This window comes from Streptomyces sp. NPDC057694 (genome assembly GCF_042799415.1).
Lineage (GTDB): Bacteria > Actinomycetota > Actinomycetes > Streptomycetales > Streptomycetaceae > Streptomyces.
Map to the genome: position 1 here is coordinate 216,095 of NZ_JBHVIX010000009.1, position 93,009 is coordinate 309,103.

Here is a 93,009-nt window from a genome sequence, read left to right on the forward strand (position 1 = left end):
CTCTGCCGCGCCGCTTCGCCGCGCCCCCCCCCCCTCCCCCCTCTTCCTTCTTTTCCGCCCCTTCCGCCCCCCGCCCCCCCCCCCCCCGCCCGCTCAGCCGTTCTCGTCGTCGACGATGTGCACGGCGGCCTCCTCGGCCGAGGCCCCCGCCCCGTCGAGACCGGCGTCCTGCGCCGTCAGCGACTCCTCGCTCGCACCGTCAAGGTCGATCTCATCGGCCACGAGCCGCCCCGACCTCGCCCCGCCGACCTCGGAGTCCAGCAGTTCGCCGTCGGTGTCGCTGGTGTCGCCGAGCCCGTCCCCCGCGGGCGGCGCCGCGTCGGGGACCTCCTCCGCGAGCCGCTCGTCCAGGGTCTCGGGCTCGCTGTCGTAGCGGCCCTCGAAGCGCTCGGGCGGCGAGTACCCCTCGTCCAGCGGGTCCTCGACACCCTCCAGGAGGGTGTCCGCCGCGTCGAGGAGACCTTCGTCGTCCTGCACCTCGGACCCGTCGGGCTGGTAGACGTCATCGGCATAGGCGTCGTTCTCGCTCATGAGGTGCTCCCCGCCTCGGACCGCTTGGGCAGCTTCCAGTTCGGCCGCGGGAAGTGGCAGGTGTAGCCGTCGGGGTAGCGCTCCAGGTAGTCCTGGTGCTCGGGCTCGGCCTGCCAGAAGTCGCCGAGCGGCTCCACCTCGGTGACCACCTTGCCGGGCCACAGCCCGCTGGCGTCCACGTCCGCGATCGTGTCCACGGCGACCCGGCGCTGCGCGTCGTCGGCGTAGTAGATCGCCGAGCGGTAGCTGCGGCCGAGGTCGTTGCCCTGCCGGTCCTTCGTGCTCGGGTCGTGGATCTGGAAGAAGAACTCCAGAAGATCCCGGTAGCTGGTCCCCGCCGGGTCGTAGACGATCTCGATCGCCTCGGCGTGGTCGCCGTGGTTGCGGTACGTGGCGTTCGGGGTGTCGCCACCGGTGTAGCCGACGCGCGTCGAACGCACCCCGGGCAACTTCCGGATCAGGTCCTCCATCCCCCAGAAACAGCCACCCGCGAGTACTGCCTTCTCCGTCTCGCCCGGCATCAAAAGCTCCTTCTCAAAGGCCTGTGGAGCCGTCCGTCACCGCACTCCACCCACTGTCTGTCTGAACAGTACGACCGGCCCTTTTCATCCTCGCCGAGGCCTTCCCCGCCGCAACTCGGCGGCTGCCCGCCTCTCGTGTTGCGAGTCCGTCCCACTCGGTCAGGATGGAGAGCGCCGGCCGAACGACTCTTCGAAGTGGCCGGATCTCCGGGGACGTGCGACGACGCCGCCCCGTCCGAGCATTCGCTCGACCTTCATCCGCGTACGGACAGTACGAACAGGGACGGAGAACGATCATGCCCATCTGTACCACTCGCGACGGCGTGGACATCTTCTACAAGGACTGGGGCACGGGTCGTCCGGTCGTCTTCATCCACGGCTGGCCGCTCAACGGTGACGCCTGGCAGGACCAGCTCAAGGCCGTCGCCGACGCCGGGTACCGGGGCATCGCCCACGACCGCCGCGGTCACGGCCGCTCCACCCCGGTGTGGGACGGCTACGACTGGGACACGTTCGCCGACGACCTCAACGACCTCATCACCGGTCTCGACCTGCACGACGTCACGCTGGTCGCGCACTCGATGGGCGGTGGCGAGCTGTCCCGCTACATCGGCCGGCACGGCACCTCCCGGATCCGGTCCGCGGTGCTCCTGTCGGCGATCCCGCCGCTGATGCTCCAGGGCCCGGACAACCCCGAGGGCGTGCCGCAGAGTGCCTTCGACGGCATCAAGGCGGGCATCCTCAACGAGCGCTCCCAGTTCTGGAAGGACACCGCGGTCGGCTTCTTCAGCGCCAACCGCGACGGCAACAAGGTCACCCAGGGCAACAAGGACGCCTTCTGGTACATGGCGATGCAGGAGACCATCCAGGGCGGTGTCGCCTGCGTGGACGCCTTCGCGGCCACCGACTTCACCGACGACCTCAAGAAATTCGACGTGCCGACCCTGATCGTGCACGGCGACGACGACCAGGTCGTCCCGATCGACGCCACCGGCCGCAAGTCCGCCGAGATCATCCAGGACGCGACGCTCAAGGTCTACGAGGGCGGCTCGCACGGCATCGCGCTCGTCCCCGGCGACAAGGAGAAGTTCAACGCCGACCTGCTGGAGTTCCTCAAGAAGTGAGGTCCTGGAGACCCGGCAGTCCGCTCCCCGAGAGGACTCCGGCACGGTCGATCGCGATCCGGCCCTCCTTGAGGACGGCGTGGACCGACCGTGGGTCTCCCAGCGAGTCGATGTCGGACAGCGGGTTCGTCCCGATGACGACCAGGTCGGCGGCCTTACCGGCCTCCAGCGTGCCGGTGACGCCGTCGACCCCGCAGAGCCGCGCGGCCGTCGCGGTCCCCGCGGTGATCGCCTCCAACGGCGTCAGACCCGCGAACCGCACGAGCAGCCCCAGCTCCTTGAGATTGCCGCCGTGGCTCGCGGTCAGCCCGCTGTCCGTGCCCATCGCGATCAGCACACCGGCCGCCGCGCTGGCGGCGACGGACTCCTGCGCCACGCGGTGCCAGTGCGCGGACTTCTCCCGTACGGCGGGCGGCACGCCCGGCGTGTCCACGTCCGTCAGGGTCTCCAGCAGGGTGGGGACCAGGAACTGGCCGCGGTCCACCATCTCCGCGCGCAGCTCGTCGTCGAGGGCGTAACCGTGCTCGACGCTCGTCACGCCCGCGCGGACCGCGGCCTCGATCCCGGGCCGCCCGATGGCGTGCGCGGCGACGGGCAGCCCGCCGTACGCGTCCGCCTCCTCGCGCACCGCCCGCAGCATCTCCGGACGCATCCCCAGCCAGTCCGGCTGGTCGTGCGGCGAGGTGACACCGCCACTGCTGGCCACTTTGACGCAGTCCGCGCCGGCCGCGACCAGCTCGCGCACCCGCAGCCGGACCTCGTCGACCGTGTTCACCAGACCGCCCGGACTGAGCGGCATGGCGACCGCCGCCGCGTACCCGTCCACCCCACTGGCCAGCGTGAAGTCCGCGTGCCCCGCGCGCTGGCTGAGCATCGACACCGCCACCCGCAGCCGCGGCCCGACGATCCTGCGCTCCTCCAGGGCCCGCCGGAATCCGGCGTCGAGCCCCATCAGGTCCCGCGCCGTGGTGACCCCGTTCTCCAGCGTCACCCGCAGCCGGTCCAGCACCTTCAGCACCCGGTAGCTGGGCAGTTCGTTCACCCCGCTCAACGGAGTACCGGCGCGACCCGGCAGGGCGAAGTGCACATGCGCGTCGATGAATCCCGGGCACAGGGTCCGCCCGCCCAGGTCGACCCGCCGCGCGTCGCGGGCCGCGGGCGGCGCCGCGGCCAGGCTGCCCGCCCAGGCCACCCGCTCGCCGTCGAGGAGCACCGCGCCGTCCGGTTCCGGCGCCCCGCCGAGGCCGTCGATCAGCAAGGCGTTGCACAGCAGGACACCGCTCTTCTCACCCTCGCGCATGCGTTCATGATCGATCGCACCGTGCGTGATGTCGCGCCGGACGAGGCCGAACCGGTCCCGCCGACCGGGTACGGCGCCGGTTTCGAAAACGCGGCCGGAGGTCATCCATGCAGGTGCGTACGCGGACGCCCGCGTCGGCACACCCGCAGTGACACTCCCTGGAAGTGGTAGGAGCGAGCCTTGCCCGAGAACAATCAGAAGCCGCTGACCACGGTCGCCGGGGCACCGGTGCCGGACAACCAGAACTCGCTGACCGCCGGCGCGCGCGGCCCGATGCTGCTCCAGGACGTGTGGTTCCTGGAGAAGCTGGCCCACTTCGACCGCGAGGTCATCCCGGAGCGACGGATGCACGCCAAGGGCTCGGGCGCCTTCGGCACGCTCACGATCACGCAGGACATCACCCGGTACACGTCCGCGAAGGTCTTCTCCGAGGTCGGCAAGAAGACGGACATGTTCGCGCGGTTCTCGACCGTCGCCGGTGAGCGGGGCGCCGCCGACGCCGAGCGCGACATCCGCGGCTTCGCCCTGAAGTTCTACACGGAGGACGGCGTCTGGGACCTGGTCGGCAACAACACCCCCGTCTTCTTCTTCCGGGACGCGCTGAAGTTCCCCGACCTCAACCACGCGGTGAAGCGCGACCCGCGCACGAACCTGCGCGACGCCGAGAACAACTGGGACTTCTGGACCAACCTGCCCGAGGCGCTGCACCAGGTCACCATCGTGATGTCGGACCGCGGCATCCCGTCCTCGTACCGGCACATGCACGGCTTCGGGTCGCACACCTACAGCCTGGTCAACGCCGAGGGCGAGCGGTTCTGGGTGAAGTTCCACCACCGCACCCAGCAGGGCATCGAGAACCTCACCGACGCCGAGGCCGAAGCACTGGTCGGCAAGGACCGCGAGTCGCACCAGCGGGACCTGTTCGACGCGATCGAGAACGGCGACCTCCCGAAGTGGAAGCTGTACATCCAGGTCATGCCGGAGGCCGACGCGGAGCACTACCGCTTCCACCCCTTCGACCTCACGAAGGTCTGGTCGAAGAAGGACTACCCGCTGATCGAGGTCGGCGAGTGGGAGCTGAACCGCAACCCGGAGAACTACTTCGCGGACGTCGAGCAGGCCGCCTTCAACCCCGCCAACGTGGTGCCGGGCATCGGGTTCTCCCCCGACAAGATGCTCCAGGGCCGGCTGTTCTCCTACGGCGACGCCCAGCGCTACCGCCTCGGTGTGAACCACCACCAGATCCCGGTCAACGCGCCGAAGAACCCGGCGAACTCCTTCCACCGGGACGGGCAGTTGCGCGTCGACGGCAATCAGGGAGCCACGCCGAGCATCGAGCCCAACGCGTACGGGCGCTGGCAGGAACAGCCCGCCTACCGCGAGCCGAAGCAGGCCGTGGGTTCGGTCGCCGACCGGTTCGACTTCCGTGAGGACGACGACAACTACTTCGAGCAGCCCGGCAACCTGTTCCGGCTGATGAGCCCCGAGCAGCAGCAAGTGCTCTTCGCGAACACGGCGCGGGCCATCAACGGCGCGTCCCCGCAGACCGTCGAGCGGCACATCGGCAACTGCGCCCAGGCCGACCCCGCCTACGGGGAGGGCGTCCGCAAGGCGATCGAGGCGCTGGCCGACGGCCGACTCTGAGCCACTCCCGCTCCGCCCGGCTCGGGAAAGTCCCGGTCCGGGCGGAGCCGACCGAACCCGGACCGATGAGCGGAGACCGACCGATGGGCAGGGCGACCCTGACACCCGAGCAGACGGCACGTGTCGTGGACATCGCCCTGGACCTGGCTCGCGCGGGGGACACCGACCAGCTCATCGGCTTCCTCGCGCACGGCCTGCCTGCGGACACGGCGGACCCGGGCGGCAACACACTCGTGATGCTGGCCTCCTACCACGGACAGGCGGGCACCGTCCGGGCCCTGCTGGAGCGGGGCGCGGACCCGGACCGGACCAACGGGCGCGGCCAGACGCCCCTCGCGGGCGCCCTGTTCAAGGGCGCGGACGACGTGGTCACCGCCCTCCTGGAGGCCGGTGCGGACCTCGACACCGGCACCCCGACGGCCCGCGCCGCGGCCACCGTGTTCGGCCGCGCCCACCTGCTCGTCCGGCAGTAAAGGATCTTCGCGAAGTCCACACAACGTGGGACGGCTTGCGTGGGGACCCGACCCAGGCACGTGCGAATTTGTGTGATGTGAGAACGTCTTCGGCGTGAGTGAGACACCGAAGAACACCCTGCAATACCGCTTTGACGGGCCGGAAGACGCCCCTGTCCTGATCTTGGGTCCCTCACTGGGTACGACCTGGCACATGTGGGACCGGCAGATCCCCGAGCTGGTCAAGCACTGGCGCGTGTTCCGGTTCGACCTGCCCGGCCACGGCGGCGCCCCCGCCCACCCGGCCGGGTCCGTCGCGGAGCTGGCCGAGCGGGTGCTGGCCACGCTCGACGAGGTGGGCGTACAGCGGTTCGGGTACGCGGGCTGCTCGCTGGGCGGCGCGATCGGCGCGGAGCTTGCGCTGCGCCACCCCGAGCGCGTGGCGTCGCTGGGGCTGATCGCGGCCTCGCCGCGCTTCGGCACCGCCGACGAGTTCCGCCAGCGCGGCGTCATCGTGCGCAGCAACGGCCTCGACCCCATCGCCCGTACGTCGCCGGAGCGCTGGTTCACGGCCGGGTTCGCCGCCGCGCAGCCCGCCATCACCGACTGGGCCGTGCAGATGGTCCGCACGACCGACCCGGGCTGCTACATCGCCTCCTGCGAGGCGCTCGCCGCCTTCGACATCCGTACGGAACTGGGGGCGGTCGGCGTCCCGACGCTGGTGCTCGTCGGCTCCGACGACCAGGTCACCGGTCCCGCCGAGGCCCGCACGCTGGTCGCCGGGATACCGGACGCCCGGCTCGCCGTCGTCCCCGGCGCCTCCCACCTGGCGCCCGTCGAGCAGCCGGCCGCGGTGACGGACCTCCTCGTGCGCCACTTCACCTCCGCGTGGCTGCCCGGCTTCGAGACCGGTCAGCACGCCATCCAGGCCGCTCCGGCCAAGCCGGTCCTCGCGCCGTCGCCCCCGCCGCTCGCCCCGGTCGCCGAGATCACGGCGGCGATCCGGCAGCCGGAGGCCGCGGTCCGCCCCGATCCGCACGAGGTCGGTCTGAAGGTGCGCCGCGAGGTCCTCGGCGACGCGCACGTGGACCGGGCGCTGGCCTCCGCCGACGAGTTCTCCGGCGACTTCCAGGAGCTCATCACGCGCTATGCCTGGGGCGAGATCTGGAGCCGCCCGGGCCTCGACCGCCGGATGCGCTCCTCGGTGACCCTCACGGCCCTGGTCGCGGGCGGCCACCTCGACGAACTGGTCTTCCACACCCGCGCGGCCCTGCGCAACGGCCTCACCGCCGCGGAGATCAAGGAGATCCTGCTCCAGGCGGCGGTCTACTGCGGTGTCCCGGCCGCGAACTCCGCGTTCAAGGTGGCCCAGCAGGTGATCAGGGAAGAGACCACCCCGCAGGAGTAGCCCGCAGGAGCAGACCGCCCCGCAGCGACCGGCAGACGGGCACCCGGAGCACCAGCGTCCGGCTGCCCGTCACCGCCCTGCCGGGAGCAGGATGGGGAGTATGAAGCTCACGAAGAAGACCCACGCCTGTGTCCGCCTGGAGAAGGACGGCCGCACCCTCGTCATCGACCCCGGAGCGTTCACGGAGAAGGACGCGGCGCTCGGCGCCGACGCGATCCTGGTGACGCACGAGCACCCGGACCACTTCAGCGAGGAGCAGCTGCGTGCGGGGCTGGAGGCCGATCCCGCGGCGGAGATCTGGACCCTGAGGTCGGTCGCGGAGAAGATCTCGGCGGCCTTCCCGGGCCGCGTCCACACGGTCGGCCACGGCGACACGTTCACGGCCGCCGGATTCGACGTCCAGGTCCACGGCGAACTGCACGCGGTCATCCACCCGGACATCCCGCGCATCACGAACGTCGGCTATCTGCTCGACGGCGGCACGGTCTTCCACCCCGGCGACGCCCTCACCGTCCCCGACCAGCCGGTCGAGACGCTGATGCTGCCCGTCATGGCGCCCTGGAACAAGATCGCCGAGGTCATCGAGTACGTCCGCGAGGTCAAGCCCACGCGCGCGTACGACATCCATGACGCGCTGCTGACCGACCTCGCGCGCCCGATCTACGACAACCAGATCGGCGCGCTCGGCGGTACGGAACACCTGCGCCTGGCGCCGGGAGCCTCGGCGCAGGTGTGAACCGCCCTTACCGTTCGGGAATCTTCGAGCCCTACTTGCCGAGGAGCGCGAGCACGTCCTCGGTCGAGCCCAGCTCGGCGATGCGCGGGAAGATCTTCCCGAAGCTGTGCGCGTGGGAATCGGCGTCCGTGTCGGTCGTCGCGTCCTCGACGACCAGCAGGTGGTAGCTCAGCTCGAACGCGGAGCGGGCGGTGGACTCGACGCCGATCGACGTGGAGATGCCGCAGAGCACGATCTGCGTGACCCCGCGCCGGCGCAGCTGGAGGTCCAGCTCGGTGCCGGTGAAGGCGCCCCAGTGCCGCTTGGTGATCACGATGTCGTCGCCGAGCGGGCCGAGGTCCTCGGGGAACTCGGAGAATGCGGCGGGCGGCGCCTGCGCCGGACCGGGCGTCACGGCCCGGCTGACCGGGAGGTCGCCGCCGTCCTGCGACCAGCCGACCCGCACCCGCACGACCGGCAGGTCCTTGGCGCGGAAGGCGTCGGCGAGCCGGACGGCGTTCTTCAGGACGTCACCGGAGGGGTGCACGGTCGGCAGGCCGAGGATGCCCTGCTGGAGGTCGATGAGGACGAGGGCGGGGCGCTCGTCGAGGGAGAGGGGGGTGGGGGTGCTGTCGCTCATGTTCGGCAGGCTAACTGTCTAACAGGAAAACTTGCAAGATTGCCTGTCTATATCCGGCATCTTCCTGGTCGGCGGGCGTGCGGGCCCGTTGTCATAGCCGCCGGGTAGGTTGTGAGGCATGCGCATCGCTACGTGGAACGTGAACTCGATCACCGCGCGCCTCCCGCGCCTGCTGGCCTGGCTGGAGAGCAGCGGCACGGACGTGCTGTGCGTCCAGGAGACCAAGTGCTCGGCGGAGCAGTTCCCCGCGGACGCGCTGCGCGAGCTGGGCTACGAGTCGGCGGTGAACGCGACAGGCAGGTGGAACGGGGTGGCGCTGCTCTCCCGCGTCGGTCTCGACGACGTGGTCAAGGGCCTGCCCGGCGACCCGGGCTACGACGGCACGGAGGAGCCCCGCGCCGTCTCCGCGACCTGCGGCCCGGTCCGCGTCTGGTCGGTGTACGTGCCGAACGGGCGGGAGGTCGACCACCCGCACTACGCGTACAAGCTCCAGTGGTACGAGGCGCTGAAGGCGGCTGTCGCGGGCGACGCGGCGGGCGACCGCCCCTTCGCCGTGCTGGGCGACTACAACGTGGCGCCGACGGACGACGACGTGTGGGACCGCGCCGCCTTCGACGGCCTCACCCATGTCACCGAGCCCGAGCGCGCCGCCCTCGCCTCGCTGCGCGACACGGGCCTGACCGACGTCGTGCCGCGCCCGCTCAAGTACGACCACCCCTTCACGTACTGGGACTACCGCGCGCTCGGCTTCCCGAAGAACCGCGGCATGCGCATCGACCTGGTCTACGGCAACGAGCCGTTCGCGAAGGCGGTCTCGGACGCGTACGTGGACCGTGAGGAGCGCAAGGGCAAGGGCGCGTCCGACCACGCGCCGGTCGTGGTGGACCTCGACGTCTGACCTGATCCGTTCGGTCGGCAGGGGCCGTTGTCAGTGGCGGGGGCTAGCGTCGCCGCCCATGACAACCGACCAGTCGTCCTACTTGCAGTCGACCCAGCTCGCCTACGACACCGCCGCGGGCGCCTACGCCGAGATGATCCCGCCGCTGTTCGGCCGCGATCCGTACGGGGTCGCGATGTTCGGAGCCTTCGCCGATCTCGTACGCGAAGGCGCCGGCCCGGTGGCCGACCTCGGCTGCGGGCCCGGCCATGCGACGGCCCATCTGCGCGACCTCGGCCTGACCGCGTTCGGCGTCGATCTCTCGCCGAAGATGATCGCCGAGGCCCGCCGCGCCCATCCCGACCTGCGGTTCGAGGAGGGCTCGATGACGGCCCTCGACCTCCCCGACGACTCGCTGGGCGGCATCGTCTCCTGGTACTCGACGGTGCACACGCCGCCGGAGGTGCTTCCGACGATCTTCGCCGAGTTCCATCGCGTCCTCGCACCCGGCGGCCACGTCCTGGTCGGCTACAAGATCGGCGACCTGATCCGCCACCTCGACCACGCCTACGGCCACGACCTCTCGCTCGACGTCTACTGGCGCTCGCCCGAGGAGGTCGAGGGGTGCCTCGAAGCGGCCGGTTTGGCCGTGCGGGCCCACCTGGTCCGCGAGCCCGAGGGCTTCGAGCGCGCGACCCAGGGCCGGCAGGGCACCCTGGTGGCCCAGAAGCCTGCCGCGCCCCCGGTGTAGATGGGCTACGGCACCAGCAGCCGCAGGTCGAAAGAGTCGGCCATCGCCTTGAGGCCCGTGTCGCCCGGATGCAGATGGTCCCCGCTGTCGTAGGCGGGCAGCATCCGGGCGGGATGTGCCGGATCCCGCACCACGGCGTCGAAGTCGGCCAGCCCGTCGAAGGGCGAGTCCGGCCCGCGCAGATAGGTGTTCACGGCGACCCGCTCGGCGTCGACGGCGGCCGGGCACAGCGCCTCGCCCTCGCACGGCGTGACGGTCGCCCCGATCACCTTCAGCCCGCGGGCGTGCGCCCGCCGCACGATCTCCCGCAGCCCGGCCCCGACCTGCTCCGCCGTGGCACCCCAGCGCAGGTCGTTGATCCCCTGGAAGACCACGACCGTACGGGCCGACGTCTGGGCCAGTACGTCCCGGTCGAGCCGGTGCAGGGCGCTCACCCCGCCCGTGTCCGTGGAGATCCCGTCGCCGGTGTAGCGGTCCGTGACGACCTTGTTCGCGGAGATCCCCTGGTTCAGCACCCCGTACCGCGGCACCTTCGACTGTCCGAGGAGCCGCGTCGCGAGCACATTCGGCCACCGGTGGTTGGCGTCCTGCGTCGACTTCACGCCATCGGTGATGGAGTCCCCGAGCAGCACCACGGACCCCGGACCGCCGCCCACGTCGACCCCGGTGAGCAGCGGCCAGTACGCGATCGTGGACGTGTAGGCGGACCCGGCCGGCTCCGCCGCGTGGTCCCCGGGCCCGCTGACGTAGCCGGTCTGGACGGCCTGGCTGTGCACGGGCGCCGCGGCCACCGGCTCCGGGAGATGGAAGCTCACCAGGAGGTTCGCGTCGGCCGGTACGTCGAAGTCGACAGGGTCGCTGAACGCCTGCGCCCCGGCCGGTAGTTGGGTCCCGGCCGCACCCCGGAACCGCAGCGGAACCGGCGTGTTCCTCGCCTCGGCCCCCGCCCCCTGCACCGCCACCGACGCGCTCCCGATCCGTACGGGCGCCGAGGCGAAGGTGTTCTCCAGCCGGATCCGCACCCGCGGCCCGCCCGTGCTCGTGTGCACCACGAGCCGCACCGTACGGTCGGCCCACGGCCCCACCACCGTGTATCCGGCGGGCGACGCCGACCAGGTCCCCGTCCACCCTTGAGTCCGCTCGCGCACGGACAGGGCGAACACGTGGAGCGCGGCGCCCCGGGTCCGCGGCAGCTCCACCGACGCGATCGAACGCCCGGCCCGCACCGGCACACTCACCACGAACAGCCTGGTCTTCTCTGCCAGTTGGCCGTCAGGAGTGTTGCGGTGGGCCAGTGCGACGGCCTTCGTCGCGAGCGGTCCCGTGCGCCAGTCCGGCGCGGTCAGCGTGTACGAGGAACGCGAGCCGTCCGCGTACCGCACGACGCCCGAGCCGGTCGCGTCCCCGCCCGTCCCCGCGACCAGGAAGGCCAGCGCGTCGCCGCGCCCGGTCACCCGCACCCGCTGCCCGTCGGCGGTGACGTTGTCGAAACCTTTCTCCACCGAGCGCGGCCAGGTCAGGCGCGCGCCGTCAACTCCCAGCGTGCGGCCGGGAGTCCAGCCCGCGGCGGCGAGATCCTGCGCGGACAGTGAGCCGCCCGCGCCGTCGAAGTCCGCCTCGCCGGGCGCGGCGTCGTCGCTCACCGCCCGGTTGTCGAAGAGCCGCTCCAGGGGGAGCGGCTCGGGTCTGTGCGATGCGGCCTGTGCCGTCGTGACGGGGGCGAGCCCCGCGCAGGCGGCCAGCAGGACGGCTGTTCCCCAGATGCGTCGGCGCACGAACGGCTCCCTTTCGTCGATGTGCGTGCCGTGGCTGGTGCGCCATGAACGTAAAGAGACGTCAGGGACGCGTCAATGAGGTGGGGCCGAAGTGGCCGTGAACTCCCCGCGAACGGCCGGTCGGCTTGGCCCGCGCGCCTGTGGTGCACGGACGGCACCGGGTGCGACGCTGGTCGGTATGAAGATCCCTTTCGTGGACCAGTGGCGCAAGAGGCACGGGGACGCCCCCATCGCCGTGTTCGGCCCCGGCGCCGACGACGCCGAGGGTGTCGCCGAACTGCTCGCCGAGTGCGAGCTGTTGCGTGCCCAGGCCGAGCAGGCCGGGGTGGAACTCGACGACTCGGTCGGCTCGTTGGCGGCCCTGGACCAACTCGTGCCGCGCTGGCGGGAGGACGAGGACGTGCTGCACTGGCTCGGCAATGACGCGGGCCTCTATCTCGGCACGATCATGGTCCACCATGTCTCCGGCGCGGCCTGGGTGATCTGGCCCAACGGGCAGCCGGTGGTGCGCCTGACGTCCGGCCGGGAGATCGACGTGGTCGAGGCGGGACACGCCTGGGCCGAGAGCGGCGCCCCCGAGCTGTCGCAGTTCTATGCGGAGGCCGCCGAGTCCTGAGTGTGCCGCTGAGCAGCAAATACGGTTAATGCCCATACGAGCGTGTCGTCCATTAAGTCCCATATTGGCGTGGGTAGTTTGCGCGGACCGACACAGCGATGAGTGGGCAGGGACTGCCATGGCCGTCGATCCGTTGATCGAGCTGCGTGACGTGAACAAGTACTACGGGGAGCTGCATGTCCTCCAGGACATCGAGCTCACCGTCGGCAAGGGGGAGGTGGTCGTCGTCATCGGCCCTTCGGGGTCGGGCAAGTCGACGCTCTGCCGGACGATCAACCGTCTGGAGACCATCGAGTCGGGAACCATCAGACTCGACGGCAACCCGCTGCCCGCCGAGGGCAGGGCGCTCGCCCAGCTCCGAGCCGAAGTGGGCATGGTCTTCCAGTCGTTCAACCTCTTCGCGCACAAGACGGTGCTCCAGAACGTCTCGCTGGCCCAGGTCAAGGTCAGGAAGCGCAAGAAGGACGAGGCCGACCGGCGCTCCCGCGAACTCCTCGACCGGGTCGGGCTCGCCGCCCACGCCGACAAGTTCCCGGCGCAGCTCTCCGGCGGCCAGCAGCAGCGCGTGGCCATCGCCCGCGCCCTCGCCATGGACCCCAAGGCCCTGCTCTTCGACGAGCCGACCTCGGCCCTCGACCCCGAGATGATCAACGAGGTCCTGGAGGTCATGCAGCAGCTCGCCAGCGACGGCATGACGATGGTCGTGGTCACCCACGAGATGGGCTTCGCGCGCACCGCCGCCGACCGTGTCGTCTTCATGGCCGACGGAAAGATCGTCGAGGACCGCGCCCCCGAGGAGTTCTTCACCCACCCGGAGAGCGAGCGCGCCCGCGACTTCCTCTCCAAGATCCTCAAGCACTGACGGGGGAGTGCAGCACCACATGATTCCCAAGTCGCTGCGGCTGCTCGCCGCGCTCCTGGTGGCGGCCTCGGCCGCCACCGCCTGCGGCAAGGACGGCAGCCCGCCAACCAAGGGCCCGTCGGCCGACGAACTCCCCAAGTACCAGATGGCGCAAGGATTCTCGCTGCCCGACTCGAAGACGTGGAAGAAGGCGAAGAGCCGCGGGTACTTCGTGGTCGGTGCCAAGGAGGACCAGCCCTACCTCGGCGAGAAGAACCCCGCCAACGGCGTCTACTCCGGCTTCGACATCGAGATCGCCAAGATGATGTCGGCCTCGCTCGGGCTCGACCCGGCGCGGATCCGCTTCAAGACGATCGCCTCCGCGAACCGCGAGACCGCCCTCCAGAACGGGCAGATCGACTACTACGTCGGCACCTACACCATCAACGACAACCGCAAGAAGCTCGTCGGCTTCGCCGGGCCCTACTACATGGCCGGCCAGTCCCTGCTCGTGCGCACCGACGAGGACGACATCCACGGGCCGGGGGACCTCGCCGGCAAGCGGGTCTGCTCGGCGGCCGGTTCGACCCCGTACCAGCGCATCCAGGCCGACTACCCGAAGGCCGACCTCGTCGCGTACGACACGTACTCCATCTGTGTCGACAATCTGCTGACCTATCAGGTCGACGCGGTCACCACCGACGACGCGATCCTGCTCGGCTTCGCCGCCAAGGCGCCCGACGAGATGAAGATCGCCGGCAAGCCGTTCTCCGAGGAGCCCTACGGCATCGGCCTGCCCAAGAGCGACACCGCGATCCGGTTCGCCATGGACGACGCCCTGGAGGCCCGCGAGAAGAACGGCGACTGGAAGAAGGCCTTCGAGGCCACCCTCGGCCTGTCCGGCGAGGCCGCGCCGAAGCCCCCGCCCGTCGACCGCTACCCGGCGAACTGAGGAGGCGTCCCATGAATGTCCTGACCGACAACTTCTCGACGTACTGGAAGGGCTTCCTCGGTACCGTCGAGCTGACCGTCTACGCCTCGGTCCTCGCGCTGGTGCTCGGCTTCCTCATGGCGTCGTTCCGCGTCGCGCCCGTCGGCTCCTTCCGCGCCTTCGGCACCGCCTGGGTCACCGTCCTGCGCAACACCCCGCTGACCCTGCTGTTCTTCGCGGTGCTGCTCGGCCTGCCGCGCTTCGGCCTGGTCCTGCCGTTCCAGCTGTTCGCGGTGCTCGCGCTCGGCTGCTACACCTCCGCGTTCATCTGCGAGGCGCTGCGCTCCGGCATCAACACCGTGCCCCGGGGCCAGGGCGAGGCGGCCCGCAGCCTCGGCATGACCTTCGGGCAGACCCTGACGACCGTGATCCTGCCGCAGGCCTTCCGGTCGGTGATCCCGCCGGTCGGCTCCACGCTGATCGCGCTCGCCAAGAACTCGGCCATCGCCGGCGCGTTCAGCGTCGTCGAACTGCTCGGCACGTACAAGACGCTCAGCGAACTCGGCTACAACATCATCTGGACGTTCGTCTGGATCGCGCTCGGCTACCTCATCATCACGCTCGCCATCAGCGCGCTCTTCAACGTCCTGGAAAAGCGCTGGGGAGTCGCCCGATGAAAGCACTCGACCACTCCGCCACCGCCCTCTACGACATCCCCGGGCCGAGGACCGAGCGCCGTCACAAGGTGTACGGGCTCATCTCCACGCTCATCGTGCTCGGCCTCGTCGCCTGGCTGCTGTACCTGCTCTTCGACACCGACCAGTTCACGGCCACCAAGTGGTCGCCCTTCGAGTACAAGGGCATCCAGGAGCTGCTGCTGCGCGGCCTCGGGAACACGCTGAAGGCGTTCGCCATCTCGGCCGTGCTCGCCCTCGTGCTCGGCACGGTGCTCGCCGTCGGTCGGCTGTCGGACCACAAGCCGGTGCGCTGGGTGGCCACGCTGTGCGTGGAGTTCTTCCGCGCCATGCCGGTCCTCGTGATGATCTTCTTCATCTACGTTGCCCTGAAGGTCGAGCCGCTGCCCGCCCTGGTCGCGGGTCTCACCCTCTACAACGGCTCCGTGCTCGCCGAGGTCTTCCGCTCCGGCATCAACTCCGTGGAGCGGGGCCAGCGCGAGGCCGCGTACGCGCTCGGTATGCGCAAGACCCAGGTCATGGCGTACGTGCTCGTACCGCAGGCCGTACGGGCCATGCTGCCCGCCATCATCAGCCAGCTCGTGGTGGCCCTGAAGGACACTTCGCTCGGCTATCTGATCACCTATGAGGAGTTCCTCCACGCCGGGAAGCTGATCGCGTCGAACCTCGACTACGATTTGCCCTTCATCCCTGTGGTGATGGTGATCTCTCCGATCTACATCGGGATGTGCATGCTGTTGTCGTGGTTCGCCCAATGGATGGCCAGACGACAGCGGCGCAACCCCAAGACCGAGGCCGCCGATGTCGCGCCGGCCGAACCAGGGACGCTGCTGCCGGGAAAGCAGTAGCCAGAGCATCGGCGGTTCCCGCCCGGCGGCAGCCGGAGATCACTTCCCGCGCGTACGGGGAGAAGGTCAGCTGTGCGCCGGACGGGAGCGGGCCTGCTTGCCGAGGCCGAGCGGGCCCTTGTCGCATTCGTACGCGACAGGGGCACCGCTCCCCTTGGTATCGGGGCGGTATCGGGTGTCAGGCGTCCTTCTTGGCCGCGCGGTGGGTGCTGCGGCCGCCCGCGGCGACCCCGGCCGGGAGCGGAGTCTGCGCCGCCTTCGTGACATCCGCCACCACCTCCACGACGTCCGGGCCGTAGGCCCCCGAGTTCACGACCTTCAGCAGCAGCACGAACGAGCCCCCGCCGTGCTTGCGCGCCAGCCGTTCGTGGTGCCGGGCGAGATAGCGGGTCGCGGCCTGATGGGTGATGGGCAGCTGGCCGCAAGCGAGGAAGACCGGTCTGGCCCGGCCGGCGTCGCCGGCGTCCCCGGCGGTCAGGCGGGCCAGGATCACATGCTCGGCTCTGCCGGGCTCCAGACGGTAGCGCTCGGAGCCGATCTGCAGGGCGCCGCGGTCCGGGCCCGGTTCGGGGTCCGTGTTCACCCGGATCCCGGGGAGCAGGCTCACCATGTGTGCCGCCATCCGCCGGTTGGAGGCGGGCCCTCCGACGCAGAACTCCGTCCGCTCGCCGAAGCCCTGCTGGGCCGTGTCGTGGGCGACTATCTGGGCGTGGGCGCCGCAGTCCTTGATGATGGCGGAGAGTTCGAGGAGGGCGAAGACGTCGTGCCGCTTGACCGTCAGTTCGGGACCGCCCGCCTCACGGTTCACCACCAGCAGGGACTCGGAGTTGTCCGGCAGTCCGAAGAAGGCCTGCTTGCGGCGGAGCCTGCGCCTCCACAGGTAGGTGCGGGCGACCCAGCCCAGCGAGACGCAGATGCCCGCCGCGATCAGGCCGAGGACGATATTGCGCACGTCGTCAGTCATGGGGGCGCACTCTAGCCAACCGGCGCACCGGTGTTCGAGGGGGTCCTGACGGGTGGCGGAAGTCAAGTTACGCTGCGCGAACCGCTGTTGACCGGAGGTACCGATGAGACGTTCAGTTGGGCGGAATCTGTCGTTGTGCGCGGTGGCGGCGAGCATGGTCGCCGTCGGCGCGGCGGCACCCCCCTCGTCCGGAGCCGCGTCCGCCACGCCGAAGAAGGAGCCGGTGGCCGTCGGCTACGGCGGCGCCGTGGCGAGCGTCGACGCCGACGCCTCGGCCGCCGGCATCGAAGTCCTGCGCAAGGGGGGCAACGCGGTGGACGCCGCCGTCGCCACCGCGGCCGCCCTCGGCGTCACGGAGCCCTATTCGTCGGGAGTGGGCGGTGGCGGCTACTTCGTCTACTACGACGCCAAGTCCCGCAAGGTCCACACGATCGACGGCCGGGAGACCGCGCCGCTGACCGCCGGCTCCGACCTCTTCCTGGAGAACGGCAAACCGCTCGCCTTCAGCGACGCCGTGACCAGCGGACTGAGCGTGGGCACGCCCGGCACCCCGGCCACCTGGCAGTCGGCGCTCGACGCCTGGGGCAGCGAACGGCTCGGCACGGTCCTGAAGCCCGCCGAGAAGCTGGCCCGCGACGGCTTCACCGTCGACGACACCTTCCGCTCGCAGACCGCGTCGAACGAGGCGCGGTTCCGCGACTTCCCCGACACGGCGGAGCTGTTCCTGCCCGGCGGACAGCTCCCGGCCGTCGGCTCGACGTTCAAGAACCCCGATCTGGCGCGCACCTACCGGCAGTTGGCGCGCGAGGGCATGGGGGCCATATACCGCGGCGACATCGGCGACGACATCGTCAGGACGGCCCAGAAGCCGCCGGTGGACCCGGGTTCGGACTACGTGGCCCGCCCCGGCAAGCTGTCGACGAAGGACCTGAAGGCCTACCGGGCCAAGCTCCAGGCCCCCTCGAAGACCTCGTACCGAGGGCTCGGCGTCTACTCCATCGCGCCGTCGTCGTCCGGCGGCACCACCGTCGGCGAGGCCCTCAACATCCTGGAGAAGACGAACCTCTCCAAGGCCTCGGACGTCCAGTACCTGCACCACTACATCGAGGCCAGCCGGATCGCGTTCGCCGACCGGGGCCGCTGGGTCGGCGACCCGGCCTTCGAGGACGTACCGACGAAGCAGCTCCTGTCGCAGAAGTACGCGGACTCGCGGGCCTGCCTCATCAAGGACGACGCGGTGCTCACCAGCCCGGTGACACCCGGCGACCCCAAGCACCCGGGGAAGTGCGGCAAGGCCGGTGACAAGGCGGCGCCGACGACGTACGAGGGCGAGAACACCACGCACCTCACCGTCGCCGACAAGTGGGGCAACGTCGTCTCCTACACCCTCACCATCGAGCAGACCGGCGGCAGCGGCATCACCGTGCCCGGCCGCGGCTTCCTGCTCAACAACGAGCTGACCGACTTCTCCTTCGCGCCGGCCAGCCCCGACGTCCACGACCCGAACCTGCCGGGCCCCGGCAAGCGGCCGCGCTCGTCGATCTCCCCGACGATCGTGCTCGACCGGCACGACCGGCCGGTCGTCGCCGTCGGTTCACCCGGTGGCGCCACGATCATCACCACCGTGCTCCAGACGCTCACCGGGTTCCTCGACCGCGGGCTGCCGCTCGTCGACGCCATCGCGGCGCCGCGCGCCAGCCAGCGCAACGCCGCGCAGACCGAGCTCGAACCCGGCCTGTACGACAGCGCGTCGCGGGCGAAGCTGGAGGCCATCGGCCACTCCTTCAAGCTGAACCCGGAGATCGGGGCCGCCACCGGTGTGCAGCGGCTGCCGGGCGGCAAGTGGCTCGCGGCCGCCGAGCCGGTGCGGCGCGGCGGGGGCTCCGCGATGGTGGTCAGCCCCGGCAAGTGACGGTCCGCGGGACGCGGCGGACATCGGCCCACGGGATACATCCCGTGGGCCGATGTCCGTGCGGTCCCGTCTCCGTACGCTCACCTGTGTGAACGCGACCTCCCGATCCCACAGCGTCGCCGCCTGGTGCGGCCTCGCCCTGTACCCGCTCGCCGTGGCACTGGCGACGGTCGGCTCCTCACGGACGACTCCCGCCGTACGGGCGCTGGGTGTGACGCTCTCGGCAGTGCTGCTGGTGGGCGTGGCCCGGCGCATCCCGTTCCTCGGGCTCGTCGTCGTGCTGCTCGCCCCGCCGGTCGCGGCCGCCGCACAGCAGTCCGGGCGGCCGTTCGGGGAGGACGGGCGGGCCGTGACGCTCCTGGCGTTCCTGGCGGCCGACATCGTCCTCGGCCGGCTGGTGGCGGTGCGCGGGCGCCGCCAGTGGATCAGCGGGATCGTCCTCTCCGTCATCGTGCAGGCGCTCGCCATCGGCTTCTTCGTGGCCCCGGAGAACATGATCGGCGCCGGTGTCGTCGCCGTGCTGGCGCTCCTCGTCGCCTGCATGGTCGGACTGCTCGCGGGGGAGCGCCGCGCACACGCCGACGCGCTGCGCACGCAAGCCGTCTCCGAGGCCGTCACCGCCGAACGGCTGCGCATAGCGCGGGAGTTGCACGACATGGTCTCCCACAGCATCGGCGTCATCGCGATCCAGTCGGGCGTCGCGGCCCGGGTCGTCGAGACCCGCCCCCGCGAGGCGCGCGAGGCCCTGTCGGCGATCGAGGACACCAGCCGGGAGACCCTCGCGGGCCTGCGCCGCACGCTGGTGGCGCTGCGCACGACCGACCCGGACGGCGCGGCGCCGCTCGTCCCGGCCGCCGGGCTCGGGGACCTCGACGCGCTCGCCGCGGCCACGGGCCGGGACGCGGGGGTCCGTGTCGACCTCGTCCGCGCGGGGACCGGGCGGACGCTGCCGCCGGACATCGAGCTGGCCGCCTACCGCATCGTCCAGGAGTCCCTCACCAACGTCGTCAAGCACGCGGGCGTCGACGTCTGCCGGGTCGCCGTCCGCCAGAGCGACGACGCACTGGTCCTGGAGATCACCGACGCGGGCACGGGCGGCTCGGCTACCGTCCCCGGCATGGGGATCACAGGAATGCGGGAGCGGGTGAGCCTGCTGCACGGCGAGTTCGGCGCGGGGCCGGGGCCGGAGGGCGGCTTCCGGGTGACGGCGCGCATACCGCTGCCGGGGGCGGACCGATGACCGTGACCGTCCTCCTCGTCGACGACCAGCCGCTGATCCGCTCCGGGCTGAGCGTCCTGATCGGCGAGACCGACGACCTGGAAGTGGCCGGAGAGGCGGGCGACGGCGCGCGGGCCGTCGAACTGGCCGCGACGCTCAAGCCCGATGTCGTCGTCATGGACCTGCGGATGCCCGGCATGGACGGCATCGAGGCGACCCGGCGGATCATGGCCGGTGACAGCGGCAGCCGGGTCCTCGTCCTGACCACCTTCGACGAGGACGACTACGTGTACGGGGCGCTGCGGGCCGGGGCCGGCGGCTTCGCGGTCAAGGACATGCAGCTGGAGGAGATCCTCGCGGCGGTGCGCGTGGTGGCGGCCGGGGACGCGCTCATCGCCCCCGGGGTGACCCGGCGGCTCATCGCGGACTTCGTGGGACGCCCCGGGCCCGTCGCCGCCCGCGCCCCGCGCTCCGTCCAGGGGGTCACGGAGCGCGAGCGCGAGGTGCTCACCCTGGTCGGGCTCGGCCGCTCGAACCAGGAGATCGCCGACGAACTCTTCATCAGCGTGGCCACGACCAAGTCGCACGTGGCCCGCCTGTTCACCAAACTGGACGCCCGCGACCGGGTCCAACTCGTGATCATCGCCTACGAGTTGGGGCTGGTGACGCCGTCCGGGTGAGGGAACGGCAGCGGCCGGACAGGCGCCCTAGAGCGCCGTCAGAATGCGCGGCCCCGACTCGGTGATCGCCACCGTGTGCTCGGCGTGGGCTGCGCGCGAGCCGTCGTTCGTGCGCAGGGTCCAGCCGTCGGACGCCTCGTGGTAGCCGTCCTTGCCGCCGGCGATCAGCATCGGCTCGATCGCGAGGACCATGCCGTGGCGCAGCGGCATGCCGCGGCCCGGCCGTCCCTCGTTCGGCACGCCCGGGTCCTCGTGCATCTGCCGGCCGATGCCGTGCCCGCCGAAGTCCTGCGGGATGCCGTATCCGGCGCTGCGGCCGACCCGGCCCACGGCGTGCGCGATGTCGCCGATGCGGTTCCCCACGACGGCCGCCTCGATGCCCGCGGCCAGCGCCCGCTCGGCGGTCCCGATGAGCGTCAGGTCCTCCGGACGGGCCCGGCCGACGACGAAGCTGATGGCGGAGTCGCCCGCCCAGCCGTCGAGGAGTGCCCCGCAGTCGATCGAGACCAGGTCGCCGTCGCGCAGCCGGTCGGCGGTCGGGATGCCGTGCACGATCGCGTCGTTCACGGACGCGCAGATCACCGCCGGGAACGGGGTGGTCGCGAAGGAGGGCTGGTAGTCGAGGAAGGGCGAGCCCGCGCCGGCCTTGTCCAGCACCTCGCGCGCCACCTCGTCCAGCTCCAGCAGGCTCACGCCCACGGCGGCGTGGTCCTTCGCGGCGGTCAGGGCCTGGGCCACGACGCGCCCCGCCTCACGCATCGCGTCCATCTGTGTGTCTGTCTTGAGTTCCACCATGCCAATTACTATACCGGTATTTCTATCCGGTACGGAAACCCGGTACAGAAACCCGGTATAGGAATCCGGTATAGGAATCGGATCTCGGGTAGGCTCGTGGCATGGTCCGAACCCCCTTGACCCCAGAAGAGCGCGAGCGCGGCGAGCGGCTCGGCCGGCTGCTGCGCGAGGCGCGGCGCGAGCGCAGCATGACGGAGGTCGCCGCCGGTGCGGGTGTCTCCGTCGAGACGCTGCGCAAGATCGAGACCGGCCGGGCGCCGACCCCGGCGTTCTTCACCATCGCCGCCGTCGCCCGCGAGCTGGGTCTGTCCATGGACGAACTGGTGGTGCGCTGCGCGCTGGTGCTCGTCTGAAAAGTCCGCGTAGCGGCCCCGTAACACGCCGGGTGTTTCCTTCCGGAGCGACAGGCTCCAGGGGGCGCGACGATCGGCGGGGCGCACGTGACGGATACGACGGACGCACGGCAACTGGCTTACCCGTGCGCGGAGTTCGCGGCGTACCTGCGCGGACTCGTGACCCGGATCGACCAGGGGGGTGGCTGGTTCGGCGTCTTCTGGCAGCGTGACCCCGAGGGGCTGCGCGCCTGCCTCGACGGGGCCGAGGTGCCGCCCTGGGACGTGGTCGAGGCGCTGCTCCAGGACCTCGCCGCGCAGTACGGCACGGACCGCGCCGACCACGAGGCCGCCGGGGCCCGCGCCCTGCACCGCGCCGCCGCGCACGCCCACGACGCCGCCCCCGGCGGCCACGACGCGCTGCTCGCCCATCTCGACGCCATGACCCGCGAGCAGCGGCACGCCACCGAGCGCCGCCGCGACCTGGGCCGCCGCCTCGACACCGCCACCACCTACGAGCAGGCCGAGTCCGCCCGCCGGGACCTGGCCTGGGCCCGCGACGACCACGACCGCGCGACGGCACGCATCGCTGAACTCCGTTACCGGGTCGATGAGTTGGAGCGAGGTGAGCCCACTCAGGCGCCGCCGGAGCCGTCGCCCGCACCCGTCGACGACGCCGAGCCCGCCCAGGCCGAGCCCCCCGAAGCCAAGCCCGCCAAAGCCAAGAAGCGCCGCCCCCGGGGCAGCGCACGGTTCGCCGGTCTGGACGTGGAGGCGGAGGACGCGCCCGCCCCCGCCCAGGACGCGCCGCTCGCGCCCCCTACGGCGGCCACCGGCGCCCGCTTCGCCGGAGCGCGGGACGAACCCGCGCCCGCCCGCACCCCGCGTCCCCTCGACGCCGACGCCCACCGGGACGTCACCGCCGCCGTCGACACCCTGCTGAAGCTGCGTGCCGCCGCGCGCAGCGGCGAGGCGCACATCCTCCTCGTGGAAGCCGTGAACTGGCCCGCGGCCCGGCTCCCGCTGCTCGCCGACGCGCTGCACCGGGCCGGGCTCGACGCCGACTGGGCCACGCTGCTGTGGGAGGCCGCGTCGCTGCCCCCGGCCCGGCTGGTCGACGCCGCGGACGCGCTCACCGCGGCGGGCCGCGGCGCCGACGGGCACCAGGTCCTGCGCCAGGGCGTGGGCCGCCCGCCCGAGGTGATCGGGGAGGCCGTCGCCGCTCTCGACGCCGACGGACGGCACCGCGAGGCCCGCATCCTGCTCGACGCCTATGTGCGCACCCGCACCCCCGAGGAGGCGGCCCGCAGCGCCCTGTGCGACCCGGACCGCCTCGTCCCGCTGGTCCTCGACGCGGCCCGCGCCGTCACCGACGAGCGCCGCCGCGACGTGGCGCACGCGCTGCGCGTGGCGGGACACGCCGTCTGAGCCGGATCGAGCCGCGAAACGCTGGCCCGCTCGGCTGAGAAACGAGATCGATCCCGCGGGTTAACGACGATGGTCTTGGCAAGCCTTCCGGGTGGGCTTACGTTCGTCCCTCTACGACCCGGTCTACGGGCGTAGAGGATCAGGCAAAGGAGCGGCTCATGGCCCCTGTCGTACGCGCCGCACTCGTCCAGGCCACCTGGACGGGCGACACCGAATCCATGATCGCCAAACACGAGGAGCACGCCCGCGAGGCGGCCCGGCAGGGCGCGGGGATCATCGGTTTCCAGGAAGTCTTCAACGCCCCCTACTTCTGCCAGGTCCAGGAGGCGGAGCACTACCGCTGGGCCGAACCCGTCCCCGACGGTCCGACCGTGACCCGGATGCGGGAACTCGCCCGCGAGACCGGCATGGTGATCGTGGTCCCGGTCTTCGAGGTCGAGCAGTCCGGCTTCTACTTCAACACCGCCGCCGTGATCGACGCCGACGGCCGATACCTCGGCAAGTACCGCAAGCACCACATCCCGCAGGTCAAGGGCTTCTGGGAGAAGTACTACTTCAAGCCGGGGAACCTGGGCTGGCCGGTCTTCGACACCGCCGTCGGCCGGGTCGGCGTGTACATCTGCTACGACCGCCACTTCCCGGAGGGCTGGCGCCAGTTGGGGCTCAACGGCGCTCAGCTCGTCTACAACCCCTCGGCCACCTCACGAGGACTCTCCGCCTATCTGTGGCAGCTGGAACAGCCCGCCGCGGCCGTCGCCAACGAGTACTTCGTCGCCGCCATCAACCGCGTCGGCGTCGAGAGTTACGGCGACAACGACTTCTACGGCACCTCCTACTTCGTCGACCCGCGCGGACAGCTCGTCGGTGACGCTGCGAGCGACAAGACCGAGGAACTCCTCGTCCGCGACCTGGACCTCGGCCTCATCGACGAGGTGCGCCAGCAGTGGGCGTTCTACCGAGACCGCCGCCCCGACGCCTACGAAGGCCTCGTTCAGCCGTGACCCGAACTCCCGCGCACCCGCCCGAGCCGTGATCGACGAAGGGACGCCGCACCCGTGAACAACACCTCCCTGCACGCCCGCCATCGCGCCGTCCTGCCGGACTGGCTGGCCCTCTACTACGCCGACCCGATCGAGATCACGCACGGCGAGGGCCGCCACGTCTGGGACGCCGAGGGGCGCAAGTACCTCGACTTCTTCGGCGGCATCCTCACCACGATGACCGCGCACGCGCTGCCCGAGGTGACGAAGGCGGTCGCCGAGCAGGCCTCCCGGATCATCCACTCCTCGACCCTCTACCTCAACCGGCCGATGGTCGAACTCGCCGAGCGGATCGCCCAGTTGTCCGGCATCCCCGACGCCCGCGTCTTCTTCACCACGTCCGGCACGGAGGCCAACGACACGGCCCTGATGCTCGCGACCGCGTACCGCCGCTCGAACCAGATCCTGGCGATGCGCAACAGCTACCACGGCCGCTCCTTCTCGACGATCGGCATCACCGGCAACAAGGGCTGGTCGCCGACGAGCCTGTCCCCGCTCCAGACCCTCTACGTCCACGGGGGCGTCCGCAGCCGCGGCCCGTACGCGCACCTGAGCGACGCCGAGTTCACCGACGCCTGCGTCGCCGACCTGCGCGACATGCTCGGCCAGACCCGCGGCGACGTGGCGGCGCTGATCGCCGAGCCGGTTCAGGGCGTCGGCGGGTTCACGTCCCCGCCCGACGGCCTGTACGCCCGGTTCCGCGAGGTCCTGCGGGAGCACGGCGTCCTGTGGATCTCCGACGAGGTGCAGACCGGCTGGGGCCGCACCGGCGACCACTTCTGGGGCTGGCAGGCGCACGGCGAGTCCGGCCCGCCCGACCTGCTCACCTTCGCCAAGGGCATCGGCAACGGCATGTCGATCGGCGGTGTCGTCGCCCGCGCCGACGTCATGAACTGCCTCGACGCCAACTCCATCTCCACCTTCGGCGGCTCCCCGGTCACCATGGCCGCAGGCCTCGCCAACCTCTCCTACCTGCTGGAACACGACCTCCAGGGCAACGCACGCCGGGTCGGCGGCCTCCTCATCGAGCGGCTGCGCGCCATCGCGGCGCACGTCCCCGCCGTACGGGACGTCCGCGGCCGGGGCCTGATGATCGGCATCGAACTGGCCCGGCCCGGCACCGACGAGGCGTCCCCCGAGGCTGCCGCGGCGGTCCTGGAGTCCTGCCGCGAGGCGGGCCTCCTCATCGGCAAGGGCGGCGGCCACAACACCAGCGTCCTGCGCATCGCACCCCCGATGACCCTGACGGTGGCGGAGGCGGAGGAAGGCGCGTCGATCCTGGAAGGGGCGCTGCGGGCCGCCCCGTAAGGGGCGCGGGGAACTGCGCGACCAGCCACGACGAAGCCGCAGACGGCCGGAACGAGAAGCCCCACGGCGAGCAGCCGAGCAACAAGGAGGGAGGCGCCCCCGATGGCCACCGCCACCGAACACGCCCTGTCCGTAAGGCAGATACTCGCCCTGGAACGCATCGCGGCAGGTGAACCCGAGGTGGTCGCGGCAGCCGACCACCTCGACCGCCCCGTCCGCTGGGTCCACGTGGCGGAGGCCGCCGACGTCGGCGTCATGCTCACCGGCGGCGAGATGATCCTCACCACCGGCGTCCTCCTCAAGGGCGACGCGCACACGCAGACCGAGTACATCAAGTCCCTGCACCGCGCGGAGGCCTCGGCCCTGGTCCTCGGACTCGGCCGGGCCTTCCCGTCACCGCCCGAGGACATGCGGCGCGCCGCCGAGCGCTACGGCCTGCCCATGGTCGTCCTGCACCGCCCCTTCCCCTTCGCGGAACTCACCGAGGAGGTCCAATCCCGTCTGGTGCGGCGGAAGTTCGCGGCCGTCAGCCTCTCCGAGGGCATCCGCACCGCCCTCACCGGCCTCATCACGGCGGGCGCCCCGCTCCAGGCCCTGCTCGACGAGGTCGCCGCGCACAGCGCCTGTCCGGTGCTCGTCACCAACCTCGCCCACCGCGTCCTCGCCACCGCCGGGGAGCGGCCCGCCGTCGACGACGTGCTCCGCGACTGGGAGCGGATCGCCCGGCGGCCCGGCGAGATCGACGGCGAGGGCTGGCTCCGCGCCGACCTCGGCGGGCGCGGCGAACGCTGGGGCTCGGTCGTCCTGTGCGGCTACCGCGGCGACGGCGCCACCGGCCGTCTCCTCGCCGACCGCGCCGCCGAGGCCCTCGTCCTGCACCGCATGCTCTCCGGTGCGGGCAGCGCGACCTGGGAGGAGCAGTCCGCGCAGTGCCTGCTGGCCGACCTGATCTCCGGCACGGCCCCGGCCCGCCACTTCCTGCCCCGCGCGAGGGCCGCGGGCCTCCCCGTGAACCGCCGCACCTTCGTCCCCCTCGTCGTCCGCGACCGCACGGCGGCCCAACTCGACCGCGTGGTACGCCTGCTGGGCCTGCCCGCGCTGGTGGCCGAACTCGCCGACGGCGCCACGGCCGTGCTCCTCAGCCTCGCCCGCGACCAGGCCGCCGGGCCTCTCACCGCCCACTTCGCGGCCCGGCTGCACGCCGAGACCGGCGAGCCCGCCGTGATCGCCGCCGGGCCCGACCGCACCACCTGGGACGAGGTGCCGGCGGCCCTCCAGGAGGCACTGCACGTCGCCGACGCCGTCGCCGGAGCGGCGGCGTCGTCCGGGCTGCCCGCCGTCGTCCGCCTCGGCGACGTACGGTTGCGCGGTCTGGTGCGGCTGCTGCGCGACGACCCGCGCGTCCAGTCCTTCGCGGAGCGGGAGCTGGACGGCCTGCTGTACGCGGACGACACCGACGCCCTGCTGCCGGTCCTGCGCACCTACCTCGCCACCGGCCGCAACAAGTCCCGCACCGCCCAGCTCCACCACATGAGCCGCCCCGCCCTCTACCGCCGTCTCGAAGCCATCGAGACGCTCCTCGGCATCGACCTCGACGACTTCGAGCAGGCCGCGTCCGTGCACATCGCTCTCCTCGCGCACGACGCGCAGCAGGCGTGACACGGTGGAACGACACGCGGCGGCGGACGTGACACGGTGCAACTCGGCGGCGGCGCCCCGGCTTCCTATCGTCATGGGCACACCGAGCACCACCGAGCACCCCGCCACGCTGGAGGCCCTGATGAGCCCCGTGATCCGCGCCGCGATCTTCCAGACCGCATGGACCGGCGACAAGGAATCCATGATCAAGGTGCACGAGCAGGCCGTTCGTGACGCCGCCGCGCAGGGCGCCCAGGTCCTGTGCTTCCAGGAACTGTTCTACGGCCCGTACTTCTGCCAGGTGCAGGACCCCGAGTTCTACGCCTACGCCGAGGCCATCCCCGAAGGGCCCATCGTGCGCCGCTTCCAGGAGCTGGCCCGCGAGCACGGCATCGTCCTCGTCCTGCCCATGTACGAGGAGGAGCAGCCGGGTGTCCTCTACAACACCGCCGCCGTCATCGACGCCGACGGCAGCTATCTCGGCAAGTACCGCAAGACGCACATCCCGCAGGTGAAGGGCTTCTGGGAGAAGTTCTACTTCCGCCCGGGCAACAGCGGCTGGCCCGTCTTCGACACCGCCGTCGGCAAGATCGGCGTCTACATCTGCTACGACCGGCACTTCCCCGAGGGCTGGCGCGCGCTCGGCCTCGAAGGCGCCCAGATCGTCTTCAACCCCTCGGCCACCTCGCGCGGCCTGTCCCGCTACCTGTGGCAGCTGGAGCAGCCGGCGGCGGCCGTCGCCAACGAGTACTTCGTCGGCGCCATCAACCGTGTGGGCGTCGAGGAGTACGGCGACAACGACTTCTACGGAACGTCCTACTTCGTCGACCCCGAGGGCCAGTTCGTCGGTGAGGTCGCCGACGACAAGGCGCCCGAACTCGTCGTCCGCGACCTCGACATCGCCAAGCTCCGCGAGGTCCGCGACCGCTGGCAGTTCTACCGGGACCGCGCCCCGCAGGCGTACGAGCCCCTGACCCGCCCGTAGCAGTTCCCGCACGTCCCTGGAGGAGAGCATGAGCGCCGTCCGTACCGTCATCCGCGGTGGTCTCGTCGTCACCGCCGCCGACGAGATGCACGCCGACGTCCTCGTCGAGGACGGCCGCGTCGTGGCCCTCGCGGCCAGCGGCAGCGACACCGCCGCGTCCTGGACGGACGCGCGCACCATCGACGCGAGCCAGAAATACGTCATCCCGGGCGGCGTCGACGCGCACACCCACATGGAGATGCCGTTCGGCGGCACGTTCGCCGCGGACACCTTCGAGACGGGGACGCGGGCCGCCGCCTGGGGCGGCACCACCACCATCGTCGACTTCGCGATCCAGTCCAAGGGCCGCAGCCTGCGCGAGGGCCTCGACAGCTGGTACGCGAAGGCCGACGGCCAGTGCGCCGTCGACTACGGCTTCCACATGATCGTCTCCGACGTGAACGACGACACGCTGAAGGAGATGGACCTGCTGGTGGGGGAGGGCGTCACCTCCTTCAAGCAGTTCATGGCCTACCCGGGCGTCTTCTACAGCGACGACGGCCAGATCCTGCGGGCCATGCAGCGCGCGGGCGAGAACGGCGGGCTGATCATGATGCACGCCGAGAACGGCATCGCGATCGACGTCCTCGTCGAGCAGGCCCTCGCCCGCGGCGAGACCGACCCGCGCTTCCACGGCGAGGTCAGGAAGGCGCTCCTGGAGGCCGAGGCGACGCACCGCGCGATCAAGCTGGCGCAGGTGGCGGGGGCACCGCTGTACGTCGTCCACGTCTCGGCGCAGGAAGCGCTCGCCGAGCTGGCGCGCGCCCGCGACGAGGGCCTGAACGTCTTCGGCGAGACCTGTCCGCAGTACCTGTTCCTGTCCACCGACAATCTCGCCGAGCCCGACTTCGAGGGCGCCAAGTACGTGTGCAGCACCCCGTTGCGGCCCAAGGACCACCAGGCGGCGCTCTGGCGCGGCCTGCGCACCAACGACCTCCAGGTGGTGTCCACCGACCACTGCCCGTTCTGCTTCACCGGCCAGAAGGAGCTGGGCCGCGGCGACTTCTCGAAGATCCCGAACGGCATGCCGGGCGTCGAGAACCGGATGGACCTGCTGCACCAGGCGGTCGTCGACGGGCACATCTCGCGCCGCCGCTGGATCGAGATCGCCTGCGCCACACCGGCCCGGATGTTCGGCCTGTACCCGAAGAAGGGCACCATCGCGCCGGGCGCGGACGCCGACATCGTCATCTACGACCCGCACGCCGAGCAGACGGTCAGCGCCGAGACGCACCACATGAACGTCGACTACTCCGCGTACGAGGGCAAGCGGCTGACCGGCCGCGTGGAGACGGTCCTCTCGCGCGGCGAACCCGTCATCACGGAGCGGGAGTTCACGGGCCGCGCCGGACACGGCACGTACACCCCGCGCTCCACCTGTCAGTACCTGAACTGAGCAAGTGAGGGATCACATCATGGACTTCGGACTCGTTCTGCAGACCGACCCGCCGGCCTCCGGGGTGGTGGAGCTGATGAAGCGGGCGGAGGGCGCCGGGTTCACGTACGGGTGGACGTTCGACTCGTGCGTGCTCTGGCAGGAGCCGTTCGTCATCTACAGCCGGATCCTCGCCGAGACGCAGCGGCTGATCGTCGGCCCGATGGTGACCAACCCGGGCACCCGCACCTGGGAGGTCACGGCCTCCACGTTCGCGACCCTCAACGACATGTACGGCAACCGGACGGTGTGCGGCATCGGGCGCGGCGACTCCGCGATGCGCGTCGCGGGCCGCACCCCGAACACCCTCGCGCGGATCAGCGGCGCGATGAAGGTGATCCGCGCGCTCGCCCGGGGCGACGAGGCCGACCTCGGCGGCGGCTCCGTCGTGCAGTTCCCGTGGGTGCGCCCCGGCGCCGAACTACCCGTGTGGATGGCCGCGTACGGGCCGAAGGCGCTGAAGATGACCGGCGAGGAGGCCGACGGCTTCATCCTGCAACTCGCCGACCCGTTCCTCACGGAGTGGATGGTGAAAGCGGTGCGGGACGCGGCGGTCGCCGCGGGGCGCGACCCGGCGGACGTCAAGATCTGTGTGGCGGCGCCCGCCTACGTCACCGACGACGACTCGCCCGAGGCCCTCGCCCACGCCCGCGAGCAGTGCCGCTGGTTCGGCGGCATGGTCGGCAACCACGTCGCCGACCTGGTCTCCAAGTACGGCGCGCACTCCGGCATGGTGCCGGACGAGCTGACGGAGTACATCAAGGCCCGCGAGGGCTACGACTACGCGCACCACGGGCGCTCCGGCAACCCCGACACCCAGTTCGTGCCGGACGAGATCGTCGACCGGTTCTGTCTGATCGGACCGGTGTCCGCGCACATCGAGAAGCTGCGCGCGCTGCGGGAACTGGGCGTCGACCAGTTCGCGCTGTACGCGATGCACGACGCGAAGGAGCAGGCGATCGACGCGTACGGGCAGGACATCATCCCCACGCTGACCGCATGACAGCCCACGTTCCCTTACCCCCACGCGCACGACCGGCTTGTGCCGCAACCTCCCCACACAGCACGGCAGTTCACGGCTTCCGCACGGCCGCAACCCCTCGTTCACCTCCCTAGAACGGACTGCCTCATGACCGACATAGCCCCACCACCGCAGCCCGCGGTGGAACTGTCCGCCGACGCCTATCCGGTCGGCAGCCGGTACGCCAACGACGATCTGCGCCCGGTGCCGCTCGCCGAGCGCCGCTGGACGACGTACAACTTCGTGGCCCTGTGGATCGGCATGGCCCACTGCATCCCGTCCTGGACGCTCGCCTCGGGCCTGGTGGCGCTCGGCATGGACTGGAAGCAGGCGGTGCTGACCATCGCGCTCGCCAACGTCATCGTGCTGCTGCCGATGCTGCTGACCGGGCACGCGGGGCCCAAGTACGGCATCCCCTTCCCGGTGCTCGCGCGGGCGTCGTTCGGGGTGCGGGGCGCGAATCTGCCGGCCATGGTGCGGGCGGCGGTGGCCTGCTGCTGGTTCGGCATCCAGACGTGGATCGGCGGCCAGGGCATCTTCGTGCTCCTCGGCAAGCTGTTCGGCGGCTGGGCGGACGCGGGGAAGATCGGCGGCTACCCGTGGACGCTGTGGCTGTGCTTCGTCATCTTCTGGGTCCTCGAACTGGCCATCATCTACCGGGGGATGGACACCCTGCGCCGCTTCGAGAACTGGGCGGCGCCGTTCGTCCTCGTCGGCGCGCTGGTGCTGCTGATCTGGATCGCGAACAAGGCGGGCGGGTTCGGTCCGCTGCTGCACGAGCCGTCGAAGGTCGGCTGGGGCCCGGACTTCTGGAAGGTCTTCTTCCCCGGCCTGATGGGCATGATCGGCTTCTGGTCCACGCTGTCGCTGAACATCCCCGACTTCACGCGGTTCGGGAAGGGGCAGAGAGCGCAGGTCCTCGGGCAGACGCTGGGTCTTCCCACGACCATGACCCTCTTCGCGCTGATGTCGGTGCTGGTGACGGCCGGTTCCGAGAAGGTGTACGGCGTCGCCATCTGGGACCCGGTCGAGCTGGCCGGCAAGACCGACAACGTCTTCGGGCTGCTGTTCGCGCTCATCACGGTCTTCGTGGCGACGATCTCGGTCAATATCGCCGCGAACGTCGTCTCGCCCGCGTACGACCTCGCGAACCTCGCGCCGAAGGTCATCAACTTCCGTACGGGCGCGATCATCACCGGCATCGTGGGTGTGCTGGTGATGCCGTGGAAGCTGACCTCGACGCCCGAGCTGTACATCTTCACCTGGCTCGGCGTGGTCGGCGGGCTGCTCGGGACGGTCGCGGGCATCCTCATCGCGGACTACTGGATCGTGCGCAGGACCGTGCTGCACCTGCACGACCTGTATGTGGAGGGCGGCCGGTACTGGTACTCCGGCGGCTGGAACTGGCGGGCCGTCGTCGCCTTCGCGGTGGGCGGTGTGCTGGCCGTCGGCGGGTCGTACTCGACGCTGGACGCGCAGGGGAACAAGGCCGGGCCGTTCCCGGTCGACGGCATCATCCCGTTCCTCAAACCGCTCGCCGACTACGGGTGGGCCGTGGGGCTCGGGGCGTCGCTGATCGTCTACCTCGCGCTGATGGCCGGAGCGCCGCAGCGGGCCGCCCGGGTGTGACCTGACGCACAACCGGCCTGGCCCCGTCGCGGTCGCGGGGGAGTCGGACCGGTGTCGTCGGGCGGGCCGCGCAGAGGGCCCAAAACCTGTGCGCCGCAGGCAATTTGACGGAGCGCGGGAGGCCGGTACGGGCCTCCCGCGCTCCGCGTGCCCGGCGCGGACGGCCGCCGTCGGACAGACGCCCGACCGCGCGCACTGTCCGATATCTGAGATCCGCGTCCCGATTCTTGTTGACTTCCTCCGGGGCGCTGGGTCATATTCCTCGGCATGTCACGCAGCGCCGTCACCCTTGAGCAAGCCGCCATTGAGCTGGCTCTCATCGGTGTGACCTCGCACTGCGTCTCCGACGTTCACTGTTGCTGACGCTCGCCCGAGCGCGCGAAATCTCCTCGCAGGCGCGGCAGCTTCCCTCATCCCGGTCGGCGGATCCACTCTGTCCGGCCGTCCCTGTGTGATCGCTCTCGCCGCCGCCTGCGCGCAACGTCCCCGCATGCAGCACTTCGAGAGGTCACCTCCCATGCGTCAACCGTCCGTCATGTCGCGCCGTCTCACCGCGGCCCTGGCCGTGTCCCTGCTCGCCGTGGGCGCCGCCGCTTGCGGTCCCCAGGACAGCAAGGCCGACAAGGGAGGCGGCTCCGGCGCGGCCGGGACGCCCAAGAAGGGCGGCACGCTCACCGTCCTCAACAGCACTCCGCAGGAGGACTTCGACCCCGCGCGGCTCTACACCTCGGGCGGCGGCAACGTCCCCTCCCTCGTCTTCCGTACGCTCACCACGCGCAACCGCGAGGACGGCGCGGCCGGCGCCAAGGTCGTGCCCGACCTGGCGACCGACCTGGGCACGCCCAGCAAGAACGCCACCGTGTGGACGTACCACCTCAAGGACGGGCTGAAGTACGAGGACGGCACGAAGATCACCAGTGCCGACATCAAGTACGGCATCGAAAGATCCTTCGCCGCCGAGCTGTCCGGCGGCGCGCCCTACCTGCGGGACTGGCTGATCGGCGGCGCCGACTACGAGGGCCCGTACAAGGACAAGAAGGGCCTCGACTCGATCGGGACGCCCGACGAGAAGACGATCGTCTTCCATCTGAACAAGTCCGAGGGCGAGTTCCCCTACCTCGCCACGCAGACCCAGACGACCCCGGTCCCCAAGGCCAAGGACACCGGCACCAAGTACGAGGAGCACCCCGTCTCCTCGGGCCCGTACAAGGTCGTCAAGAACGAGGGCGACGGCGAGCGGCTCGTCCTGGAGCGCAACACGTACTGGTCGGCCGCCACCGACGAGGAGCGCAAGGCCTACCCCGACACGATCGACGTCCGCTCCGGTCTCGACTCCGCCGTCATCAACCAGCGGCTCTCCGCCTCGCGCGGTGCCGACGCCGCCGCCGTCACCACCGACACCAACCTCGGGCCCGCCGAACTCGCCAAGGTCAGCGGCGACAAGGACCTCGCCGCCCGCGTCGGCACCGGCCACTTCGGCTACACCAACTACCTCGCCTTCAACCCGAAGGTGAAGCCGTTCGACAACCCGAAGGTGCGGCAGGCCGTCGCGTACGCGATCGACCGGTCGTCCGTGGTGAACGCGGCCGGCGGCTCGTCCCTCGCCGAGCCCGCCACCACCTTCCTGCCCGACCAGAAGTCCTTCGGGTACACGGCCTACGACCACTTCCCGGCCGGGAAGACGGGCAACGCAGCCAAGGCCAGGCAACTGCTGAAGGAAGCCGGTTACCCGAAGGGCCTGACCGTCACCCTCACGCACTCCAACGCCAAGAACTTCTCCACCAGCCCGGAGATCGCCACCGCCGTCCAGGAGGCGCTGAAGAAGGCGGGCATCACCGTCAAGCTGCAGGGCCTGGAGGACACCGACTACTCCGACACGATCTACAACGTGAAGAAGGAGCCCGGCTTCTTCCTCAGCGCCTGGGGAGCCGACTGGCCGTCCGGCGGCCCGTTCTTCGCGCCGATCTTCGACGGGCGGCAGATCGTCAAGAACGGCTACAACTTCAACTCCGCCCAGCTGAACGACTCCTCGGTCAACAAGGAGATCGACGAGATCAACCAGCTGACCGACCTGAAGGCCGCCGCCCAGCGCTGGGGTGCGCTCGACAAGAAGGTCGGTGAGCAGGCCCTGACCGTGCCGCTGTTCCACCCGGTCTACAAGCGCCTGTACGGCTCGGCCGTCAAGAACGTCGTCATCAGCGACTGGACCGGTGTGCTCGACATCTCGCAGGCAGCGGTCAAGTAGCCATGGCCGAAGCACTTCTCACGGAAGTGGACACGTCCGAGGGGGCGGGGGCGGTTGACGCCCCCGCCCCCGGGGGCCGTCCCTTCTGGCGGCGGCTGCGCGCCGACCGCGCCGCCCTCGTCGCCGCCGCGATCGTCGCCCTCCTCGTCGTCATTGCGCTCGCCGCGCCGCTGCTCAGCGCCCTCGAAGGGCAGAACCCGACCACGTTCCACCCCGCCCTCGTCGACTCCGCCACCGGCGGCGTGCCGATCGGATCGTTCGGCGGGATCAGCGGCGACCACTGGCTCGGCGTCGAACCCCTCACCGGACGCGACCTGTTCGCCCGCGTCGTGTACGGGGCCCGGGTCTCGCTCGGCGTCGCGCTCGCCGCGACCCTGCTCCAGGTCGCCATCGGCACCGGCATCGGCCTCGCGGCCGGGCTCGGCAACCGGTACGTCGACCAGGCCCTCAGCCGCGTCACCGACGTCGTGGTCGCGCTGCCCGTCATGGTCATCGCACTCGGCGCGCTCGCCGTCGTTCCCGCCGCCTTCCCGCGCCCCGTGCTGATCGCCGTGGTCGTCGGGCTCATCGGCTGGTCCGGCATCTCCAAGATCGTCCGGGCGCAGACGCTGTCCCTCAAGTCCCGCGACCACGTCGCCGCCGCGCGGCTCAGCGGCTGGAACTCCTGGCAGATCGCCCGGCGCGAACTGCTGCCCGCGCTCGGCGCGCCCGTCATCACGTACGCGGTCCTGCTCTTCCCGTCGAACATCGTCGTCGAGGCCGCCCTGTCGTTCCTCGGCGTCGGCATCAAACCGCCCACGCCGTCCTGGGGACAGATGCTCAGCGACGCCGACACCTGGTACCAGGCCGCGCCCACCTATCTGCTGATCCCCGCCGTGCTGCTCTTCGTGACCGTGCTCGCGCTGACCGTCCTCGGCGAGGGCGTCCGCACGGCGCTCGACCCGCGCGCCAAGTCCCGGCTGCGGATCGGCACCGGCCGCAAGAAGGAGGCACGGGCATGACGGGATTCCTCATCCGGCGCGCGGCGGGCGCGGTGTTCGTGCTCTTCGCGCTGAGCGTCGTCGTCTACGCGGCCTTCTACGTGGCCCCGGGCGACGTCGCCCAGATCGCCTGCGGACCGCGCTGCTCACCCGCCCAAGTGGCGCAGGTCAGCGCGCAGTTGCACCTCGGCGACCCGCTGTACCTCCAGTACGCGCACTTCGTGGAGGCGCTGTTCGCGGGCCGCGACTACTCGACCGGCACCGGTGTGCTGCACTGCCAGGCGCCGTGCCTCGGCCTGTCGTACCAGAGCGACCAGCAGGTCACCGAGCTGATCCTCGCCAAGCTCCCCGCCACCGCCTCGCTCGTCCTCGGCGGCGCCGTGCTGTGGATCCTGCTCGGCGTCGGCACCGGCATCCTCTCGGTGTGGCGGCGCGGCCGCCCGGCCGAGCGGATCCTCACCTGGATCACCCTGGCCGGCATGGCCACCCCGGTCTTCGTCATCGGCCTGCTGCTCATCATCGTCCTGGTCACGGCCCTGCAGATCCTGCCTTTCCCGGACTACGTGCCGTTCACCGACGACCCCGAACAGTGGGCCTGGAACCTGCTGCTGCCCTGGGTCTCGCTGGCGCTGGTCTCCGCGGCCCCGTACGCCCGCATGACGCGCGCCGCGATGCTGGAGACCCTCGCCGAGGACCATGTGCGTACCTTCCGCGCGTACGGCGTCGGTGAACGGACGCTGGTCCGCCGGCACGCGCTGCGCGGCGCGCTCGCCCCGGTGATCGCGCTCGGCGCCCTCGACGTCGGCGCGATGTTCGGCGGCGCCGTCCTCACCGAGTCCCTCTTCGGGATCCCGGGGATCTGCCGGGAACTCGTCGACGCCGTCAAGACCGTGGACCTTCCGGTCGTCGTCGGTCTGGTGCTCGTCACCGGATTCTTCGTCGTCCTCGCCAACGCCGTCGCCGATGTCCTCCAGGCGCTGGCCGACCGACGGGTGGTGCTCGCATGAGCCTCGTCTCAGTCACCGACCTCTCCATCTCCTTCGGCGACGTACGGGCCGTGGACCACCTGTCGTTCTCCCTCGAAGCCGGCGGCGCACTCGCGGTCGTCGGCGAGTCGGGCTCCGGGAAGAGCGCATCGGCGTACGCCCTGCTGGGCCTGCACCGGGGGACCGGCGCCCGGGTCACCGGGTCCGTCGAGGTCGCCGGTGTCGACGTCAACGCCGCCGACGACACGCGGCTACGGGCCCTGCGGGGCGCCACGGCCGCGATGGTCTTCCAGGACCCGCTGTCCTCACTGGACCCGTACTACGCGGTCGGCGACCAGATCGCCCAGGTGTACCGGGTCCACCACCGGGTCTCCCGGCGGGCGGCACGGGCCCGGGCCGTGGAGGTCCTCGACCGGGTGCGGATCCCCGACGCGGCGCGCCGCGCCCGGTCCAGGCCGCACGAGTTCTCCGGCGGCATGCGGCAGCGGGCCCTGATCGCGATGGCCCTCGCCTGCGAACCCCAGCTGCTCATCGCCGACGAACCGACGACCGCCCTCGACGTCACCGTCCAGGCCCAGATCCTGGACCTGCTGCACCAGCTGCGCCAGGAGACCGGCATGGGCCTGCTCCTGGTCACGCACGACGTGGGGGTCGCCGCCGAGTCGGTCGACGACGTGCTCGTCATGCAGGCGGGGCGGGCGGTCGAGCGGGGACCGGTGCGCGAGATCCTCGGCTCCCCGCGCGAGCCGTACACCCGGGCACTGCTGTCGGCGGTCCCGCGGATCCCCGACGGCGACGCGCTGCGGGACGAGCGGCCGGCGTCATCCGGCGACACGGGGGAGCCGCTCGGGGACAAGGGGCAGCCGCTCGTCGAAGCGACCGGCATCCGGCAGGTGTTCGGCAAGGGCAGGTCCGCCCACGCCGCCGTCGACGGAGTCTCGCTCAGCGTCCACCGCGGCGAGACGCTCGGCATCGTCGGGGAGAGCGGCAGCGGCAAGACCACCCTCGGCCGGATCCTCGTCGGACTGCTCGACCCCACCTCCGGCGACCTCACCCGCCGCGCCAAGGTCCAGATGGTCTTCCAGGACCCCGTCTCCTCGCTCAACCCGCGCCGCTCGATCGGCGAGTCGGTCGCCGACCCGCTCCGGGCGGGCGGACAGCGCGACGAGACGGCGATCCGGGCCCGGGTGGCCGATCTGCTGCGCCGGGTCGGTCTCGACCCCGGCCACTACGACCGCTACCCGCACGAGTTCAGCGGCGGGCAGCGCCAGCGCGTCGGCATCGCCCGCGCGCTCGCCGCCGAGCCGGACCTCATCGTCTGCGACGAGGCCGTGTCCGCCCTCGACGTGACCACCCAGGCCCAAGTCACTACGCTGCTGGCGCAGTTGCAGCGGGAGCTCGGTCTTGCCCTCGTCTTCATCGCGCACGACCTCGCCGTCGTACGGCAGGTCAGCGACCGGGTCGCCGTGATGCGCCGGGGCCGGATCGTCGAGGAGGGACCGGTGGAGCAGGTCTACGCCCACCCCCGGGACACGTACACCAAGACCCTCCTCGCGGCCGTCCCCGCGCTCGACCCCGACCGGGCCGCCGCGCGACGGACGGTGCGCGCGGAGCTGGAGGCGGTCTGAGACGGCGCGGCACCCGGACGCACCCGGCGCAGCCGTTACTCCTTGCGCCCGACCCCGCCGAACATCGCCACCTCGGCGGGCTCGGCGCCGGCCGTGTTCTCAGGGCGCCAGCGCGAGCAGGACAGGACGCCCGGCTCCAGCAGTTCGAGACCGTCGAAGAAGCGGGTGACCTGCTCGGGGGTGCGCTGGTTCAGCTTCGGCGTGCCGTTCGCGTTCCAGAACGCCACGGCCTCGTCGACGTCCGGCATGTCCGGCCGGGTGACGGTGTGCGAGAGCACCAGATGGCTGCCCGCGGGCAGCGCGTCGACAAGACGGCGGACCAGCCCGTACGGGTCCTCGTCGTCGCCGACGAAGATGACCACGCCCAGCAGGATCAGCGCCACCGGCTGGGTGAAGTCCAGCGTCTTGGCGGCGATGTCGAGTATCTCGTCGACGTTGCGCAGGTCGGCGTCGATGTAGTCGGTGCTGCCCTCGGGTGAGCTGGTGAGCAGCGCCTGCGCGTGGCGCAGCACCAGCGGGTCGTTGTCCACGTAGACGACCCGCGCCTCGGGCGCGATCCGCTGGGCGACCTCATGGGTGTTGTCCGCGGTCGGCAGGCCGGTGCCTATGTCGAGGAACTGGCGTATGCCCCTGTCCGCTGTGAGGTGCCGGACCGCGCGGCCCAGGAAGGCGCGGTCGGCCTGGGCGTAGTCGACGATGCCAGGGTGCAGAGCGCGGATCTGCCGGCCCGCCTCTTCGTCGACGGGGTAGTTGTCCTTGCCGCCCAGCCAGTAGTTCCAGATCCGGGCCGTGTGCGGCCGGCTGGTGTCGATCCGCTCGCTGATGCTGTCCTGGTGCGCGTCGCTGCTGGTCACAGCCCCGCCCTTCTGGTCGCCGATCGTCGTCTGGCGCACACTTTAATGGTGGACCGTGTCAACGGGCCTTGGCGGCTTCCACGTTGGCGGCATCAGTACACGTCGCGGACGTACCGCTTGTCGGCCGCGAGCTGCTTCACGTACGCCGCCGCCCCCGCCTCGTCGAGGCCGCCGTGCGCCACGGCGATGTCGCGCAGCGCCCGGTCGACGTCCTTGGCCATGCGCGAGGCGTCGCCGCAGACGTAGAACCGGGCGCCGTCCCGCAGCCAGGACCACAACTGCGGTCCGTGCTCCCGCATTCGGTCCTGTACGTACACCTTGGCGCGCTGATCGCGGGAGAACGCCGTGTCCAGGCGGGTGAGGGTGCCGTCGGCGAGGTGCTCGGCCAGCTCCTGCTCGTAGTAGAAGTCGGTGGCGCGGTGCTGCTCGCCGAAGAAGAGCCAGTTGGGTCCCCGGTGGCCGAGCAGCCGCCGCTGGTCGAGGAAGCCCATGAAGGGGGCCACTCCGGTGCCGGGGCCGACCATCACCATCGGGGTCGCGGAGTCGGCCGGCGGGCGGAACGCCGGGGCCGCCCTGACCTGGACCGGGACCGCGGTGCCCGGTGCGGCGTCGGCGAGGAACGGGGAGCACACCCCTTGCCGCGGCTGCCCGTCGGCGTTCTCGTAGCGCACGACGGAGACCGTCAGCGAGACGAGGCCCGGGTCGGCGAGCGGGCTCGACGAGATGGAGTACAGGCGGGGCTGAAGGCGCCCGAGGACCTTGGCCCACTCCTGGGCGTCGGCCTTCACCGCGTGCTCGGCGACGACATCGACGGCCTGCCGGCCCCACGCCCACTTGGCCAGTCCGTCCTTGTTGTCCGGGCGCAGGAGCCTCTTCAACTCCCTTGGATCGCGGGCCCGTTCGGTGACGAAGCGCAGCAGGTCCGGGGTGATCCGGGTGATGTCCAGGTGGCGCAGCAGAGCCTCGTCGAGCGGGACGGGACCGATGTCCTTCAGGGTGACCTCGGTGTGTGCGGTGAGCGCGGTGGCGTCGAGCCACTGCGCCACGAGGCCGGGGGAGTTGAGCGGTTGGACGCCGAGCGCGTCCCCGGCCTCGTACGCGAACGGGGTCTCGCCGTCCCGGGTGTCGAAGGTGAACCGGCGCACCTCCTTGCCCGAACCGGGTCCGCTCAGCAGCCGGTTGCCGGTGAGCCGCGCGGCGACCCGGGCGGGCCTGCTCCGCCGGGGCGCGGGAGGCTTCGCGACGGCCGGCTGCGGCGCGGCGGGCTCGGGGGTGGTGGACAGCGCGGTGAGGACATGGTCGAGCCAGGCGTGCGCCGAGTCCTCGTAGTCGGGCTCGCAGTCCGTGCGCGGCGCGAGCGGCAACGCCCCGAGCTCGCCGAGGCGTTGGTCGAGGCGGCGGCCGTGCCCGCAGAAGTCGTCGTAGGAGGAGTCGCCGAGGGCGAGCACGGCGTAGCGGCGGCCCTCCAGGCGCGGGACGTCGGGCGCCGCGAGTGTCTCCCACAGTCCGGCGCCGTTGTCCGGCGCGTCGCCGTCGCCGAAGGTGCTGGTGATCAGGAGCAGATCGGCGCCGGCCGGCAGCGTGCCGAGGTCGGCCTGGTCCATGCCGACGACGGAGACGGCGTGCCCGGCAGCGGTGAGCCGGCGCTCGGTGACGCCCGCGAACTCCTCGGCGTTCCCGGTCTGCGACGCCCACAGGACGACGATCTGCTGACGGGACAGGGACACCGGCGCGGCGGGCTCGGGGGCACGGGAGTACATCCCGGCGAGCACTCCGTTCACCCACAGCGCGTGCTCGGGGCTGAACGGCGCCGACGACGGCAGCACCGGCACCCCCGGCGTCCCGGCCGGGATGCCCGCGAGGAAGCCCACCAGGTACTGCCGCTCCTGCGCGGAGAGCACGGGAGGCGGTGCGGCCTCCAGGCCGAACGGCCCCACGGCGGCGGCCGCTTCGGGCTGCGGTTCCGGCCGCACGGGGACGGCCGCCGCCACCTTCGTGAGCGACACCGCGCACACCTTGAACTCCGGCTGGAAGGACAGCGGGTCGACGGCGTCGTTGGTGACGGCGTTGACGCTCAGGTACTCGCCGAACAGGTCGTTCCAGTGGAACGGCGCGAAGCAGCACCCCTGCCGTACGCGATCGGTGACGACCGCGGGGAGCACCGCCCTTCCGCGCCGTGAGGCGACCTCCACCGGATCGCCGTCACGCACGTCCAGCAACTCGGCGTCCACCGGGTGCAGTTCGACGAACGGACCGGGATCGAGCTTGTTGAGCTTGGCGACCTTCGCCGTCTTGGTGAGCGTGTGCCACTGGTGCTGGAGCCGCCCGGTGTTCAGCGTGAACGGGTAGTCGTCGTCCGGCATCTCGGCCGCCGGTATGTGCGGCCTGGCGTGGAAGACGGCGCGTCCGCTCGCCGTCGGGAACGTCGGCACGCCGCCCTCGTCGACATAGCGGATCGGATTGCGGTCGGGCCCCTCCTCGTGCGCGGCGGGCCACTGCACGGGCGTCGCGCGCAGCCGCTCGTAGCTCACCCCGCGCAGGTCCCAGCCCGTCGCCGGGTTCCAGGCCCGCTTGATCTCCTCGAAGATCTCCTCGGCGCTCGTGTACGAGAACCCGTCCGAGTACCCCATCTCCCGGGCGACGGCCGCGATCAGCTCCCAGTCCGCCCGCGCCTCGCCGGGCGGATCGGCGGCGGGCCGGGCGAGGGTGAGATTGCGCTCGCTGTTGATCAGGACGCCCTCGGCCTCCGTCCACAGGGCGCCGGGCAGCACCACGTCGGCGTACGCGTTCGTCTCCGTTTCGGCGAAGACGTCCTGGGCGACGACGAACTCGGCGGCCTCTAGGCCCTCGATGACCGTGCGGCGGTTGGCGACGGACGCCACCGGGTTGGTGCAGATGATCCAGCACGCCTTGATGTCGCCGTCGGCCATCTTCCGGAACATCTCCACGGTGCCCCGGCCGACCCCGTCGGCCCGCAGCGTGCCCCGGTCGAGCTGCCACAGGTCCTCGACGAACTCCCTTTCTGCGTCGACGAGTACGGACCGCTGGCCCGGCAGCCCCGGCCCCATGTAGCCCATTTCGCGGCCGCCCATCGCGTTGGGCTGTCCGGTCAGTGAGAACGGCCCGCTGCCCGGGCGGCAGATCGCGCCCGTCGCCAGATGAAGATTGATCAGCGCGTTGGTGTTCCAGGTGCCGTGCGTCGACTGGTTGAGGCCCATCGTCCAGCAACTGGTCCACTCGCCCGCCTCGCCGATCAGCCGGGCCGCCGTGCGCAGGTCGTCCTCGGCGAGCCCGGTGACCTCGGCGACGGCGGCGGGGGAGTAGTCGGCGAGGAACGGCACCAGTGCGTCCCAGCCCTCGGTGTGCCGGGCGATGAACTCCGGGTCCGTGTGGCCGTTCTCGTACAGCAGGTGGAGCAGGCCGTTGAGCAGCGCCAGGTCCGTGCCCGGCCGGATCTGGAGGAAGAGATCGGCCTTCGCGGCGGTCGCGGTGCGCCGCGGATCGACGACGATCAGCTTGGCGCCCGCCTTCACCCGCTCCATCATCCGCAGGAACAGGATCGGATGGCAGTCGGCCATGTTGGAGCCGATGACGAGGAAGGCGTCCGCGCGGTCGAGATCCTGGTACGAGCCCGGCGGCCCGTCCGCGCCGAGCGACAGCTTGTAGCCGGTGCCCGCGCTGGCCATGCACAGCCGTGAGTTGGACTCGATCTGGTTCGTGCGCACGAATCCCTTGGCGAGCTTGTTCGCCAAGTACTGTGCTTCCAGGCTGAGTTGGCCAGATACGTAGAAGGCGATGGCGTCGGGGCCGTGCGTGTCGACGATGCCGCGCAGCCTGCGCGCCGTCTCGCGCACCGCGGTGTCCACGGAGGCGGGCGCCTGCGCGGCGTCGCGCGCGGGGCGCATCAGCGCGGTCGTGAGGCGGCCGGGGGCGGCGAGCAGATCGGCGGTCGTCGCGCCCTTCGTGCACAGCCGCCCGAAGTTCGCCGGGTGCTCCTTGTCGCCGGACGCCTTCAGGACCGTACGGCGGCCGTCCGCGCCGACTTTGATGTCGAGGACGAGACCGCAGCCCACACCGCAGTACGAGCACACCGTCCGCACCTGCTCCGCACTGCTCTCCCGCGAGTCCGGCGCGGCCACAGGCACCCCGCCCCTTCATGATCGTTCCACGCCGATCCGCTCGGCCGTGCTCGATCCGACCGTATGAAGAGTCCGTTACGCGGCTGTCTCCTGTGCCGGTCGACAGGGGTTACGCGGTACGCACAGGCGGGAGGAGGGCGGCGTGAGAGGCGGCGGCGCGCCGACCGGTTCGGTCAGCCCGCGGAGACGAGGCCCGCCACCGCGTCCCCGGCCGCCTTCCGGGCGCCCTTGATCATGGTGTCGTTCGCCGGGGCGCCCTTGGACTCGAAGTCGCTGCCGTTGTAGGTGACGGTCACCAGGATGTTGCCCTTGCGGACCGTCACCACGGACTCACGGGTGTCCTGCTTGTCCTTCTTGGTGAGTGAACTCGTGACCCGTGCCTCGTCCCCGAGGGCGTTGAGCGAGCTGTCCTTCGGATCGCTGCTGTCCTTGTACGCCTGCGTCGCCAGCGCGTCGGAGCCCTTCACCTCGAAGGAGACGTCGAGCCAGCGGTAGTCGTACCCCTTGAGAGCGCTCCAGGAGCAGCCGCGGCGAACCGATTCGTCCGTGGCCGACAGCTCCTTGCCCGCCGTCTTCGCCCCCGGCACCAGCGAGGAGACCGTCTTGGCCGGGACGGTGCCGCAGGGCTCGGGCGGCTTCGCGTACGACTTCGCGCCCACGCTCGCGCTGGGGCTCGACGGGGTGTCCGAGGCCTGCGGCGCCGCGTCGTGCGTGTCCTTCGCCGCGGGCTCGGACATCGGGCCGGTGGACCAGGCCCAGCCGACGCAGGCGAGGATGCCGACGGGCAGCAGCCGGGCCGCGAGGGTGACCGGAAGCGGGAGAGAACGCACGGTGTACGTCCCTTACATCGGGGGTGGGGTGGGGGAAGTCAGTCTCACACGGGTTGCTGTGCGACCGGTACCGCTACTTCTGTCACCTGAGCATCACGCTCGGGCATCGCCCCGGCGTACGGCCGTCACCAGCCACACCCCCGCGCGCGTCCGCACCCCGCGCGGAGTCGCGTACGGACGGAGTGTTTCCTCCAGTACGGCGCGCGTCGCGGCGGGCACACTGCGCCGGGGTGCGCGCGACAGCAGGAAGTCGACGGCGTCGGCGGGCGAATCACCCCAGTGAGTGTGGACATCCACCGGATTGACCGCGATATCGGTGAAGGAGCGGTGCAGCGCCGCATGGATCCGGTAGGGCTCGGACAGCGACGCCATCGCCGTGTGCGCGGCCTGCGCGTCCGGGTCCGGCGCGGGCGGGCTCTCACCGCCCGCCGTGCCTTCGGCGAGGTGCCGGGCGAACAGCGCGAGCGCCGTGCCCTCCTCGGAGTCGGGGCCCGGCCGCCGCGGGCAGACGAAGACGAGCCGGCCGTCCTCGCGCAGCGCCCGCGCCACGTTCGCGAACGCCGCCACCCCGTCCTCGAAGAACATCACCCCGCCACGGCTGATCGCCACGTCGAAGGCGCCCGGCGGGAACGGGTGGGACTGCACGTCCCCCAGTTCGTACGACGCCCCCGCCACCCCTTCCTCGGCGGTGCGGGCCCGCGCCCGGTCCACCAGCGGCGCGGAGATGTCCACGCCCACCGCGTGCCCCGGCGCCGCCAGCCGGGCCGCCGCCCGGGTCGTCGCGCCCGCGCCGCACCCGATGTCGAGGACCCGGTCGCCCGGGCCGATCGCGGCGGCCGCGAAGAGGGCGTCGTCGGCCTCGCCGAGCAGCGCGTCGAAACGCCGGTGATGGGTGGCCCAGTGCCGGCCGAGCGGGCCGTTCCAGGCGTGGGCCTGCCGGTGATTGACGGTGACGGTCATCGGGTCTCCAGGCGGTCGACGAGGGCGGCGGGCAGGGCGGACTCGATCCGGTCCACGGCGGCGAACGCCCCGTACGCGACCAGATGCACCAGGCAGTGATCGGTGAACGGCGGCACCCGCCACGCCGCGACGTCCGCGTCCGTGATCCGGTACGGCGCGAGCGCGGCGAGCAGCGCCAGACGCGCGCCGGGCCGCTCGGCACGGTCCGGCAGCTCGGGCCACACGGCGGGCGGATGCGTGCCGTCCCAGCGCGCGACGGTCTGCTGTACGAGGCCGAGGTCGGCGTCGTCGAGAAGCCCGGCGCCCTTCGTGGCGGCCGTGCGCAGCGCCTCGTAGGCGGGACCGACCGGGCTGCCGACGGCCCAGCCGGGCCCGGGCTCCAGCGAGTCGAGCAGCGGCAGCGACGTGCCCGGCGGGTGAGCGGCCCGCACGACACCGGAGACGCTGCGGCCCGCGAGGGCACGCACCGCCCGCCGTCGCTGGGCGTTCGCGGGCAGCAGGTTCTCGGTCAGCAGGGCGGACACGATCCGGTTGATGAAGTGGAAGGCGAGCGCGGTGCCGAGCTGTGCGGCGAGGTCGGCGCGCGGGAACGGCGGCGGGGCGAGGCCGGGCGCGCCGGGGACACGGGTGTCCCGCCCCCACCGCAGGATGCGCGCCGCCCGCGCGTCACGCGGCTCCGTGCCGCGGGCCACCGCCTCGCCGAGGCCGTGGTCGCCGTGGGCGTGCAGCAGCACGGCGTGCGCGTCGACGCAGAACGGGCACCGGTTCGCCTGCGACACGCCGGCCGCGACCAGCTCCCGGTCGGCGCGCGAACCACTGCCCGCGATGAGCGACTCGCGCAGCAACGACCACGTCGGCGCGAGCAGTTCGGGCGCCGAGGCGAGAACGATCAGGGTGGACGGCTTCGGGATGCCGAAGTCGGTGCGGGCCTGCGCGTAGACCGCGGCCGTGGTGCCGGTGGCGGACTTGGGGGAGGGCGGGGTGGTGTAGCGGTAGGGGCCGGACATGTGGACTCCAGAGGAAGGCGGCTCGGCTGCTGCGGAACGTGTCCCAGACTCACCCCGCGTCCCCGCCCCCGGCGTCGTACGGCGGAGCCCAACCCCGCCTACTCCCCGGGGAGTAGGCGGGCCGCAGGTCCCGTCCTCGCGGCGGACGCCGCTGTCAGTGGTCGCCTCTAGCCTTTTGGACATGCAGGAGGACACGCAGGGGGACATGCGGGGTGTCGTGCGGGGTGACATGAGCGGGACCGGGGCGACGGAGCCGACGAGGGGGACACGGGTGCGGACGTACGCGGCCGACGCGGCACTGGCCGTCGTCATCGCCACCGTGGTGATCCTCGGGGCGGCGCTCGGCGACGGCGCGGCGCCGGTGGACTACGCGCTGATGGCGGCGTCGGCCGCCGCCCTGGCGGCCTACCGGCACGCGCCCCGCACCGTGCTGGTGGCGTCAACCGCCCTGACGGCGGCCTATGTTGTGGACGCGCACCCCGGCCCGCTGGTCGCGCTGCCGGTCATCGCGGCCGTGCACACCGCGTCCCGCGCGGGGCACCGGGCGTTCGGCGCGGCCGTCGCCGGAGCGTTCCTCGCCGTGTACATCACGCGGGACGCCCTGGCCGGCGACGGGGCCACCGGCCGGGCGATGCTGCTCGCCGGCTGGTTCCTGTGCGCGGTCGTCACCGGCCTCGCCGACAAGAACTGGCAGGCGTATCTCCACCAGACCGAACAGCGCGCACTGGAGGCCGAGCGCACCCGCGAGGAGGCGGCGCTGCGCCGCGCAGGGGAAGAACGGCTACGTATAGCGCGGGAGTTGCACGACTCCCTCACCCACAGCATCTCGATCGTCAAGCTCCAGGCCGGCGTCGCGGTGCACCTCGCCCGCAAGCGCGGCGAGGAGATACCGGCCGCGCTGCTCGCCATCCAGGAGGCCAGCGGCGAGGCGATGCGCGAACTGCGGGCGACGCTCGACGTGCTGCGCACCGACGAGCCCACCGGCACCCCGGCGCTCCTCGCCGAGCGCGCCCGCTCGGCCGGGATCCCCGTCACACTCACCGTCACGGGACGCGAGCGCGCCCTGCCGCCGCAGCTCGACCGCACGGTCTACCGCATCGTCCAGGAGGCCCTGACGAACGTGGCGAGGCATGCGGGCGGCGCGGCCCGCACCGAGGTGCGACTGGCCTACGGGGAGGCCGAGATGACGGTCCGGGTGACGGACGAGGGCACGGCGGACCCGGCCCGCCCGGCCGCCGAGGGCACGGGGCTGACGGGCATGCGCGAGCGCGTCACGGCGATGGGCGGCACGCTGACGGCGGGGCCGCGTGCCGGGGGAGGGTTCGAGATACGCGCGGTGCTGCCGACGGACACCGCCGAGACCGACGGCCCCGTCACGCAGGACCGCACACCGCTGGCGGCCGCCCCGTGACCGACGCCGCGCCGACCCGCCCCGCCGTATCCGTCGTGCGGGTCGCGCTCGTCGACGACCAGGCGCTGATGCGGGCCGGGTTCCGGGCGCTGCTCGACGCCGAGGACGGGATCGAGGTCGTCGGGGAGGCCGGGGACGCCGCGGCCGGCGTCGCGCTCGTGCGGGAGACCGTGCCGGACGTCGTGCTCATGGACGTACAGATGCCGGGGGAGAGCGGGATCGCGGCGACCCGGCGGATCGCCGCCGACCCGGACCTGACGGCCGTACGCGTCGTCATGCTCACCAACTACGCCTTCGACGAGTACGTCTTCGAGGCACTGCGCGCGGGCGCCTCAGGCTTTCTGCTCAAGGACAGCGAGCCCGCCGACCTGCTGGCCGGCATCGCGGTCGTGGCACGCGGCGACGCCCTGCTGTCGCCGTCCGTCACCCGCCGCCTGATCGGCGAGTTCGTCGCGCGGCCACCGGACCGGGCGACGGCGCCCGGCCTCGAAGGCCTCACCCCGCGCGAGCGCGAGGTCACCGCGCTCGCCGCCCGAGGCCTCACCAACGAGGAGATCGCCGCGCACATGGTGATCAGCCCGTTCACCGCCAAGACCCACATCAGCCGCGCCATGACCAAGCTGAGCGCCCGCGACCGCGCCCAACTCGTCGTGTTCGCCTACGAATCGGGCCTCGTGACCGCACGCGCCCAGGGTCCCGGGCCCGCTTAGGATCGGCGCATGACGATCAGAGGGAGGGCCGCGCTGACGCGCGCCATCGGGTTCGCCGCGACCGCGCTGCTCATGGCCGGATGCGGCACGCAGACGTCCGGCACCGCTGCGCCCACCGCGCCGTCGGGCGGCAGCACGGACATCGGCCGGGTCCACGCGGACTCGCTCGACAGCAGCCCGCCGCCGCAGTACGGCAAGGTCGAGACCGCGCCGCCCCCGGCCGCCACGCCGACGGGACCCTGCCCCGACTCCGGCCTGCGCGTCACGGCGGGCCGCGCCGAAGCCGCCATGGGGCTGCGCGCCCTCCGCCTCACCCTCACCAACTGCGGTACGGGCACGGTCGAGGTCTCCGGATATCCGCGGCTGCGGCTGGCGGAGGCGGACGGCACCCCCGTCGAGGACGTCCGGATCCTGCACGGCACCGAGGAGATCACCACCGGTGTGAAGGACCCCGGCCCGCACCGCCTCACCCTGCGCCGCGGCGAGAGCGCGATCTCGGCCCTCGTCTGGCGCAACACCTACGACGACATCACCGAGCCGCCCGTGACCGTCGACCGGGTGGGCGTCGAACCCGGTGTCGGCAGCGCACAGACCGTCACCCCCGACGCGCCGCTCGACCTCGGCAGCACCGGACGACTCGGCACGACGGCCTGGCACAAGGGCTGAGAGCCGCCCGCTAGGATCCGGACGAAGGATGCTGAGGACGCGGACGCCGGGTCCGCCGTGGTGGTTGGGGGTCGACGTGGTCGCTGGTCGTGTGGTGCGCTTCGACGGAGCGCGCGGTTATGGGTTCATCGCGCCGGACGACGGCGGCGAGGACGTCTTCCTGCATGTGAACGACCTCCTCATCCCCGAGTCGTACCTGCGCACCGGGCTGAAGGTCGAGTTCGACATCGAGGAGGGCGACCGCGGCCCGAAGGCGTCCTCGGTGCAGCTCGCCGAGGGCGCGTCCGCGCCGGTCGCGGGTGGTCGGCACGTCGCGGCCGACGGCGACGACGTGCTCTGCGACGTCCTGCGCGTCGACGAGTTCACCAACGAGGTCACCGAGCTGCTGCTGCGCGCCGCCCCCTCCCTGACGGGTGAGCAGATCCTGACGATCCGCCGCGAGCTGGTGCAGAGCGGACGCAAGCACGGCTGGGTGGACAGCTGAGCCGGACCGCACGCCGAGCCGCCCGGGCCCTGTCCGTTCTTCCCCTTCTTCGCCCTTGATGTCGGGCCCGGTTATTCAATCTTCATAGAATCCGGTCCGGCATCCGGACAACCCCCTTGTCCTGCGGACTGTATGCGAAATACGTTCTGCGGTATTCCTTGATCGCCCACAGGATTCCCGAGGTCACGTATGGACCACCCGGGGACCCCTGCGGATTCTCTTCCCTGGCGGAGGTATGCCCTCGTGCGCCGAACAGCGGTTGCCTGCACGGCAGTTGCCTTGGTGATGTCCCTGACGGCGGGCTGCGGCTCCCTGCAGTCCTCGGCCACCGAGGTCGGCGGGGAGCGCATGACCGACGGCCGCCCCGTACGCGACGGCGGCACCCTCACGGTCGCGCTCAACGCGGATCCCGACAAGCTCGACCCCACCCTCGCCCAGACCCTCGTGGGCCGCACCGTCTTCGCGGGCATGTGCGAGAAGCTCTACGACACCGACGCCGACGGCGAGATCGTGCCGCAGCTCGCGACGGCCCGGCCGAAGGTCTCCGACGACGGCCGCACCGTCACCTTCGACGTCCGCAAGGACGCCACCTTCAGCGACGGCACGAAGCTCGACGCGGACGCCGTCGTCACCTCGCTGCTGCGCCACCGCGACCTCCCGGGCTCCGCGCGCGCCACCGAACTCGCGCCGCTGAAGTCGGCCGAGGCCACCGGCGCGTACAGCGTCAGGCTCACGCTCAAGCAGGCCTACGTGCCGCTGACCGCCGTCCTCGCCGACCGGGCCGGCATGGTGATGTCACCGGCCGCGCTGAAGAAGTACGGCAAGAACTTCACCAACCACCCGTCCTGCGTCGGCCCGTTCAAGTTCGCCGAACGCGTCGGCGGCGACCGCATCGTCCTGACCAAGGACGCGCACTACTACGACGCGGACGCCGTCCACCTCGACAAGGTGATCTACAAGCCGATCCCCGACGGCAGCGTCCGCCTCGCCAACCTGCGCTCCGGCGACGTCCAGGTCGGCGACCAGATGACCCCCGTCGACGTGAAGAGCGCCCTCACCGACGACAAGCTCCAGCTCTTCAACTCGCCCTCGCTCGGCTACCAGGGCATCGGCCTCAACGTCGGCAACGTGAAGGGCCTCGGTCAGCAGCCCGGCACGGTCGACACCCCGCTCGCGCGCGACGTGCGCGTCCGCGAGGCCTTCGACCTGGCCATCGACCGCGACCTCATCAACAAGGTCGTCTTCCAGGGCATGTACGAGCCCGCCTGCGGGCCGATCTCCCCGGAGTCCGCGATCGCGCCCGGCGAGAAGGCCTCCAGCTGCCCGAAGCGGGATGTCGCCAAGGCCAAGCGGCTGCTGAAGCAGGCCGGGGTGAAGACACCGGTCCACATCGAGATGAAGACCTCCACCACCCCCGAGTGGAGCCGCATCGGCCAGGTCATCCAGGCCATGGCCAAGGACGCGGGCTTCGACGTCACGCTGCGGCCCACCGAGTACGCCACGATGCTGGAGGAGACCGACGCGGGCCAGTACCAGGCCTTCAACAGCGGCTGGTCCGGACGGCTCGACCCCGACGGCAACATCGCCAGCTTCCTGCAGACGCGGGGCGCCATGAACGCCTACGGCTACGGCGACAAGAAGGTCGACGCACTCATCGCCCGCGGCCGCACCGAGCCCGACCCGGCCGAACGCGCCAAGATCTACGACCAGTTGATCCGCCGGGTGAACGACGCGCACGCGCTCATCTACCTCTACCGCCAGAAGAACTACGTCGTCGCAGGGAAGGACGTCGCGGGCATCCATGTCTACGGCGACGGCCTGATCCGCGTGAAGGATGCGGGGTACGCCAAGTGACGACCGCCCAGATATCCCTGAAGAAGCCGGGACTGCTCGCCGGGCACCCCATGGCCAAGTACGTCCTGACCCGCGTCCGGCAGTCCCTCATCACGCTGTTCCTCGTCTCGATCGTCGTCTTCGCCGGCATCCGCGCCCTGCCCGGCGACCCGGCGCTCGCCCTCGCCGGTGAGGAGCGCAGCCCCGAGGCGCTCGCCGCGATCCGCAGCGAGTACGGACTCGACGACAACATCGTGATCCAGTACGGGCGTTTCATCGGACACGCCCTCCAGGGCGACCTCGGCACCTCCTCGCGCACCGGCCTGCCGGTCGCCGACGCCATCGGCGAGGCACTGCCCGTCACCCTCGAACTCGCCGCCCTCGCCCTGCTCCTTGCGGTCGTCCTCGGGATCGGCTCGGGAATCGTCGCCGCCGTGCGACGCGGGAAGCCCGCCGAGTGGATCGCCAACGCCCTGGCCCTGCTGGGCCTTTCGATCCCGACGTTCTGGCTGGGCATCGTCCTGGTGCTCGCCTTCGCCATCGCCGTCCCCGTCTTCGCGGCCTCCGGCTTCGTCCCCTTCGGCACCGACCCCGTCGACAACCTGCGGCGCATGGTGCTGCCCGCGATCGTGCTCGGCTCCGGGCTCGCCGCCGTCGTCATGCGGCAGACCCGCGCCGCCATGCTCGACTCGCTCTCCGCCGACTACGTCCGCACCGCACGCGCCAAGGGACTCTCCCGCCGCGAGGTCGTCGGCGGGCACGCGCTGCGCAACTCCCTCGTCACCGTCGTGACCGTACTCGGCCTGCAACTGGGCCACTTGATCTCCGGCGCGGTCGTCACCGAGCAGATCTTCGTCCTCCCCGGCTTCGGCAAGCTCACCATCGACGCCGTCTTCACCCGTGACTACGCGACCCTCCAGGGCGTCGTCCTCGTCACGTCGTTCGCGTACATCTTCATCAATCTGCTGGTCGACGTGGCGTACTCGGTCATCGACCCGCGCATCCGGCTCGGAGGTGCCCGGTGACCACGCTGGCTCTCACAGGACTACGCGCCCGGGCCACCGGGAACGCCAAACTGCGCGCCCTGCGCAAAAACAAGCTCGCCATGACCGGCGCCGTCATCGCGCTGATCTTCGTGCTCGCCGCGCTGCTCGCGCCGCTCGTCGCCCCCTACGACCCGGCGCGCCCCGACTTCGACGACGTGCTCGCCGCGCCGAGCTGGGCGCACTGGCTGGGCACCGACGACCTCGGCCGCGACCAGCTGTCCCGCGTCGTGTACGGCGCCCGGGCCTCGATGCAGGTCGGCGTGCTCGCCGTGGTCCTCGCCTTCCTCGTCGGCGTCCCGCTCGGCCTGCTCGCCGGCTACTACGGAAAGATCGCGGACAGTGTCGTGTCCCGGGTCACCGACACGATGCTCGCCTTCCCGTTCCTCGTGCTCGCCGTCGGCCTCGCCGCCGTCCTCGGCCCGTCGCTGACCAACGCGACCATCGCGATCGGCATCTCCCAGATCCCGGCCGTCATCCGCATCACCCGCGCCGAGACGCTCCGCCTCAAGCACGTCGACTACGTGGCCGCGGCCGTCGCCAACGGCGGCGGCGACGGCACCGTCCTGTTCCGGCACATCCTGCCCAACGCGACGTCCGCGCTCACCGTGCAGGCCACCGTCGGCGTCCCCGCCGCCATCATCGGCGAGGCCCTGCTCAGCTTCCTCGGCCTCGGCGTGCAGCCGCCCGAGCCCTCCCTCGGCGTGATGCTCTCCTCCGCCCAGTCCTTCCTCGCGCCCGCGCCCTGGATGGCGGTGTTCCCCGGCCTCGCCGTGGTCGCCGCGACCCTGGCGTTCAACCTGCTCGGCGACGGCCTGCGCGACGTCCTCGACCCCCGTGGAGCCACCCGATGAACGCCGTCGATCCCCGCGAACCGGTGCTGAGCGTGCGGGACCTGTCGGTCTCGTTCAGGTCCGACACCCGCACGGTCCACGCCGTCGACCACCTCTCCTTCGACCTGCGCGCCGGTGAGGTGCTCGCCGTCGTCGGCGAGTCCGGCTGCGGCAAGTCCGTCACCTCGATGGCCGTCATGGGACTGCTGCCGCCCACCGCGCACATCACCGGCTCCATCCGGCTCGGCGAGCGGGAGCTGGCCGGCGCCGACGACAAGGCGTACGGGAGGATCCGCGGCAAGGACATGGCGATGATCTTCCAGGAGCCGATGACGTCGCTGAACCCGGTGCTCACCGTCGGACGGCAGATCGGCGAAGTGCTCCGGCGCCACCAGGGGCTGAGCAAGAAGGAGGCACGCGCGCGTGCCGTGGAACTCCTCGACCTGGTCGGCATCCCGGCACCCGCCCAGCGCGTCGACGAGTACCCCCACCAGCTCTCCGGCGGCATGCGCCAGCGCGTGATGATCGCCATCGCGGTCGCCTGCGACCCGACCGTGCTCATCGCCGACGAGCCGACCACGGCCCTCGACGTGACCGTCCAGGCGGGCATCCTCGAAGTCCTCCAGTCGCTGCGCGAGCGCCTCGGCACCGCGATCGTCCTCATCACCCACGACCTCGGCGTCGTCGCCGACATCGCCGACCGGGTCCTCGTCATGTACGCGGGCCGCCCCGTCGAACAGGCGCCGGTGGACGAGCTGTTCGCGGCGCCCCGGCACCCGTACACCCGCGGTCTGCTCTCCGCCGTCCTGCGCCCGGGCACCCCCAAGGAGCGGCTGCCCGAGATCCCCGGCCTGGTGCCGAGCCTCGACGCGCAGCCCGACGCCTGCACGTTCGCCCCGCGCTGCGCCCGCGCCGACGACGTCTGCACGGGCGGCCGCCCCGGCTTCAAGGCCGTCAGCGCCGATGCGGGGGCCGACGCCGCCCACCGCGCCGCCTGCTGGCACCCGCACACCCTCCAGGAGACCGCCTCATGAGCACCGCCCCCGTGCTGGAACTCACCGGCCTCGAACGCCACTTCGCGGGCGCGGGCGGCACCGTGCGCGCCGCCGACGGCGTCACCCTCACCGTCGGGCGCGGCGAGGTCGTCGGCCTCGTCGGCGAGTCCGGCAGCGGCAAGTCGACCGTGGGCCGCTGCGCCGTCCGCCTCGACGACCCCACCGCCGGTACCGTCCGCATCAACGGCACCGACGTGACGACCATGTCGCGGCGCGCCCTGCGCCCCCTGCGCAAGGACTTCCACCTGGTCTTCCAGGACCCGTCGTCCTCGCTCGACCCGCGGATGACCGTCGGTGAGATCGTCGCCGAACCGCTGCGGCTGCACGGCATCGCCAAGAACAAAGAGGCCGCTCACGCGCGCGTACGGGAACTTCTCGCCCAGGTAGGACTGCGCCCCGAGCACGCCGACCGTCACCCGCACGAACTCTCCGGCGGCCAGCGCCAGCGCATCTCCATCGCCCGCGCCCTGTCCGTCGACCCCGACCTGCTGGTCGCCGACGAGCCGACCTCGGCGCTCGACGTCTCCGTGCAGGCCTCCGTCCTCAACCTGCTGGCCGACCTCCAGCGCGACCGCGGCTTCGGCTGCCTGTTCATCACGCACGACCTGGCCGCCGTCGAGTACCTGGCCGACCGGATCGCCGTCATGTACCTGGGCCAGATCGTCGAACAGGCGCCCACGCGCGAGCTGTTCGCCGATCCCAAGCACCCGTACACCCAGGCGCTGCTTTCGGCCGCGCCGGTCCCGGATCCCGTCACCCAGCGCACCCGGGAACGCATCGTCCTCAGCGGCGACCTGCCGAGCCCGCTCGCGCCGCCGCCGGGCTGCCGCTTCCACACCCGCTGCCCGCTCGCCGTGGACCGCTGCCGCACGGAGGTGCCGGTTCTGCGGACCTTCGAGAGCACGGCCGGCGGCCGCGAGGTCTCCTGCCACCTGGTCGCCGACGACGGCACCGCCCCGGACGCCGCCGCCGGCCCGCCACCGGCCTCTCGTACGATCCCGAACACCCGCACCGCCACCCGCTAGGAGCCTTCTTGTTCACCACCCGGCCGACCCTCCAGGGCACCTTCGGCATGGTGTCCTCCACGCACTACCTCGCCTCCCAGTCCGCGATGGCGGTCCTGGAGGACGGCGGCAACGCCTACGACGCGGCCGTCGCCGCGGGCTTCGTGCTGCACGTCGTCGAACCGCACCTGAACGGCCCGGCCGGCGAGGTGCCGATGATCCTCGCCCCGGCCGGCGGCGAGGTCCGCGTGCTGTGCGGCCAGGGCGTGGCCCCCGCCGGCGCCACCGTCGCCCACTACAAGTCGCTCGGCCTCGACCTCGTCCCCGGCACCGGCCCGCTCGCCGCCGCCGTGCCCGGCGCCTTCGACGCCTGGATGCTGCTCCTGAAGGACCACGGCACCAAGTCCCTCGCCGACGTCCTCAAGTACGCCGTCGGCTACGCGGAGGACGGCCACGCCCCCGTCGAGCGCGTCGGCCAGACCGTCGAGACGGTGCGCGCGCTCTTCGAGAGCGAGTGGCCGTCGTCCGCCGAGGTCTACCTCGTCGACGGCGAGGCGCCCCGGCCCGGCGAACTCCTGCGCAACCGGCAGCTCGCCGCCACCTGGAAGCGGCTGACGGCCGAGGCCGAGGCCGTCGGCACCGATCGCGTCGCGCAGATCGAGGAGGCCCGCCGCATCTGGCGCGAGGGCTTCATCGCCGAGGCGCTGGTGCGCCAGTCGCAGCGGCCGACCATGGACACCAGCGGCGAGCGCCACACCGGCACCCTGACCCTGGCGGACCTGGCCTCCTGGGAGGCGACGTACGAGGCCCCGGCCACCTACGACTGGAACGGCTGGACCCTGTGCAAGGCAGGCGGCTGGAGCCAGGGCCCCGCCTTCCTCCAGCAGCTCGCCCTGCTCCCGCCGGAACTGCCCGCCTACGGGTCGGCCGACTACGTCCACCTGCTCATAGAGGGCTGCAAGCTCGCCATGGCCGACCGCGAGGCCTGGTACGGGGACGCCGAAGAGGTCCCCGTGGACGCGCTCCTCTCGGCCGACTACAACGCGGACCGCCGCGCCCTGATCGACCCCGAGAAGGCCTCGCACGACCTGCGCCCCGGCAGCCCCCTCGGTGCCGAGCCCCGGCTGAGCGCGCACGCCCACGCGGTCGCCTCCGGCGAGGCGGGCTTCGACGCGATGGGCGTCGCGGGCGCGGGCGCCGGAGAGCCCACCGTGGCCAAGGACGGCGGCACCCGCGGCGACACCTGCCACCTCGACATCGTCGACCGCTGGGGCAACATGGTCGCCGCCACCCCCTCCGGCGGCTGGCTCCAGTCCAACCCGGTCGTGCCCGAGCTCGGCTTCCCGCTCGGTACGCGCCTTCAGATGGCCTGGCTCGACGAGGGGCTGCCCAACTCGCTCACCCCCGGCCGCCGCCCCCGCACCACGCTCACCCCGTCCCTGGCCCTGAAGGACGGTGTCCCGGTCCTGGCGTTCGGCACCCCCGGCGGCGACCAGCAGGACCAGTGGCAGCTGCACTTCTTCCTGGCCGTCGCGCTGGGCGGCACGGTCCGCGGCGGGCTCGACCTGCAAGGCGCCATCGACGCCCCGAACTGGCACAACGACTCCTTCCCCGGCTCCTTCTTCCCGCGCGGCATGCACCCGGGATCGGTGACCGTGGAGTCCCGCATGGCCGAGGACGTCATCGCCGAGCTGCGCCGCCGCGGCCACGACGTGACCGTCGCCGACGCCTGGTCCGAGGGCCGCCTGTGCGCGGTCGCCCGCGACCCGCGCACCGGTGTGCTTCTCGCGGCGGCGAACCCGCGCGGCATGCAGGGGTACGCCGTCGGCCGCTGACCTGCATGGATGGTCCTGAGGGGTGGAAGCGCCGATTTCATGGTGGCTCCACCCCTCGTTCATCTCCTCGGTACGCGTTGTCAGTGGGGCGTGTTCTCATGGAGGCATGATCGAAACAACGACGGAAAGCATCGACGACTTTCTGACCAGCAAGGTGACCGACCAGCTCGTGACCGACGTGGAGCGGATCGTCCGCGCCGCGGCCGCCGCCGAGATCACCCCGCGCTTCCGGCAGCTCGCCTCCCACGAGATCGAGGAGAAGAGCGCCCCGCACGATCTCGTGACCGTCGCCGACAAGCGGGCCGAGGAGTACCTCACCCGGGAGCTGCCCGGCCTGCTCCCCGGCTCCGTCGTCGTCGGCGAGGAGGCCGTCGCCGCGGACCCGGCGAGCTACGAGGCGATACGCGGCACGGCCCCCGTCTGGATCGTCGACCCGGTCGACGGCACCCGCCAGTTCGTCCACGGCGACCCCGGCTTCTGCACCCTCGTCGCCCTCGCCCTCGACGGAGTCGTGCTCGCCTCCTGGACCTGGGCGCCCGCGCTCGACGAGTTCGCGGTGGCCGTCCGCGGCCGGGGCGCACGGCTCAACGGCCGGGCGCTGCGCGCCGGTTCGCCCGAGGCCGGCCAGGATCTCCGGGTCGCCACCTCGCACCCCGACTACACCACCGACGCGCAGAAGCGGGCCCTGCTCGGCCTGCGCACCGACGGCGTCGCCCCGCGCCCCTGCGGCTCGGCCGGCCTGGAGTACCTGGCCGTCGCCCGCGGCGCCCTCGACGCCCTCGCCTTCAGCTGGGAGCTGGCCTGGGACCACGCGGCCGGACTCCTCCTGGTCGAGGAGGCGGGCGGTACCCACCTCACGCGCGACGGCGAACCGTTCCGGATCACCGGGGGCAACGCCCTGCCGTTCACCGCGGCCCGGGACACGGCCACCGCGGAGCGGATCAAGGGACTGCTGTCGAGCGGCGCCTGACCAGGCCGACCGGCGCCGCACGCCACCCGCACCCGGCGTTGTCGGCGCCCCGGCATATCCTGTCGGGGCAGTGGCCATCGGCTGACGAAGGAGTCCGAAGGTGCCGTCGATGCTCGACGCCGTCGTGGTGGGTGCGGGGCCCAACGGGCTGACCGCTGCCGTCGAACTGGCCAGGCGCGGATTCTCCGTAGCCCTGTTCGAGGCCAAGGACACCGTGGGCGGCGGCGCGCGCACCGAGGAGCTGACGCTGCCCGGCTTCCGCCACGACCCGTGCTCCGCCTCGCACCCCCTGGGCATCAACTCCCCGGCGTTCCGGGCGATGCCGCTGGAGCGGTACGGCCTGGAGTGGGTGCACGCCGCGCTGCCCATGGCGCACCCGTTCCCCGACGGGACGGCGGCCGTACTGTCCCGCTCCGTCGCCGAGACCGCCGCCTCGTTCGGGCCACGCGACGCGGGCGCGTACCGCCGCCTCGTCGAGCCGCTGCTGCCGCACTGGGACACCCTGGTCCGCGACTTCATGTCGCTGCCGCTCAGCGCGCTGCCCCGCGACCCGGTCACCCTCGCCCGCTTCGGCCTCGTCGGCCTCCAGCCGTCCACGTGGCTGACCCGCCGCTTCCGCGACGACCGGGCCGCCGCGCTCTTCGCGGGCCTGGTCGCGCACGTCATCGCCCCGCTCGGCGGCTTCGCGACCTCCGCCATCGGCCTCGTCTTCGCGCTCGCCGCCCACGCGCGCGGCTGGCCCCTCGCGCGGGGCGGCTCCCAGGCGATCTCCGACGCGCTCGCCGGGTACCTGAAGGACCTCGGCGGCTCGATCCACACCGACTACGAGGTGAAGCGGCTCGACGACCTGCCGCCCGCCCGCGCCTACATCTTCGACACCTCGCCCACCGCCCTCGCCAGGATCGCGGGCCTGGGCCGCTACTACGACCGCTTCCGCTACGGCTCCAGCGTCTTCAAGGTCGACTACGCGCTCGACGGCCCGGTGCCGTGGACCGCCGAGGAGGCCCGCACCGCCGGGACCGTCCAGGTGGGCCCGTACCGCCGCGACATCGCCAAGGCCCTGCACGCCGCCTCGCGCGAGGGCCGGGCGCCCGAGTCGCCGTTCCTCATCACCGTCCAGCCGACCGTCGTCGACCCGACGCGCGCGCCCGAGGGCAAGCACACGTTCTGGGCGTACGGGCATGTGCCCAACGGCTGGGACGGAGACCTGACCGACGCCATCGAGCGTCAACTGGAGCGGTTCGCCCCGGGGTTCAGGGACCTGGTGCTCGCCCGGGCGACAGCGGGCCCGCCGGAGCTGGCCGTGCGCAACGCCAACTATGTGGGCGGTGACATCGCCAGCGGCGCCGCCAGCGGCCTCCAGCTGCTGCTGCGGCCCAAGCTGTCGCTGTCCCCGTACACGACCCCGCACCCCGCCGTCTTCATCTGCTCGTCCGCGTCGCCGCCCGGCCCCGGAGTGCACGGCATGTCGGGGCACAACGCGGCGAAGGCCGTCTGGCGCAGGCTGCGGGCGGCATGAGTACGCCCGAGGGGCCCCGCCTCGTCCTCGTCCAGGGCGACATCACCGAACAGGACGTGGACGCCGTGGTGAACGCGGCGAACTCCTCCTTGCTCGGCGGCGGGGGAGTCGACGGCGCCATCCACCGCCGCGGCGGGCCCGAGATCCTCGCCGAGTGCCGCAAACTCCGCGCGTCCCACTACGGCAAGGGCCTACCCACCGGGCGGGCCGTCGCCACCACCGCGGGACGCCTTCCGGCGCGGTACGTCATCCACACGGTGGGCCCGCGCTGGTCGGCGACCGAGGACCGCTCCGGGCTGCTCGCGTCCTGCTACCGGGAGTCGCTGCGGGTCGCCGAGCAGCTTCAGGTGCGGAGTGTGGCGTTTCCGGCGATCTCCACGGGGATCTATGGGTGGCCGCTGGAGGACGGGGCTCGGATCGCCGTGGAGACGGTGCGGGGGGCTCCGCCGGGGGGTGTGCGGGAGGTTCGGTTCGTGGTGTTCGATGAGCGGGCCCGGGGCGTTTTCGCGGAGTGTCTGGGGTAGGCACCCGTCGTCTCTGGCTGCCGCGCCGTCGTGGCTGGTCGCGCAGTTCCCCGCGCCCCTGAGGTGCCTGGCGGCACCCAGGGCGCCTTGCGGGGCGCCTCACGTTCATGTCGGATTTCCGCCAGCCGAGCCGCTCACCATGGGCGATCCTTGAGGCATGTCCACCGAACAGGCTCAGGCCGTCGCCATGCACACCGACTTCGAGCGGTGCGTGCGGGCCGTGCAGGCCAAGGACACCCGGTTCGACGGGGTGTTCTTCACCGCCGTCAAGACCACCCGTATCTACTGCCGGCCCGGCTGTCCGGTCGTGCCGCCCAAGCCGCGGAACATGGAGTTCTACGCGAGCGCCGCCGCCTGCCAGCAGGCCGGGTTCCGGGCCTGCAAGCGGTGCAGGCCCGACACCAGCCCGGGCTCCCCGGAGTGGAACCAGCGCGCCGATCTCACCGCCCGCGCCATGCGGCTCATCGGTGACGGTGTCGTCGACCGGGACGGTGTGCCGGGGCTCGCCCGGCTGCTGGGGTACAGCGAGCGGCAGATCGAGCGGCAGTTGCTCGCCGAGCTGGGGGCGGGGCCGCTCGCCCTGGCCCGGGCCCAGCGGGCGCAGACCGCGCGGCTGCTCGTCGAGACGACCGGCCTGCCCATGGCCGACATCGCGTTCGCCGCCGGATTCGCCTCCATCCGCGCCTTCAACGACACCGTCCGCGAGGTCTACGCCCTCACCCCGAGCGAACTGCGCACCCGCGCGCCGCACAGCCGGACCAGTACCCCCGGCGCGCTCACCCTGCGACTGCCGTTCCGCAAGCCCCTCAACCCCGACAACCTCTTCGGCCACCTCGCCGCGACCGCCGTGCCGGGCGTCGAGGAGTGGCGCGACGGCTCCTACCGGCGCACCCTGCGGCTGCCGTACGGGCACGGCATCGTGAGCCTCACCCCGGGGCCCGACCACATCGGCTGCCGGCTCGTCCTCACCGACCAGCGCGACCTCACCGTCGCGATCAGCCGCTGCCGCCGGATGCTGGACCTCGACGCCGATCCGGTCGCCGTCGACGACCGGCTGCGCGCCGACCCGCTGCTCGCACCCCTCGTCGACAAGGCGCCGGGCCGCCGGGTGCCGCGTACCGTCGACGAGGCCGAGTTCGCGGTGCGCGCCGTGCTCGGACAGCAGGTCTCCACGGCCGCCGCCCGCACCCACGCCGCCCGTCTCGTCCTCGCCCACGGCGAGCCGGTCGAGGACCCGGAGGGCGGTCTCACCCACCTCTTCCCGACTCCGGGCGCTCTCGCCTCGCTCGACCCGGAGTCCCTCGCGCTGCCCCGCAGCCGACGCGCCACGCTCCTCACGCTCGTACGGCAACTCGCTGACGGAGAACTGACCTTGGGCCCCGAGTCCGACTGGGACGAGGCCCGCGCCCGGCTCACCGCGCTGCCCGGCTTCGGGCCCTGGACCGTCGAGGCCATCGCGATGCGCGCCCTCGGCGACCCGGACGCCTTCCTGCCCACCGATCTCGGAATGCGCCGCGCCGCAAAGGAGTTGGGCCTGCCGCACACCCCGGCGGCGCTCACCGCGAGGGCCGCCGCGTGGCGCCCCTGGCGGGCGTACGCGACCCAGTACCTGTGGGCCACCGACGACCACCCGATCAACTTCCTTCCCGCGTAAGGGATGTACGCCATGACCGTCCAGAAGCAGCACACCGTCATCGACAGCCCCTACGGGCCGCTCACCCTCGTCGCCGACGCCGACGGCGCCCTCTGCGGCCTCTACATGACCGACCAGCGCCACCGCCCCGCCGAGGAGACCTTCGGCGTCCGCGACGAGCGGCCCTTCGGCGCCGTCATCGACCAGCTGAACGCCTATTTCCAGGGCGAGTCGACCACCTTCGACCTGCCGCTCGCGCTCGCCGGCACCCCGTTCCAGCGGTCCGTCTGGGCGCAGCTCCAGCGGATCCCGTACGGCGAGACCCGCACCTACGGCGAACTGGCCGAGGCCCTCGGCAAGCCCAACGCCTCCCGCGCCGTCGGCCTCGCCAACGGCAAGAACCCCGTCGGCGTCATCGTCCCCTGCCACCGCGTCATCGGCGCGAACGGCGACCTGACCGGCTACGGCGGCGGCCTCGACCGCAAGCGCCGGCTGCTGGACTTCGAGCGGGGCACCGCCCTGTTCTAGGCTGCCCGGCGTGATGACGGCCGAGGACGTGACATCCCTGCTGGAACTCCTGCGGAAGGCGGGCGCCGAGGTCTGGGTCGGTGGCGGGTGGGGCATCGACGCCCTCGTCGGCGAGCAGACCCGCGACCACTACGACCTCGACCTGATGCACCGCCAGGAGCAGGAGCCCGCGGTGGTGGCGGCGCTTGCCGCGGCCGGGTTCCACGAGAGCCTGAGCTGGCGGCCCGTCCGGTTCGTCGTCACGGCGCCGGACGGGCGCGAGATCGACCTGCACCCGCTCGTCTTCGCGGACGACGGCTCGGCGGTCCAGGCGTCACTCGAACCCGGGCGCCCCTTCCGCTACCCCGCCGCGGCCTTCGTGACGGGCGCCGTCGCCGGGACCGCCGTCCCGTGCCTCTCGGCCGAGCAGCAGGTCTCCTTCCACCAGGGCTACGAGCCGAGGGACCGCGACCTGCACGACATGGCGCAGCTACGCCGCGTCTTCGGGATCGCCACGCACTTCTGACAGCAGCCGCGGCAGCGCCGTCCCGATCGGCTCCCGTACGACGTCGTCGGCCACGTCGTCGTACGGGGTCGGCTCGGCGTTCACCACGACCAGGCGGGCGCCGTGCTCGGCCGCGAGACCCGCCAGGCCCGCCGCCGGATGCACCTGGAGCGACGAGCCGACCGCGAAGAACACCTGGCACGCCTTCGTGACCGAGACCGCTTCGGCGAGCACCAGCGGGTCGAGGTTCTCGCCGAACATGACGGTCGTCGACTTCAGGATCGAGCCGCAGACCAGGCATCCCGGATCGTCCTCGCCCGCCTCGACCCGCGCGAGCGCCGCCTCCATCGGGCCGCGCTCCCCGCACCCCGTGCACAGGAACTCCCGCGCGGAGCCGTGCAGTTCGAACACCTTGCGGGCGGGCAGCCCGGCGCGCTGGTGCAGCCCGTCGACGTTCTGCGTGATGACCCGGACGGGGACACCGGCGCGGTCCAGGTCGGCGATCGCGCGGTGCGCGGCGTTCGGCTCGGCGGCGAGGGTGCCGCTGCGGCGCCGCACCTGCCAGGCGCGGCGCCGGATCTCGGGGTCGTTCATGTAGTACTCGTACGTGACGAGCTTCTCGGCGTCGGGATCCTTGCGCCACACCCCGTTCGGCCCCCGGTAGTCGGGGATCCCGGAATCGGTGCTGATTCCGGCGCCGGTCAGGATCGCGACGAGCGGTGCGGACGTGGTCATGACGCCGAGGGTAGGTCAGGCCGTCGCCTCCGCGTCGACCGGTTTCGGGATGAGCGTCGAGACGAGCAGGGCCGCCACGATGAGGATCAGACCGGCGACGACGCCCGCGCTGTAACCGCCGACCGACGTCCCGCCCGACGGGGCGACCGCGTCCATGGCCGCGTACAGGACGACGAAGCTGAGGCCCGCGCCCAGGTTGAAGCAGCCCGCGTTCAGGCCCGGCAGGAAGCCCGGGTTCTCCTTGGGGGAGAGCACGATGCCGAAGCCGTTCAGCATGATGTTGACCGTGCCCGCGTAGGTGACGCCCAGCAGGATCGACACGGTCAGCAGCAGCCCCGAGGAGTCCGTGCGCAGGGTCAGCAGGGCGATGACCGTGGCGACGGCCGTCGCGATGAGGCCGATGCGCAGGATCCGGCCGTAGCCGTACGTCGCCGCGAGGCGTCCGGAGAGGGGGCCCGTGGCGAGGCCCGCGAGGGCGTACGGGGTGAGCGTCCACCAGGTGGCTCCCTCGGCGCCGAGGCCGAGGCCGACCGAGGTGTCCTGTGCGAAGCCCGGCAGCAGCCCGTTCATGATCGCGAAGACGCCGGTCATGGTGAGCATCGTCGACAGCAGCAGCGACCAGGTCGCCCGGCGCTTGAGCAGGGCCGTGGTGACGAGGGGGTGCTTCGCGCGGGTCTCCATCCGCCAGAACGCCCAGAAGGCCAGCGCGGCCAGGACCAGCAGGCCGACGGCGAGCGGCCAGTTGGCGTTCCCCAGCTTGCCCGCCTCGTTGAACGCGATCAGCAGCGCGCCGACCGAGACGACGAGGAGCGCGACGCCCGGCCAGTCCATCGGCGGGCGCAGCTCGGCACGCGACTCGGGCGCGAAGAGCCGCACCAGCAGGGCCGCGACGAGCGCGAAACCGGTCATGACCCAGAAGATCGACGCGTAGCCGGCGTGCTCGGCCAGCGAGCCGCCCGCGAAGGAGTCGACGCCCGCGATGCCGCCGTTGACGGCCGTGACGATGCCCATGAGGGTGCCGTACTTCTTCGGGTCGGGGACCTCGACGCGCAGCATGATCAGCGCGAGCGGGATGGTCGGACCCGAGGCGCCCTGGACGACGCGGCCGACGGCGAGCATGCCGACGGATCCGGCGAGCGCCGAGACGACACAGCCGACGGCCATCAGGACCATCATCCCGGTGAGCACCTTGCGGCGGCCGATGAGGTCGCCCAGGCGCGGCAGGAACAGCGAGAACAGGGCGGCGGCCGTGAAGAAGGCCGTCTGGGTGACGCCGATCGCCGAGGCGGTGGTGTCCAGCTCGTCCGCCATCGTCGCCAGCGCCGGGCTGAGCATCGAGGCGTTCAGCTGGAAGGCGAAGCTGGCCGCGAGCAGGGCGACCATGAGCGCGCCGATCCGGACCGGGCGTCCCGCGCGGGAGCCGCCGTCCGGGGTGTGGGGGGAGGCGGCGACGTTCATGCGGTGCTCGTTCCGCTCTGCCCGGCGGGCTCCCCGATGCAGACGAGCGCGTCCACGACGAGATCCCAGAACCGGTCGTGGTCCAGCTTCACCGCGACCTGGGTGTGGCAGTCGGCGGGCGCGGGGGAGCGCAGATCGGTCACCGTCATGCCGAGGGTGAGCGCGCCGCGCAGCTCGATGTCGACGGGCGCCTTCCGTACGGTCATGACGCTCGGGTCGATGACGTACGCGACCGCGCACGGGTCGTGCACCGGCGGGTGCTCGAAGCCCTGGTTCTCCCGGTAGGCCTCGCGGAAGAAGTCGAGCAGTTCGAGGACGAACGCGGCGGGCTTCGTGCCGACCGCCCTGATCTTCTCCTCGACGGCGGGGGTCGCGAGGGCCTGGTGGGTGAGGTCGAGGCCTACCATGGTCAGCGGCCACTTCTCGTTGAAGACGATGTGCGCGGCCTCGGGGTCGATCACGATGTTGAACTCGGCGACCGGGCTCCAGTTGCCCTCGTGGTAGCCGCCGCCCATCAGCACGACCTCTCGGACCCGCTCGACGATGCGGGGCTCCTTGCGGGCGGCGAGCGCGATGTTCGTCAGGCCGGCCGTCGGGACGATGGTGATCTCGCCCGGCTCGTGGCTCATCACCGTGTCGATGATGAGGTCGACGGCGTGCCGCCGGTCGAGTGCGAAGGCGGGCGCGGGCAGCTCCGGCCCGTCGAGCCCGGTCTCGCCGTGGATCTCCGGCGCCGTCTCGATCTCCCGGACCAGGGGCCGCGGGCACCCGGCGGCGAACGGCACACCGGTGATCCCGGCGATGGCCGCGACCGACAGCGCGTTGCGGGTCACCTTCTCCAGGGTCTGATTGCCGACGACGGTCGTCACCGCCACCAGGTCGATGTCGGGATTGCCGTGCGCGAGCAGCATCGCCACCGCGTCGTCGTGTCCCGGGTCGCAGTCGAGAATGATCTTCCTGGCCAACGTCTTGAGCCCCTTTGCTCCGGTTGGGAAAAACTGTCCCCGTAAAGCTCACCCGGCGCCACACGAGTTGTCAACGCGCGTAGATGTCGCGTATCGCACCCGCTGGTTCATGGGTGTATGGGGCATAACGGGGACAGATCACCCCGTGACGGGCTCCCCGCACTCCAGTTCCGCCGTCCCGGCATCCCGGTCGAGCACCGCGAGCGCGGAGCGCACCCGGCGCCCGAGCGACCCCAGCAGATACGCGTCCAGCTCCTCGCGCGCCACGAACCGCCACGACAGCAGCTCCTCCTCCTGGAGCCGGATCGCCTCGATCTGCGCGGCGCCGAGCACGCCACCGTCGTACAGGTACGCCACCAGCGGCGGGCGCCCGGTGCCGGGCACCCAGTCCACGACGAGCAGCCGCCCGGGCGGTACGTCGAGCCCGATTTCCTCCAGCGTCTCGCGGCGCGCGCCCTGCCGCGGGCTCTCCCCGGTGTCCGACTCCACGGTGCCGCCGGGCAGCGCCCAGCCGTCCCGGTAATTGGGTTCGACCAGCAGGATCCGGTCCTCGCTGTCGCGGAACAGGACGGCGGCGCCGGCCAGGACCCGGGGGAGTCCGGCGATGTACGTGGCGTAGTCGAGGATTGTCATCGGGCCACTCTAGAACCAGGCCGCCCGCGCACCCGGCGGGACCGACGCGGCCGGTTGATCGATCGTTTCGGGCTCGGGGCGCCCCACTATGACGCGTAATAGCCGCAGTTAACCGGCGTTCTCATCGTCCCGCCGACCGGACGACCATGGGCAGCGGCCCCCTCCTGCGGTTATGGTCGCAGCGGCGCGACTGCCTTGACGCGAGCAAGGCCCGAACAGCAAGGGGAGCAAGGTGGCGGACGCTGCACAGGCCGCGCGGCACGTGTTGATCGCGGCGGACAAGTTCAAGGGCTCGCTCACCGCGGTGCAGGTCGCACAGCGGGTGGCGGCCGGTCTGCGCCGGGTGGCGCCCGAGGTGACCGTCGAGTCCGTGCCGGTCGCGGACGGCGGCGACGGCACCGTCGCGGCGGCGGTCGCGGCCGGGTTCGAGCGCCGCGAGGCGCATGTCACCGGGCCGCTCGGCGAACCCGTCACGGCCGCGTGGGCGCTGCGCGACGGCACGGCCGTGGTGGAGATGGCGGAGGCGTCCGGCCTCCAGCTGCTTCCCGAGGGCGAGTTCGCGCCGCTGACGGCCACGACGTACGGATCCGGCGAGGTCATCGCCGCCGCGCTCGACGCGGGTGCCCGCACGATCGTCTTCGGCGTCGGTGGAAGTGCCACGACGGACGGCGGCGCGGGGATGCTGGCCGCGCTCGGCGCACGGTTCCTCGACGGTTCGGGTGCGCCGGTCGGTCCGGGCGGCGGCGCCCTGGCCTCCCTCGCCTCCGCCGATCTTTCCGGCCTCGACCCGCGCCTCGCCGACGTGGACATCGTTCTCGCCAGCGACGTCGACAATCCGCTGACCGGTCCGAAGGGCGCGCCCACCGTGTACGGGCCGCAGAAGGGGGCCTCGCCGGAGGACGTCGCCGAGCTGGACGCTGCCCTGGGCCACTATGCCAAGGTGCTGTCGGAGTCGGTGGGCTCTGTCGCCCTTGAGCACGCCGAGGCTGCCGGGGCCGGGGCCGCGGGCGGTATCGGGTACGGGGCCCTGGTCGGGCTCGGCGCGCGGTTCCGTCCCGGGATCGAGGTCATGCTCGATGTCCTCGGGTTCGCGCCCGCGCTGGCGAAGGCCACGCTGGTGATCACCGGGGAGGGGTCGCTCGACGCGCAGACCCTGCACGGGAAGGCGCCGGCCGGGGTTGCCTCGGCTGCGCGGGCCGCCGGTATCGAGGTCGTCGCTGTCTGCGGACGGCTCGCTCTTCCTGCGGAGGAGTTGGGGCGGGCCGGGATCCGTCGTGCCTACCCCTTGACGGACGTCGAGCCGGATGTGGCCCGCTGCATCGCCGAGGCCGGCCCGATCCTGGAAACAGTGGCCGAGCGCATCGCGGAGGATTTCCTGCGCTGAGGCGGGGGCGCGCGGCTCTCGTTGTGGCTGGTCGCGCAGTTCCCCGCGCCCCTTTTCGGGTTGACCGTCAGCTGCGGGCCGGTGGCCGCTTCTCGCGCAGTTCCCCGCGCCCCTGGAGATGCGCACTTCGTGCGCGATCTCCATCAAGGCGCGCCACCCACCCAAGGTGGAGGCGCGCCCCCTGCCCCCGTGTGGAGGCGCGCGCAGCGCAGCCTCCGAGGGGAGGCGGCGCGAAGCGCCTGCCTCAGGGGCGCGGGGAACGGCGCGAGAAGCGGCCACCGGCCCGCGGACAAACGGCAGGGGCGAGCGCAGCTCGCTTCAGGGGCGCGGGGAACGGCGCGAGAAGCGACCACCGGCCGGCGCACGACCGACAACCCGATAAGGGGCGCGGGGAACTGCGCGACCAGCCACGACGAGAGCCGCACCCGACGACGCACCCCCCCCCTATGACGCCCCGGCCCCCGACGACAACCGGTACGCGTCCAGCGCCAGCGTCATCTCCATGAGATCCCGTGGCCGCGACAACGACCGCGCCGTCAACTGCTCAAGCCTCCGCAACCGGTTGAACACCGTATTGCGATGGCAGTACAGACGACCCGCCGCCCGCCCCGCGGAACCCTCGCAGGCCAGCCACGCGTCCAGCGTCTCCAACAGCACGGCCCGATCGCCCGGTTCCAGCGCGAGGAGTTCACCGAAGACGCCGGAGACGAGCCGCTGTGCCAGGTCCGGCTGGCTCACCACCAGCGCCGTGGGCATCCGCTGATCGAGGCGCACGACACCCGTGGTGTCCGGAGGACAGGTGCGCAGGGCGAGTTCGGCGAGCCGCCGGGCGTGCCCGAGTTCGCCGAGGCCGCGCACGACCGGACTCAGGCCCCCGGGCCCGGGACACCGCCCGTCGAGCAGCACCGTCACATCGTCGAGGGTGCGCCCCGCGCCGAGCGCCACCACGCCCACCTCGCAGTCGGCCCGCATGCGCCACACGAACCGGAAGTCGGGATCCTGCACCCGCCGGTGGAACGTCTCCCGGCTGTCCCGGCGCTCCACGCGCAGCACCACCACCGCGTACGGACCGTGCTCGGGAAGATCCAGCCCGGCCGCGGCCCGCGCCGCGAGCCCCGGCGCAGGACGGCCCTCCAGGAGCGCGTCGAGCAGCGCCTGCATCTGCTCGTCGGTGCGGCGCCGCAGCTCCAGCTCGGTGGCCCGGTACGCCTCCGAGGCCGCCGCGGCCTGCGCGTCCACGGCCGCCCACACCATCGTCGCCGACCGCATCAGGGCCTTCAGCCGCTCGGGCTCGCCCCCCGCGCTCTCCATCAGCGCGTCCCACACCAGATAGCCCGCGTTGCGGTAGGCGTGGACGAGCAGGTCAAGCGGCAGCCCCTGGCCCGCCCGGCGCCGGCCCGCCTCCTCCGCGTACGCCAGATCACGGCGCGGCACGTCCCGCGGCGCCGTGATCGTCTCGATGCCGATCCGGACGGCTTCCTCGGCCTCCCGCCACTGGACGTCGTACGGCAGCACCCGCGCATATACGTCCGAGTACGCGAACAGTTGCCGCAGGTGCTCGTCGACCAGCTCCGGAACCCGGTCGAGAAGCGTCGTGCACGCCTCCCTCAGCAGCTTCCAGTCCTGTCCGGTGCGGTGTTTGCGTCCGCCCATCGTCCCTCCCCAACAGCCCGTAAAGCGACGGCAAAGGACTCGTTCGCTGCTGCGGAGGATGCCATCCCCGGCGCTTGTCCGGCAGGCCCCTGACACGGGGTCTTGTGCGCGCGCACAACCGGGACGGGCGGGCGCTGGGCCTGCGCAGCGATTCCCCGGCAGCCCGTGGACGGGCCGCCCGCGCGGTGCTGTCGTGAGCGCCACCGGTCCCGTACCGGTCCAGGGAGGGACACACACAGTGACCGATGCGACCGATGCAGATGAAGCAGCCGGACTCGCCGTCGACGGCGTATCCGTCGGCTACGGACCCGTACGCGCCCTGCGCGACGTGACCTTGAACGTGCCGCGGGGCGCCGTCGTCGCCGTCCTCGGCGGCAACGGCGCGGGCAAGTCCACACTGCTGCGGGCGATCTCGCGCACCCTCGACTTCCACGGCGGCGCCGTGACGGCGGGCGAGGTGCGGTTCGGCGGGCGGCGAATCAGCGGGCTCACGCCCGACCGGATCGTCGCCGCCGGCGTCTGCCAAGTACCCGAGGGGCGGCAGGTGTTCGCCCGGATGACGGTCGCCGACAACCTGCGCGCCGGCGCCCTCGGCTCGACCGGCTCACGGGCCGCGAAGGCGGCGGCGCTGCGCCGCGTGCACGACCTCTTCCCGGTCCTCGCCGACCGGGCCCAGCAGCGGGCCGGACTGCTCTCCGGTGGCGAGCAGCAGATGCTCGCCGTCGGCCGCGCCCTCATGGCCGAGCCGAGACTGCTGCTCCTCGACGAGCCGTCCCTCGGCCTCGCCCCGCTGATGGCCGCCCGCATCGCCGACACCGTCCGGGAGATCAACTCACAGGGGGTGTCGGTACTGCTCGTCGAACAGAACGCCGCGTTGGCGCTGCGCTTGGCTTCTTATGCGTACGTGCTCGATGTCGGGGAGGTCGCGCTGCACGGGCCCGCCGACGAGCTGGCCGGGTCCGACGAGGTGCGGCGGCGGTATCTCGGGGTGGTTGACGAGGATGCCGTCGCCGATGCGTCCGGTGGGGTTCGGGAGGCCGCGGTGCTGCGTGCTTGGGGAGGTGCGCGGTGAGTTTCTTCGCCTGCGGATGTGGTGCCTTGTGTCGTGTGGCGGCTGCCAGTGCTTCGTGGCTGGTCGCGCCGTTCCCCGCGCCCCTTTGGGGCGCCACCGAGGGAGAGCTGCGATGAATCACGTACTGCCGCTCCACGTCCGGGACCTGACCGTGCGGTTCGCCGGGCTCACCGCGCTCGACGGGATCGGGCTCACCGTTGAGCCCGGTACCGTGCACGCCGTCATCGGGCCCAACGGTGCCGGGAAGTCGACCACCTTCAACGTGCTGTCGGGGGTGTACCGGGCCACCTCCGGCACCGTCCACCTGGGGGAGACGGAGCTCACCGGGCTGCCCCCGCACCGGATCGCCGCGCTCGGTGTCGCCCGGACCTTCCAGAATCTGGCGCTGCCGCCGCGCACCACGGTCGCCGACAGTCTGCTGCTCGGGCGGCACCGGCTGACCCGGGCCGGGTTCGTCGCGGCGGGGCTGCGGCTGCCCGCCGCCGTGCGCGAGGAGCGGGCGCACCGCGAACGGGTGCGGGAGATCGCCGAGTTCGTCGGCATCGCCGACCAACTGAACACGTACACCGGCGCGTTGCCGTACGGCGCGCAGAAACTCGCCGAGCTGGCCCGCGCCCTGTGCATGGAACCGAAGGTGCTGCTCCTCGACGAGCCCGTCGCCGGGATGACGGCCGACGAGCGGCGCCGCACCGCCGCCGTGATCGCGGGCGTCCGCGACAGCCTCGGCATCTCGATCGTCCTGGTGGAACACGACATGGGAGTGGTCATGCGCCTCGCCGACGAGGTCACCGTCCTCGACTTCGGAAAGCGGATCGCCGGGGGACCTCCGGCAGACGTCCAGAACGACCCGGCGGTGATCCAGGCATACCTGGGCGCCCCCGAAGAACCGGAGAACGCCGCATGAGCTCCTTCCTCGAACTGCTCCTCAACGGCGTCTCGATGGGCTCCGTCTACGCCCTCATCGCCCTCGGGTTCGTGGTCATCTTCCGGGCCACCGAAGTCGTCAACTTCGCCCACGCCTCCCTGCTGCTCGCCGGCGGCTACGTCACCGCCTCGCTCCACGATGACATCGGTTTCTGGCCCGCGCTCGGCGTCGGCATCGCCGCCGCCGCGGTCGTCGGCGCCGCCGTCGAGTTCCTCGTCATGCGCCGCTACCGCGGCCACGACCACAGCGTCCTCGCCATCGTCACCATCGGCGTCGACATCCTGCTCACCACCGAACTCACCCGCCGCCTCGGCACCGACGTGCTCACCCTCGGCGACCCGTGGGGCGACTCCGTCCTCACCGTCGGCGGCATCACCATCGCGCACACCCGGATCGCCGCGTTCGTCGCCGCCGCCCTGCTCATCACCGCCTTCCTGCTCACCTTCCGCTACACCTCCTGGGGCGTCGCGATGCGGGCCGCCGCCGAGAAGAGCGAGACGGCCGCGCTGATGGGCGTACGGCTGGGAAGGGTGTCGCTCGGCGCCTGGGCCGTGGCGGGCGCGCTCGCCGCCGTCGCCGCGCTGTTCCTGACCGTGTTCCCCACCCCGGGCCTGGAACGGGCCACCTCGCTCGCCGCCCTGAAGGCCTTCCCCGCCGCCATCCTCGGCGGCCTCGACTCCACCACCGGCGCGCTCGTCGGCGGCCTGATCGTCGGCGTCACCGAGTCCCTCGCCACCGGCTACCAGAGCGAACTCGCCTTCATGGGACGGGGACTGGGCGACCTCGCCCCGTACCTCGTCATGACGGTGATCCTCCTCCTGCGGCCCTCCGGACTCTTCGGCACGAAGGAGCTCGCCCGTGTCTGACACGCTCACCCGGGCCCGGCCCACCCCGGCGGCCCCGTCCCGTACGTTCCTCACGCGCCGCCGCACCTACGCCGCCGGTGCCCTCGCCCTCGTCCTGCTCGCCCTGCCGTTCTACGTGGACCGGTTCTGGCTCCAGGCGGGACTGTTCGCGATGGCCGCCGCGATCGGCGCCATCGGCCTCAACCTGCTCACCGGCGCCACCGGCCAGCTCTCCATGGGCCACGCCTTCTTCCTCGCCGTCGGCGCCTACGGCTACTGCGTGTTCGCCGGGGAGAAGGGGCAGGGGGTCGACGGGCTCGGGCTCCCGGCCTGGCTCGCCGCCGTGCTCGCCGTGCTCCTCGCGGGGGTGGCAGGTGGCCTGTTCAGCCCCATCGCGGGACGCCTCCAGGGCGCGTACCTCGGCATCGCCACCCTCGCGCTGATCTTCATCGGCCAGCACGTGCTGTTCAACGCCGAGGACCTCACCGGCGGCGCCAACGGCCGCGATGTCCCCCTCATGAACCTCTTCGGCCTCTCCTTCGACGACAGCGAACTCACCCTCGCCGGAGTGCCGTTCGGCTCCGCCGAGAAGCTCTGGTACCTCGGCCTCGTCCTCACGCTCGGCTGCGGGCTCTTCGCCCGCGGGGTGCTGCGCGGGCGGCCCGGCCGCGCGATGAACGCCATCCGCGACCACCGCATCGCCGCCGGAGTGCTCGGCGTGCCCGTCGCCCGCTACCGGGGAGCCGTCTTCGTGCTCTCCTCCATGTACGCGGGCCTCGCCGGGGTGCTGCTCGCCCTGGTCTTCCAGCGCACCGTCCCCGACTACTTCGGCATCACGCTGTCCCTCGAATACCTCGCCATGATCGTCATCGGCGGTCTCGGCTCGGTGACGGGCGCGGTCGTCGGCGCCGCGTTCGTCTCGCTGCTGCCCCAGCTCCTCACCCGCTACAGCGACGCACTGCCCCTCGTCTCGGCTCCCGGCACCGGCGGCATCGCCCCCGGCGAGGCATCCCGCTACCTCTACGGCGCCGCCGTCGTGGCAGTGGTCCTCTTTCTGCCCGGCGGCCTGGTCCGGATCGCCACCCGGCGCGCCCGGAAACACCCTCAGGAGGACGCATGAACACCCGTACCCGCATGCTCACGGCGACAGCCGTGGCGGGGCTGCTCGCCCTCACGGCGGCCTGCAGTTCCAAGGCGAAGGACGATGACGCAGGGGCCGAGAAGAGCGCGGGCGGGGTGAAGACCGGCCAGGGCATCTCCGGCAAGACCATCAACCTGGGCGTCCTCACCGACATGACCGGCGTCTACGCCACGCTCGGCAAGAGCGTCACGCAGGCGCAGCAGCTCTACGTGAAGCAGACCAACGCCTCCGGCGGCATCTGCGGCTACCAGCTCAAGCTGACCGTCCGCGACCACGGCTACGACCCGCAGAAGGCCGTCGCCGGATACACCGAGCTGGAGCCGGACGTGCTCGGCTTCACCCAGTTCATCGGCTCGCCGTTCGTCGCCGCGGTCGAGAAGCGCATCGCCCAGGACAAGGCCCTCGTCCTGCCGCAGGCCTGGTCGGCGAATCTCCTCGGCAATTCCTACGTGCGCGTCATCGGATCCACGTACGACTACGAGACCATCAACGCCGTCGACTTCCTGATGAAGGAGAAGGGCCTGAAGAAGGGCGACAAGCTCGGGCACGTCTATTTCGAGGGCGACTACGGCGAGAACGCCCTCAAGGGTTCCAAGTTCATCGCCGAGAAGGCCGGGCTCACCGTCGTCGAGCAGAAGATCAAGCCGACCGACAACGACATGACCGCCCAGGTCGCCGCCCTGAAAAAGGCGGGCGTCAAGGGCATCGTGATCAGCGCGGGCCCGCGCCAGGCGGCCTCCCTCGTCGGGGTCGCGGCGGCGGCGAAGCTGGCGGCGCCGATCATCGGCAACAACTCCGCCTTCGCACCCCAGCTGCTCGCCACCCAGGCCGGACCGGCCCTGACGAAGAACTACTGGGTCGCCTCCCCGTCGCTGCCCATCGGCGCCGACACCCCGGAGGCGAAGAAGCTCGTCGCCGACTACAAGAAGGCCTACCCGAAGGACTCCCTGGACAACGGCGTCGTCGCCGGCTGGACCGCCGCGGCCGCCTTCGGCGACGCCCTGAAGAAGGCCTGCGCCGACAAGGACCTGACCCGTGAGGGCGTCGACAAGGCGCTGCTGACCCTGAAGTCCTTCGACAACGGCTTCGGCACCGCCCAGGACTTCAGCGACCCCGACGCCCCGTCCTCCCGCCAGTCGGTGATCCTCCAGCCCGACAAGAGCGCGGTCGGCGGCATGAAGGTCGTCCGTGAGGCGGGCGAGGCCGACGAGGCCAAGGACTACACGCAGTCCGCCGGCTGACCCCGGCCACGCATGAGGAAGGGCCCCGAACCGACCGGTTCGGGGCCCTTCCTCATGCGTGCTGCGCGACTACGGGAGCTGCGTCGCCCGCGCCTCGCGACGGTTGTCGCGGAAGTTGTTCACCCGGCGGGCCGTGGCGAACAGCGGGATGACCGCGCCGAGCACCAGCTGCAGCGCACAGCCGGTCTGGAGCAGCAGCTGGCCGCCGGGGGCGTCGAACGCCCACGCGGCGAGCAGCGCCATGCTCAGCACGATCCACGACAGCATCGCGACGGCGAGGCGGCCGCGCGGCTTCGGGTACTCGACGCGGCTCACCATCAGCCACGCGGTGCCGATGATCGCGAGGAGCGTCGCCACGAAGGGCAGCTCCAGCAGGACGATCGAGACGACCGTCAGCGCGCCGAACGGCGACGGCATGCCCTGGAACGTGCCGTCCTTCACCGTCACGCACGAGAAGCGCGCGAGGCGTAGGACGACCGCCAGGAGGACCACGATGGCCCCCACCGCCGCCACTCTCTGGTGCGCGTCGTCGGCGACCATGCCGTAGACGAGCACGAAGTAGGCGGGCGCCAGGCCGAAGCTGATGAGGTCGGAGAGGTTGTCCAGCTCCGCGCCCATCGGCGACGAACGCAGCTTGCGGGCCACCAGACCGTCGAACAGGTCGAAGATCGCGGCGGCCAGCATCAGGATCACGGCGGTCGCGGCGGAGTGCCGCGCCATGCCCGAGTCGTTGCTGCCCTGGATGTGCGGGATCAGGATGCCGGTCGTCGTGAAGTAGACCGCCATGAAGCCGCACGTGGCGTTGCCGAGCGTCAGGGTGTCCGCTATCGACAGGCGCAGTGAGAGGGGCATCTCCTCCGCGTCGTCCACATCGTCGGTATCACCCGCCCAGGTCTGGGCCTCGGGATCAGTCACGGTCAATGCGAGTCACCCCCGCTGTCGTCTTCTGGCCGACCTCGACGTCGACCTCGACCCCTTCGGGAAGGTAGATGTCGACGCGCGACCCGAAGCGGATCAGCCCGATGCGCTCGCCCTGCTCGACCTTCGTGCCCTGAGGGATGTAGGGAACGATACGGCGGGCGACGGCACCGGCGATCTGGATCATCTCGATGTCACCGAGTTCGGTGTCGAAGTGCCACACCACCCGCTCGTTGTTCTCGCTCTCCTTGTTGAAGGCGGGAACGAAGCCACCGGGGATGTGCTCGACCGACGTCACCGTGCCCGCGAGGGGAGCGCGGTTCACGTGCACGTTCAGCGGGCTCATGAAGATCGCGACACGGGTGCGACCGTCCTTCCACGGCATGATGCTCTGCACCACACCGTCGGCCGGGGAGATGACCCGGCCCGGGGCGATCTCGCGCTCGGGGTCGCGGAAGAACCACAGCATGCCGGCCGCCAGAGCGGTGGTCGGGACGGCGAGTGCTGCTGCCTTCTTGGAACGACGCGAGCGCGCCAGGCTCAGTGCGGCCGTGGCGACGGTCGGAAGAAGCCACGGCGATGCTCCGCGCGCAAGGCGACCACCGAGGAAGCCGTCGCGTGGTGCAGAGGTTTGGCTGTGGGGCATGGATGACCTTCGTAGCGGATGAGGCCGCGCTGGTTACGGGGGGACGGCGGCTTTTCCCGGGATGGTATCGGTTGCGAGCCACAACTGGGCAAGCCAGGAAGCGACATCAAGCGGTGAGACGCGGCCGAAGAGTGCCTACGGGGTGTGATCTTCTTCGCGAAGAAAACACCCCCAATCAGGACACTTCGGATGAGCTCAGCCCTGGAACCGATACTCCTCGAGCAGACGGCGCCCGATGATCATTTTCTGGATCTCGGCGGTACCTTCGCCGATCAACAGCATCGGAGCCTCGCGGTAGAGACGCTCGATCTCGTACTCCTTCGAGAACCCGTAGCCGCCATGAATGCGGAACGCGTCCTCCACGACTTCTTTGCAGTATTCGGAGGCCAGGTACTTGGCCATTCCCGCTTCGAGGTCGTTTCGTTCCCCGGAGTCCTTTTTGCGCGCTGCATTCACCATCATCGCATGGGCGGCTTCCACCTTGGTAGCCATCTCGGCCAGCTTGAACTGGATCGCCTGGTGCTGGGCGATGGGCTTTCCGAAAGTGTGTCGTTGCTGGGCGTAAGCGACACCCAGTTCAAAGGCACGCTGTGCGACGCCGCAGCCACGCGCCGCCACATTCACGCGCCCGACCTCGACACCGTCCATCATTTGGTAAAACCCTCGGCCCGTGCTGCCGCCCAGCACGCGATTGGCTGGAATACGTAGGCTGTCCATGATGAGTTCTGTGGTGTCGACACCCTTGTAACCCATCTTGTCGATCTTCCCGGGGATGGTCAGGCCCGGCCTGACCTCACCGAACCCGGGTTCCTTCTCCACGAGGAAGGTCGTCATCGACTTGTGCGGGGCCGTTCCTTCGGGATGACCTTCGTCACTTCGCGTGAGAACCGCCACAAGCGTTGACGTTCCACCGTTCGTCAGCCACATCTTCTGGCCGTTCAGGACGTATTCGTCGCCGTCCCTGACCGCCTTCGACGTGATCGCCGACACGTCCGAACCGAGCCCCGGCTCCGACATCGAGAACGCGCCACGCACCTCGCCGAGCGCCATCCGCGGCAGGAAGTGCTCCTTCTGCTCCTGCGTTCCGTGCTGCTTCAGCATGTAGGCGACGATGAAGTGGGTGTTGATGATGCCGGAGACCGACATCCAGCCACGCGCGATCTCCTCCACGCACAGCGCGTACGTGAGAAGCGACTCGCCCAGACCCCCGTACTCCTCGGGGATCATGAGACCGAACAGGCCCAGCTCCTTGAGCCCGTCGACGATCTCCTGCGGGTACTCGTCGCGGTGCTCCAGCTCGGTCGCGACCGGGATGATCTCCTTGTCCACGAACTCCCGGACGGTGGAGAGGATCTCCCGCTGCACGTCGTTCAGGCCGTGGGTCTGGGCGAGTCGGCTCATGGTTACTTGCTCTCCCGAAGTTCCGGGCGGCCGGGCTGCTCGCCGCCGCGCTCCTTGATGTACGTCTCGGTGGGCACCATCACCTTGCGGCGGAAGACACAGACCAGCGTGCCGTCCTGCTTGTAGCCCTTGGTCTCCACATGGACGATCCCGCGGTCCGACTTCGACTTCGAGGGCGTCTTGTCGAGGACCGTCGTCTCGCCGTAGAGGGTGTCGCCGTGGAAGGTCGGCGCCACGTGCTTGAGCGACTCGATCTCCAGGTTGGCGATCGCCTTGCCCGACACGTCCGGGACCGACATCCCGAGCAGCAGGGAGTAGATGTAGTTCCCCACGACGACGTTCTTGCCGAAGTCCGTCGTGCTCTCCGCGTAGTTGCTGTCCAGGTGGAGCGGGTGGTGGTTCATCGTGAGCAGACAGAAGAGGTGGTCGTCGTACTCGGTGACCGTCTTCCCGGGCCAGTGCTTGTAGACGTCCCCGACGGTGAACTCTTCGTAGGTGCGGCCGAATTGCATGGTTTTGTCACGCCTCCGGGACTTCGAACTTCGACGTGCGCCGCATGCCGGCCGCGCGTCCCTTCCCGGAGATGACCAGCGCCATCTTCCGGCTGGCCTCGTCGATCATCTCGTCGCCGAGCATCGCCGAGCCCTTCTTGCCGCCCGCCTCGGACGTGCAGTAGTCGTACGCGTCCAGGATCAGCTCGGCGTGGTCGAAGTCCTCCTGGGACGGCGAGAAGACCTCGTTGGCCGCGTCGACCTGGCCCGGGTGCAGCACCCACTTGCCGTCGAAGCCGAGGGCGGCGGCGCGGCCGGCGACCTCGCGGAACCCGTCGACGTTCTTGATCTGGAGGTAGGGGCCGTCGATCGCCTGGAGGTCGTTGGCGCGGGCCGCCATCAGGATCTTCATCAGGATGTAGTGGTAGGCGTCGGCGCCGTAGCCGGGCGGCTGCTCGCCGACGACCAGGGACTTCATGTTGATGGACGCCATGAAGTCGGCCGGGCCGAAGATGATCGTCTCGATGCGGGGCGAGGCCTCCGCGATCGCGTTGACGTTGTTGAGGCCCTTGGCGTTCTCGATCTGCGCCTCGATGCCGATCTTGCCGACCTCGAAGCCCATCGTCTTCTCGATCTGGGTGAGCAGCAGGTCGAGCGCCACGACCTGGTCGGCCGTCTGGACCTTCGGCAGCATGATGCAGTCGAGGTTCGGGCCCGCACCCTCGACGACGGTCACGACGTCGCGGTACGTCCACTCGGTCGTCCAGTCGTTGACCCGCACGACGCGTGTCTTGCCCGTCCAGTCGCCCTCGTTGAGGAACTTGACGATGGTGTGCCGCGCCTCCGGCTTGGCGAGCGGCGCGCAGGCGTCCTCCAGGTCGAGGAAGACCTGGTCGGCGGCCAGGCCCTGGGCCTTCTCCAGGAAGCGGGGATTCGAGCCGGGCACGGCCAGACACGAACGGCGCGGGCGGAGACGGTTGACGGGGCTGGTCATGCGGGGACCTCCAACGGGTCGAGGTGGTTCGCTTTCCGGATCTCGTCGACGATACGGCCGATGATCTCCGTGATGCCGAAGTCCTTGGGCGTGAAGACGGCGGCGACACCCGCGCGCTTCAGATCCTCGGCGTCGGCGTTCGGAATGATGCCGCCGACGATCACGGGGATGTCGGTGGCGCCCGCCTCGCGCAGCCGGTCGAGGACGTCCGGCACCAGCTCGGCGTGCGACCCGGAGAGGATCGACAGGCCGACGCAGTGCACGTCCTCGGCGAGCGCGGCGGACACGATCTGGTCGGGGGTGAGGCGGATGCCCTGGTAGACCACTTCGAAGCCGGCGTCGCGGGCGCGGACGGCGATCTGCTCGGCGCCGTTGGAATGACCGTCCAGGCCCGGCTTGCCGACCAGCAGGCGGAGCTTTCCGCCCAGTTCGTCACCGGTGCGGCGGACCTTCTCGCGGACGAGGGCGAGCGGGGTGCCCGCCTCCGCGGTCACCGCGACCGGCGCCGAGGAGACCCCCGTGGGGGCCCGGAACTCGCCGAACACCTCGCGCAGCGCCTCGGACCACTCGCCGGTCGTGACCCCGGCGCGGGCGCATTCGAGGGTGGCCTCCATGAGGTTCTCCGTACCCTCCGCGGCCTCCTTGAGGCGGTCGAGGGCCTGCCGGGTGGTCGGGTAGTGGAACGGGTCGCCCATGCCCTGGCGGTCCGTCGACTCCTGACGCGTGGTGCGCCACTCCTCGATGGCCGCGATCACCCCCGCCTCGACCCCGTGGTCCACCGTCATGATCGCGGTGTCCAGGTCGGCGGTGAGCGGGTTCGTCTCGGTGCCCTCGTAGCAGTTCACACCGATGATCTTCTCGTCGCCGGCCTCGATCCGCGCCCGCCGCTCGGCGTGCGAGGAGACCAGCTGGGACTTCAGATAGCCCGACTCGACGGCGGCCATCGCGCCGCCCATCTCCTGGATCCGGTCGATCTCGGCGAAGGACTCGGCGACCAGCTCGTCGACCTTCTTCTCGATGACGTGCGAGCCCGCGAAGATGTCCTCGTACTCCAGCAGGTCGCTCTCGTGGGCCAGGACCTGCTGGATGCGCAGCGACCACTGCTGGTCCCAGGGCCGGGGCAGGCCCAGCGCCTCGTTCCAGGCCGGGAGCTGGACGGCGCGGGCGCGCGCGTCCTTCGACAGCGTCACGGCCAGCATCTCCAGGACGATCCGCTGGACGTTGTTCTCCGGCTGCGCCTCGGTCAGGCCCAGCGAGTTGACCTGCACGCCGTACCGGAAGCGGCGCTGCTTCGCGTTCTCGATGCCGTACCGCTCGCGCGTGATCCGGTCCCAGATCCGCCCGAACGCCCGCATCTTGCACATCTCCTCGATGAAGCGGACTCCCGCGTTCACGAAGAAGGAGATGCGGGCCACGACGTCCCCGAACTTCTCGGCGGGGACCTGCCCAGAGTCGCGTACGGCATCGAGAACGGCGATGGCGGTGGACATCGCGTACGCGATCTCCTGGACCGGCGTGGCCCCCGCCTCCTGGAGGTGGTACGAGCAGATGTTGATCGGGTTCCACTTGGGGATGTTCGACACCGTGTAGGCGATCATGTCGGTCGTCAGCCGGAGCGAGGGTCCCGGCGGGAAGACATGCGTCCCCCGCGACAGGTACTCCTTGACGATGTCGTTCTGCGTGGTGCCCTGGAGCGTGGCGATGTCCACGCCCTGCTCCTCCGCGACGACCTGATAGAGCGCCAGAAGCCACATGGCCGTGGCGTTGATGGTCATCGAGGTGTTCATCTGCTCCAGGGGGATGTCCTGGAACAGGCGCCGCATGTCACCGAGGTGGGACACCGGGACGCCGACCCGGCCGACCTCGCCGCGGGCGAGGATGTGGTCGGGGTCGTACCCGGTCTGGGTCGGCAGGTCGAACGCGACCGACAGACCCGTCTGGCCCTTGGCGAGGTTGCGGCGGTACAGCTCGTTGGACGCCTCGGCCGTGGAGTGACCGGCGTAGGTGCGCATCAGCCACGGCCGGTCCTTCTGACGCTCAGTCATGAGCCCGTGAACCTCCGTGAGATCAGACGTTGCGGAAGCGGTTGATGGCGTCGATGTGCTGGGCGCGCTTCTCGGGGTCGCGCACTCCGAGACCCTCCTCGGGGGCGAGCGCGAGGACGCCGACCTTGCCCTGGTGGCGGTTGCGGTGCACGTCGTACGCGGCCTGGCCGGTGTCCTCCAGCGAGTACACCTTCGACAGCGTCGGGTGGATCTTGCCCTTGGAGATCAGGCGGTTGGCCTCCCACGCCTCGCGGTAGTTGGCGAAGTGCGAGCCGATGATCCGCTTCAGCGACATCCACAGGTAGCGGTTGTCGTACTCGTGCATGTAGCCCGAGGTGGAGGCGCAGGTGGTGATGGTGCCGCCCTTGCGCGTGACGAAGACGGAGGCGCCGAAGGTCTCGCGGCCGGGGTGCTCGAAGACGATGTCGATGTCCTCGCCGCCGGTCAGGTCGCGGATGCGCTTGCCGAAGCGCTTCCACTCCTTGGGGTCCTGGGTGTGCTCGTCCTTCCAGAACTTGTAGTCCTCGGCGCTGCGGTCGATGATCGCCTCGGCGCCCATCGAGCGGCAGATGTCCGCCTTCTGGTCGCTGGAGACGACACAGATCGGGTTGGCGCCGCCGGCCAGCGCGAACTGCGTGGCGTAGGAGCCGAGTCCGCCGCTCGCGCCCCAGATCAGGACGTTGTCGCCCTGCTTCATGCCGGCGCCGTTGCGGGAGACCAGCTGGCGGTACGCGGTCGAGTTGACCAGGCCCGGGGCGGCGGCCTCCTCCCAGCTCAGGTGGTCCGGCTTCGGCATCAGCTGGTTGGACTTGACGAGCGCGATCTCGGCGAGGCCGCCGAAGTTGGTCTCGAAGCCCCAGATGCGCTGCTCGGGGTCGAGCATCGTGTCGTTGTGCCCGTCGGAGGACTCCAGCTCGACACTCAGGCAGTGCGCGACCACCTCGTCGCCGGGCTGCCAGGCGTTGACGCCCGGGCCGGTGCGCAGGACGACGCCCGCGAGGTCGGAGCCGATGATGTGGTACGGCAGGTCGTGCCGCTTGGCCAGGTCGTTCGTGCGGCCGTAGCGCTCCAGGAACCCGAAGGTGGAGAGCGGCTCGAAGATCGAGGTCCACACCGAGTTGTAGTTCACGGAGGAGGCCATGACGGCCACCAGGGCCTCGCCGGGGCCGAGCTCGGGCACCGGGACCTCGTCCAGGTGGATCGACTTGCGCGGGTCCTTCTCGCGCGTGGTGAGTCCTTCGAACATCTCCGTCTCGTCCTTGTGCACGGTGATCGCGCGGTACGAGTCGGGGATCGGCAGAGCGGCGAAGTCGGCAGACGTGGCGGTCTGCGACTGAATCGCGTCCAGGATGTCCTTCACGGTGTTGCCTCCGGCGAAGAGCGTTGAGGGAACGCTGGTCGGGGTGTGGCTGTACTGGGGCTGCGGTGTCTTTGCTGAGGGGTGTGCCGTCGGTTCGGCGGGGTGGTGCTCCGGCAGCGCTTGGTGTGGCGCGGAAGGTTGCCTGTGACGCAGGCGTCCGGGCGCGCGGGCCGTGGCTCGCGGGGACAGTCGGCTTCCGGAAGTTCTCCGTCCGCCGGCCGCCCGGACACCTTCAACGTATGGCACACCGTGACAGCTGGCAAGGCACTGCGTGCCATTGGTTTCGCTCAGATGAAATCTTTACGCTTCAGGCGAGCGATGATCGATCATTCGAGGTCAGGGTGGGGTTGTGGCTGGTCCGGGGGATCGATGATCGATCACGGGGGTGGTGGGGGTGCGGGGCAGGGCATGCGAAAGGCGTCTGTCATGGCACGCAGTGCCATGACAGACGCCTTTCGGGTCTTTGTCGTTCGTCTGCGGGCCGGTGGCCTCTTCTCGCGCAGTTCCCCGCGCCCCTGAAAGCGAGCTGCGCTCGCCCTTGTTGCCGGGTGCGGGTCTCGTCGTGGCTGGTCGCGCAGTTCCCCGCGCCCCTGGAGGTGCGCACTTCGTGCGCTACCTCCATCACGGGGGCGCGCCCCCTGCCTCGGGTGGAGGCGCGCGGAGCGCAGCCTCTGGGGGAGGCGGCGCGAAGCGCCTGCCTCAGGGGCGCGGGGAACTGCGCGAGAAGAGGCCACCGGCCGTCAGCTGACCGACAACCCATCAGGGGCGCGGGGAACTGCGCGACCAGCCCCCACCGGGCCCGCGGACTGACGACAGCGCGTCTAGCGGTTGCGCAGGGCTTCCTCGATGGTGCGCATGACCTCGGAGAGAGGCGCGTCGGTGCGCGCCACCGTCACCAGCACCTCGTCGGAGTGGGACACCTGCGCGGCCGGGGCCTCGACGGCCGGAGTGCGCCCGGCGCCGATGCCCGTGCCGAACGTCCGCCGCACGATGGCGAAGGCGTGATCGAGCTGGGTCTCCACATCGCCCTGGCCGCCGGCCCGCAGCCACCGCCGCAGCACGTGATTGTGGGCGGTCACGACGGCGGACGCCGCGACCTCGGCGAGCAGCGGGTCGTCGTTGCCGTCGTGGTGGGCCTCCTCGTCGAAGTGACCGAGGAGATAGCGCGTGAAGAGCCGCTCGTAGCGGGCGACGGAGGCGATCTCGGCCTCGCGCAGCGTCGGCACCTCGCGGGTCAGCCGGTAGCGCTCGACGGCGACCGTCGGCGAGGACGCGTACATCTTCATGACTTCCTTGATGCCGCGGCACACCGTGTCCAGCGGGTGCTCGTGCGGCGGCGCCGCGTTCAGCACGGCCTCGGCGCGCACCAGGGTGTCGTCGTGGTCCGGGAAGATCGCCTCTTCCTTGGAGCGGAAGTGCCGGAAGAAGGTGCGGCGCGCGACCCCGGCCGCCGCCGCGATCTCGTCGACCGTCGTCGCCTCGTACCCCTTGGTGGCGAAGAGCTCCATCGCCGCCGCCGCGAGCTCCCGGCGCATCTTGAGCCGCTGTGCCGCGGCCCGGCTGCTCGCCGCGCTCTCCGGAGCCTCCGAGCCGCCGGCAACGGCGCTCGTGGCGGATGTACGGGAGGACCGGTCGGCCTTGGCAGCGGGCGTCATGACCCGAACGTACTGCATGTACGTTCCCAAACGCTCCCCGGTTGACGGGCCGCCCGATGCTCCGAGCAGCCCGCCCCAACCGGCCCCCGACTCCGCGTCCGGCTCAGCGCCGGGCATATTCGCGGAAGCCACGGCCGGTCTTGCGGCCGAGGCAGCCCGCGGCCACCAGGTGCTCCAGGAGCGGCGCGGGCGCGAGGCCCGGGTCGCGGAACTCGCGGTGCAGCACCTTCTCGATGGCGAGGGAGACGTCCAGGCCCACCACGTCGAGGAGTTCGAACGGGCCCATCGGATAGCCGCCGCCGAGCTTCATCGCGGCGTCGATGTCGTCCAGGGACGCATAGTGCTCCTGGACCATCTTGACCGCGTTGTTCAGGTACGGGAACAGCAAAGCGTTCACGATGAACCCGGCGCGGTCCCCGCAGTCCACGGGGTGCTTGCGCACCTTCAGGGTCAGATCGCGGACGGTGGCGTGCACGTCCTCGGCCGTCAGCACGGTCCGCACGACCTCGACGAGCTTCATCGCGGGCGCCGGGTTGAAGAAGTGCATCCCGATCACGTCCTGCGGCCGTGACGTGGCCCGGGCGCAGGCGACGACCGGCAGCGAGGAGGTGGTCGTCGCCAGGATCGCGCCCGGCTTGCACACCTTGTCGAACGTGGCGAACAGCTGCTGCTTGATCTCCAGGTCCTCCGCGACGGCCTCGAGGGCGAGGTCGACATCGGCGAAGGCGTCGTAGGAACCGGCCGGGGTGATCAGGGCGAGGGTGGCCTCGGCGGCCTCGGCCGTCATCCGGCCCTTGTCGACAGAGCGCTTCAGGGACTTGCCGATCCGGGCCTTGGCCGTCTGCGCCTTCTCCTCGCTGCGGGCCGCGAGCACGACCGCGTACCCGGCCTTCGCGAAGACCTCGGCGATGCCCGACGCCATGGTCCCCGAGCCCGCGACGCCGACGGAGTCGACGGTGCGGAAGGGCGCGGCGACGGCGTCGGTCAGCGGTGTCAGCGCGTCCCGCACCACCACGGAGCTGCCCGGCTCCTCGTACGTGTAGAAGCCGCGGCCCGTCTTGCGCCCGGTCAGACCGGCCTCGCTGAGCTGCTTGAGGATCGGCGCGGGGGCGTGCAGCCGGTCCCGGGACTCGGCGTACATGGCGTCGAGGACGGTGCGGGCGGTGTCGATCCCGATCAGGTCGAGCAGGGCGAGCGGGCCCATCGGCAGACCGCAGCCCAGCCGCATCGCGGCGTCGATGTCCTCGCGGGACGCGTACTTGGCCTCGTACATCGCGGCGGCCTGGTTGAGGTAGCCGAACAGCAGCCCGTCGGCGACGAAGCCCGGCCGGTCGCCGACGGCCACCGGCTCCTTGCCCAGCTCCAGGGCCAGGTCGGTGACGGCGGCCACGGCGGCCGGCGCGGTGAGCACGGACGAGACGATCTCGACGAGCTTCATCGCGGGCGCCGGATTGAAGAAGTGCAGGCCCAGAACGCGTTCGGGTCGCGCGGAGTCGGCGGCGAGCCGGGTCACGGACAGCGCGTTGGTGCCCGTCGCGAGGATCGTCTCGGGGCGCACGATCCCGTCCAGCGCGCGGAAGATCTGCTGCTTGATCTCGTAGGACTCGGGGGCGACCTCGATCACCAGGTCGGCGTCGGCCGCGGCCTGGAGATCGGTGAACGTACGGAACCGCGCCAGCAGGTCGGTCCGCTCCCGCTCGGTGAGGTGCTCCCGGCGCACCGCACGCGCCGTGGAGGCCTCCAGGGAGGCGACGGCCTGCGCGGTGGCGGCCTCGCTGATGTCGATGCCGATGACCTCGCGGCCCGCGCGGGCCAGGACCTCGGCGATGCCGGTGCCCATGGTGCCGAGGCCGACGACGGCGACCGTCGGATAAGGGGCGGTACGGGACAGAGGAGCGTCCATCCGGGGACTCCAGGAAGTGAGGGTGACGGCGAGGGGCGCACACGGCCACGCCAACGGGCGTGCGGCGTACGGGAGATGGGCGGGCGATGCGGATGCCCGGACCCATGCGAGAAGAGCCACGCGAAAAAGTCGCGCGCGGAGCGAAGGTGGAACCGACCGGCCCTGTCCCAAGCCGTGTCGTACCGAACCGACGAGCACTCGGGGCGGCTGCGTCACCAGGCCGCCATGAGTGGTTGCTGCGGGAAGTGTGCCCCGCTCACCTGAGATTAACCGGCGAGTAACGAGCGCGCCAGCCCTCGCCGTTGACGAGTCTGTGTGATCTACGTCGCCGCAGGCCCGGTGGGACGTAGCCTCGATGCATGGACGAAGAGTCGCGAACGGTGACAGAGCGCATCCGGAAGGAATCCGGCGGCACCCCCGCCTTCGAGCAGCTCGCCGCCACGGACGACATGGATGTGCTGGCCGCGGTGCTGACGGCGCCCGAACAGCCGCTGTGGGCGCGCGAGTTCGCCGCCCATCGGCTGGGTACCGCGGGTGACCGCCGCGCCTTCGAGTCCCTCGTCCTGCTGCTCAATCACCGTGATCCCGAGCGCTGCGCCGGTGCCGCGCACGCTCTCGCCGCCCTCGGCGACCCGCGCACGGCCCGCGCCGCGGCGGCCCTCGCCACGAACGAACTGCGCGTGGCCTACGCCCTGCATCCGGTCCGCCTGCTGACCCAGCTGCGGGCCCCCGAGTCCGCCCCGGCCCTGATCACCACTCTGCGCCGCCGCCTCGCCCCGCACGACCCGTACCGCAAGGTGGCGCTGGCCTGCGTGGAGGGCCTCGGCAGCCTCGCGGACCCCAGGGCCCGCGAAGTCCTCAAGGAAGCGGCCACGCATCCCCGGCTCGCGATGGCGGCGGAAGCGGCACTGGCCCGGCTGCCCCAGGGGCGCGCAGGTCTCACGTGAGCCCATGGGGAGCGGGGGGGCGCCGTACGCCCGCCCTCACCCGCGCCCCGCGCTCCCCGCCAGGACCGGACAGGCCCTAGGCCGTGTCCGCAAAGTCCCTCCGTCGCCCGGAGGGCGGCCCCGCGGCGTCTGGTGCGTGCGCTCGGCGTGCCGGCCGCAAGGTCTCGTACTGGACGTACTTGGCTTTGCGGCCGGTGCGGCGAGAGCGCGTGCCAGGCGTCGCGGGGCAGGAGGGACTTTGCGGACGCGGCCTAGCGGGTCCGGAAGCCGATCAGCCGGTGCAGGGCGGTGCCGTCCGACGTCCCCGGTGGCACGGCCGCCTTGGTCGCCAGCGGCTTCGGGTCCGGCAGCTTGTCGCACTCCGCGTCGGTCGCTCCGTGGCCGCGCGGCACCTTCCCGGAGGTCAGATACGCGGACAGGTACCCGTCCAGACACGTGTTGCCGCTGAGCGTGATCCCGTGGTTGCCGCCGCCCCGCTCCACCACCAGGCTGGAGCCGCGCAGCAGCCGATGGACCTTCGCGCCGCCCTCGTAAGGGGTCGCCGCGTCGTCCGTCGCCTGGAACAGCAGCACCGGCGGCAGCGCGTCGTTGCGGACGTCGGTCCGCCGAAGCGGCGGGACCGGCCAGGACGCGCACGGCGCGTTGTACCAGGCGTTGTTCCAGGTGGAGAACGGGGCCTTCGCGTTCAGCGCCGTGTTGTCCCGGTGCCACCGGTTCCAGTCGCGCGGCCACCGGGCGTCCCGGCACTGCACGGCCGTGTAGACGCTGTACCCGTTGTCGCCGGAGGCGTCGACCGCGCCGAAGTTCTCGTACGCGTCGACCAGCGCCTCTCCGTCCTTCTTGTTCACGTACGCGGAGAACGCCTCGGCGAGATGCGGCCAGTAGCCGTTGTAGTAGCCGCCGGGCAGGAACGTGTCCTCCAGCTCGCCCGCGCCGACCTTGCCGCCCGCCGGCTTCTTCGTGACCGCGTCCCGCATGGCGTACCACTCGGCCTCGACCTTGGCCGGGTCCTTGCCGAGCTTGTACGTCGCGTCGTACTTGGCGACCCACGCCATGAAGGCCTGGTGCCGGGCGTTGAAGGCGAGGTCCTGGTCGAGGTTGTCCTGGTACCAGGCCCCCTCGGGGTCGACGATCGAGTCGAGGACGAGCCGCCGTACCCGCTGCGGGAAGTACTTCGCGTACACGGCGCCCAGGTAGGTGCCGTACGAGTAGCCGAAGTAGTTGATCTGCTTCGCGCCGAGCGCCGCCCGGATCAGGTCCATGTCCTTCACGGTGCTCACCGTGTCGATGTACGGCAGGACGTCGTGGTACTTGGTGTCGCAGGCGCGGGCGAAGGCGGACGCACGCTTCGTGTTGGTCCGCTCGATCGCCGGTGTCGTGGGCACGCTCGGCGGCCGCACCGGGTCGAAGTGGCCGGGCTCGCAGTCGAGCGCGGGCTCGCTCTTGCCGACGCCGCGCGGGTCGAACCCGATCACGTCGTACTGCGCGGCGACCTTCTCCGGCAGGCTCGTCGCCACGAACCCGGCGAGCGTGAGCCCGCTGCCGCCCGGGCCGCCCGGATTGACCAGGAGCGGGCCCTGGGACGTCTTCGCGGTGTGCGGGATCCGCGACAGGGCGATGCTGATCCGCTGCCCGTAGGCGTTGTCGTGGTCGAGCGGCACCTTCAACGACGCGCACTGCAGCGTCGGGTAGGCCGAGGTGCCGCACTTCTTCCAGCCGAGCTGCGGGGCCGAGCGGGCCGGCGGGACGTCGGTGTCCGCGACGGCCGCGGGCGTGACGCCTGCGGCGGCGGCCAGGGCGGCGATCCCGCACAGGGCGACTGCGCGTTTCTTCATGGGGCCTCCCGAGGCGGAGGGGGTCAGGTCCGTGAATCCACGGCTCCGGGCTGCATGTTCCCGGAAACCCCGCCGGGAAGAATCCGTTCTGCGGAACTTGACCCGATTGCACCCAGATCCCGGATGCCCGGATCCGGTGGCCCCTGGTGTGTGACCCGGCGTCAGAGCAGGGACAGCTGCGTGGGCCCGGGCTCGGCCCCGACGGGTGCGGCCTGCTCCGGAACCCGCCGCCGCGCCGCCGCCTGCGAGGGCCCGATGCCGAACTCCTCGGCCAGTTCGTGCACCTGCCGGGTCACGCGCCGCTGGTACCACTTCGGCGCGTAGGAGCCCTCCGCGTACAGCCGCTCGTAGCGCCGTACGAGATACGGGTGCTGCCGCGCCAGCCACCCCATGAACCACTCCCGTGCCCCGGGCCGCAGATGCAGCACGAGCGGCGTGACGGAGGTGGCGCCCGCCCGGGCGATCGCCCGCACGGTGGCCCGCAGCTGGTCCGGGTGGTCGCCGAGGAACGGGATCACCGGAGCCATCAGCACCCCGCAGCCGATCCCGGCGTCCGTGAGGGCGCGTACGACATCGAGACGGCGCTCGGGGGCGGGCGTGCCCGGCTCGACGGTGCGCCACAACTCCTGGTCCACGAAGCCGACCGAGACCGAGATGCCGACGTCGGTCACCTCGGCCGCCTGCCGCAGCAGCGGCAGATCGCGCAGGATCAGGGTGCCCTTCGTCAGGATGCTGAAGGGGTTCGCGTAGTCCCGCAGCGCCTCCAGGATGCCGGGCATCAGCCGGTAGCGTCCCTCGGCCCGCTGGTAGCAGTCGACGTTCGTGCCCATCGCGATGTGCTCGCCGCGCCAGCTGCGCGAGGCGAGGTGGCGGCGCAGCAGCTCCGGCGCGTTCACCTTCACCACGATCTGGCTGTCGAAGCCGAGGCCCGTGTCCAGGTCGAGATAGCTGTGCGTGTTGCGCGCGAAGCAGTAGACGCAGGCGTGGGTGCAGCCCCGGTAGGGGTTGACGGTCCACTCGAACGGCATCCGGGACGCGCCGGGCACCCGGTTCACGATCGACCTGGCCCGGATCTCGTGGAACGTCACGCCGGCGAATTCGGGGGTGTCGACGGTGCGGCTCACGACCGCGTCCGCGCCGAAGAGCGCGGCGTCCCCGGCCCGCCCGTGGTCCACGGGCTCGTCCCTGAGTCCGGTGAGGTTCTCCCAGCGCATGACGCCTCCTCGGTAGCACTGACCCCAGAATAGAACACATGTTCCCTTGATCGTGCGAACCCCGGGTTTGGCGGCTGGCGGGCGGGGTGGTTGGCTTGGCCCCACTCGTGCAGGACCCGGAAGAACCAAGTGCTGGAGGAAGAGTCATGGCGCAGGTCGAGGCCACCACGGAGCGGGTCGTCACCGCGAAGCCGGACGATGTGTTCGACGCCCTCGCCGACTACAACGACACTCGCCAGAAGCTGCTGCCCGAGCACTTCAGCGAGTACGAGGTGCGGGAGGGCGGCGACGGCGAGGGCACCGTCGTGCACTGGAAGCTCCAGGCCACCAGCAAGCGCGTCCGCGACTGCCTGCTCGACGTGAGCGAGCCGACCGAGGGCGAACTCGTCGAGAAGGACCGCAACTCCTCGATGGTGACCACCTGGCGCGTCACCCCGGCCGGCGAGGGCAAGACCCGCGTCGTCGTCTCGACGGTCTGGAACGGGGCGGGCGGCATCGGCGGCTTCTTCGAGAAGACCTTCGCCCCCAAGGGGCTCGGCCGCATCTACGACGTCCTGCTCGCCAATCTGGCCACCGAGGTCGAGAAGTAACGCGACCGCCGCGGTGGGCGCTTGAATGTCTGTGCAGCGCTCACCGATTCGAGTGGTTCTTGTTTCGCGCCGGTTGTACGCCGTAGGGCTCCGACCGGCGCATACGTCCGTCCGGCCCGCCTGAACAGCGATTCGTCGCGCTTGCTCCCCGTTGTCGCGCAATGCGAGAAATGGGCGCGCAAGAGTGACGAGGGGAGCTGCAGGTGGGCACGACGACGCTGGTGACCGAGGCGGTCGAGGAGCGGCGTGCCGCGCCCGAGCCGCCCCTGACGGACCTCTCGAAGCAACCCCAACCGGCCGAGCCCGTCCGGCAGTTGCCCGCCCACGGGCTGAGCCCGAGCCGCGTGCGCATGGTCTTCGTCGGGCTGATGCTGGCGCTGCTGCTCGCCGCGCTCGACCAGATGATCGTCGCCACCGCGCTGCCGAAGATCGTCGGCGAGCTGCACGGCCTCGACAAGATGTCCTGGGCGATCACCGCCTATCTGCTGACCTCCACCATCGGCCTGCCGATCTACGGCAAGCTCGGCGACCTCTTCGGCCGCAAGGGCGTCTTCCAGTTCGCCATCGCCGTCTTCGTCATCGGCTCCCTGCTCGCGGGCCGCGCGCAGAACATGGACCAGCTCATCGCGTACCGCGCGGTCCAGGGCGTCGGCGCGGGCGGCCTCATGATCGGCGTACAGGCGATCATGGGCGACATCGTGCCGCCGCGCGAACGCGGCCGCTACATGGGCCTGATCGGCGCCGCGTTCGGCCTCGCCTCGGTCGCGGGCCCGCTGCTCGGCGGCTACTTCACCGACCACCTCTCCTGGCGCTGGTGCTTCTACATCAACGTCCCCTTCGGGCTCGTCACCCTCGCGGTGACGGCCGTGGTCCTCAAACTCCCCAAGCCCACGCAGCGGGGCCGCCTCGACGTCCTCGGCGCCCTGCTGCTCGCCGCGGCCTCCACCTGCCTTGTCCTGCTGACCAGTTGGGGCGGCACGGAGTACGCGTGGGGCGACAAGGTCATCATCGGGCTCGGCGTCGGGGCCGTGGTGTCGTGCGCACTGTTCGTCGTCGCCGAGAAGTACGCGTCCGAACCCCTGATCCCGCTGCGGCTGTTCCGCGACTCGGTCTTCAACCTCAGCGGACTCGTCGGCATGGTCGTCGGCGTCGCCCTCTTCGGAGCGGCCAGCTATCTGCCGACGTTCCTTCAGATGGTCGACGGCGCCAGCGCCACCGAGTCCGGCCTGCTGATGCTCCCCATGATGGGCGGCGTCGTCGGCGCCTCGATCATCTCGGGCCAGCTCATCAGCCACACCGGCCGCTACAAGATCTACCCGATCCTCGGCAGCGCCCTGTCGACCCTCGGCATGTTCCTGCTCTCGCGCCTCGAAGTCGACACCCCGCGCCTGGAGTACAGCGTCTACATGGCCGTGCTCGGCGCGGGCATCGGCCTGATCATGCCGGTGCTCGTGCTCGCCGTGCAGAACTCGGTGCGCCCGTCCGACCTCGGCACGGCCACCAGCGCCAACAACTACTTCCGGCAGATCGGCGGCAGCGTCGGCGCCGCGATCTTCGGCACGCTCTTCGCCAACCGGCTCGGGGACGCGCTCGCCGACCGGCTGCCGCGCGGCGGCGGCCTCCCGAACGCCGAGTCCATCACTCCGCAGCTCGTCCACGCGATGCCGCCGGCGCTGCGCACCCCGTACATCGAGGCGTACGCCGACGCGATGCCCCGGATCTTCCTCTACTTGGTGCCGGTCCTGGTCCTGGGCCTGCTCCTCGCCTTCTTCCTCAAGGAGACCCCGCTGTTGTCCAGTGCCGCCCCCTCCCCGTCCCCGCAGCCTGTCGTCCCCGCGCAGGAGCGTGCCATGGCGTACGCCGCCGGCGTCCCGGTGTGCGGCACCGTGCAGCACCCCGACGGCACGGTCGTGCCGCGCGCCGCCCTCACCCTCATCGACGTCGGCGGCACCCAGATCGGCCGCGGCGCCAGCGGCGAGGACGGCCGCTACGCCCTCTCGACGCCCGGCGCCGGCTCCTACGTCCTGATCGCGGCAGCCGGCGGGCACCAGCCGCAGGCCGTCACGGTGACCGTCGGCGAACGCCCCGTGGAGCTCGATGTCGTCCTCGGCGGCGCCGGCCGCCTCGCCGGTTCCGTCGTCACCGCGGACGGAACTCCCGTACGGGACGCGACCGTCACGCTGACCAATGTGCACGGCGAGGTCGTTTCCACCACCCGCAGCGGGCGCGAGGGCGGCTACGTCATCACCGAGCTGGTCGCCGGGGAGTACACGCTGGCGGCGAGCGCCCCCGCCTTCCGGCCCGCCGCGCTCCCGGTCACCGTCATGGCCTCCCGGGAGACCCGGCAGGACGTGGAGCTGGCCGGCGGCGCGGTGCTGCGCGGCACGGTGCGGGCCAGTGGTGGGCGTCCCGTGGAGGACGCCCGGGTCACGCTGCTCGACGCCGCGGGCAATGTCGTGGACACCCTGACCACGGGCCCCGACGGCACCTTCCGCTTCGTCGACCTCTCCTCGGGCGAGTACACGGTCATCGCGGCCGGTTACCCGCCGGTGGCCACGGTCCTCCAGGTGGCGGGCGGCGGCCGCACCGAGCGCGACCTCCAATTGGGCCACGAGGACTAGAGCCCCGCCAGGGGCGCGGGGAACTGCGCGACCAGCCACGTACAAGCCGCAGTCGCGTCTGCTCATCGACCGAGCAGACGCG

The 93,009-nt window shown here is 71.4% G+C and carries 82 protein-coding genes; 54 read left to right on the forward strand and 28 right to left on the reverse strand.

Annotated features, from left to right (window positions below):
* Positions 1-93: 93 nt before the first annotated feature.
* Both ACFVDP_RS21725 and msrA read right to left on the reverse strand, forming a co-directional pair.
* Positions 94-531, reverse strand: a complete 438-nt coding sequence (locus tag ACFVDP_RS21725) for a DUF5709 domain-containing protein (RefSeq protein ID WP_383491831.1) — start codon at positions 529-531, stop codon at positions 94-96.
* The gene (gene msrA / locus ACFVDP_RS21730) at positions 528-1,052 is read right to left on the reverse strand and encodes a peptide-methionine (S)-S-oxide reductase MsrA (RefSeq protein ID WP_383491832.1); all 525 of its coding nucleotides are present in this window, start codon (positions 1,050-1,052) and stop codon (positions 528-530) included. The genes ACFVDP_RS21725 and msrA overlap by 4 nt, the downstream gene beginning before the upstream one ends.
* A 296-nt stretch (positions 1,053-1,348) precedes the next feature.
* Between msrA and ACFVDP_RS21735 the strand changes: the two genes are divergently transcribed.
* The gene (locus tag ACFVDP_RS21735; RefSeq protein WP_383491834.1) at positions 1,349-2,176 is read left to right on the forward strand and encodes an alpha/beta fold hydrolase; all 828 of its coding nucleotides are present in this window, start codon (positions 1,349-1,351) and stop codon (positions 2,174-2,176) included.
* Here ACFVDP_RS21735 and ACFVDP_RS21740 read toward each other — a convergent pair.
* Positions 2,166-3,476, reverse strand: a complete 1,311-nt coding sequence (locus ACFVDP_RS21740) for an amidohydrolase family protein (protein ID WP_383491836.1) — start codon at positions 3,474-3,476, stop codon at positions 2,166-2,168. The genes ACFVDP_RS21735 and ACFVDP_RS21740 overlap by 11 nt on opposite strands.
* 180 nt (positions 3,477-3,656) lie before the next feature.
* On the opposite strand from ACFVDP_RS21740, the gene ACFVDP_RS21745 reads away from it, so the two are divergent.
* The 4 genes from ACFVDP_RS21745 (at position 3,657) to ACFVDP_RS21760 (ending at position 7,716) form a co-directional block, all read left to right on the forward strand.
* Positions 3,657-5,120 (forward strand): catalase, encoded by a 1,464-nt coding sequence (locus tag ACFVDP_RS21745; protein ID WP_383491838.1) that lies wholly within the window; start codon positions 3,657-3,659, stop codon positions 5,118-5,120.
* Between the two features lie 83 nt (positions 5,121-5,203).
* Positions 5,204-5,593: an ankyrin repeat domain-containing protein gene (locus ACFVDP_RS21750; protein WP_383491840.1), complete on the forward strand. Its 390-nt coding sequence runs from the start codon at positions 5,204-5,206 to the stop codon at positions 5,591-5,593.
* A gap of 94 nt (positions 5,594-5,687) precedes the next feature.
* Entirely contained in the window at positions 5,688-6,980 is a 1,293-nt protein-coding gene (gene pcaC / locus ACFVDP_RS21755; protein WP_383491842.1) for a 4-carboxymuconolactone decarboxylase, read from the forward strand.
* 100 nt (positions 6,981-7,080) lie between these two features.
* Complete coding sequence (locus ACFVDP_RS21760; protein ID WP_383491843.1) at positions 7,081-7,716, forward strand: MBL fold metallo-hydrolase; 636 nt, start codon at positions 7,081-7,083, stop codon at positions 7,714-7,716.
* Positions 7,717-7,747: 31 nt separating this feature from the next.
* On the opposite strand, the gene ACFVDP_RS21765 is transcribed toward ACFVDP_RS21760, so the two are convergent.
* A complete protein-coding gene (locus ACFVDP_RS21765) occupies positions 7,748-8,335 on the reverse strand; it encodes a hydrolase (RefSeq protein WP_383491845.1) in 588 nt (195 codons plus the stop codon).
* 118 nt (positions 8,336-8,453) lie between these two features.
* Between ACFVDP_RS21765 and ACFVDP_RS21770 the strand changes: the two genes are divergently transcribed.
* Positions 8,454-9,233 (forward strand): exodeoxyribonuclease III, encoded by a 780-nt coding sequence (locus tag ACFVDP_RS21770; protein ID WP_383491847.1) that lies wholly within the window; start codon positions 8,454-8,456, stop codon positions 9,231-9,233.
* A gap of 58 nt (positions 9,234-9,291) precedes the next feature.
* Entirely contained in the window at positions 9,292-9,963 is a 672-nt protein-coding gene (locus tag ACFVDP_RS21775) for a class I SAM-dependent methyltransferase (protein WP_383491849.1), read from the forward strand.
* A gap of 5 nt (positions 9,964-9,968) precedes the next feature.
* On the opposite strand, the gene ACFVDP_RS21780 is transcribed toward ACFVDP_RS21775, so the two are convergent.
* Positions 9,969-11,738, reverse strand: coding sequence for an SGNH/GDSL hydrolase family protein (locus ACFVDP_RS21780; RefSeq protein WP_383491851.1), 1,770 nt, complete (start codon positions 11,736-11,738; stop codon positions 9,969-9,971).
* 178 nt (positions 11,739-11,916) lie between these two features.
* On the opposite strand from ACFVDP_RS21780, the gene ACFVDP_RS21785 reads away from it, so the two are divergent.
* The 5 genes from ACFVDP_RS21785 (at position 11,917) to ACFVDP_RS21805 (ending at position 15,669) form a co-directional block, all read left to right on the forward strand.
* Entirely contained in the window at positions 11,917-12,354 is a 438-nt protein-coding gene (locus ACFVDP_RS21785; RefSeq protein WP_383491853.1) for a DUF6278 family protein, read from the forward strand.
* A gap of 118 nt (positions 12,355-12,472) precedes the next feature.
* Positions 12,473-13,216 carry an amino acid ABC transporter ATP-binding protein gene (locus ACFVDP_RS21790; protein ID WP_383491854.1) on the forward strand — a complete coding sequence of 248 codons (744 nt, stop codon included), beginning with the start codon at positions 12,473-12,475 and terminating at the stop codon, positions 13,214-13,216.
* Between the two features lie 19 nt (positions 13,217-13,235).
* Positions 13,236-14,147, forward strand: coding sequence for a glutamate ABC transporter substrate-binding protein (locus tag ACFVDP_RS21795; protein ID WP_383491856.1), 912 nt, complete (start codon positions 13,236-13,238; stop codon positions 14,145-14,147).
* Positions 14,148-14,158: 11 nt separating this feature from the next.
* Complete coding sequence (locus ACFVDP_RS21800; protein WP_383491858.1) at positions 14,159-14,803, forward strand: amino acid ABC transporter permease; 645 nt, start codon at positions 14,159-14,161, stop codon at positions 14,801-14,803.
* On the forward strand, positions 14,800-15,669 hold the full coding sequence (locus ACFVDP_RS21805) for an amino acid ABC transporter permease (RefSeq protein WP_383491860.1): 870 nt from the start codon (positions 14,800-14,802) through the stop codon (positions 15,667-15,669). Before ACFVDP_RS21800 ends, ACFVDP_RS21805 begins: the two co-directional genes overlap by 4 nt.
* 178 nt (positions 15,670-15,847) lie before the next feature.
* On the opposite strand, the gene ACFVDP_RS21810 is transcribed toward ACFVDP_RS21805, so the two are convergent.
* A complete protein-coding gene (locus ACFVDP_RS21810; protein WP_383491862.1) occupies positions 15,848-16,633 on the reverse strand; it encodes a hypothetical protein in 786 nt (261 codons plus the stop codon).
* Between the two features lie 103 nt (positions 16,634-16,736).
* Here ACFVDP_RS21810 and ggt point away from each other — a divergent pair, with 103 nt between their 5' ends.
* From ggt to ACFVDP_RS21825, 3 genes are all read left to right on the forward strand, one after another.
* On the forward strand, positions 16,737-18,545 hold the full coding sequence (gene ggt, locus ACFVDP_RS21815; RefSeq protein ID WP_383491864.1) for a gamma-glutamyltransferase: 1,809 nt from the start codon (positions 16,737-16,739) through the stop codon (positions 18,543-18,545).
* Between the two features lie 88 nt (positions 18,546-18,633).
* Positions 18,634-19,785 (forward strand): sensor histidine kinase, encoded by a 1,152-nt coding sequence (locus ACFVDP_RS21820; RefSeq protein WP_383491866.1) that lies wholly within the window; start codon positions 18,634-18,636, stop codon positions 19,783-19,785.
* Positions 19,782-20,444, forward strand: coding sequence for a response regulator (locus tag ACFVDP_RS21825; protein ID WP_383491868.1), 663 nt, complete (start codon positions 19,782-19,784; stop codon positions 20,442-20,444). Before ACFVDP_RS21820 ends, ACFVDP_RS21825 begins: the two co-directional genes overlap by 4 nt.
* Positions 20,445-20,471: 27 nt before the next feature.
* Here ACFVDP_RS21825 and map read toward each other — a convergent pair whose 3' ends face one another.
* On the reverse strand, positions 20,472-21,239 hold the full coding sequence (gene map / locus ACFVDP_RS21830; RefSeq protein ID WP_383491870.1) for a type I methionyl aminopeptidase: 768 nt from the start codon (positions 21,237-21,239) through the stop codon (positions 20,472-20,474).
* Between the two features lie 101 nt (positions 21,240-21,340).
* On the opposite strand from map, the gene ACFVDP_RS21835 reads away from it, so the two are divergent.
* The 14 genes from ACFVDP_RS21835 to ACFVDP_RS21900 all read left to right on the forward strand — a co-directional run bounded on the left by ACFVDP_RS21835 (position 21,341) and on the right by ACFVDP_RS21900 (position 37,933).
* Entirely contained in the window at positions 21,341-21,592 is a 252-nt protein-coding gene (locus ACFVDP_RS21835; RefSeq protein ID WP_383491872.1) for a helix-turn-helix domain-containing protein, read from the forward strand.
* Positions 21,593-21,679: 87 nt separating this feature from the next.
* Positions 21,680-22,999 carry a hypothetical protein gene (locus ACFVDP_RS21840; RefSeq protein WP_383491874.1) on the forward strand — a complete coding sequence of 440 codons (1,320 nt, stop codon included), beginning with the start codon at positions 21,680-21,682 and terminating at the stop codon, positions 22,997-22,999.
* A gap of 158 nt (positions 23,000-23,157) precedes the next feature.
* Positions 23,158-24,000: a nitrilase-related carbon-nitrogen hydrolase gene (locus ACFVDP_RS21845; RefSeq protein WP_383491876.1), complete on the forward strand. Its 843-nt coding sequence runs from the start codon at positions 23,158-23,160 to the stop codon at positions 23,998-24,000.
* 54 nt (positions 24,001-24,054) lie between these two features.
* Entirely contained in the window at positions 24,055-25,347 is a 1,293-nt protein-coding gene (locus ACFVDP_RS21850; protein WP_383491878.1) for an aspartate aminotransferase family protein, read from the forward strand.
* Positions 25,348-25,449: 102 nt separating this feature from the next.
* Complete coding sequence (locus tag ACFVDP_RS21855) at positions 25,450-27,006, forward strand: PucR family transcriptional regulator (RefSeq protein WP_383491879.1); 1,557 nt, start codon at positions 25,450-25,452, stop codon at positions 27,004-27,006.
* Between the two features lie 121 nt (positions 27,007-27,127).
* Positions 27,128-27,970, forward strand: coding sequence for a nitrilase-related carbon-nitrogen hydrolase (locus ACFVDP_RS21860; RefSeq protein WP_361553461.1), 843 nt, complete (start codon positions 27,128-27,130; stop codon positions 27,968-27,970).
* Between the two features lie 28 nt (positions 27,971-27,998).
* Positions 27,999-29,405, forward strand: coding sequence for a dihydropyrimidinase (gene hydA / locus ACFVDP_RS21865; protein ID WP_383491881.1), 1,407 nt, complete (start codon positions 27,999-28,001; stop codon positions 29,403-29,405).
* A gap of 19 nt (positions 29,406-29,424) precedes the next feature.
* Positions 29,425-30,447, forward strand: coding sequence for a TIGR03842 family LLM class F420-dependent oxidoreductase (locus tag ACFVDP_RS21870; protein ID WP_383491883.1), 1,023 nt, complete (start codon positions 29,425-29,427; stop codon positions 30,445-30,447).
* Positions 30,448-30,573: 126 nt separating this feature from the next.
* Positions 30,574-32,094, forward strand: coding sequence for an NCS1 family nucleobase:cation symporter-1 (locus ACFVDP_RS21875; protein ID WP_383491884.1), 1,521 nt, complete (start codon positions 30,574-30,576; stop codon positions 32,092-32,094).
* Positions 32,095-32,361: 267 nt separating this feature from the next.
* On the forward strand, positions 32,362-32,457 hold the full coding sequence (locus ACFVDP_RS21880) for an Ms4533A family Cys-rich leader peptide (RefSeq protein ID WP_383491886.1): 96 nt from the start codon (positions 32,362-32,364) through the stop codon (positions 32,455-32,457).
* 154 nt (positions 32,458-32,611) lie between these two features.
* Complete coding sequence (locus ACFVDP_RS21885; protein ID WP_383491888.1) at positions 32,612-34,339, forward strand: ABC transporter substrate-binding protein; 1,728 nt, start codon at positions 32,612-32,614, stop codon at positions 34,337-34,339.
* Positions 34,340-34,341: 2 nt separating this feature from the next.
* On the forward strand, positions 34,342-35,340 hold the full coding sequence (locus tag ACFVDP_RS21890; RefSeq protein ID WP_383491890.1) for an ABC transporter permease: 999 nt from the start codon (positions 34,342-34,344) through the stop codon (positions 35,338-35,340).
* The gene (locus tag ACFVDP_RS21895; protein WP_383491892.1) at positions 35,337-36,326 is read left to right on the forward strand and encodes an ABC transporter permease; all 990 of its coding nucleotides are present in this window, start codon (positions 35,337-35,339) and stop codon (positions 36,324-36,326) included. Before ACFVDP_RS21890 ends, ACFVDP_RS21895 begins: the two co-directional genes overlap by 4 nt.
* Positions 36,323-37,933: a dipeptide ABC transporter ATP-binding protein gene (locus ACFVDP_RS21900; protein ID WP_383491894.1), complete on the forward strand. Its 1,611-nt coding sequence runs from the start codon at positions 36,323-36,325 to the stop codon at positions 37,931-37,933. The genes ACFVDP_RS21895 and ACFVDP_RS21900 overlap by 4 nt, the downstream gene beginning before the upstream one ends.
* A gap of 35 nt (positions 37,934-37,968) precedes the next feature.
* Here the strand turns inward: ACFVDP_RS21900 and ACFVDP_RS21905 are convergent, their stop codons facing one another.
* The 5 genes from ACFVDP_RS21905 to ACFVDP_RS21925 form a co-directional block, all read right to left on the reverse strand.
* Positions 37,969-38,787 carry an SAM-dependent methyltransferase gene (locus tag ACFVDP_RS21905; RefSeq protein ID WP_383491975.1) on the reverse strand — a complete coding sequence of 273 codons (819 nt, stop codon included), beginning with the start codon at positions 38,785-38,787 and terminating at the stop codon, positions 37,969-37,971.
* A gap of 92 nt (positions 38,788-38,879) precedes the next feature.
* The gene (locus ACFVDP_RS21910; RefSeq protein ID WP_383491896.1) at positions 38,880-42,926 is read right to left on the reverse strand and encodes a molybdopterin-dependent oxidoreductase; all 4,047 of its coding nucleotides are present in this window, start codon (positions 42,924-42,926) and stop codon (positions 38,880-38,882) included.
* A gap of 173 nt (positions 42,927-43,099) precedes the next feature.
* On the reverse strand, positions 43,100-43,756 hold the full coding sequence (locus ACFVDP_RS21915) for a hypothetical protein (protein WP_383491897.1): 657 nt from the start codon (positions 43,754-43,756) through the stop codon (positions 43,100-43,102).
* Positions 43,757-43,849: 93 nt separating this feature from the next.
* Positions 43,850-44,716 carry a class I SAM-dependent methyltransferase gene (locus ACFVDP_RS21920; protein ID WP_383491899.1) on the reverse strand — a complete coding sequence of 289 codons (867 nt, stop codon included), beginning with the start codon at positions 44,714-44,716 and terminating at the stop codon, positions 43,850-43,852.
* Positions 44,713-45,723: a carboxymuconolactone decarboxylase family protein gene (locus ACFVDP_RS21925; protein WP_383491900.1), complete on the reverse strand. Its 1,011-nt coding sequence runs from the start codon at positions 45,721-45,723 to the stop codon at positions 44,713-44,715. The genes ACFVDP_RS21920 and ACFVDP_RS21925 overlap by 4 nt, the downstream gene beginning before the upstream one ends.
* Positions 45,724-45,952: 229 nt before the next feature.
* Here ACFVDP_RS21925 and ACFVDP_RS21930 point away from each other — a divergent pair, with 229 nt between their 5' ends.
* From ACFVDP_RS21930 to ACFVDP_RS22005, 16 genes are all read left to right on the forward strand, one after another.
* Positions 45,953-47,134: a sensor histidine kinase gene (locus tag ACFVDP_RS21930; protein ID WP_383491977.1), complete on the forward strand. Its 1,182-nt coding sequence runs from the start codon at positions 45,953-45,955 to the stop codon at positions 47,132-47,134.
* A gap of 68 nt (positions 47,135-47,202) precedes the next feature.
* The gene (locus ACFVDP_RS21935; RefSeq protein ID WP_383491979.1) at positions 47,203-47,844 is read left to right on the forward strand and encodes a response regulator; all 642 of its coding nucleotides are present in this window, start codon (positions 47,203-47,205) and stop codon (positions 47,842-47,844) included.
* Positions 47,845-47,853: 9 nt separating this feature from the next.
* On the forward strand, positions 47,854-48,510 hold the full coding sequence (locus tag ACFVDP_RS21940; protein WP_383491901.1) for a DUF4232 domain-containing protein: 657 nt from the start codon (positions 47,854-47,856) through the stop codon (positions 48,508-48,510).
* A 76-nt stretch (positions 48,511-48,586) separates the two neighbouring features.
* Entirely contained in the window at positions 48,587-48,994 is a 408-nt protein-coding gene (locus tag ACFVDP_RS21945) for a cold shock domain-containing protein (RefSeq protein WP_361553400.1), read from the forward strand.
* Positions 48,995-49,279: 285 nt separating this feature from the next.
* A complete protein-coding gene (locus tag ACFVDP_RS21950) occupies positions 49,280-50,848 on the forward strand; it encodes an ABC transporter substrate-binding protein (RefSeq protein WP_383491903.1) in 1,569 nt (522 codons plus the stop codon).
* 50 nt (positions 50,849-50,898) lie between these two features.
* Positions 50,899-51,852, forward strand: coding sequence for an ABC transporter permease (locus tag ACFVDP_RS21955; RefSeq protein WP_383491981.1), 954 nt, complete (start codon positions 50,899-50,901; stop codon positions 51,850-51,852).
* A 5-nt stretch (positions 51,853-51,857) separates the two neighbouring features.
* Positions 51,858-52,724, forward strand: coding sequence for an ABC transporter permease (locus ACFVDP_RS21960; protein ID WP_383491983.1), 867 nt, complete (start codon positions 51,858-51,860; stop codon positions 52,722-52,724).
* Positions 52,721-53,737, forward strand: a complete 1,017-nt coding sequence (locus ACFVDP_RS21965) for an ABC transporter ATP-binding protein (protein WP_383491904.1) — start codon at positions 52,721-52,723, stop codon at positions 53,735-53,737. The genes ACFVDP_RS21960 and ACFVDP_RS21965 overlap by 4 nt, the downstream gene beginning before the upstream one ends.
* The gene (locus ACFVDP_RS21970; RefSeq protein ID WP_383491906.1) at positions 53,734-54,783 is read left to right on the forward strand and encodes an ABC transporter ATP-binding protein; all 1,050 of its coding nucleotides are present in this window, start codon (positions 53,734-53,736) and stop codon (positions 54,781-54,783) included. Before ACFVDP_RS21965 ends, ACFVDP_RS21970 begins: the two co-directional genes overlap by 4 nt.
* 8 nt (positions 54,784-54,791) lie before the next feature.
* Entirely contained in the window at positions 54,792-56,597 is a 1,806-nt protein-coding gene (locus ACFVDP_RS21975) for a gamma-glutamyltransferase family protein (RefSeq protein WP_383491907.1), read from the forward strand.
* A gap of 106 nt (positions 56,598-56,703) precedes the next feature.
* Positions 56,704-57,567 carry an inositol monophosphatase family protein gene (locus tag ACFVDP_RS21980; RefSeq protein ID WP_383491909.1) on the forward strand — a complete coding sequence of 288 codons (864 nt, stop codon included), beginning with the start codon at positions 56,704-56,706 and terminating at the stop codon, positions 57,565-57,567.
* A 100-nt stretch (positions 57,568-57,667) separates the two neighbouring features.
* Positions 57,668-59,086 carry a phytoene desaturase family protein gene (locus ACFVDP_RS21985; RefSeq protein ID WP_383491911.1) on the forward strand — a complete coding sequence of 473 codons (1,419 nt, stop codon included), beginning with the start codon at positions 57,668-57,670 and terminating at the stop codon, positions 59,084-59,086.
* Positions 59,083-59,610, forward strand: a complete 528-nt coding sequence (locus ACFVDP_RS21990) for an O-acetyl-ADP-ribose deacetylase (RefSeq protein WP_383491913.1) — start codon at positions 59,083-59,085, stop codon at positions 59,608-59,610. The genes ACFVDP_RS21985 and ACFVDP_RS21990 overlap by 4 nt, the downstream gene beginning before the upstream one ends.
* A 187-nt stretch (positions 59,611-59,797) precedes the next feature.
* Positions 59,798-61,264, forward strand: a complete 1,467-nt coding sequence (locus ACFVDP_RS21995; RefSeq protein WP_383491985.1) for an AlkA N-terminal domain-containing protein — start codon at positions 59,798-59,800, stop codon at positions 61,262-61,264.
* A 12-nt stretch (positions 61,265-61,276) separates the two neighbouring features.
* Positions 61,277-61,771 (forward strand): methylated-DNA--[protein]-cysteine S-methyltransferase, encoded by a 495-nt coding sequence (locus ACFVDP_RS22000; protein ID WP_383491915.1) that lies wholly within the window; start codon positions 61,277-61,279, stop codon positions 61,769-61,771.
* 13 nt (positions 61,772-61,784) lie between these two features.
* Positions 61,785-62,276 carry a nucleotidyltransferase domain-containing protein gene (locus ACFVDP_RS22005; RefSeq protein ID WP_383491987.1) on the forward strand — a complete coding sequence of 164 codons (492 nt, stop codon included), beginning with the start codon at positions 61,785-61,787 and terminating at the stop codon, positions 62,274-62,276.
* Here the strand turns inward: ACFVDP_RS22005 and ACFVDP_RS22010 are convergent.
* From ACFVDP_RS22010 to ACFVDP_RS22025, 4 genes are all read right to left on the reverse strand, one after another.
* On the reverse strand, positions 62,241-62,990 hold the full coding sequence (locus ACFVDP_RS22010; protein WP_383491917.1) for an NAD-dependent deacetylase: 750 nt from the start codon (positions 62,988-62,990) through the stop codon (positions 62,241-62,243). The two genes, ACFVDP_RS22005 and ACFVDP_RS22010, sit on opposite strands and share 36 nt — an antisense overlap.
* Positions 62,991-63,005: 15 nt before the next feature.
* Positions 63,006-64,448 carry an MFS transporter gene (locus tag ACFVDP_RS22015; protein WP_383491919.1) on the reverse strand — a complete coding sequence of 481 codons (1,443 nt, stop codon included), beginning with the start codon at positions 64,446-64,448 and terminating at the stop codon, positions 63,006-63,008.
* Entirely contained in the window at positions 64,445-65,413 is a 969-nt protein-coding gene (locus ACFVDP_RS22020) for a nucleoside hydrolase (protein ID WP_383491921.1), read from the reverse strand. The genes ACFVDP_RS22015 and ACFVDP_RS22020 overlap by 4 nt, the downstream gene beginning before the upstream one ends.
* A 138-nt stretch (positions 65,414-65,551) precedes the next feature.
* Positions 65,552-66,046 (reverse strand): NUDIX domain-containing protein, encoded by a 495-nt coding sequence (locus ACFVDP_RS22025; RefSeq protein WP_383491923.1) that lies wholly within the window; start codon positions 66,044-66,046, stop codon positions 65,552-65,554.
* Positions 66,047-66,278: 232 nt separating this feature from the next.
* Between ACFVDP_RS22025 and ACFVDP_RS22030 the strand changes: the two genes are divergently transcribed.
* Entirely contained in the window at positions 66,279-67,430 is a 1,152-nt protein-coding gene (locus ACFVDP_RS22030; RefSeq protein WP_383491925.1) for a glycerate kinase, read from the forward strand.
* Positions 67,431-67,874: 444 nt separating this feature from the next.
* Here ACFVDP_RS22030 and ACFVDP_RS22035 read toward each other — a convergent pair whose 3' ends face one another.
* Complete coding sequence (locus tag ACFVDP_RS22035; protein WP_383491927.1) at positions 67,875-69,083, reverse strand: PucR family transcriptional regulator; 1,209 nt, start codon at positions 69,081-69,083, stop codon at positions 67,875-67,877.
* Positions 69,084-69,321: 238 nt separating this feature from the next.
* On the opposite strand from ACFVDP_RS22035, the gene ACFVDP_RS22040 reads away from it, so the two are divergent.
* From ACFVDP_RS22040 to ACFVDP_RS22060, 5 genes are all read left to right on the forward strand, one after another.
* Positions 69,322-70,155 (forward strand): ABC transporter ATP-binding protein, encoded by an 834-nt coding sequence (locus tag ACFVDP_RS22040; RefSeq protein WP_383491929.1) that lies wholly within the window; start codon positions 69,322-69,324, stop codon positions 70,153-70,155.
* Positions 70,156-70,267: 112 nt separating this feature from the next.
* Complete coding sequence (locus tag ACFVDP_RS22045) at positions 70,268-71,059, forward strand: ABC transporter ATP-binding protein (RefSeq protein ID WP_383491931.1); 792 nt, start codon at positions 70,268-70,270, stop codon at positions 71,057-71,059.
* Positions 71,056-71,946 carry a branched-chain amino acid ABC transporter permease gene (locus tag ACFVDP_RS22050; RefSeq protein ID WP_383491933.1) on the forward strand — a complete coding sequence of 297 codons (891 nt, stop codon included), beginning with the start codon at positions 71,056-71,058 and terminating at the stop codon, positions 71,944-71,946. The genes ACFVDP_RS22045 and ACFVDP_RS22050 overlap by 4 nt, the downstream gene beginning before the upstream one ends.
* The gene (locus tag ACFVDP_RS22055; RefSeq protein WP_383491935.1) at positions 71,939-73,045 is read left to right on the forward strand and encodes a branched-chain amino acid ABC transporter permease; all 1,107 of its coding nucleotides are present in this window, start codon (positions 71,939-71,941) and stop codon (positions 73,043-73,045) included. Before ACFVDP_RS22050 ends, ACFVDP_RS22055 begins: the two co-directional genes overlap by 8 nt.
* Positions 73,042-74,307, forward strand: coding sequence for an ABC transporter substrate-binding protein (locus tag ACFVDP_RS22060; RefSeq protein ID WP_383491937.1), 1,266 nt, complete (start codon positions 73,042-73,044; stop codon positions 74,305-74,307). Before ACFVDP_RS22055 ends, ACFVDP_RS22060 begins: the two co-directional genes overlap by 4 nt.
* A gap of 69 nt (positions 74,308-74,376) precedes the next feature.
* On the opposite strand, the gene pssA is transcribed toward ACFVDP_RS22060, so the two are convergent.
* The 9 genes from pssA to ACFVDP_RS22105 all read right to left on the reverse strand — a co-directional run bounded on the left by pssA (position 74,377) and on the right by ACFVDP_RS22105 (position 85,720).
* On the reverse strand, positions 74,377-75,159 hold the full coding sequence (gene pssA / locus ACFVDP_RS22065; RefSeq protein WP_351445425.1) for a CDP-diacylglycerol--serine O-phosphatidyltransferase: 783 nt from the start codon (positions 75,157-75,159) through the stop codon (positions 74,377-74,379).
* Between the two features lie 55 nt (positions 75,160-75,214).
* Positions 75,215-75,871 carry a phosphatidylserine decarboxylase gene (locus ACFVDP_RS22070; protein ID WP_078506431.1) on the reverse strand — a complete coding sequence of 219 codons (657 nt, stop codon included), beginning with the start codon at positions 75,869-75,871 and terminating at the stop codon, positions 75,215-75,217.
* A gap of 195 nt (positions 75,872-76,066) precedes the next feature.
* The gene (locus ACFVDP_RS22075; protein ID WP_383491938.1) at positions 76,067-77,272 is read right to left on the reverse strand and encodes an acyl-CoA dehydrogenase family protein; all 1,206 of its coding nucleotides are present in this window, start codon (positions 77,270-77,272) and stop codon (positions 76,067-76,069) included.
* Between the two features lie 2 nt (positions 77,273-77,274).
* The gene (locus tag ACFVDP_RS22080; RefSeq protein ID WP_383491940.1) at positions 77,275-77,784 is read right to left on the reverse strand and encodes a MaoC family dehydratase; all 510 of its coding nucleotides are present in this window, start codon (positions 77,782-77,784) and stop codon (positions 77,275-77,277) included.
* A gap of 7 nt (positions 77,785-77,791) precedes the next feature.
* A complete protein-coding gene (locus tag ACFVDP_RS22085) occupies positions 77,792-78,757 on the reverse strand; it encodes an HpcH/HpaI aldolase/citrate lyase family protein (protein ID WP_383491942.1) in 966 nt (321 codons plus the stop codon).
* A complete protein-coding gene (locus ACFVDP_RS22090; RefSeq protein ID WP_383491944.1) occupies positions 78,754-80,802 on the reverse strand; it encodes a protein meaA in 2,049 nt (682 codons plus the stop codon). Before ACFVDP_RS22090 ends, ACFVDP_RS22085 begins: the two co-directional genes overlap by 4 nt.
* A 22-nt stretch (positions 80,803-80,824) precedes the next feature.
* On the reverse strand, positions 80,825-82,162 hold the full coding sequence (gene ccrA, locus ACFVDP_RS22095) for a crotonyl-CoA carboxylase/reductase (protein WP_383491946.1): 1,338 nt from the start codon (positions 82,160-82,162) through the stop codon (positions 80,825-80,827).
* Between the two features lie 821 nt (positions 82,163-82,983).
* Positions 82,984-83,835: a TetR family transcriptional regulator gene (locus tag ACFVDP_RS22100; protein ID WP_383491948.1), complete on the reverse strand. Its 852-nt coding sequence runs from the start codon at positions 83,833-83,835 to the stop codon at positions 82,984-82,986.
* A gap of 85 nt (positions 83,836-83,920) precedes the next feature.
* Positions 83,921-85,720: a 3-hydroxyacyl-CoA dehydrogenase family protein gene (locus ACFVDP_RS22105; RefSeq protein ID WP_383491950.1), complete on the reverse strand. Its 1,800-nt coding sequence runs from the start codon at positions 85,718-85,720 to the stop codon at positions 83,921-83,923.
* 359 nt (positions 85,721-86,079) lie between these two features.
* On the opposite strand from ACFVDP_RS22105, the gene ACFVDP_RS22110 reads away from it, so the two are divergent.
* Positions 86,080-86,667, forward strand: coding sequence for an adenylosuccinate lyase (locus tag ACFVDP_RS22110; RefSeq protein ID WP_383491951.1), 588 nt, complete (start codon positions 86,080-86,082; stop codon positions 86,665-86,667).
* A gap of 251 nt (positions 86,668-86,918) precedes the next feature.
* Here ACFVDP_RS22110 and ACFVDP_RS22115 read toward each other — a convergent pair whose 3' ends face one another.
* Positions 86,919-88,502, reverse strand: coding sequence for an alpha/beta hydrolase (locus tag ACFVDP_RS22115; protein ID WP_383491953.1), 1,584 nt, complete (start codon positions 88,500-88,502; stop codon positions 86,919-86,921).
* Positions 88,503-88,663: 161 nt separating this feature from the next.
* Entirely contained in the window at positions 88,664-89,716 is a 1,053-nt protein-coding gene (locus ACFVDP_RS22120; protein WP_383491955.1) for an Rv2578c family radical SAM protein, read from the reverse strand.
* Between the two features lie 146 nt (positions 89,717-89,862).
* Here ACFVDP_RS22120 and ACFVDP_RS22125 point away from each other — a divergent pair, with 146 nt between their 5' ends.
* Positions 89,863-90,306: an SRPBCC family protein gene (locus ACFVDP_RS22125; RefSeq protein WP_383491957.1), complete on the forward strand. Its 444-nt coding sequence runs from the start codon at positions 89,863-89,865 to the stop codon at positions 90,304-90,306.
* Between the two features lie 203 nt (positions 90,307-90,509).
* On the forward strand, positions 90,510-92,927 hold the full coding sequence (locus ACFVDP_RS22130) for an MFS transporter (protein WP_383491958.1): 2,418 nt from the start codon (positions 90,510-90,512) through the stop codon (positions 92,925-92,927).
* The last annotated feature ends 82 nt before the right edge of the window (positions 92,928-93,009 follow it).

What these genes read in the sequence shown, in the direction of transcription:
- ACFVDP_RS21895 (WP_383491892.1), top strand. Translation starts at nt 35,337, where the DNA reads ATGACGGGATTCCTCATCCGGCGCGCGGCGGGCGCGGTGTTCGTGCTC.
- ACFVDP_RS22060 (WP_383491937.1), top strand. Translation starts at nt 73,042, where the DNA reads ATGAACACCCGTACCCGCATGCTCACGGCGACAGCCGTGGCGGGGCTG.
- msrA (WP_383491832.1), bottom strand. Translation starts at nt 1,052, where the DNA reads ATGCCGGGCGAGACGGAGAAGGCAGTACTCGCGGGTGGCTGTTTCTGG.
- ACFVDP_RS22005 (WP_383491987.1), top strand. Translation starts at nt 61,785, where the DNA reads ATGACGGCCGAGGACGTGACATCCCTGCTGGAACTCCTGCGGAAGGCG.
- ACFVDP_RS21925 (WP_383491900.1), bottom strand. Translation starts at nt 45,723, where the DNA reads ATGTCCGGCCCCTACCGCTACACCACCCCGCCCTCCCCCAAGTCCGCC.
- ACFVDP_RS22075 (WP_383491938.1), bottom strand. Translation starts at nt 77,272, where the DNA reads ATGAGCCGACTCGCCCAGACCCACGGCCTGAACGACGTGCAGCGGGAG.
- ACFVDP_RS21725 (WP_383491831.1), bottom strand. Translation starts at nt 531, where the DNA reads ATGAGCGAGAACGACGCCTATGCCGATGACGTCTACCAGCCCGACGGG.
- ACFVDP_RS21990 (WP_383491913.1), top strand. Translation starts at nt 59,083, where the DNA reads ATGAGTACGCCCGAGGGGCCCCGCCTCGTCCTCGTCCAGGGCGACATC.
- ACFVDP_RS21980 (WP_383491909.1), top strand. Translation starts at nt 56,704, where the DNA reads ATGATCGAAACAACGACGGAAAGCATCGACGACTTTCTGACCAGCAAG.
- ACFVDP_RS22100 (WP_383491948.1), bottom strand. Translation starts at nt 83,835, where the DNA reads ATGCAGTACGTTCGGGTCATGACGCCCGCTGCCAAGGCCGACCGGTCC.
- ACFVDP_RS21800 (WP_383491858.1), top strand. Translation starts at nt 14,159, where the DNA reads ATGAATGTCCTGACCGACAACTTCTCGACGTACTGGAAGGGCTTCCTC.
- ACFVDP_RS22080 (WP_383491940.1), bottom strand. Translation starts at nt 77,784, where the DNA reads ATGCAATTCGGCCGCACCTACGAAGAGTTCACCGTCGGGGACGTCTAC.
- ACFVDP_RS21930 (WP_383491977.1), top strand. Translation starts at nt 45,953, where the DNA reads ATGAGCGGGACCGGGGCGACGGAGCCGACGAGGGGGACACGGGTGCGG.
- ACFVDP_RS22000 (WP_383491915.1), top strand. Translation starts at nt 61,277, where the DNA reads ATGACCGTCCAGAAGCAGCACACCGTCATCGACAGCCCCTACGGGCCG.
- ggt (WP_383491864.1), top strand. Translation starts at nt 16,737, where the DNA reads ATGAGACGTTCAGTTGGGCGGAATCTGTCGTTGTGCGCGGTGGCGGCG.
- ACFVDP_RS21995 (WP_383491985.1), top strand. Translation starts at nt 59,798, where the DNA reads ATGCACACCGACTTCGAGCGGTGCGTGCGGGCCGTGCAGGCCAAGGAC.
- ACFVDP_RS21750 (WP_383491840.1), top strand. Translation starts at nt 5,204, where the DNA reads ATGGGCAGGGCGACCCTGACACCCGAGCAGACGGCACGTGTCGTGGAC.
- ACFVDP_RS21795 (WP_383491856.1), top strand. Translation starts at nt 13,236, where the DNA reads ATGATTCCCAAGTCGCTGCGGCTGCTCGCCGCGCTCCTGGTGGCGGCC.
- ACFVDP_RS21825 (WP_383491868.1), top strand. Translation starts at nt 19,782, where the DNA reads ATGACCGTGACCGTCCTCCTCGTCGACGACCAGCCGCTGATCCGCTCC.
- ACFVDP_RS21860 (WP_361553461.1), top strand. Translation starts at nt 27,128, where the DNA reads ATGAGCCCCGTGATCCGCGCCGCGATCTTCCAGACCGCATGGACCGGC.
- ACFVDP_RS22050 (WP_383491933.1), top strand. Translation starts at nt 71,056, where the DNA reads ATGAGCTCCTTCCTCGAACTGCTCCTCAACGGCGTCTCGATGGGCTCC.
- ACFVDP_RS22115 (WP_383491953.1), bottom strand. Translation starts at nt 88,502, where the DNA reads ATGAAGAAACGCGCAGTCGCCCTGTGCGGGATCGCCGCCCTGGCCGCC.
- ACFVDP_RS21900 (WP_383491894.1), top strand. Translation starts at nt 36,323, where the DNA reads ATGAGCCTCGTCTCAGTCACCGACCTCTCCATCTCCTTCGGCGACGTA.
- ACFVDP_RS21760 (WP_383491843.1), top strand. Translation starts at nt 7,081, where the DNA reads ATGAAGCTCACGAAGAAGACCCACGCCTGTGTCCGCCTGGAGAAGGAC.
- ACFVDP_RS21855 (WP_383491879.1), top strand. Translation starts at nt 25,450, where the DNA reads ATGGCCACCGCCACCGAACACGCCCTGTCCGTAAGGCAGATACTCGCC.
- ACFVDP_RS21735 (WP_383491834.1), top strand. Translation starts at nt 1,349, where the DNA reads ATGCCCATCTGTACCACTCGCGACGGCGTGGACATCTTCTACAAGGAC.
- ACFVDP_RS22015 (WP_383491919.1), bottom strand. Translation starts at nt 64,448, where the DNA reads ATGAACGTCGCCGCCTCCCCCCACACCCCGGACGGCGGCTCCCGCGCG.
- ACFVDP_RS21935 (WP_383491979.1), top strand. Translation starts at nt 47,203, where the DNA reads ATGCGGGCCGGGTTCCGGGCGCTGCTCGACGCCGAGGACGGGATCGAG.
- ACFVDP_RS21950 (WP_383491903.1), top strand. Translation starts at nt 49,280, where the DNA reads ATGTCCCTGACGGCGGGCTGCGGCTCCCTGCAGTCCTCGGCCACCGAG.
- ACFVDP_RS22125 (WP_383491957.1), top strand. Translation starts at nt 89,863, where the DNA reads ATGGCGCAGGTCGAGGCCACCACGGAGCGGGTCGTCACCGCGAAGCCG.
- ACFVDP_RS21970 (WP_383491906.1), top strand. Translation starts at nt 53,734, where the DNA reads ATGAGCACCGCCCCCGTGCTGGAACTCACCGGCCTCGAACGCCACTTC.
- ACFVDP_RS21775 (WP_383491849.1), top strand. Translation starts at nt 9,292, where the DNA reads ATGACAACCGACCAGTCGTCCTACTTGCAGTCGACCCAGCTCGCCTAC.
- ACFVDP_RS21875 (WP_383491884.1), top strand. Translation starts at nt 30,574, where the DNA reads ATGACCGACATAGCCCCACCACCGCAGCCCGCGGTGGAACTGTCCGCC.
- ACFVDP_RS22110 (WP_383491951.1), top strand. Translation starts at nt 86,080, where the DNA reads ATGGACGAAGAGTCGCGAACGGTGACAGAGCGCATCCGGAAGGAATCC.
- ACFVDP_RS22025 (WP_383491923.1), bottom strand. Translation starts at nt 66,046, where the DNA reads ATGACAATCCTCGACTACGCCACGTACATCGCCGGACTCCCCCGGGTC.
- ACFVDP_RS21885 (WP_383491888.1), top strand. Translation starts at nt 32,612, where the DNA reads ATGCGTCAACCGTCCGTCATGTCGCGCCGTCTCACCGCGGCCCTGGCC.
- ACFVDP_RS21765 (WP_383491845.1), bottom strand. Translation starts at nt 8,335, where the DNA reads ATGAGCGACAGCACCCCCACCCCCCTCTCCCTCGACGAGCGCCCCGCC.
- ACFVDP_RS21805 (WP_383491860.1), top strand. Translation starts at nt 14,800, where the DNA reads ATGAAAGCACTCGACCACTCCGCCACCGCCCTCTACGACATCCCCGGG.
- ACFVDP_RS21955 (WP_383491981.1), top strand. Translation starts at nt 50,899, where the DNA reads ATGGCCAAGTACGTCCTGACCCGCGTCCGGCAGTCCCTCATCACGCTG.
- ACFVDP_RS22010 (WP_383491917.1), bottom strand. Translation starts at nt 62,990, where the DNA reads ATGACCACGTCCGCACCGCTCGTCGCGATCCTGACCGGCGCCGGAATC.
- hydA (WP_383491881.1), top strand. Translation starts at nt 27,999, where the DNA reads ATGAGCGCCGTCCGTACCGTCATCCGCGGTGGTCTCGTCGTCACCGCC.
- ACFVDP_RS21785 (WP_383491853.1), top strand. Translation starts at nt 11,917, where the DNA reads ATGAAGATCCCTTTCGTGGACCAGTGGCGCAAGAGGCACGGGGACGCC.
- ACFVDP_RS22085 (WP_383491942.1), bottom strand. Translation starts at nt 78,757, where the DNA reads ATGACCAGCCCCGTCAACCGTCTCCGCCCGCGCCGTTCGTGTCTGGCC.
- ACFVDP_RS21880 (WP_383491886.1), top strand. Translation starts at nt 32,362, where the DNA reads ATGTCACGCAGCGCCGTCACCCTTGAGCAAGCCGCCATTGAGCTGGCT.
- ACFVDP_RS21835 (WP_383491872.1), top strand. Translation starts at nt 21,341, where the DNA reads ATGGTCCGAACCCCCTTGACCCCAGAAGAGCGCGAGCGCGGCGAGCGG.
- ACFVDP_RS21965 (WP_383491904.1), top strand. Translation starts at nt 52,721, where the DNA reads ATGAACGCCGTCGATCCCCGCGAACCGGTGCTGAGCGTGCGGGACCTG.
- ACFVDP_RS21770 (WP_383491847.1), top strand. Translation starts at nt 8,454, where the DNA reads ATGCGCATCGCTACGTGGAACGTGAACTCGATCACCGCGCGCCTCCCG.
- ACFVDP_RS21940 (WP_383491901.1), top strand. Translation starts at nt 47,854, where the DNA reads ATGACGATCAGAGGGAGGGCCGCGCTGACGCGCGCCATCGGGTTCGCC.
- ACFVDP_RS21920 (WP_383491899.1), bottom strand. Translation starts at nt 44,716, where the DNA reads ATGACCGTCACCGTCAATCACCGGCAGGCCCACGCCTGGAACGGCCCG.
- ACFVDP_RS21740 (WP_383491836.1), bottom strand. Translation starts at nt 3,476, where the DNA reads ATGCGCGAGGGTGAGAAGAGCGGTGTCCTGCTGTGCAACGCCTTGCTG.
- ACFVDP_RS22045 (WP_383491931.1), top strand. Translation starts at nt 70,268, where the DNA reads ATGAATCACGTACTGCCGCTCCACGTCCGGGACCTGACCGTGCGGTTC.
- ACFVDP_RS21810 (WP_383491862.1), bottom strand. Translation starts at nt 16,633, where the DNA reads ATGACTGACGACGTGCGCAATATCGTCCTCGGCCTGATCGCGGCGGGC.
- ACFVDP_RS21870 (WP_383491883.1), top strand. Translation starts at nt 29,425, where the DNA reads ATGGACTTCGGACTCGTTCTGCAGACCGACCCGCCGGCCTCCGGGGTG.
- ACFVDP_RS21790 (WP_383491854.1), top strand. Translation starts at nt 12,473, where the DNA reads ATGGCCGTCGATCCGTTGATCGAGCTGCGTGACGTGAACAAGTACTAC.
- ACFVDP_RS21845 (WP_383491876.1), top strand. Translation starts at nt 23,158, where the DNA reads ATGGCCCCTGTCGTACGCGCCGCACTCGTCCAGGCCACCTGGACGGGC.
- ACFVDP_RS22090 (WP_383491944.1), bottom strand. Translation starts at nt 80,802, where the DNA reads ATGACTGAGCGTCAGAAGGACCGGCCGTGGCTGATGCGCACCTACGCC.
- ACFVDP_RS22105 (WP_383491950.1), bottom strand. Translation starts at nt 85,720, where the DNA reads ATGGACGCTCCTCTGTCCCGTACCGCCCCTTATCCGACGGTCGCCGTC.
- ACFVDP_RS22035 (WP_383491927.1), bottom strand. Translation starts at nt 69,083, where the DNA reads ATGGGCGGACGCAAACACCGCACCGGACAGGACTGGAAGCTGCTGAGG.
- ACFVDP_RS22120 (WP_383491955.1), bottom strand. Translation starts at nt 89,716, where the DNA reads ATGCGCTGGGAGAACCTCACCGGACTCAGGGACGAGCCCGTGGACCAC.
- pssA (WP_351445425.1), bottom strand. Translation starts at nt 75,159, where the DNA reads ATGCCCCTCTCACTGCGCCTGTCGATAGCGGACACCCTGACGCTCGGC.
- map (WP_383491870.1), bottom strand. Translation starts at nt 21,239, where the DNA reads ATGGTGGAACTCAAGACAGACACACAGATGGACGCGATGCGTGAGGCG.
- ACFVDP_RS22070 (WP_078506431.1), bottom strand. Translation starts at nt 75,871, where the DNA reads ATGCCCCACAGCCAAACCTCTGCACCACGCGACGGCTTCCTCGGTGGT.
- ACFVDP_RS21890 (WP_383491890.1), top strand. Translation starts at nt 34,342, where the DNA reads ATGGCCGAAGCACTTCTCACGGAAGTGGACACGTCCGAGGGGGCGGGG.